Here is a 113,911-nt window from a genome sequence, read left to right on the forward strand (position 1 = left end):
CGACCAGGGCAATGCCGGCAGCGGGGGCGCCAAGACGGACACCGATACCGTGGCCATCACGGTCAATGCCGTCAACGATGCACCGGTCAACACCGTGCCGGCTGCGCAGAGCGTCAACGAAGACGGCACCCTGACCTTCTCGTCGGGCAACAGCAACCTGGTGTCCATCTCGGATCTGGATGCTGGCAGCAGCAACATGCAGGTCACGCTCACCGTCACCAACGGCACGCTGACGCTGTCAGGCACCACGGGCCTGAGCTTCACCACGGGTGACGGCACGGCCGACACCACCATGACCTTCACCGGCACGGTCAGCGCCATCAACACCGCCCTGGCCGGCATGGGCTACAGCCCGACTGCCAACTACAACGGCGCGGCCTCGCTGACCATCCTCACCTCCGATCTGGGCAACACCGGCAGCGGCGGCACGCTCACCGACACGGACGTGGTGAGCATCACCGTCAACGCCGTCAATGATGCGCCCATCAACAGCGTGCCCACGGCGCAAACCACCAACGAAGACACCAACCTGACCTTCTCGTCGGGCAATGGCAACCTGATCTCGGTCTCGGATGTGGATGCGGGCAGCAGCAACATGCAGGTCACCATCAGCGTCAGCAACGGCACGCTGACGCTGTCTGGCCTCACCGGTTTGAGCTTCACCAGCGGTGACGGCACGGCCGATGCCACCATGACCTTCACCGGCACGGCCAGTGCCATCAACACCGCCCTGGCCGGCCTGGTCTACAGCCCCACCGCCAACTACAACGGCAGCGACATGCTGACCATCCTCACCTCCGACCTGGGCAACACCGGCAGCGGCGGCGCCAAGACCGACACCGACACCGTGGCCATCACGGTAACGTCCGTCAACGACGCACCGGTCAACACCGTGCCGGCTGCACAAAGCGTCAACGAAGACAGCACCCTGACCTTCTCGTCTGGCAACAGCAACCTGATCTCGATTGCCGATGTGGACGCGGGCGGCGGCAGCATGCAGGTCACCATCAGTGTCAGCCACGGGGCCTTGACGCTCTCGGGCATCACCGGCCTGAGCTTCACCAGTGGTGACGGCACGGCCGACGCGTCCATGACCTTCACCGGCACGGCCAGCGCCATCAACACCGCCCTGGCCAGCCTGGTCTACAGCCCAGCAGCCAACTACAACGGCAGCGACACGCTGACCATCCTCACCTCCGACCAGGGCAATGCCGGCAGCGGGGGCGCCAAGACGGACACCGATACCGTGGCCATCACGGTCAATGCCGTCAACGATGCACCGGTCAACACCGTGCCGGCTGCGCAGAGCGTCAACGAAGACGGCACCCTGACCTTCTCTGGCAACATGCAGGTCACCATCAGCGTCAGCCACGGGGCCTTGACGCTCTCGGGCATCACGGGCTTGAGTTTCACCAGCGGTGACGGCACGGCCGACGCCACCATGACCTTCACCGGCACGGCCAGCGCCATCAACACCGCCCTGGCCGGCCTGGTCTACAGCCCGACAGCCAACTACAACGGCAGCGACACACTGACCATCCTCACCTCCGACCAGGGCAACACCGGCAGCGGCGGCACGCTCACCGACACCGACACGGTCGCCATCACGGTCAACGCGGTCAACGATGCACCGGTGGCCACCATCACGCCCATCAGCTACAGCGCCACCGAGCAAGTCAGCCTGACGCTGCACGGCACGGGCCTGAGCATCAGCGACATCGATGCGGGCAGCAGCAATGTGCAGGCCACCCTGTCGGTGACATCGGGCACCTTGACCGTGTCGGCTGGCGCCACAGGCGTTTTGGTATCAGGCTCCACCACCAGCACGATCACGCTGACCGGCACGCTCACGCAGATCAACAACCTGCTGGCCGGCAATGGCGGCGCCACGCTCAGCTACATCATCAACAGTGACGCCCCGCCTGCCAGCGACACCTTGACCTTGCTGGCATCCGACCTGGGCAACACCGGCAGCGGCGGCACGCTGACCGGCTCCGACACCGCTGTCATCAACCTCACGGCGGTGAACGACGCGCCCACGGTGGCCATCACGGCACCCAGCTATACCGTGGTCGAAGCGCAAAGCGTGATGCTGCACAACACCGGCCTGAGCGTGACCGACCCCGACGGCAACAGCACCAGTGTTCAAGTGACCTTGAGCGCCGACATCGGCGTCATCACGATCGCGGCGGGCACCACGGGCGTGACCGTGGGCAACTCCGGCACGGGCAGCGTCACCCTCACCGGCACCGTGAGCCAGATCAACAACCTGCTGCTGGGCAACGGTGGCGCCACCATCGGCTACATCAACAACAGCGGCACGCCCACCGCCAGCGCCACGCTCACGCTGGCCATTGACGACCTGGGCAACACCGGCGGGGGCAACATCACGGCGTCTGCCAACGTGCTCATCAACGTGGTCCCCGCTGCGGCCATGGGGTCCGTGGGCATCCCTGGTGTCGCCCCGGCCGACATCGGCGCCTACTACGGCTTCGATGCCAGCGCCAACCTGGGCCGCGACGACTCGGTCGGTGGCCACAACATGACCCTGATCGGCACACCGACCTTCGAGGCTGGACACGATGGCCGGAGCAGCGCCATCGGATTCACCAACGACGAGACCGGTGCCGCACCGCAAACCGGCGGCAACATCGCGGGCCTGAGCACGGGTGGCGCCATGACCATCTCGCTGTGGTTGCGCTTTGATGCCTTCAACAACGCCAGCGGTGGTGATGACCGCATCATCGATTTCGGACAGGCCGGGGCCACTGGCATCGGCAACATCGTGCTGGCCCGTGATGCCACCACCCAGCGCATCAGCTTCGTTCTGCAGCACGACAACGTCACCGAGGACATCTGCACCACCGGCATCACCGACGTGGTTCAGACAGGCCAGTGGGCGCACATTGCCGCCACGGTGGACGCATCGGGCAACATGAACATCTACTTCAATGGCCATCTGTCCGGCTCGTTCAGCGGCACGGCACTGGCCAGCGGCGTGCGCACGAACAACTATGTGGCCCAATCCAACACGGCGGGCACCTATGGCATGAACGGCGCCGTCGACGACCTGCTGGTGGCCAACCGCGCCATGACGGCCAGCGAGATCGCCGCGCTGCACGACCAATCCAACGGCTTGAATGTCTACGAAAAATCGGCCAATGGCACGACGGTGGGCACCGTGGTGGACGGCTCCTCGATTGACGGGCGCACCGTCACCTACTCGCTGACCAACTCGGCGGCCGGGCGCTTTGCCATCAACAGCAGCACAGGCGAGATCACCGTTGCAGACAGCGCCAACCTGCTGTATGCCGATGCCAGCCACTACACCCTCACGGTACGCGCCCTGGACAGCGGCGGCTTCGCGCTGGACACCAACTACACCGTCAACCTGCTCAACATCAACGACGCCCCCGTGGGCACGGCCCACACCGTTGGCGCGCTGGAAGACACGCCCTATGTGTTCGGCACATCGGACTTTGGCTTCACCGACCCGTCTGACCCCAGCGCGAACACCTTGCTGGCCGTCAAGATCACCTCCGTGCCGGCCTCGGGATCGCTGACGCTCAATGGCGTCGCGGTGTCGGCCAATGACGTGATCCAGGCCAGCGACATCGCTGCAGGCAAGCTGCAGTTCACCTCCGCAGCCAACGCCCATGGCGCCGCTTACGCGAGCTTCGACTTCAAGGTACAGGACGATGGCGGCACGGCCAACGGCGGCATCGACATGGACGCCACCGCCCGCACCATGACCATCGATGTGGCCTCGGTCAACGATGCGCCGCAAGGCAGCGACAAGACGGTCACCACGCTGGAGGACACGCCCTATGTCTTCGCGGGCAGCGACTTCGGCTTCTCGGATGTGGATGGCAACGCCTTCCTGGCCGTCAAGATCACCAGCGTACCCGGCGCGGGCAGCCTGACGCTCAATGGTGTCGCCGTATCGGCCAATGACGTGATCCTGGCCAGCGACATCGCCGCGGGCCGCCTGCAGTTGAGCCCGGTGGCCAATGCCAGCGGCGCCGGCTACAGCAGCTTCGGCTTCAGGGTGCAGGACGATGGTGGCACGGCCAACGGCGGCGTCAACCTGGATACCTCCACCCGCACCATGACGCTGGACGTCACACCGGTCAACGACGCGCCTGCCGGGGCCGACAAGACCATCACCACCAACGAGGACACGAGCTATGTGTTCAGCGCCTCGGACTTCGGCTTCACCGATCCTGACGACAGCCCGGCCAACACACTGCAAGCGGTCAAGCTCACCACCCTGCCCGCCTCGGGCACGCTGACGCTCAATGGCAGCGCCGTGTCGGTGGGGCAATTCGTGTCCCTGGCCGACATCAACGCGGGCTTGCTGGTGTTCAGCCCCGCAGCCAATGACCATGGCATGGCTTACGCCGCACTGGGCTTCCAGGTTCAGGACAATGGCGGCACGGCCAACGGCGGCATCAACCTGGATGCCACCACGCGCACCCTGACCATCGATGTGACGTCGGTGAACGATGCCCCGACCACGCAGGACGAAGCCGTCAGCGGCAACGAAGACAACACCATCACTGGCCAGGTCAGTGGCGCCGATGTGGACGGCGACAGCCTGAGCTTCAGCAAAGGCAGCGACCCGACGCACGGCAGCGTGAGCGTGGCCGCCAATGGCAGCTTCAGCTACACGCCCAGCGCCAACTACAACGGCACCGACAGCTTCACTGTCACGGTCTCGGATGGCCAGGGCGGTACGGCCACCTCCACCGTCACTGTCACCATCAACGCGGTGAACGATGCCCCCACTGCCAACAACCCCAGCGTCAGCGGCAACGAAGACACCATCATCTCCGGCCAGGTCACGGCCAGCGATGCGGACAACGACCCACTGGGCTTCAGCAAGGCCAGCGACCCGACGCACGGCAGCGTCACCGTCAACAGCGATGGCAGCTTCAGCTACACACCCACCGCCAACTACAACGGCACCGACAGCTTCACCGTGACCGTGGCCGACGGACAGGGCGGCACGACGACCTCGACCATCAACATCACGGTCACACCGGTCAACGATGCCCCGACCACCAATGACGTGAGCGTCAGTGGCAACGAAGACTCGGCCATCTCAGGGCAGGTCACCGGCGCCGACGTGGACGGCAACCCCTTGAGCTACACCAAGGCCAGCGACCCGACACACGGCAGCGTGAGCGTGGCGGCCAATGGCAACTTCGTCTACACGCCCAACGCCAACTACAACGGCACCGACAGCTTCACCGTGACCGTCTCCGACGGGCAAGGCGGCACCGCCACCGCCACCGTGAGTGTCACCATTGCCGCGGTCAACGACGCACCGACAGCCGGCAACCCCGGCGTCATCGGCGCAGAAGACACGCCCATCACAGGCCAGGTCACGGGCAACGATGTGGACGGCGACACGCTGAGCTACACGAAGACCAGCAACCCGACCCATGGCAGCGTCACCGTCAACAGCGACGGCAGCTTCAGCTACACCCCCACGGCCAACTTCAATGGCAGCGACAGCTTCACGGTGACCGTGGCCGATGGCCATGGGGGCACGGTGCTGTCCACGGTGTCCATCACGGTCACACCGGTCAACGATGCCCCTGTGAGCAACAGCCCCAGCGTCAGCGGCGCGGAAGACACGGTCATCACCGGCACCATCTCGGCCAGCGATGTGGAAGGCGACACCCTGAGCTACCAGGTCAGCGCCGACCCGGCACATGGCCAGGTGACCGTGGCCAGCGATGGCAGCTTCAGCTACACGCCCACCGCCAACTACAACGGCAGCGACAGCTTCACCGTGCTGGTCTCTGATGGGCAAGGCGGCACCACGGTGTCGACCGTGAGCGTGAACATCACGGCCGTCAACGATGCCCCCACGACCCAGAACGTGAGCGCATCGGGCGCCGAAGACGCCGCCATCACCGGCCAGGTCAGCGGCAACGATGTCGACGGCGACACCTTGAGCTATGCCAAGGGCAGCAACCCCACGCACGGCAGCGTCACGGTGCAGGCCGATGGCAGCTTCAGCTACACGCCCACCGCCAACTTCAACGGCAGCGACAGCTTTACCGTCACGGTGTCGGATGGCCAGGGCGGCACGGCCACTTCCACCATCTCCATCACCGTCACCCCGGTCAACGACGCGCCCACCACCAACAATGTTGCGGCCAGCGGCGCTGAAGACACCCCCATCACCGGCCAGGTCAGCGGCAGCGACGTCGATGGCGACACGCTGAGCTACACCAAGGGCAGCGACCCCACACACGGCAGCGTCACGGTGCAGGCCGATGGCAGCTTCAGCTACACGCCCACAGCCAACTACAACGGCACAGACAGCTTCACCGTGACGGTGTCCGACGGACAAGGCGGCAGCACGACATCAACCGTGTCCATCACCGTGACGCCGGTCAACGATGCGCCCATCACCTACAACATCTCGGTGAGCGGCGCAGAGGATGCGGCCATCACCGGCCAGGTCACGGGCAGCGATGCCGATGGCGATACCTTGAGCTACACCAAGGGCAGCGACCCCACGCATGGCAGCGTGAGTGTCAACAGCGATGGCAGCTTCAGCTACACACCCACCGCCAATTTCAACGGCAGCGACAGCTTCACGGTCACGGTGTCCGATGGGCAAGGTGGCACGGCCACGTCCACCATCTCCATCACCGTCACCCCGGTCAACGACGCACCGGTCACCAGCAACGTGAGTGCCACCGGCGCGGAAGACACGCCCATCACCGGCCAGGTCAACGGCAGCGATGTGGAAGGCGACACGCTGAGCTATGCCAAGGCCAGCGACCCCAGCCATGGCAGCGTCACGGTGCAGGCCGATGGCAGCTTCAGCTACACACCGACGGCCAACTACAACGGCACGGACAGCTTCACCGTGACCGTGTCGGATGGCCAGGGTGGCACGGCCACCTCGACCGTGAGCATCACGGTGACGGCGCTCAACGATGCACCGGTCACGAACGATGTATCGCTCACGGGCGCAGAGGACACGCCGATCACCGGCCTGGTGACGGGCAGCGATGTGGACGGCAACACGCTGAGCTACACCAAGGGCAGCGACCCCACGCATGGCAGCGTCAGTGTCAACAGCGATGGCAGCTTCAGCTACACGCCCACGGCCAACTTCAACGGCAGTGACAGCTTCACCGTCACAGTGTCCGATGGGCAAGGTGGCACGGCCACGTCCACCATCTCCATCACCGTCACCCCGGTCAACGACGCACCGGTCACCAGCAATGTGAGTGCCACCGGCGCGGAAGACACCGCCATCACCGGCCAGGTCAGCGGCAGCGATGTGGAAGGCGACACGCTGAGCTATGCCAAGGCCAGCGACCCCACACACGGCAACGTCACCGTGCAGGCCGATGGCAGCTTCAGCTACACACCGACGGCCAACTACAACGGCACGGACAGCTTCACCGTGACCGTGTCGGATGGCCAGGGTGGCACGGCCACCTCGACCGTGAGCATCACGGTGACAGCAGTCAACGATGCGCCGGTCATGAGCGCCGACACCCTGAGCGCCACCGCCGAGCCATCGGTGACCTGGGCCAGCAGCGCCCTGCTCAGCGGCGCCAGCGACCCGGACGGCGGCACCTTGGGCCTGCGCATTGTTCAGGGCCCCCAACACGGCACGCTGACGATGGCAGGCAATGGCCAGCTCACCTACACCGCCGCAACCAGCTATACCGGCACGGACAGCTTCTCGTACGAGGCCTTCGATGGCCAGCTGGCCAGCAGCAACACACGGGTGATGAACATCCAGGCCAGTGGCCTCATGCCCGTGGCGCCTGCACTGCCCGCCAGCACACCATCGGGCACAGACAACACGTCCAGCAACACGGCCGACAACACCACGCAGGGCACCACCGATTCGACCCCGGCCGAGCCCAGCGCCACCGAGGCCAAGCCGAGCGGCAGCGAAGCCCCGGCCGCCAGCGTCAAGACACCGCCTCAGGCCAACACCGATGAGACCGAAGGCAAGCCTGCCACGGCCCTGCACGAACGCGTGCAAGCCGGCGCCTGGCTGGATGGCCGCCTGGCAGAGGCCAACGCCATGGGGCGCCAGATCCTGTTCAACGGCATGAGCAGGGACTACTTCACCACATCCGCGTGGTCTGCCAACAGCAGCAACTCGACCGTGATCCAGCTGCTGGACCTCATCAAGCCCACCCTGGAGCGCGTGCAGGACATCAACCTCATGCTCACACCCTTGAGCAGCGTCACGCACGCCCTGCCTGCTCAGGCTGCGGTCGAAGCCACGGGCGCCACGCACGACGAGGGACTGGGGCAGCGCATCCAGCTGACCAAGATGGCCAGTTATTCCACCGGCCTGGGCCTGTCCATCGGCACCATCTGGTGGACCGCACGGATTTCAGGCCTGGTCACCAGCGCGCTGATCAGCACCCCCGCGTGGCGCTCACTCGACCCCCTGCCGGTGGTGACCTCCCCCTCGGACGACCCTGATCATGATGAGGACGGCGACAGCCGCCTGGGCGACCGCGAGGTCGAGCACCTGTTCGACGGCGACAAGCCCATCGAGCAAGACATGCCCGTCATCCAGTGAACAAACCCATCTGGGGGCCATCGTCCAGGTGCAAGGCACAGCGGTCGAACGCGCTGCTGTCCAGTTCGGGCGCACGGCGCCCCAGGCCATGGCGCGCGGCCGCCTTGCGAACCCGCTGCGCGATCAACTGCGCCCAGACACCCTCGCCTTTCATGCGCAAGCTGAAGTCGGCGTCATAGTCCTTGCCGCCACGCAGCTCGCGCACACGCGCCATGATGCGGGCCGCCCTGTCGGGCACGTGGTGCATGAGCCATTCCTCGAACAAGGGCTTGACCTCCCAAGGCAGCCTCACCACCGTGTAGTGGATGGCTTGCGCCCCGGCCTGCGCCGCCGCTTCGATGATCTGCTCGATCTCGGGCTCATTGAGGAAAGGGATGATGGGGGCCACGTTCACCCCGACGGGCACACCGGCCTGCGCCAACCTTTGCACCGTCTGCAGGCGGCGCAAGGGTGCCGCAGCGCGAGGCTCCAGCCGGCGTGACAACCCGCTGTCCAGCGTCGTGACACTGACCATGACATAAGCCTGCCGGCGCGCCCCCGCCACCGACAGGATGTCCAGATCGCGCTCCACCGCGCTGGACTTGGTCACGATCGTGTAGGGATGCTGGCAGGCATGCAGCACCTCCAGCACGCCACGTGTGATGCGCCATTCGCGCTCCACCGGTTGATAGGCATCGGTGGCCGAGCCGATGTTGATGGGCGAAGGCTCATGCCCTTCGCGCGCCAGCTCATGGCGCAGCAAGGCTGCTGCGTTGACCTTGGCCACCAGCCTGGTTTCAAAGTCCAGCCCCGGCGAGAGATTCAGGTAGCTGTGCGTGGGGCGGGCATAACAGTAGATGCAGCCGTGCTCACAGCCCCTGTAGGGGTTGATGGACAAGGTAAAGGGGATGTCGGGTGAATCATTGCGCGACAGGATGCTGCGGGCCTGCTCGGGCGTGACCTGCGTCCTGATGCCGGACGCGACGTGTTCGTCACCCGCCTCGGCCTCGTCCACCGGCTCGTGCTCGACGGCCTCCCGCGCGGTCGACTCGAAGCGATGCAGGATGCGCGTCGTTGTGCCGCGGCCTTTGCGTGGCTCGCTTTGCCGTCGGGCGTCAGGAATGGGAGGGAGGTCGGGCATACCAGCTGGATGCGAATGATACTGTACAAATATACAGCATCAAGGCATCCGCGCCAACGCCACATTCTGTTCACGCGGCCCCAGCCAGACGGCCAGCATGAACAGCCCCAGCAGGGCATAGGTGTAAAAACCCCAGTCCAGCAGCCAGGTCAGGGGCTCGTTCACCTGCCAGGCGCCCAGAAAGGCCCTGGGCGCCGCCACCATGGCCCACAGCAGCAGCAAGAGCAGGCGGATCGTCACCTTCTGGGGGTGGGTGTTGCCCCAACGCCAGACCAAGGCCGCAGGCAGGACCAGCCAGCTGTAGTAGTACACCCAGGCCAGGGGCGACATCAACAGCATGGCCGGCATGGTCAAGGCGAACACAAGGTCGGTGTGGGTCATGCGACGCGCGCTGTCTGACAAGCCCGCATCCCCATCGGCGGTGCGCACCGACGATGCCCGGCCGATCGTCACCAACAAGGCACAGACCAGCGCGAGTTGCCCGCCCCAGGTCAGCCACCGCGCCACCATAGGCGCATGCCACATCGGCACATTGCGCGAGCCGCCCAGAAAGCGGCTGACATACGCCTGCCAGGACCCATTGAGGTTGGACGCGGCCCAATCCATCTGCCCCAGCCCAGCCATGTAATCCCGATAGGCCTGCACGCCGACCGGGTACAGGCCGATCAACACCGTCAGCAACAGGCAGGCCAAGGCGGTGGCCAGCACACGCCAGCGCCGGGCCAGCAGCAGTGACATCAGGAACAAGCCAAAGAAGAGCTTGATGCCCATCAGCAAGCCCAGGTAGAGGCCCGCCTGGGTGTCACGGCCTTGCCGCATCGCGCGCCAGCACAGCGCCAAGGGCAGCATCAGGATGAAGCTCACCTGGCCGAACAGGAAGTTGGCCCAGGAAGGAAACCACAGATACAAGACCGCCGACGTGATCAGCCAGGCCTCGAAGGCCCGCCGCCGCCTGCCACGGTCAACAAAACCCAACTCGCTCAGAACCAGCCACACAGCCGCCAGGGAACTGATGACGGACAACCACGCCCACAGCCGATGGAAAGACGCGATGTCCAGCACGGTCAGGGGTGCCAGCAGGACGCTGAAAAAAGGCGGGTTCAGGTTGGCCGGTCGACACAGCAGTTCGAGCTTGAGGTCGCGCTGCGCAGGCAGTGTGCTGACCAGATCCAGTTGCGCCTGGCTGTGTTTGTGACAGGGGTGCCCCTCAGGCACTTTGTTGGGCACCGGCCAATACGGTGTCTGCCCCATGCGCACCCGCAGCGCAGACCCATGAAAACTGAGCAAATCGCTGCCCACCGGGCGCTGTGCATGTGCGTTGACCAGGCCGGCATAAAGAATGACCTCCAGGGCGAGCAGCACGCCAAACACCAGGGCCACAAAGGCACGCGTCAGACTCCTCATGGCATGCACACATGGGGCAAGGAAGGCCACACCCATCCGGTCAGGTTCACACACCGCCACCGGATAGGCCCGCTTTGATCAGAATCAAGCTGCAATTCAATTGAAACAGCGGGTATGCCACTTATGCCCACTGCATCAATTCGAATATGACCGGCATGGCATTGTATTTTTGCGCCACGCCCAACCTCATATACCGGCGCCAGCCCCTGGCAAGGATCGCCGCCGGGCATGGCCACCATATTGCGCTCAATCTGCTGCCGCAGCGGCCTGGCCTGCACCAGCGCCTCGGTCAGATACCGCCCCTGCGTCAGATATTGATCATCACGCCACGTTCCCCAGGCCGTATAGGCAAGCACCGCCATGATCAAAATGAGAATGATGACGTTTAAGAATATGCCACCAACCTGTCTGGCGGATACCAAATCCCCCCTTGATTTCACAATATGGTTTGCAAACATGACCATTTTTATCAACTTTCGCAAAAGAGGGTCACCTGAGGCACGGGAATCCAGACAAAACCGCCAAAAAATTCGCACTAAGCCATAAATGATCGAAATAAAGGATTTTTTTACTTCATTGCCCGCATGGACCAGCCGACAAAGTCACTGCATGGTTATCCCGAATATAGCTAGTACCTGTTCGCGGTGAATGCCAGGGGACGGGCCTCAAAGCCAGTCAGGGTGGACAGAGGTGGTTTTGACCGCAAGCTTCAAAGCCACAGATGCCAGTTTGTACCGGCCTTGCCGTCAGTTTTGTGATTTTTTTCTCAACTACCTTTTAGGAGTTTAAACATGATCCGTTCTGTCAAGAATTTCCTGCGTGACGAAGAAGGCGCCGTGGCCATCGAATATGCGCTGGTGGCAGCAGGCGTCGCCGGCATCGTCTACGCATTCTTCAGCAGCGACTCGGCCTACTTCAAGACCTTGCTGACCGATCTGTACAACAAGATCGCCACCAAGGCCAGCGGCGGCTGATCACGGGCCGACGCACGGTCCCGTTGATCGGGAAATAGGGGGGCCCCGCCCCCTTCTTTCACCCACAGATCAGCCCTGAACTGGTGACACTCAATGCCACAACGATCGACATCAGTGGTGGATTTCCAAAGCAAGGCAAGGGGCGTCATCGCCCTTGAATACGCCATTTTGGCGGCGGCCTTGGCAACGGCGATCGTGTTCCTGTTCATGCCCGATGTGTCCGGCGCGTTCATGTCCATGTTTACCTCGCTGTTCAAAAACGTCAGTCGCATTGCTCATTGAGAGTCAGCCTCATGCCTGTCGCCCTGCTCCTGCTCATGCTTTTGTTGCCGGTGATTCGGTCGGACCTCAAGGAACGGCGCATCCCCAACAACGTGTTGCTCGGATCGCTGATCACCTCCCTTGCGGTGGCCTTGATCGGCTGGGGCACTTCAGATCAAGGCGCTGCCGCAGGTGCTGCGCACTGGGCTGGTGGTTTGCTGACCGGTCTGCTTTGTTTTCTGCCTCTGCACCTGCTTCGTGCCATGGGTGCCGGCGACGTCAAGCTGATGGCCACTTGTGGCGCATGTCTTGGCCCGGTCCTCGCCTGGCAAGCCGCCCTGGGGGCGTTGATGGTCGGCGGCGTAATGGCTGTCATGTGGCAGTTGTGGTTCGGCTTGCCCTTCATTGTCTTGTGGCGCCCGTTCGGCGCCATCTGGTCCAGGGTCACATCGCTTGTTTTCGCCACTGGCTCACCAGGCCAGATCGAAGGCAGGACGGGCGGCCCACTTCGTCACACGTCAGCCAGGCTGCCGTTTTCCCTGCCGATACTGCTCGCCAGCATCGGTGTCGTGTTTATTTGATATCGCGTTCTTGATCCGCAGGCCCACCAGGCCCGCATCCCTGATCGAGACTAACTCGGGAGCGTCTCACTCATGAGATTCCGTGGTGTATTGATGCTGATCTTCGCGGCGCTGGCAGGCTTGCTGGCCATCGTGCTTGCAACACAATGGATGCGCTCCCAGACGATGGGCTCCCGAGCCTCGCCCATTGCCGTGGCCACAACCGACATCCCGATGGGATCGATGCTGTCGCCCGAGATGGTCAGGCTGGCCCCATGGCCGGAAGAGGCCAGACCCGACGGGGCGTTCACCGACCTGGCCACGCTTCGCAACCGTGTCCTCGTGGCCGCGGTTCAAAAAGGTGAGCCCATCGTGGCCCGCCGTCTGGCGCCCGAAGGCTCCAAAGGCGGACTGACGGCCATCGTGCCACCAGGCAAACGGGCGATCACCGTGCGCGTCAACGATGTCGTCGGTGTGGCCGGTTTCGCACTGCCCGGCACCTATGTGGACGTCCTGGTCAACACCCAGGTCGGCCCGGAAGGCGGCGGCAAGCAGGAGTCGATCTCCAAGATCGTGCTGGAGCGCATCCTGGTGCTGGCTGTGGCGCAGGACGTCGAGCGCGATGCCACCAAGCCCCAAGTCTCCAACGCCGTGACGCTGGAAGTCACGCCCGAGCAGGCTGAGATTCTGGACCTGGCCAGAAGTGTTGGCGCACTCTCGCTGGTGCTGCGCAACCAGACCGAAGCCAAGGGTGCAGGTACCTCCGGCGTCACCAAGGACGAATTGCTCGGCCTGCGTGCCTCGGCTCCGGCCCCGACGCCATCGGCACCCAAAGCGGCACCGGCGCCGCGCGCCACCAGCGTCCGCGTGAGTGCACCGGCGCCCACACCACCGCGTCCCAAGGATTGCGTGGAAGTCATTCGGGCTGGCGCACACAGCCAGGAATGTTTCTAAAGTCCCCCCTGCCTGAGAACGAACATGAGTCAATCTATCAGTCCTCTCACGCTGGCCCGTTCTGCCTTGGGGTGGGCCGCCTTGTCATGCTGCCTGCTGACCGGCTCCTCCTGGGCCGCCGGCGGTGCCTGCAACCGTGTCGACATCGCCCCCATCGTCAAAGTGGCGCTGGGCAAATCGACCATCATCCGCCCCCAGAACCCGATTCAACGCATCGTGCTGGGGTCGGCCCCCACGACGGCCAACGCCAGCGCCAACAATGCGCAAGGTGCAGCCAGCAGCCGCAATGGCGCGGCCGATGTCGACGTCATGCTGCTGAGCCCCAATGAGGTGTACCTGCTGGGCAAGACGCTGGGCTCCACCAACATCGTGCTGATGGACCGCAGTGGCACGTGCACCGCCTTCGACGTGCTGGTCAGCATGGATGCCCTGGGGCTGCAGAGCTTGATCCAGGAGCTGGTGCCCCAGGAAAAGGGCATCAAGGTCACCACGGCCAATGAAGCCATCGTGCTGTCGGGCGAAGTCTCGGACAACGAGGCCCTCACGCGGGTCGTGGACCTGGCGCAGGCCTTTGTGGGCAACAGCGCCACCGGATCGGGCGCTGGCAGCCGCAACACCAAGATCATCAACATGCTGGGCGTGGGTGCCCCCCAGCAGGTGCTGCTTGAAGTCAAGGTCGCGGAAATCTCCAAGACCCTGCTCGATGAGTTCGGCATCGATTTTTCAAGGGCTTTCGTGAACGCCAGAGGCAACACGGTTCAGGCGCTCAGTGGCCTGCTGGGCGGCGCGCCGCTGACGCTCGACAAGTTCAAGGGTGTGGGCACGGACTCGGCCCTGAGCTCCGTGGGCGCCACCGTTGGCGGCACGCTGGGCAGCGGGACAGGCGCGACGGCGGGCAACGTCACGCGCACCCCCGTCTTCGACAGCAACGGCAACCTGCTCTACAACAACTACACGACCACCTTTGGCACGGTCCCGGCCAAGAGCGTGAGCAGCACCAAGCTGAACATGCAAAAGACCGATGGGCTGGTCAAGGTGCTGGCTGAGCCCACCATCATGGCCATCAGCGGCCAGACCGGCAGCTTCCTGGCGGGCGGCAAGATCCTCATCCCCGTGAGCCAGAACAGCTCCTCCGGCGCCACCAGCTTCACGCTGGAGGAAAAAGAGTTTGGTGTGGCGGTGAGCTTCACGCCCACCGTGCTGGGTGGCGGCCGCATCAACCTGCACGTGCGCCCGGAAGTCTCCGAGCTCAATGCAACAGGCGTCTCCATCGCAGGCCTGGCAGGCAACACGGTCCTGCCTTCGTTCACGTCGCGCAAGGCTGAAACCACCGTGCAACTGGCTGACGGCCAGAGCTTTGCCATCGGTGGCCTGGTGAAGAACAACGCCACGACCAGCATCACGGCCTTCCCCTTCCTGGGCGAGCTGCCCGTGATCGGGGCCCTGTTCAGGAGCTCGCAGTTCCAGACCGATCGCACCGAGCTGGTCTTCATCATCACCCCGCGCCTGGTCAAGCCGCTGCCGGCCGACTTCAAGCTGCCCACTGACGGCTATGTGCCGCCAAGCCGCTCGGACCTCATCCTCGAAGGTCGAACGGAAGGCAAGCGCGCGGATGACGACGCGCAGCACGAGGCACAGCAGCCCAAGGCCGACAGCCCGACATCTCACACGCCCCAATCTGCCAAGCAAGGCGGATTCGACCTGGGGTCGCCCAAGGAAAAGCCATGATGAACCGCATCCCTTCTTCCCTGCGCATTGCCGCCTCTGCGCTCTTGAGTGCCACGGTCGCCACGGTGTTGGCCGGCTGCGCGGCATCCACCTCACCGCAGCAGGACGCCCGTTTCGGTGACAGCGTTCACCGCCTCAACGAGCAGCAACGCCTCCAGCCGGAGGCCAGCCGCACCAATGAGGGCAAGACGCTCGGTGCCGATGGCCGCACGGTGCGCGCCAGTTCTGACCGCCTGCTGGAAAGCTACCGCACGCCGCAAGCCAACGAGGTTCAGAGCGTCGGCACCATTGGCAACGTTGGCGGGACGAGCCGTTGACCATGAAAGCCATCCACTGCAGCGGGCGCAAGCAAAGAGGCGCCTTCGCCATCTTCGCGGCCATCGCCATGGCGGTGTTGCTTGGCGCCATCGGGCTCGCCGTAGATGGTGGCCGCCTGTTGACCAACAAGAGCGAGTTGCAATCGGCTGCGGACGCCTGTGCGCTGGCAGCTGTATCCGAGCTGGTCTGCAACGCCACCGACGCGTCGTGCCTGAGCCGCGCGGCCAAGCGGGGCGTGGCACTGGGCAACCGCAACAAGAAGGACCTGCAGAGTTCGGACGTGACCATCACCGAAGCCGACGTCACCTTCTCGACCTCGATCAACGGCACCTTCGACAAGAGCCAGAATGCCGCGCGCTATGCCAAGTGTGCGGTCGCCCCGGCCGGCATCGCGCCGACCTTTCTGGGCATGCTGGGTATCAAGAGCATGCTGGCCAAGAGCACGGCTGTGGCCGGCCTGAGCGGCGGCCAGACCCTGTGCGTGAATGCGCCCATCGCCGTGTGCAGCGGAACGACCCTGAGCACGGGCCAATGGCTGGCAGAGGCCTACACCGACAAGAAGGGCACGCTGGGCGGGTCCGTGTTCAAGTGGGCACTGCTGTCTGGCAAGGGCGGCGCCAGCACCATTGCGGGGGCACTGGCCTCCAATGACAACACGTGCGCCTCCAAGGGCGACCCGGTGGTCTTTCCTGGTGTGGCCAGTGGCGTGAGCGACGAATACAACTCGCACTTCGGTCTCTACAAATCGGCCTCTACGGATCTGAGCGCCTCCAGCACGTCGATACCGGACAAGACGGGCTACGGCTACCCCACCGCGACCATCGGCGTGAACAACACCTCAGCCTATCTGGACTACCTGAGCAAGCGCAGCAGCAACGCGGCCTTCAGCCCCACCGACTACAAGGACCCCAGCGGTGGCAAGTCCTTCAACACCAATACCTACAAGAAGGTGGCCACCTCCGCCGAGTTGCTCAAGTACGGCAAGGACCGGCGCATCCTCACCCTGATCGTGGCGGACTGCAAGTCTTCTGCGCCCGCCATCACCGACAGCGCCTGCGTGCTCATGCTCAACCCCATGGACAACGGCAACGGCGCCAGCAGTACCCCGCTGTATCTGCAGTACCTGGGCAAGCCGGGCAGCAGCGGCACACCCTGCCAGACAAGCGGCCTGCCGGACTCATCCGGCACGGGCATCGGCAGCACCGTGCCCACCCTGGTGAATTGACATGCGCACAACCAGGATGCCGACCTTCACCCCCCGTACCCGCCATGCCCGGCAGGCAGGCGCGGTGGCCATTGAACTGGCCCTCGTCTCCATCCTGCTGGCCGTGATGATGTTTGGTGCGCTGGACCTGGGTCGCGCCATGTACGCGTACAACGAGATCGTTCAGTCCACACGCTCGGCTGCGCGCTATCTGGCCACCAGCACGACCATCGGCACCACCGAGATCACCCGTGCCCGCAACCTGGTCGTGTATGGCAACTTCTCCAGCAGCGGCCCTGCCTTGACCAATGAGCTCACGTCGTCCAACACGCACATTCAGTTTTGCTCACCCACGTATTGCGACATCGCCGGCAAGACCACCTCAGACATGAACAACCAGGCTGTCAGCGGCGCCAGCTCGGTCAACCTGGTGGTGGTGCAGGTGAGCAATCTGACCTTGGTGACCTACTTTCCCCAGGTGGTGGCCAACATGCTGTTTCGCCCGATCACCGTGACCTTCCCGAGGGTGAGCTGACATGTCCAAGCTGAGCGCCACCGCCAAGGCCGCATCCCTCTCGCTCCGCCAGCGCATGCGCGGCGCGACGACCGTCGAGTTCGCCTTGTGCTTTGTGGCCTTTCTGCCCCTGTTCTTCGGCGTCATCGAGCTGGCACGTTATGCCTACCTGCGCAATGCAGCCGCAGAAGCCGTGCGGCTGGGCGCCCGCACCGTGGCCGCGTGCGATGCCAACAGCACCACGCAAGACAAGGCCGTCAGCCGCATGAGGGAAGTGCTGCCACAGATCCCCTCCAGCTACAGCGCTTACGTGACCTTCACCAAAACGAAGAGCGACATGAGCACCACCTGCAGCAGCAACGCCGACTGCGCCTATGTGACCGTCACGCTCACCAACGTGCCCGTCGCCACCGTCATCCCGCTGGTTTCATTGAGCCTGACCATTCCCACGGTGTCATCCACCGTGCCCAGGGAAATCATGAGCAGCACCAACAACAGCTTCTGCAGTTGAGACTGCTCACCACCACATAAAGCGAGCGCGTATGCAGCATATCCATCTGGTCTGTAGCCCGAATGCCGCCCAAGGCTGGCAGGCAGCGCTCCGAGTCTCGCCTCGGGGATACCGCATCACCAGCACCACCAGCTCGCTCAGTGAGGCTCAAGCGGGCATCAAGGCCGAAATCCCTGATTTCCTGATTGTCGAGGCCCGCAGCACCGATGACTTCCGCGTGCTGCAACTGCTCGCGCAGGACCTGCCGGAACTCGATTGCATCATCGTCGGCATCCAGCCCGATGCCGACACCCTGCTGGGCCTGATGCGCGCCGGCGTGCGCGAGGTCTTGCCCGCCCACCCGGATGACACGACCCTGTCGCAGGCCGTCGAACGCCTGGCCCGCAAGCGCGGGGGCACACATCGCGCAGCGCGCAAGGCCAAGATCCTGTGCTTCATCAGCTGCAAAGGCGGCAGTGGTGCCACCTTCCTGGCGGCCAACCTCGCCGTCGCGCTGGCCGCAGACGGCGCCCGGAAAGTGGCCCTGCTGGACTTCAACCTGCAGTTTGGCGACGCCCTGCTTTTCATCAGCAGCCAGCAGGCGCACAGCCACGTGGCAGAAGTGGCCATGAACAGCGAGCGCCTCGATCAGGAGTTCCTCAAAGCCTCCATGCTGGAAGTGAGCCCCGGCCTGAGGGTGCTGCCTGCGCCCGAGGACCCTGCCCTGGCCGAAGAAGTCCACGCCAGCCATGTGCGCGCCATCGTTCAGACGGCCCAGTCGGAATTCGATTACATCGTGATCGACCTGGGTCGCACCCTGAACGCCGTGGCGCTGCAGGCGCTGGACATGGCCGATCAGGTCTATGCCGTGCTGCAACTGACGCTGCCCTTCATCCGCGATGGCAAACGCCTGCAGCAGATCTTCACCTCATTGGACTACCCCCCTGGCAAGATCAGCTGGATCGTCAACCGCTTTGAGAAGGGCGGGCAGCTCACGCTGGCCGACGTCAAGAAGACGCTCAAGATCGAGGACCTGTTCACCATCCCGAATCACTACGGTGTGGTGGCCGACTCCGTGAACCAGGGCGTGCCCGTCTCCAAGATTGCGCCCCACAGCCCCGTCACCTTGTCGATCGCCGAGCTGGCCAGCACCATCAACCAGGTTGAAAGCCCAACCGCTTCGCCCGCGGGCTTGCGCAGCATCCTGGGCAAGCTGGTGGGCAAACGCACTGGCGGGGTATCGGCATGAGCTTGCGTGAACGACTGGGACTGGGTGCCAATGGCGGAAAGGGCTTGCCGGCGGTAGCGCAGCCCTTGCCTGACGAGTCGCCCGATGGGGCCCTCAAGCCTGAGGCAGATGGCACCACCACCCTGGCCATGCTGACGCCGCAGTCCGTCCAGCAGGCCGCCGCCGAAGCCACCCCGGCAGTGACCAAGGCCTATCAGCAGCTCAAGACGCGCGTGCACCAGCAGGTGCTGCGCCGCCTGGACATTGACGCGCTCGATCGCCTGCCTCCCGACCGCCTGCGCGATGAATTGAAACTCCTGGTCGAGCAACTGCTTCAGGAAGAGAGCATCGCGCTCAACGCCGTGGAGCGCCGCGCGCTGGTCACCGAGATCCAGGATGAAATGCTGGGCCTGGGCCCGCTGGAGCCCCTGCTGCAGGACCCCTCCGTGTCCGACATCCTGGTCAACACCTGCAGGCAGGTCTATGTCGAGCGCCACGGCAAGCTGGAGATGACCAACATCGCCTTCTCCGACAACGCGCACCTGATGAAGATCATCGAGAAGATCGTCTCCAGGGTCGGGCGGCGCGTGGACGAGTCCAGCCCCATGGCCGATGCCCGACTGGAAGACGGCTCGCGCGTCAACGTCATCATTCCGCCGCTGGCCATCGACGGGCCGATTCTGTCCATCCGGCGTTTTGCCTCGACGCCGCTGCAGATGAGCAACCTGATCAGCTACAAGTCGCTGTCCGAGGAGATGGCCCTGTTCATGGCTGCGGCCACTGAGGCCGAGGTCAACATCGTGATTTCAGGCGGCACAGGCTCGGGCAAGACCACGTTGCTCAACATCCTGAGCAGCTACATCCCGGCCACAGAGCGGATCGTCACCATTGAAGACGCTGCCGAGCTGCAATTGCAGCAGCCCCACGTGGTGCGGCTCGAAACCCGGCCGGCCAACGTCGAGGGGCGCGGCGAAATCACACAACGGGCACTGGTGCGCAACGCGCTGCGCATGCGGCCTGACCGCATCGTGCTGGGCGAAACGCGGGGCCCAGAGGCCCTGGACATGCTCCAGGCCATGAACACAGGCCACGAAGGCTCGATGACCACCATCCACGCCAACACCGCACGCGACGCGCTGTCCCGGCTGGAGAGCATGATCGCCATGGCCGGCGTGGACCTGCCCACCAGAGCCGCGCGCAGCCAGATTGCGTCGGCCATTGGCCTGGTCATCCAGACCAACCGCCTCACGGATGGCACCCGCCGTATCACCAGCATCACGGAGATCGCCGGCATGGAAGGCGACGTCATCATGATGCAGGAACTGTTCTGCTTCAAACAGACCGGCGTGCTGTCGGACGGCACCGTGCAGGGCTACTTCTCTGCCACCGGGGTGCGCTCCAGACTCTGGGAAAAGCTCGTTTCAAAGGGCATCCGACTACCCGAACACTTGTTCGATCCCGTCAGGCAGGTCGTCTGACAGGCCGCTCAGGAACACACCATGAACGCAACCTACCTGATGTTCGTCATCCTGGCCTTTCTGGCCGTGGTGCTCGTACTGGAAGGCCTCTATCACACCTTCTTCGCCGGGCGATCGCGCGAAGCCAGGCGGATCCGCCACCGCCTGTCGCAACTCAACGATGCGGGCCGCAGCATCGAGCTGAAGATCACGCGCGAAGAAGAGCAGACGCGTCTGAGCGAGCTGGCACGTTGGCTGATGGAGCGCACCTGGGGCAAGAAGCTGACCCTCTACGTTCACCAGGCCGACGCCGGTCTGCACGCGGCCGACATGGTGCTGATCTCTGGCGCGCTGTTGCTGGCCGGGATACTGGCCGCCGCACTGACCGACAAGCCTCTGAGCTTTGGCGCCGCCGTGGGCGCGGCACTGGCCGCAGCCCCCTGGTGGTTCATCACCTACCGCCGCGACAAGCGCATCCAGAAGCTGGAGCAACAGTTTCCCGAAGCGCTCGACATGATCGCGCGGGCCATGCGCGCAGGCCATGCCTTGACCCTGGCGATCAAGATGTGCGGCGACGAACTCCCGGGCCCGCTCGGCCCTGAGCTCAGAGAGATGTCAGACGAGATCACGCTGGGCATTGCCTTCACCAACGCCCTGCAAGGCCTGGTGGAGCGGGTGCCCTTGCGCGATGTGACCTTCCTGGCCGTGGCCCTGACCGTGCAGCGGGAAACAGGCGGCAACCTCGCAGAGTTGCTGGACAAGCTCGCCAAGTTGATGCGCGAGCGCTTCAAGGTCATTGGCGACATCCGCATCAAGAGTGCAGAGGGGCGCATGTCCGCCTGGATTCTGGGGCTGCTGCCCTTTGCCATGGCTGCCATCCTGATGTACCTCAATCCCCAAGCCGTGTCCTTGCTCTGGACGGACCCCTCCGGCCGAGCCTGGCTCACACGCATGCTGGTCCTGATGGCCATTGGCATCTTCTGGATCACGCGCATCGTTCGCATCAGAGCGTGACGGAGCACCACACATGTCGACCTGGATCGTTCTCATCTTCTTCTTCATCGCGGCCGCCCTGCTGGCCGTGTGGGTCTTTGACGCGCTCTTCCCAGACGAGGCGCGGCGCCGGCTGGCAGACCTCGTCGAGTCGTCGCCGCATGCGGCACGGCGGGTTCGACGCAACCATCTCATTGACGTGCTGGCGCGCGTCACCGAGCCGATCAGCAAACTCGCCACGCCTGACAAGGACAGCCTCGATGAAATCACCTTGTTGCTGGCCCACGCCGGCCTGAGGCAGAAGGCGGCCTCTGCGGCGTATTTCGGCGCCAAAGCCGCCTTGACCCTGCTGCTGCCGCTGATCACCCTCACCGTGCTGCCACTGCTCAAACCAGGCCAGCAGACATTCAGCCTCGTCACGGTGCTGGTGCCCGCAGCCATTGGCTACTACCTGCCCACCCTGCTGTTGCGGATGGCAGTCAAGCACCGCAGGCAGCGCATCATCGATGGCATGCCCGATGCCATCGACCTCATGACCATCTGCGTTGAAGCCGGTCTGAGCATGGATTCGGCCATGACCCGCGTGGCCGAGGACTTCACCATCAGCAACCCTGTCCTGGGTGAAGAGCTCAAGATCATCGGCATGGAAACGCGCGCGGGCCTGAACCGCGCACTGGCTTTGCGCAACTTCTACGCCCGCACAGGTGTCGACGAAGTCGACAGCTTCGTGACCATGGTGATGCAGGCCGAACGCTTTGGCACCAGCATCGCCGAAGCGCTGCGTGTGCACTCCGACACCATGCGCACCAGGCGGCGCCAACAAGTCGAAGAAGCCGCGGCCAAGATCGGCACCAAGTTGCTGTTCCCCTTGATCCTGTGCCTGTTTCCCGGGCTGATTTTCGTGCTCGTGGGGCCTTCCGTGATCCAGTTCGTGGGCCTGATGTCGACCAAATGAATGAATGCGAGAACACCATCATGAAACATCACAAGCTGTCGATTTCATATACCGCCGTTCTGATTGGCCTGGCACTGGCTGGCTGTGCGAATGCCCCCAAAGGCACACAGGCCTTGACCATCAAGCCCGCGTACACGATCGGGCATGGGGGCGCCGTGGACGTGTCTTACGGCTACATCGTTCGTGCGCGTGAGGCCGAGGCCGAAAGCCAGCTGGAGCAGGCGGCAATCTGGTGGGCACGCGCCGTGGGTGCCGCGCCAGGACGCGCAGATGCACACCATGGCCTCGGGCTTTGCCTGGCACGCCTGGGCCGGCTTCAAGAAGGCGTTGGTGCCTTGCGTGAGGCCGCATCGCTGGCCCCCCACGACGCCCGCATCCTCAACAACCTGGGGCATGCCCTGAAGCTGCAAGGCGAGCGCGAGGAGGCCGTGGCCATGTTCAAGGCCGCACTGCAAGCCGACCCCGCGCATGCCCAGGCACGCTACAACCTGGCCATGCTGGAGCAACCTGCCATGTCGATGACGGTGGCCCAAGCCGAGCCAGGCGAGGCCGGCAGCGCTGCGGCCGCATCCACCGTGACGGCTTCATCGGGTGCGCCGCAGATGGCCCTCACGCTCACCACCATGCTGGGCGTTCAACAAACGCCGAATACGCCGCCCCTGACTCAAATCTCAACCACGGCGTCCATCGAACCACTGCAGCTCAAGGGAGCCGACAACATCAAGGTGGTGCCGCTCACGTCAGTGGCGCTCAACGACCAGGCTGTTCCCGCCTCCACCATGTCCATCACGCTCACGGGGCTGACGGTGGAGGTCTTCAATGGCAATGGCGTGGCCGGTGCCGCCAAAGGCCTGAGCCAGACGCTGGCCAAGCATGGCGTGCAAGCCAGTCGCATCGCCAACATGACGCGCTACGACACGGTCAATACCCGCGTGCTGTACCGCCCGGGCAAGGCCACCGAAGCGCGCCAGCTCGCCAGGCTCCTGCCCAGCCACAGTGAGCTGGTGGAGGCCACACCTGCCCAGGTGCAGGCCATGCGTGCCGATGTGCGCGTGGTGCTGGGCCACAACGTGAACCGTGTGGCGACAGACGGCACGGCCATCGAGGTGGCCATGATGGACACGCATCGCATGTAAGGCATCCGCCAGGCCATTGGCGGCAACCACCGCCTTTCAGGCCTGCAGGCACAGCGCCAGGAGGTCCTGGCGCCGCTGCGCTGCCGGCCCCATGAGCCCTTGCAGCTGCCAGGCATCGCACAAGCGCTGCGCTTGCCCATAGTCCTTCATGTAGCCATTGCCGCCCAGCAGCTGCACACCGTCGGTGGCCAGTGCGGTGGCGGCCTCGCCGCACTGCAGCAGCAAGGCTTGTACGCGTGAGGCGGCATCCTGATCGCCAGCCGGCCTGACCAGCGCACGCAGGGCCGACGACAAGGCCGCTTGCGCCATGGACAGACGCTCGTGTTGCACGGCCAGCAAACGGCGCACTTCCCCCCAGCCCAGCAAATTGCCACCACCCTGATGGCGCTCCGTGGCATAGGTCTGCGCGGTCTGCAAGCTGCCGTGCATCAAGCCACACAACATCGCCATGACACACGCCGCCAGTTGCGATGCCAGCCCCTGAAGTCGCGCTTCAAGCTGATCGCATTGCAGCTGGCCGCCCACCTGCGTCAGTTGCAGATCGGCCATGCCGGCTGCCTGCAGGCCCATGAAGCGGGCTCCGGCCTGTCGCACCACACCGGGCTGAGCCACCTGGAAACGGAACAGAGCCAGTTGCCCATCGGGCATCCGCACCGGTGTGACCATGGCATCTGCCGTCTGCCCCAACAAGCAGGCACTCAGGCGGCCCGACACCAGCCCCTTGCGGTCTACGCAAGGCCAGTCGTGGCGACCGACATCGTGAAAGCCGGGCCAGGCCCAGCGCTGCCCTGGCAAGGGCGCTTCGCCATCATCGTCACCATCAGGCACCCCGCGCCCATACCAGGCGAGCTGCGCCGCGCCATGTCCGTACAGCCACGCGGCGCTGCCCGCATCATGTTGGGCCAGGGCTTCCAGCACACGCGCCAGCGCCTCGGCCCCCATCCCGATGCCACCTGCGGCTTCAGGCAGGCACAAGTCCATCAGGCCCAGGTCCCGCATCTGCTGCGGGGATGGGGCCTGCGGCAGTTGTTCGACCACGCCCATCAGTTCGGCGGCCGCCTCGTCCATCCAGTCGATCATGTTGCATCCTCCCGAACGAACACGTGCACGCCCTCATCCGGCCGCAGCAGGCATTTGAAATGGTTGATGCGGTTGAGCTGATTGGTGCCTTCGTAAATCTGCAGCAGCTTGGCGTCACGCAGGCGCTTTTCAATGCCGCTGTCATGGGCCAGGCCATCGATGCCCAGCAGGCTCAGCGCCAGGCCGCAGTTCTGCATGGCCAGGTCGCTGCATGCCACCTTGGCCATGGAGCCCAGGCCCGATGTGAGGTTCTGCCAGGCCACCGGGTAGTGCGCCAGCAAACGGCGCTGAACCCAGTCGGTGAAGGCCGTGCTGTCCAGCAAAGGCGCGCTGCACACACGCATCAGCCCGCGTGGCAGCCAGCGCTCCAGCTGGTACAAGGGTGGCGTGAACAACAGGGCAAACAGGCCGCCCAGGCAGTTGGCCATGGCCGACTCCATATAGGCCAGGCGAGACATTGCGGCGTGCCGCCCCATGTCGGCCAGGGTGGTCTGCACCCATTGCTGCTCGATCAGGCGCCCCTGCTGGCAGCGCATGCCGGCCACCCGGTCTCGCGTGGCCTCGAACACCCCACGGGCCACGCCGGTGGCAAAGGCCCCCACGCCCGCGCGGGTGGACGACACCACGTAGTCGATCATGGTCTGCGCCACCTCGCGGTGCGCCCGGCCCAGCCTGGCTGTGTGGCGGGGCGCCAGGGCCACTTGCTGCACAGGCACCTGGCAGCGGTCGAACACGAGCTCAGAAGCCACACAGGCCTTTTGCCCCAGCTTGTGCTCCTGCGCCCCGAACGAGAAGCCCGACGCGCCCGTGCGCACCGCCAGCGCCACCATGGTGTCAGCGGGCCTGCGCCGGTCCTCATAGGCGATGACCATGTGCCAGGTCGACACATGCCCATTGGAGATGAAGACCTTGCGGCCATTGAGCTCGTACGCACCACCTGCTTGAGGCGTGGCCACGGTGCCCAGCCTGGCGCGGTCCACCAGCTCGGTCTCCTCGACGTCCGTGCCGGCGCCGGGCTCGGTGATGGCCAGCGACAGCAGACAGGGCTTGCCCTGGCGCTCGCCCTCGCAGACCTCCTTGAAGATCTGCCGCGCCAGCCGCAGGTTCCAGGTCGCCATGAGCGTGGCCACACCCAGGTAGTGCACGCCCACGACATTGGCCAGGCCCACGCACTGGGTCGACACCTCTTCAACAAAGGCGTACATGGACAGCATGTTCCAGCCATGCCCGCCAAACATCTTGGGCAGCCACATGGTGAACAGGCCCCAGCGGTTGGCCTCGGCAATGAAGTCCCAAGGCAGGTGCTGCGGATCGTCCTCGATGCGCGCGTCCAGTGCCAGCGCCTGCGGCATGACCACCTCGCGGTTGAAGCGCCGGGCCAGGTCGATGGCACGGGCCACGTCACGGCGCATGCCGCCGGGCAGCTCCTTCATGGCGGCCACGCTGGCCGACCAGTCCGCCAGGCTCTCATGGGCACCGTGATGGAAGATGTGGCTCTCGATGAACGAGGGCGAAGACGAGGACAAGGGTGGGCGGGCCATGGCGGGCGTGTCGAGCATGAGGCGCTCCTTACTTGGCCCGCAAGGTGGCCAGACGCATGATGTGCGCCCAGCTCACCGGCCAGATGCGCATGGGTGGCGGGAACAGGCCGCCGCCAATGTCGCAAGTGCGCATCGTGGCCTGCGTGGCCGGGCCGGCCTGGATGCCGATCGGGTCATTCGGCGCATCGCTCAGCTGCACCTTCAGGTCCATGCCGTTGGCATCGTGGATGGTCTCGCTGGGCCGCACGGTCAACAAGTGGCCAGGCAGAAAGGACAGGTGCCCGCGCACATTGACCTGCATGCGGCCGATGCCTGGTGGTGGCGCGCTCAAGCGCTCACGCACCTGGCCCTCAAAGCGCATCACCTCATGGCCGCGACGGGCCACCGCCCCACGGAAGCCCCCGTCCGCGGATTCCTCGAAGGTGATCTGCGCCATCTTCTTGGGATAACCCAGCATCTCGCGACCCCAGATCATGGCCTGATCGCAATCGACCACCATCCACGGGCAATGCAGGACCGGGAACAGCCCGAACAGCTTGGCGTGGATCAGGATCGCTGCTTCCTTGTACACACAGCCAAACGTGGTCTTGGGGTAGTCCGCGATGAACAAGGTGGCCTTGTAGGGCCGCGCCAGACGCAAGGGAAAGGGCAACCAGTCACGCACCTTGCGCTCGTCGATCGGGATGTCGCAAAACACCATGCGCGCGTGGTCCCACAGATTGGACTTGCCCAAGCCCATCCCACGCATCTCCCGAATGCTCGCCAGATAGCGGTTCGTCATGGTCATCCTTTCAGCAATACATGTATTGGTGAAATGATTCTGTGAAAGGCGCTCATCGGCGCGTTTGCGCCAGGTCAACGGAGCCCACGATGCCCATGAAAAAACGGGATTCCTTGATTCCGCCTGGTGGCACGCACGGCATTTTCTTGATTTAAATTACCAATAAATCCATTGCCGAACATGAGTCAATCACAACGCCCCCTCACGCGTGCCGAGTCCAAGCTGCTCACACGCCATCGCCTGATGCAGGCGGCGCTCGTGCTCATGTCGCAAGAAGGCCGGGAGGGTTTGACCACGTCCAGCGTGACCCGTGCGGCCGGCGTGGCCCAGCCCACCTTCTATGTGCACTTCGATTGCATGGAAGCCTTGCTGCGCGACCTGGCCACGCAAGCGGTGTCCGAGGTCCGGGCCGCCTTGATCGCGGCCCGTGCGCCCCTGCTCCAGGGCGGCGACCTGATGGCGGCCTCACGCGAGGCTTATCGGCTGTCGCTGCGGGCCATTCGCCAGCACGCCGCCTTGCTGACGGTGTTCCTGGGGGAGCGCTACAAGCCCGCGTCCGAACTGGGGCGCCATGCCCGCGAGATGCTGGATACCCTGCAGGCCGATCTGGTGGCCGCCGCCGACGCCATTCCCTTGGCACGCGACATGCCTCCGGCAAGATTGCAGCTGGTCGCAAGAGGCCTGGTGACCTTGAGCATCGAGTTCGGCCTGGCCCAGCACGAGTCGAAAGACTTCGACGAAGAGGATGCCGTGACCCTGCTGTGCGCGGCCACGCTGGGTTTGATCCAGGGCGCGGCCATCACGTCCTGACACCACCAACTGACATCACCCCTCGCCGTACACCACCATGGCCTGGCCTTCCGGCATCAGCTCCTTGAAGCGCTGCAGGGCCTGGTCGCTGGGGAACATGCGGGCCTTGTCGCCCAGTTCCACCTCGGCCCGCGCGGAGACATCGGGCGTGCGCCGCTCGACCACCACGCGAATGGGCAGGCCCTGCACGGTGGGCGGCAGATCAGGCTGCGGCGCCTCGATCTGGCGCGCCGGGAACTCGCGCAGGATGTCGGCCACGGGCAGCTTCTGGTCCTTGGCCAGCACACGCACGAAGCGGGCATAACGGCAACGCGCCGCCGGCAGGCTCATCACCTGCTGCACGTTCAGGCGCAGGCCACCCGAGAAGCGGTCGGTCTGCACCTTGCCGGTGATGATGACGAGTTCATCGTCCTTGAGCAGGTCCTTGTTGGCGTCCAGCGTGTCCTGGTTGGCCACGGCCTCGATCACGTCGCTCTTGTCATCGAGCTTGAAGATGGCCACACGGCCCCGCGTGCCATTGATGACGCGCAACTCGCTGATGATGCCCGAGACCACCTGTGGGTCGCGGCTGTCTTTCAGGTCACCGATGCGCTGCTTGGCAAAGCGGCGCACCTCGGACTCGGCCTCGTCAAACAAGTGGCCCGAGAGGTAAAAGCCGATGGCCGTCTTTTCCAGCGACAGGCGCTCTTTCAGCGTCCAGGGCTCGGTGGGCACCAGCTCGGGCTCGTTGGTGGACGCGGCATGGCTGTCACCAAAGTCGAACAGGCCGCCCTGGTCGGCATTGGCCACGAGCGTGTCGGCGTATTCGAAGGCCAGGCCCACGCTGGCCAGCAGGCCCGCACGATGCGGCTCCAGCGAGTCAAAGGCGCCGGCCTTGATCAGGGCTTCCACCACGCGCTTGTTGACCTGCTTGCGGTCCACGCGCGCGCAGAAATCAAAGAAGCTCTTGAAGGGCCCGTTCTCCTTGCGCTCGCGCACCAGGGCTTCAATGGCGCCCTGGCCCGTGCCCTTGACCGCACCCAGCGCATAGCAGATGGTCTTGTTGCCCGTGGGCACGAAGCGCCACTCGCCCTGGTTCACATCGGGCGGCGTGAAGGTGATGCCGAAGTTCTGCGTGGCATCGTCATGGAAGATCTTGAGCTTGTCCGTGTCGTCACTCGACACGCTCATGTTCCCTGAGAAGAATTCGGCGGTGTAGTGGGCCTTCAGCCAGGCCGTGTGGTACGCCAGCAAGGCATACGCCGCCGCGTGCGACTTGTTGAAGCCGTAGCCCGCGAACTTCTCCATCAAGTCGAAGATCTCGTTTGCCAGCTCGGGCTTGATGTCGTTCTTGGCTGCACCGGCCGCGAAGATCGAGCGGTGCTCGGCCATCTCCTCGACCTTCTTCTTGCCCATCGCGCGGCGCAGCATGTCGGCGCCGCCAAGCGAGTAGCCCCCCACCTTCTGGGCCACCTGCATCACCTGCTCCTGGTAGACCATGATGCCGTAGGTCTCCTTGAGCACGGACTCCATCAGCGGGTGCGGGTAGTCCACCTCTTCGCGGCCGTGCTTGCGGGCACAGAACGAGGGGATCAGGTCCATCGGACCTGGTCGGTACAGCGCCACCAGCGCAATGATGTCCTCGAAGACGCTGGGCTTGGCGTCTCGCAGCATGCCCTGCATCCCGCGGGATTCAAGCTGGAACACGGCCACGGTCTTGCCCTCCGACAGCAGCCGGTAGGCGGCCGCGTCATCAAGCGGGATCTTGGCGAAATCGAAGTCCTTCTGGTCCGGGTGGCGCGCGACGATGTAGTCCTTGGCCAGCTCCAGAATGGTCAGCGTGGCCAGGCCCAGGAAGTCGAATTTCACCAGGCCGATGGCCTCGACGTCGTCCTTGTCGTACTGGCTCACGGCCGAGTCGCTGCCGGGCTGCATGTACAAGGGGCAGAAGTCGGTGATCTTGCCCGGCGCAATCAGCACGCCCCCGGCGTGCATGCCGATGTTGCGCACCATGCCTTCCACGCGCATGGCGAGTTCAAGCAGCGAGGCCACTTCTTCTTCGGCCTTCTCGCGCTCTTCCAGCTCGGGCGCCTCTTTGCGGGCATAGATGATGCCGGGATCGGGCTCGGCCGGCACCCTGGCCAGGGTCACGCTCTTGCCCGGTGGTGCGGGGATCAGCTTGGCGATGCTGTCCACATGGCCATAGCCCATGCCCAGCACACGGCCCACGTCACGCAGCGCGGCCTTGGCGGCCATGGTGCCGAAGGTGGCGATCTGCGAGACGGCCTCGCGGCCATAGCGGTCCTTCACGTAGTCGATGACGCGGTCGCGGTTGCCCTGACAGAAGTCGATGTCGAAGTCAGGCATCGAAACCCGCTCGGGGTTCAGGAAGCGCTCGAACAGCAGGTTGTACTTGAGCGGATCCAGGTCGGTGATCTTGAGGGCGTAGGCCACCAGCGAGCCGGCACCGGAGCCCCGGCCCGGCCCCACGGGGCAGCCGTTGTTCTTGGCCCAGTTGATGAAGTCCTGCACGATCAGGAAGTAGCCGGGGAAGCCCATGTTCAAGATCGTGTTGATCTCGAAGTCCAGGCGCTCGACGTAGTGCGGCCGCTGGGCTTCGCGCTCGGCCTCCTTGGGGAAGAGGTGCACCAGGCGCTCCTCCAGGCCGGCATGCGACAGCTCACGGAAGAAGTCCGCCATGGGCTGCGGCTCGCCACTGGGCATGATGGGCGTGGGGAAGTTGGGCAGTTGTGGCTTGCCCAGCACCAGGGTCAGCGAACAACGGCGGGCAATGGCCAGCGTGTTGGTGATCGCCGAGGGGATGTCGGCAAACAGGGCCTCCATCTCGGCCGTGGTCTTGAAATGCTGATCCCGCGTGAAGCGCTTGACGCGCTTGGGGTTGCCCAGGGTCTCGCCTTCGGCAATGCAGGTGCGCGCCTCGTGGGCCTGGAAATCGTCCGGCTCCTGGAACTGGATGGGGTGGGTGGCCACCACGGGCAGCTTCAGGCGCGCGGCCAGAGGCACGGCGTCACGGATGTAGGGCTCGTTGCTGCTGTGCCCGCCGCGCTGCAGCTCGATGTAGAAGCGGTTCGGGAAGGTCTCGGCGAGCTTGCGGGCCTGGGCCTCGGCCTTGGCCACATCGCCCATCAGCAAAGCCTGCCCCACCAGGCCCATTTCGGCGCTGGACAGGCAGATCAGCCCTTCGTTGTTGGCCGCCAGAGAGGCCCAGTGCACCCAGGCATGCGTGCGCTGCCCCGGCGCCGTCCAGGCCTCGCCCAGCAATTCGCACAGGCGCAGATAGCCCTTGCGGTTCTGGATCAGCAGCAGCAGGCGCGTGGGGGCCTTGCCAGCTTCTTCAGGCTCCAGCCATACATCGGCGCCGATGATGGGTTGAACGCCCTTCTTCTGCGCGCTTTTGTACAGCTTGAGCGCACCGAACAGGTTGCTCAGGTCGGTCACGGCGACGGCCGGCTGCTTGTCCTTGGCGGCGGCAGAGACCAGGTCGTCGATGCGGACGGTGCCGTCAACGACCGAAAATTCAGTGTGGGAGCGCAGGTGTACAAATGCCATGGCGGCATTGTAGAGAGAGCACGGGCCCCGCCGTGCTCTTCATGCCTGGACTCAGGCGCGACGGCGCTTGAGCAAAGCCAGCGTGGCCAGCCCGAAACCGGCCAACAGCAGCGAGCCAGGCTCTGGCACGGCCGTCGTGGCGCGGAAGTCGTCGATGTAGACAGACAGGCTCTGCGCTTGTGGGCGCTGGTAGGAAATCTCGACGTAGCTCAATGCCGTGTCGCTGATCAGACCAATGAACTGATCGGCCCGGTCATTGCGATTGACTGGCAAGGACACCGACCCCACCAGACCATGGGCGTCATAGGCAGACATCGTGACATCGAAGGCCAGGCCAAAATCATCGTTACCGAAGTAAAAACCAACGGCCTGCATGGGTTGGCTGAAAGTGGCGACCAGCGGGCTGCTCTCAAGCGCAATGGTCAAACCGTTGGAGCCGGAGGGCGTCACGTTGTCGGCCCAGGACCCAGCCAGGCCGATCTGTGCGGCAGGCGAGAAGGTCACGGGGCCAGTGGTCGGGATGCCGCTTTCGAAATCGACCAACACATCGGTCGTCATTTGCGAAGGATCGGTCAACAGTTGAACACCGGCTTGTGCGGCGCCGGCAGCCATGGACAAAGCTGCGAGCAGTGGTGCAGCAAAACGAATTGATGACATGGAAATTCCCTGAAAACGGATTAAACCCATCCAAAATCAGATTGGGCACGAGATTGTTCCGATACAGGCCCCATGAGAACAACCCCGCGAACCAGGGAATAAGTCACACTTTTTCCCGAGTGTCACGAAATATTCTGGGTGTCACCCCCAGCCAGCGCCGAAATGTGCGGCTGAAATTGGAGGTGTCCTGGTAACCCAGGCGCTCGGCGACGGCCTCCACGCTCAGCTCGGTGTGCACCAGCAGCCAGCAGGCCAGCTCCTCCCGCACGGCGTCCAGCAGACGCTGGTAAGTCATGCCCTCTTCGCGCAGATGACGGATCAGCGTGCGCGGGGACACGTGCTCCAGCTCGGCCATCTGCTCCAGCGACGGGTAACTGCCATCACAGCCCAGCAGGCGGCGTTGCACACGGGTTGTGACCGTGCCCATCTGGATCTGGGTGAGCTGGCGTTCGCAATCGCGCAGGGCGGTGCGGAAGGCCTCGGGGTCAGATGCGATACCGGGGCTGCTCCACACATCCAGTGGCAGCTCCATGCGCAGTTGCGCGGCCCCGAATTCACTTTGCGGGCAGAACTCGCGGTAGTGCTGGCCCCAAGGCGGCTCCGGGAAGGGCCACTGAACGCGCACGCGGGCCCGCAGGTCCTGCCCGGCGATGGTTTCAAACATGCGCAACATGGCCGCCGCGATGTGCCCGACGATGTACTCGCGCACATCCGGCGCAGACAGCACCTCGGTCAACACCAGGGCAAAGCCGCCCTGCGTGTCCACGTCCATGCGGGCCAGGCGCAGGCGCACATCGGTGAAGCGCTGCAGCAGGAGCATGGCCTCGCCCACCGTGCCGGCGGCCATCGCCGCATAACCCAGCGCGCCGTGGGCGGACAGCTGCGTGCTCAGCCCCACTTGCAAGCCCAGCCAGGGGCATTGCGTCAGCGCCAGGGCCCGCAAGACCAGGCGCCGGGTCTGCTCGAAGCTCAGGAACAGGTTGCTGCCATGCAGCTCGGCCCAGTTCAGCCGCGTGCCCTGCAGGATCTCGTCTTCACTGAAGCCCCGACGCCGCAACTCGGCGCAGATCAGGCGCGCGTAAACGGGGTGCAGGGAGGGCTTCAACCAATCGGCCGGCGCATGCATGTCAATCTGGGGTGCCGGGTGGGCATGTCACTAAATGACGATATTCTGCCAGCGCAAACGGTGTCGCGCCCAGGCGGGAAAACGCACAGTCTCGTCATGGTTCATGGAACTTGAGGAGACACATCAATGCCTGCTGCCCTGCCGCTTCCCACACAAGAACAAGACCCCGCCAGCTACCGCGACCGCAAGAAGATCATGTGGTTGCTGTCGGTCATCGCGCCCGCTACCGTGGTGGTGGGCCCCGTGGCCTACCTGAACGGCTACACCCACCCGCTGTGGTTCTTCGCCAGCATGCTGGCGATCTACCTGGGCGTGCCCTTGCTGGATTACCTGCTCGGCGAAGACCTGAGCAACCCGCCCGAAGGCGCCGTGCCACGCCTGGAGGCCGATGGCTACTACCGCTGGATCAACTACCTGGTGGTGCCCGTGCTGTGGGGCAGCCTGTTGTTCAACGTGGTGTTCCTGGCCACGCACGATCTGGCCTGGTATGAATGGCTGGCCACGGTCATCATCACCGGCTCCATGCTGGGCTTTGGCCTGAACCTCAGCCACGAGCTGGGTCACAAGAAGGACTGGATCGGCCGCAAGATGGGCCTGTTCAACTCGGCGCTGGGTGGTTATGGCCACTTCTCGATCGAGCACAACCGCGGCCACCACCGTCACGTGGCCACGCCGGAAGACCCGGCCTCGTCCAAGATGGGCGAGAGCATCTACCGCTTCATGTTCCGTGAACTGCCTGGCGCCTACTTCCGCGCCTGGGACCTGGAAACCGAACGCCTGGACCGCGTCGGCAAGTCAGTGTGGAGCCTGGACAACGAGATCGTGCAAGCGGGCCTGGTCACCGCCCTGCTGTACGGCGGCCTGATCGCGGCCTTCGGCCCGAAGATGGTGCCCATCCTCGCCATCGTGGCCTTCTGGGGTGCCTTCCAGCTGACATCGGCCAACTACATCGAGCACTACGGCCTGGTGCGCCAGAAGAAGCCTGATGGCCGCTACGAGCATTGCCAGCCGCACCACTCGTGGAACAGCAACCACATCGTGTCCAACCTGATCGTGTTCCACCTGCAACGCCACTCGGATCACCACGCCAACCCGACGCGCAGCTACCAGTCCCTGCGCAACTTCCCCGAACTGCCCACCCTGCCTTCTGGCTACTTCGGCATGTTCCTGGCTGCGTATGTGCCGCCTGTGTGGTTCGCCATCATGGACAAGCGCGTGATCAAGGCCGTGGGCGGTGATGCAGACCGCATCAACTTCCTGCCCGCCAAGCGCGCGATGCTGATGCGCCGTTTCGGCCTGACTGAATCGGCAAGCACCCCAGCTGCCCAGCCCACACTCAAGCAAGCCTGATCAACCAGCAGCCAGCTTGCTGGTACGCATCCCGCGCCGCGTTGATGGTCAAGCCGTCAACGCGGCGAGTTCGCGTTTCAGATTGGCACGCGCGCTGTCTTCCCACTTGGCCCGCAAGGCCGGTGTGAAGTAGATCTGGGGCCGATCCAGAAAAGCTTGCAGGACCTTGGCGCGGCCTTGCTTGTAGGCCGGCTCGGGTACCCAGGCGTACTCCTGGGCCACCTGTTGCGCATAGCGCTCATAGGCTTCGGGCGAGGCCGCCAGGACGCCCAGATCCAGGTCCAGGAACACCGCGGTGTCCGGGTCGCCATCGGTCCATTCGTGGCGCTGGGTGGCGCGCACCTTGCGCTGCACCGACTCGATCAGCGCGGGCTCGGCGCCCGCCTGGCTCAGCATCTCGCCGGCCAGCACGGCACTGCGCTCTTCGTTGTCGGCCTGCTGCGTGTCGTAGATGGCATCATGAAACCAGATCGCCAGCATCACGGCCCGCTGGTCCTGGATCAGATCGCGGTGCGCGAACTGCCCTTGCAGCAAAGCCTCGATGTGCCCCATGCCGTGATAAGCCCGATGGGGCTCGGCATAGCGCTGCGTCAGGGCTTGGCGGATGGTGTCGAGCATGCCGCCACCTTATCAGCCTCAATCCGCCTTGGGCACAAGGGGTGCCTGGTCCACCAGGGCCAGCAAGCCCTGATACGGCAATAAGTTGGTCTTGACGACCTTATCGATCGGCTCCTTGAAGCCGTCCTGCATCCAGCGCGAGGCCAGCAGCACGTTCAGGCCGATCATGCCGTCGGCCAGCAGGTCCAGATTGATCACGGCGGCCCTTTCCTTGGGCACGAGCAAATGCAGGTGCTGGCGCATCATGGCCGAGTAGTCGCGTGCCGTGGCACCACTGAGCGCGGCCACCTCGTCGTTCACGCCCAGCGAATCCACCAGCATCACGCGACCCCGCCTTGGGTCGTCGCGGATGAACTCCAGGAACACGCGCATGGCGGGCTCCAGCATGCCCAGCGGGGTCTGCTCGGCCTGCTTGATGGAGGCAATCGTCAAGGCCATCAACTGCTCACGCAACTCGGCGTAGGTCGCCAGAAACAGCTGCGGCAGCGTCTTGAAGGACTCATAGAAGTAGCGCTCCGTGAGGTGCGCAGCCACGCACACCTCGCGCACCGTCGTGGCGTGGAAACCTTTGGTCCCGAAAACCTCCAGCGCGCCGTCAATGAGCTTGGCTCGGCGCAGGCGCTGGCGCTCTTCTGGCAAGACACCACCGTAGCGGCGCTTGTTCGGGGGGGATGTGTCGGAAATTGCTGCGTCCATAGGGATCCCTATATTGACATGAATCATTGTCAAAGTTAGTCTGACAATAATCCTTGTCAAAAATCAATGCGCTTTCAGAAAGATCTCCGTATGAAGCCGAACGAATTCAAGCAGCCGGTGGGCGCCGGCCAGGGTGCCGCCGGGGTGGAGCGGCACCGCATCATCGTCGTCGGCACGGGATTTTCAGGCCTGTGCATGGGCGTCAAGCTCCGCGAAAACGGCGAGGACGACTTCGTGCTGCTGGAGCGCGCCCAGGACGTGGGCGGCACCTGGCGTGACAACACCTACCCCGGTTGCGCCTGCGATGTGGAGTCGCACCTGTACTCCTTCTCGTTCGAGCCCAACCCGAACTGGTCGCGCATGTACGCGCCCCAGCCCGAAATCTACGCTTACCTCAAGCACGTTGCCACCAAGTACGACCTGCTGCGCCACATCCGCTTTGGTGCCAACATCACGGCCTCGCGCTATGACGAGGCCCGCAAGGTCTGGGTGGTGCAGGCCGACGACGGCCGCGTGTTCGAGGCCGATGTGCTGGTCTCCGGCATGGGCGGGCTGAGCAACCCAGCCATCCCCGGTATCGAGGGCCTGGACACGTTTGAGGGCACCACCTTCCACTCCGCCACCTGGCGCCATGACTATGACTTGACAGGCAAGCGCGTTGCCGTGATCGGCAGCGGCGCCAGCGCCATCCAGTTCGTACCGGCCATTGCACCCAAGGTCGATCACCTCACCTATTTCCAGCGCACGCCGCCCTGGGTCGTGCCCAAGATGGACCGCCCCATCAAGCCTGAAGAAAAAGCCGACTTCGCCGCCAACCCCTGGCGCCAGAAGATCGCGCGCACCAAGCTGTATTGGACGCTGGAGGCCCGCTTCCTGGCCTTCAAGTTCAAGCCCGAGTGGATGAAGCTGGTGGCCAAGGTGGGCAAGCACAAGATCGCCCAGGCCGTGAAAGACCCGGCCCTGCGCGCCAAGCTCACGCCCGACTACACGCCCGGCTGCAAGCGCCTGCTGATCTCCAACGACTACTACCCTGCCCTGGCACGCACCAATGTCGAGGTCGTCACCGAAGGCATCCAGGAGATCACCCCGCGTGGCGTGCGCACCCAGGATGGCCGCGAACACGCGGTAGACGCCATCATCTTCGGCACCGGCTTCAAGGTGCAGGACCCGATCCCGCCCAAGGCCGTGTTCGGCAAGGGCGGCGCAGACCTGTCCGAAGTCTGGAAGCAAGGCGCCGAGGCCTATATGGGCATCACGGTGGCGGGCTTCCCCAACTTCTTCATGCTGATGGGCCCCAACACCGGCCTGGGCCACAACTCCATGGTCTTCATGATCGAGTCGCAGGCGCACTACATCGTCGCGGCACTCAAGACCATGAAGGAGCGCCGCATCAAGGCGCTGGAAGTCAAACCCCAGGCACAGCAGCGCTTCGTGGCCGATGTGCAGGCTGACCTCAAGAAGACCGTGTGGAACTCAGGCTGCAAGAGCTGGTACATCGATGACAAGGGCCGCAACACGACGCTGTGGCCAGGGTTTACATTTGCCTACCGTTTGAAGACCCGCCGTTTCAACCTCAACCCTTACTTCACAGAGCGCGCATGAGCATTCAATCCGTCATTGCCAACATGGTCCTGCGTTATCAGTTCAAGCGCGCAGGGCGTGGGCCATTGAACGTGCACAAGGCGCGCCACATGGTCAACAAGGCGGCCAAGCGCTACCCGGCGCCCCCACCCGAAATCAAGCACACACCTGTGGCTGCACAACCGGCCAGCGCCTTGTGCTCGGCCGAGTGGTTGAGCGTGGCTGCGCCTAAGCGCACGGTGCTGTACTTCCACGGTGGTGGCTACTTCTTCTGCGGCCTGGAAACGCACCGCCCCACCTGCGCCTACCTGGCCCGCACGGCCCAAGCCCAGGTGCTGTCGGTGGACTACCGCATGGCCCCCGAGAACGTCTTCCCCGCCGCGGTGGACGACGCCGTGGCCTGGTGGAAAGAGCTCTTGAACAAAGGCATCGACCCCAAGAGCGTGGTGTTCGGTGGCGACTCGGCTGGCGGTGGCCTGGCCCTGGCCTGCCTGGTGGCCTCGCGTGACCAGGGCCTACCCATGCCGGCCGGTGCCGTGCTGTTCTCGCCCTGGAGCGACCTGTCCTGCTCGGGTGACACCATGAAGTCCCTGGCTGATGCGGACGTGATGTTCAACCCCGAATCCCTGCCTGAAGCCGCGGCGCTGTACCTCAACGGCAAGCCCAGCAACACGCCACTGGCTTCGCCCCTGTTCGCCGATCTGAAGGGCCTGCCGCCCTTGATGATCCACGCCAGCAAGCACGAGATCCTGCTGGCCGACTCCACCCGCCTGCACGAACGCGCACAGCAACAAGGCGTCCAGAGCGAGCTGCACCTCAAGGCCAAGATGCCCCATGTGTGGCCCACCATGCTGATGCTGCCTGAAGCACGCCAGACCTTGAAAGAATGCGGCGCCTTCATCGCCCGCGTGACCGCTTAACCTGATTGCCTGAGGAACACCCATGAAGTCATTCAAGAACAAGGTTGCCGCCATCACCGGCGCCGCATCGGGCATGGGCCGCACGCTGGCCGTCGAGCTGGCGCGCCGCGGCTGCAACCTGGCCATCAGCGACGTCAACGACGCCGAGCTGGTCAAGACCGCCGAGCTGGCCAGCCAGCATGGCGTGCGCGTCACCGTGCGCAAGCTGGATGTGTCCAAGCGCGATGAGGTCTATGCCTGGGCCGACGAGGTCGTGCGCGACCACGGCAAGGTCAACCTGATCTTCAACAATGCCGGCGTGGCCCTGACCGCCCCCGTCGAGCACATGAAGATCAGCGACTTCGAGTGGATCATGGGCATCAACTTCTGGGGCGTGGTGTATGGCACCCAGGCCTTCCTGCCGCACCTCAAGGCCTCGGGCGAAGGCCATGTCATCAACACCTCCAGCCTGTTCGGCCTGATGGCCGTGCCCACCCAAAGCGCCTACAACGCCAGCAAGTTTGGCGTGCGCGGCTTCACCGAGGCCCTGCGCATGGAGCTGGACATGGAAGGCGCCTGCGTCAGCGCCACCTGCGTGCACCCGGGCGGCATTGCCACCAACATCGCCAACGCCGGCAAGGTGGACCCGGTCATGGAAAAGCTCACCGGCCAGAGCGTGGACGCCCACAAGCGCCGCGCCAACAAGCTGATCAACGTGACCACCGCCGAATCGGCTGCGCTGCAGATCCTCAGCGCGGTGGAAAACAACGAGCGCCGCGTGCTGGTGGGCAATGACGCCAAGAAGCTGGACAAGGTGATCCGCCTGTTCGGCTCGGCCTACCAGGTGCTGGTGATGAAACAGTTGCGCAAGATGAACAAGCCGCGCCAGCCCGCCCGAAGCGCGGCATGATGCGTGCATGAAGTGGCTGAATCGACTTTGGTGGAGCGCCGTCCTGCTGGGTATCGGCCTGGCAGTAGCTGTCTGGTCGACCTGGGAGCCTGACCGGCAACTGGGTCAACTGGTGGGGCGCTGGGCGCCCGAGCCCTCCAGCTTCGTCGAACTCGACGGCATGCAGGTGCACATGCGAGACACGGGCCCGCGTGACGACAACCTGCCCATCGTGCTGCTGCACGGCATGTCGTCCAGCCTGCACACCTACGAAGGCTGGCAGACCGCGCTGCAAGGCAAACACCGCGTCATCAGCGTGGACCTGCCGGGCTTTGGCCTGACCGGCCCCAGCCCCCAAGGCGACTACCGCATCGACGCCTATGTGCGCTTCGTGCTGCGTTTTCTGGACACCCTCAACGTCAAGCGCGTGATCCTGGTGGGCAACGCCCTGGGCGGCGAAGTGGCCTGGCAGACCGCCGTGCTGGCACCCGAGCGCGTGCGCAAGCTGGTGCTGATCGACTCGGACGGCTACCAGCCCTCGGTATTGTCCATGCCGCTGGCTTTCCAGATTGCCAGCATGCGCGGGCTGCGCTGGGTGTCCGAACGCATTCTGCCGCGCTCACTGGTTGAAGCCAGCGTGCGCAGCGTGTTCGGCGACCCGGCCCAGGCCACCAAAGACAAGGTGGACCGCTATTTCGAGCTGAACCTGCGTGTGGGCAACCGCCGCGCCCTCTTCCAGCGCATGGACCAGGCCCAGTTCGGCAGCAACTCGGCCTTGATCCACCGCGTGCAGCAACCCACCCTGGTCATGTGGGGCGAGAAGGACGAGATGATCTCGCCTGACCAGGGCAACCTGTTCTGCAGAGACATCCCGCGCTGCCAGTTGACGACCTTCCCTGGTCTGGGCCACCTGCCTCAGGAAGAAAATCCGCAGGCGACCCTGAAGGTGTTTCTGGCCTTCCTGGTCGCCAGCAGCTGAGGAGCTGGCCCTCAGGCCTCTTCAGCGATGCGCCAGCGCGCCTGACGCAGCACGGATGCCACCAGTCGGTCGAGCACCTTGTCCAGGTCTGGCTTCTTGAGGCCATGGGCCTCGTCAAACTGCTGATCTGCCAAAGGCAGGCCCAGCTGCTCGGGCACCACCACCATGGCGAAATTGGTGCTCAGGTAGGTGCGCACGATGGGCAAGGCGCGCAGCCCGCCCAGCGCCCCAGGCGAGGCCGCCATCAAACCCACGGGCTTGCCCGATGTGGCGCCAGTCCCGGAAGGCAGGCCTTCATGCGCAGACACGGTGGACAGCCAGTCGAAGCTGTTGATCAACAGCGGCGTCGGCAAGGCGTTGTATTCCGGACAGGACAGCAGCAGGCCATCGTGGCTGGCAAACAGCTCGCGCAGCTTGAGCGCGCCTTCAGGCTTGCCATGGGCGGCCGCCCAGTCATCGTCGTACACCGGCATACCCAGCTCGCGCAAATCAACATGCGTGACTTCGGCCCCCAGCGCCTGGGCTTTGCGTGCAGCCAAATCCACCAGTTGACGGTTGAGCGAGCCGTGGCGTGCGCTGCCAGAAATGGCCAGCAGCCTGACTGGGCGGGAAAGATTACTTGCGGTCATGGACATCCAGTGATAAAGAGCCTGGGGGGCAACTTCGGGCAACATGCAAGCCGCCTCGCGAGCACGTATATTGCTAGAGAAATCTGCAAATTCGCACAGCCAGGCCCCGACGCCCCCCGATACAGGCGGACTCAGCGCGCCCGTTGTTTGATTAAGATCGGAAATCGTTCTTATTCAAGCATCATCCCCCGCCGCGTCCTCACGCATCGGTTGGCGCATGATCCATCCCGCCAGGCAATCGGCGCCATGCCGGGCATTCAACGATGCGGCAGGCACCTTGGCATGACATGCACAAAAAACAATTACACGGAGTACCGTCAATGGCCTTCAACATCGCGCTGGAAAGCCAACCGCCTCCAAGCACGCTGGCAGCGTGGTGGCGTGAGCTCGAGTCCCGCGCCACGGCCACTTTTTTTACATCGTGGTCATGGATCGGCTGCTGGCTGAACATCCTGCCTTCGCACCTGCAACCTCAGTTGCTGATTGCGCGCGAAGGCGACATCATCGTGGGCCTGGGCCTGGTGATCAGGGGCCGCTCCCACCTGCTTCGTGTGATACCTGTTCCCTGCTGGCGGCTGCACGCCACCGGCGAGGTCGAGTTCGACAGCCTGACCATCGAATACAACGGCTTTCTGGCAGAAGAAAGCCGGGCCGTGCCCATCAAGGACGCCATGCTCGATTTTCTGTTGACCAGGACGGGCGTGAGTCGTTTCGAGATCACCAAGGCCGAAGCCCGTTTTGCCGAACTGGCCGCGGCACATCAGCAACGTGGCGTGCTGGTGCGCACGGCCGAGCTGGCGTCCTACATCGTCGATCTGAACGAAGTACGCCAGCAAGCCGAAGGCTACATCCCGCTGCTCAGCGCCAACACCCGAAGCCAGGTCAGGCGCAGCCTGAGCGGTTACCGCAAGCTCGGTGACGTCACCCTGACACAAGCCGGCTCTGCGCAAGAGGCCAAGGCCTTTCTGAATGCGCTGCGCGCCTTGCATGCCCAGAAATGGGAAGAGCGCGGAGAGGAGTCGGCCTTCGTCAACTCCAAGGTGGCCGAACAGTTCCATGATCTGGTCATCAACGAAGCTTTCGACCGCGGAGAGATCCAGTTGCTGCGCATCCTGGTCGGGGACACCGAACTGGGCTATCTCTACAACTTCGTGCACCGTGGCCGCGTGGTGTTCTACCAATCGGGCTTCCGAACAGGACTGCTGGACAAGCAAGATCGCCCAGGCCTGGTCTGCCACGCGCTGGCCATCGAACACAACGCCCAGACCGGGCAGCACATCTACGACTTCACCGCAGGCGACTACCGCTACAAGAGTTCGCTGGCCACAGGCCGCGAGCCACAAGGTACCCACGTGTTCCAGCGTGATGGCGTCCTGCCCAGGCTGGAAGAAGGCTTGCGCAGCGGCAAGCAATGGGTCAACGCCATGCGCAACCGCAGCAGCGTGGCCGCCATGCTGCTCCTGGGCGTCATGAGCTGCCTGGATCTGGTAGACCTGTATGTACCCGCCGGGCTGATCGGGAGTACATGGTGATCAACCCCATCAAACAGCAACATGCACGCGTCCCCAGACTGGTCAGCGTCATCATCGGGGCCTACAACTCGGCCCGCCACGTCGGCGAGACCATCGACACCATGCTGGCGCAAACCTACCGCCCGCTGGAATTGATCATCGTGGACGATGGCTCCACCGACGACACCTGGCAGGTGCTGCAATCCTATGGTGACCGCATCGTGGCGGTTCGCCAGGCCAATGGTGGGGTGCCGGCCGCTCGCAATACCGGGCTCGAACACGCAAGGGGCGAATTCATTGCCCTGATGGACCACGACGACCTGTGCATGCCCGAGCGCATTGCCGCGCAGATTGCCTTGCTGGACCAGCATCCAGAAATCGGCCTGTGTTGCACGGAGTTCAGCGCCTTCAGCGACCAGGGCCCGATTGCGGAGCGCTACAGCCCTTATTACTACGCCCAGTGCGCGGCCGACCGCGGTGGCGCGGCAGCCCAGTTCCCCCGCAAGACCACGCTGAATGTGGCCAGCTGCCTGCCTGGCCCCCTCTCTGCGCCGGTCAACGTGCCGGTCTACCTGGGCTCGGTCTACGACACCATGGCCTGCGGCAACTTTGCGCACCCGCCCACGGTGCTGTTCCGCGCCGAGCTGATCGACCAGATCGGGGGCTTCGATCCCAAGGCCCGCCTGAGCACCGATTGGGACTGGCTGGTGCGCGCCGCCCGCGTCACCGACTTTGCCTACATCGACCACCCCTTGCTGAACTACCGGCGCTCCAGCACGCAGATCTCGTCCGAGCGCTACAACAAAAATGCCAGCGTGGACGTGGTCTCGGTGGCCGAGCGCATTGCCGCACGCGACCCTGAGTTGAGACGAAGACGCGGCCCCGCGCTGCGCAAGCTGCTGTCGGAAGTCACGATTGATGCGGCCTACGCGAACTCCGAAGACCGCCCACGGCTGGCCATCGGCTTGCTGACCAAAGCCGCATGGCGCTATCGGGCCTTCAATGGCACGGCGGCGCGCGCGCTGTTCAAGGCCATGGTGCCCGATACCGTCTTGAACGTGGCCCGCCGCCGCCGTGGCGCGACACGCGCCAAGTCCTGAGCCACGCGCCATGCACGCGGCGCCCCGATCCAGCCGTTTGGCCGTCTATGTGTCCGCTGCGGGCAGTGGCGACATCCATGTGCTGAGCCCGGATGAGGGTGCTGGCTCGCCAGGCACCACGCCCCAGCCCGAGTGGCGCACCGTGCAGCGGCTCGCCCTGGGCGGCGCCATCATGCCCATGGCCTTCAGCCCCCGGCGGCACCGCCTGTATGCCATTGGCCGCAGCGCCCCCTTTGCCGTTCACACCCTGGCGGTGGATGCCCATACCGGGCACCTGAGCCTGCTGGGCAGCAGCCCTTTGGCAGGCAATATGGTCTACGTGTCCACCAGCCTGGATGGGCAATGGCTGCTGAGCGCGTCTTACAGCGAAGACCGCATCGCCGTGAACGCCATCGATGCCGATGGCCTGGCAGGCCCGACCTTGCAGGTGCTCGGCACCCCAAAACAAGCCCATGCCATCTGCCCGGCCCCCGATGGCCAGCACGTCTGGGTCAGTTGCCTGGGTGCGGATCAACTGCTGTGCTACCGCCTTGGCCCAGGGCCCTTGCCTCTGTCTGCGCAGCCGGTGATGGGCTACCAGAGCCGAGCCCAAAGCGGCCCTCGGCACCTGGCCTTTCACCCCAATGGCCGCTGGCTGTTTGCCGTCAATGAGCTGGATGGCAGCGTGGACGGGCTGGCCCTGGGTCAGGGCGACACCCCACCCAGACCGCTGAGCCACGCACGCATCCTGCCCCCCGACCAGCAGATGGCCCCCTGGTCGGCCGAGTTGCGCATCAGTGCGGATGGCCAGTGGCTGTTTGCCAGCGACCGCCGGGCCGCCACCTTGAGCGCCTTGCGCATCGATGCCGGCACAGGCCAACTCACCCTGGTTGACTGCGTGCCCACCGAAGCGCTGCCCCGCAGTTTTGCCCTGTCGCCAGACGGCCTGACCCTGTTTGTGGCCAGTCAGGAAACGGGGCGACTGAGCATCATGGCCTTTGATCCAGATGCTGGCCGCATGCGGCTTCACAGCCAACTGGCCTGCGGCACCAGCCCGACCTGGGTCGAGGCCATCGCGTTGCCTCACTGATTGCAGCGCTGAGGCCCGCCCGGATCGCAGCCCAGAAAAAAGTCACGCCCCCCACGGGGCAAGGGCCGATAAAACCGCTACCCTTGGCGGATGTTCAGTTACAGACACGGCTTCCACGCGGGCAACCACGCCGATGTGCTCAAGCACATGGTCCTGGTGCAATTGCTTGAGCACATGCTCAAGAAAGACAAACCCTTCTGGGTGGTGGACACCCACGCCGGCGGGGGCCTGTACGACCTCACCAGCAGCTACGCCACCAAGAGCGGCGAAGCAGAAACCGGCGTGACCACGCTGTGGCCATTGCGCAATAAGAAAGCCACACCCGAGGCGGTCAGGGAGTACCTGGCTCAGGTGGCTGCACTCAACCATGGCGACACGCTGCAGTGGTATCCCGGCTCGCCTCAACTGGCCGCGCAAATGCTGCGCGAGGGCGACCATCTGCGCCTGTTCGAGCTGCACCCCACCGAAGTCAAGCTGCTGGAAGGGCATTTCGCCTCGGTCAAGCGCGGCGTCAGCATCCAGGCTGCCGATGGTTTTGCCAGCTTGCGCGGCTGCCTGCCGCCCCCGCCTCGCCGCGGCCTGGTCCACGTTGACCCGCCCTACGAGCTCAAGGAAGACTACCGCCGCGTGACGCAGACCTTGAAGGATGCGATCACCAAGTTCCCGACCGGCACCTACGCCATCTGGTACCCCGAGGTGGCGCGCCGCGAATCGCAGCAGTTGCCCGGCCAGCTCAAGCGCCTGGCCGCCGAGCTGCCCAAGGTGGACTGGCTGCATGCCACGCTGCGCGTCAAGGCTGCTGAAAAGGGCGGCCTGGGCCTGTACGGCAGCGGCATGTTCATCATCAACCCGCCCTGGACCCTGTACGACCGCCTGGCCGAAGCCCTGCCCTGGCTGGTTGACACCATCGGGCAGGACGACCACGCGGCCTACACGCTCGAAGCCCAACAAAGCTGATCCGGGCTGAGCTTCGAACCCGATCAGGCGCCCAGGTCGAAGAACAAGACTTCGGCCTGCTGGCCCTGCTCGATCCTCAAGGCCGGCTCCCCATCGAGCTTGAGCGCGTCCCCCGTGTTCAAGGCCTGGCCATTGACCACCACCTGGCCGCGGGCCACGTGCACATAGCCCTTGCGCGTCGGCGCCAGTGCCAGCTCGGCAGACTCCGCGCCATCAAACAAGCCCACGGACAAGCTGGCATCCGAGTGGATGGTCACCGACCCATCTCGGCCATCGGGTGAAGCCACCAGGCGCAGGCGCCCACGCTTGTCTTCGGCACTGAAGTTCTTCTGCTCGTAGCCCGGGCGCAGGCCCTTCTCGGTTGGCTCGATCCAGATCTGCAGCAGGTGCGTCGGCTTGTACAGCGCCTGGTTGAACTCGCTGTGCATGATGCCCTTGCCGGCCGTCATGCGTTGCACGTCACCGGGCAGGATGCTCGCACCATTGCCCAGGCTGTCCTTGTGGGCCAATTCGCCTTCCAGCACATAGGTCACGATCTCCATGTCGCGGTGGCCGTGCATGCCAAAACCACGCCCCGGTGCGATCACGTCGTCGTTGATCACGCGCAGCGGCCCGTAGCCCATGTGGGCGGGGTCGAAGTACTCGGCAAAGGAAAAGCTGTGAAAGCTCTGCAGCCAGCCGTGGTCGGCAAAGCCTCGTTCATCAGATCGGCGCAGTGTCAGCATGGTGCGGCTCCTTCCAGTGTCGGTACAAATGTGTCTTGCGATGGCTTCACTGTAGGGGCCGGCGCCCGCTTTGCCGCTGCGGCGCCGTGATGGCATCATTCAAGTAATTTGAACAATCGCCCACTGGATTGACACTGCATGACGGACCGCAGCCACGCCCTCTCGCCCGAAGCCCTGGAAATGGTGGTGGCCATTGCCCGCACAGGCAGCTTTGCCGCCGCCGCCCGGGAGCTGGGCAAGGTACCCTCTGCCCTGACCTACAGCGTGCGCCAGCTGGAAGACGCGCTCGACGTGTTGCTGTTTGACCGCCGCAGCCGCCAGGCCAGGCTCACCGCCGCGGGCGAAGAGCTGCTGCGCGAAGGCCAGTTGCTGCTGCAACAGATGAACGCCGTGGCCAACCGTGTGCACCGCGTGGCCTCAGGCTGGGAGGCCGAGCTGACCGTGGCCGTGGACAAGGCCATTGCACCGCATGCCGTGTTCGACCTCATGGAGGCCTTCTACGCCCTCAAGCCCCCCACCCGCCTGCGCATGCGCAGCGAGGTCATGACGGGCACCTGGGAAGCCTTGTCATCGGGCCAGGCCGATCTGGCCATCGGGGTCGCGGCCGAGCGCGTGTCCAGCCAGGACATCCGCTTCGAGACCATTGGTGAGCACCACTTCGTGCTGACCGTGGCACCGCATCACCCCCTGGCCAAGGCGCCCGAGCCGCTGTCAACCGCCACGCTGGCGCAGCACCGCATCGTCGCGGTGGCCGACACGGCGCGCGACCTGGCACCGGCCACCGTGGGCATCCTGCCCGGCCAGGACGTGCTGACCCTGCCTTCGATGTCGGCCAAGCTGGAGGCCCAGCTGCGCGGCCTGGGTTGCGGCTTCCTGCCCGAGCCCATGGTGCGGCCCCACATCGCAACGGGCCGCCTGGTCAGAAAGGAAGTGGACACCCCGCCCCGTGTCGTGCGCACACACTATGCCTGGCGCCAGACCGGCGCCCAGCCCGGCATGGCCCTGACCTGGTGGCTGCACCAGTTGGCCAGCCCCGCCACGCGCTGCGCCTTGCTGGACCTGCACGAGGGCCTGATCCTGTGAGCGCCTTGGTGGGCGCGAACGGCCATATGGCGCGCGATATGGGCCGCTACTTGGGCCGCTACGTGGGCAGGTTCGCGCCGTCCCCCACCGGGCCTTTGCATGCAGGCTCTTTGGTGGCCGCACTGGCCAGCTGGCTGGATGCGCGCGCGCATGGTGGCACCTGGCTCGTGCGCATCGAAGACGTGGACCTGCCCCGCTGTGTACCCGGCGCCGACCAGATCATCCTGCAGCAACTGGCCGCCTGCGGCCTGGTCCCCGACACGCCGCCGGTTTACCAGAGCCAGCGCGGCACGCGCTACCAAGGCGCGCTCGATCAGCTGATCGCCACCGGCCACGCCTACCCGTGCGGCTGCACCCGTGCCGACATCGCCCAGGCCAATGCCGCACTGGGCCTGAGCAAGCCTCGCCATGGCGACCTCGTCTACCCCGGCACCTGCCGCCCCGAGCGAGGCGGGCTCAAGGGCAAGCCCGCCAGGGCCTGGCGCCTGCAGGTGCCCGATGCGCCGCATGACCTGATCACCTGGCAGGACCGCCTGCTGGGCGGCCAGTGCCAGCACCTGTCCACCGCCGTGGGCGACTTCGTCATCAAGCGCGCCGATGGCCTGTGGGCCTACCAGCTGGCCGTGGTGGTGGACGACGCCGCGCAAGGCGTGACCGACATCGTGCGAGGCGCCGACCTGTGCGACAACACGCCACGCCAGATCCTGTTGCAGCAATGGCTGAACCTGCCCACGCCCCGTTATCTGCACACGCCGCTGGTACTGGGCGACAACGGCGAGAAGCTGTCCAAGCAAAATGGGGCGCAGGCGCTGGACCTCTCCTCGCCGCAGCAGGCCTTGCGTCTGGCCGGGCAGGCCCTGGGCCTGGACATCGCCCCACAGGGCACGGTGGCCGAGTGGCTGACGCAGGCCGTCAGGCGCTGGACGTCGCAGGCCCCATGAGCCCCGCTGCTGGAACCGTGAAGAACCACCGCTTTGTCGAGCGGCCCCATGCGCGGCGCTTGACAAACGCCCGCCCAAGCCTCACCTATGAGGGTGTCGGTTAAAGTGAAAGCATGAAGACCGTGAGCCCTGTTTACAAGACCACCCTCCACATCGGCACGCTGGCCCTGCTGCTGGTGCTGTCGGCCTGCGCCACCAGGACCCAGACCCGCGTGACCTCGGCCGCCACCACGCCGCTGAGCGACCTGAACCTCGTGCGTGACGAGATCCCCGAGGTTCTGCAAAACGCGCTCAAGCAGCCCTACCAGCCTCCCACCGACGCCACCTGCCCCGTGGTGGTGACCGAGGTGCATCAACTCGATGCCGTGCTGGGTGCCGATCTGGACGCCCCCGCGTCGGATGACACCCCCTCCCTGCTGGACCGTGGGGAAGACATGGCAGAGAACACCGCCATCGGCGCCATTCAGCGCACCGCCGAAGGCCTGGTGCCCTTCAGAAGCTGGGTGCGCAAGCTCAGCGGCGCCGAGCGCCATTCCAGAAAGCTGGCAGCGGCCATCACAGCCGGCTCCATCCGCCGGGCCTTCCTCAAAGGCTTTGCGGTGTCACACGGCTGTGTGTTGACGCCACCACCGCAACTGGCTGCGGCCTCGGCTGGGGCCGCCGCAAACGCCTCGCCTGCACCCGCCTCGCCAACCGCGCCCGCGGCAGACGGCAAAGCGGTCGCACCGGCTGCCCCACCCTTACCACCGGCCAGCGCCCCCTGATCGCGCCCACGGCTCAACGCACGGCTGAACTTCCGGCTGGCCCAAGGGTCAGCCAGAGATGCCCATCACCCCATTTCATTTTGGCCCCGGTGCGGCCCTGCACGCGGCCGCCCCAGGCCAGATCAGCTTCCTGGCGTTTGGCGCCGCCAATGTGCTGATCGACATCGAGCCGGGCTACTACCTGCTCACCCACCAGTTTCCGCTGCACCGCTTCTGCCACACCCTCATCGGCGCCACGCTGATCATGGTGGCCACGCTGGTGCTGTTTGGTACGGCAAGCCGCCTGGCCCGCTACCTGCCCGATCTGTGGCACTGGAAGGCCCTCACGCGTCGCCAGATCGCCTGGGGCGCCGCGCTGGGCAGCTACTCCCACATCGTGCTGGACAGCGTCATGCACGATGACATCCGCCCCCTCGCACCGTTCACGGACGTCAACCCGCTGTGGCACATCGTGTCACTGAGCCTCTTGCACCAGGCCTGCCTGCTGGCGGGTTTGCTGGGCCTGGCCGTGATCGGGATGCGGCGCATGCTGCGCGGCCCAGTTGAGCGCTGAACAGAGCGCCCAACGGCAACCCGGCCTCAGCCCATCCTCAGCTCTTTTGGGGCCGCTCGACCACCACAAAGTGCTTGCGCACCGGGCTGATCACCTCGAACGCGCCTTCAAAGCCGCCGGGGATCACCCCGCCCTGCCCCGCCTGCACATCCACCAAACCACCCTCGCGGTCGTGCAGGCGCACATGGCCTTCCAGCACGAAAAAGTACTCGTCCTTGCCGGCTGGAAACACGATGCGCCAGCGGCCCACCTCACACGCCCAGATGCCCGCTGTCATCTGCCCATCGGACGACTCGTACAAGCTCCAGGTTTCACGGCGTGGGTTGCCCTGCTCCAGCCGATCCGGCCGAGGGTGATCGACCACACCGGGCTGCGCGGGCTGATCGAGGCGAACGATGCGCGGCTTGTCAGACGCGTGTGATGACATGGCGCGCCCTCACTTGACCAGGAAGTGCTCGCGGTAATAAGCCAGCTCGTCGATGGACTCGTGGATGTCCGCCAGCGCCGTGTGCTTCTGCGCTTTCTTGAAGCCTTCGGCCAGGCCCGGCTTCCAGCGCTTGGCCAGCTCCTTCAAGGTGCTGACGTCCAGGTTGCGGTAGTGGAAGTAGGCCTCCAGCGTGGGCATGTAGCGGGCCAGGAAGCGACGGTCCTGGCAGATCGAGTTGCCGCACATGGGCGACTTGTTGTTGCCGACATAGGGCTTGAGGAAGTCGATCAGGGCCTTGGCCGCCTGGTCCTCGTCCACCGTGGAGGCCTTGACGCGGTCGATCAGGCCGCTCTTGCCATGCGTGCCCTTGTTCCAGGCGTCCATGCCATTGAGCATCTCGTCTGACTGGTGGATGGCAAACACGGGGCCCTCGACCCGGACGCTCAGCTGCGGGTCGGTCACCACCACAGCGATCTCGATGATGCGGTCGCTGTCCGGCTTGAGGCCGGTCATTTCCAGGTCGATCCAGATCAGGTTCTGGTCACTCTTGGTCAGGACGGCAGGTGTGTCGGCCGGGGTAGGGGCTGTGGCGGGCAGCGTGTCGCTCATCGATCAGGGTCCTTGCGCGGGCCATCGCCCGGCTCTTGTCATGCGAAATATCCAGCGGCCCGGCCACCCCCTGTCAGCATGCTTGTGGGGTCATGGCCATCGAGCCCGAAGCGGCGATTGTGAGGCAAACGTACACTGACGCCCATGCAACCCAGTGACCTCACCCTGCTTTTCGCGGTCTTCGTGACCGCCTCCCTGCTGACCAAGTTCTGGCTCGACAGCCGCCAGGCCCGCCACGTGGCCTCCCATCGCGGTGCCGTGCCGGCAACCTTCAGCAACGAAGTGACCCTGCCCAGCCACCAGCGCGCGGCCGACTACACCCTCGACAAACTGCGTTTTGGCCTGCTCAACACGGCCCTCAGCACCGCCGTGTTGCTGGGGTGGACCCTGCTCGGTGGCCTGGACGCGCTCAACCATCTGGTGCGCGATGCCGTCTTCCCGCGCTGGGGGGGGCTGGCCTATCAACTGGCCTTGCTGGCTTCGTTCACGTTCATCGGCGCGCTCATCGAGTGGCCCATGGACGCCTGGAACACCTTCCGCATCGAACAGCGCCACGGCTTCAACCGCATGACCTGGGGCATGTGGATCGGTGACCAGCTCAAGCAGGTGCTGCTGGGCATCGTCATCGGCACCCCCATTGCGGCGCTGATCCTGTGGCTGATGGGCGCGGCCGGCCAGGCCTGGTGGTTGTGGGCCTGGGGTGCCTGGGTCGCTTTCAGCCTCTTGCTGATGGTGGTCTTCCCCATCTTCATCGCACCGCTGTTCAACAAGTTCGAGCCCCTGCAGGACGACACCCTGGCCTCGCGCGTCACCAACCTGATGACCCGCTGCGGCTTCAAGGCCAAGGGCTTTTTCGTGATGGATGGCAGCCGCCGCTCGGCGCACGCCAATGCCTACTTCACCGGCCTGGGTTCATCCAAGCGCGTGGTGTTCTTCGACACCTTGCTGACCAAGCTCTCGCACGGCGAGGTCGAGGCCGTGCTGGCCCACGAGCTGGGCCACTTCAAGCACAAGCACGTGCTCAAGCGCATGATCATGATGTTCGTGATGAGCCTGGCCGGCTTTGCGCTGCTGGGCTGGCTGTCGCGTCAGCTGGCCTTCTACACCGGCCTGGGCGTCTCGCCCAACCTGACGGCACCCAACGACGCCCTGGCCCTGCTGCTGTTCATGCTGGCCCTGCCCGCCTTCATGTTCTTCGTCTCGCCCGTGTTCTCGTACTTCTCGCGCCGTGACGAATACCAGGCCGACGCCTATGCCTGCAAGCAGTCCAGCGGCAAGGACCTGGCCATGGCACTGATCAAGCTGTACAAAGACAACTCGTCCACCCTGACGCCAGACCCGATGTACGTGCGCTTTTACTACTCGCACCCACCGGCATCCGAACGCCTGGCGGCCATGGCGGCCAACTGAGTGAGGTGACCATGACACCAGCCCATGCCCTGCCCCTGCACCAACAACGCTGCAGCCACCAGAGTGGCCCCGCCCTCACGCCCGATGAACAACTGCTGCTCCTGAGCCAGCTGCAAGGCTGGCGCGTGGACACTGAAGCACCGGGCGGCGCGCTCACCAAAACCTACACCCTGGCCGACTTCCACCGCACCATGGCATTTGTCAATGCGGTGGCCTGGGTGGCCCATGAACAAGACCACCACCCCGACCTGGCTGTGAGCTACAAACACTGCACCATCCGCTGGTCCACGCATTCCGTGGGCGGCCTGTCTCTCAACGATTTCATCTGCGCAGCCCGCGTGGACGCCCTGTCCGCATGAAGCGGCCTGGCAAACCCAGCGGCGCGCGTCGCAGCAGCAAGAGCACCGACACCAGCCAGTGTCAGAGTGGCCTGGTCGTGGCCACCCATGGCCGCCACGTGGTCGTGGAAGACGATGCAAGCGAGCGCCTGATCTGCCACCCGCGCGGCAAGAAGAGTGAGGCCGTGGTCGGTGACCGCGTCATGTGGCAACACACCCTGGAAGGCGGCGACGAAGGCGTGATCGTGGCCGTGGAAGAGCGCAAAAGCCTGCTCTACCGGCAGGACGAATGGCGCAGCAAATCCTTTGCCGCCAACCTCGACCAGCTGCTGATGTGGATCGCCGTGGAGCCCGTGTTCAGCGAATCCCAACTCACACGCGCCCTGATCGCCGCCGAATCGGCTGGCATCCCGCCCACCATCGTGCTCAACAAGATCGACCTGCCTGGCGCACAGGCTGCGCGCGATCGCCTCGCGCCTTACCGCGCCATGGGCTACAGGGTGGTCGAGCTGTCGTTGAAGAAGGAAACCGAGGCCGCACGCGCCCAGGTAGCCCCCTTGCTGAACGGCAAGGCCACGCTGGTGCTGGGGCCCTCTGGTGCGGGCAAGAGCACACTGATCAACACCTTGCTGCCCAACGCCCGCGCCGAAACGCAGGAGATCTCGCAGGCGCTCAACTCGGGCAAACACACGACCACGTCCAGCCTCTGGTACTGGCTCGATGACAGCCGCACCAGCGCCGTGATCGACTCGCCGGGCTTTCAGGAGTTCGGCATGCACCACATCCCGCCCACCGAACTGGCGCGCTGGATGCCCGACATCGCCCGGCACATGAACGACTGCCGCTTCCACAACTGCACGCACCGCCAAGAACCCGGCTGCGCGGTGCAGGCGGCGGTCGAACGCGGTGAGGTCAGCCCCATCCGCCTGAGCCTGTACACCGCCCTGTATGAGGAGCTCAGCCAGCCACGCTGGTGAGCCGGCTCAAGCCACGACACGGCACCCACACCGCACCTCACGCCCCGACATCAAGACCATGACCGATCGCCTCTCCAACCTGGCCGCCACCCTCAATGACTTCGCCCAAGGCGCCCTGTCCATCCCGGACCTGGCCCGCGACTGGCGCGATGCTGCCTACAGCCACGAGCCCGCGCTGCCACAGCGCTACCTGGACGTGCTGGAGCGCTTGCTCAACCAACTGGAAAGCGCCGCCCTGTTCACCGAAGAGAGCTGCTCGTTCAGCCAGGCCGACATGGTGGGCGCGTTGGCCGACTGGCTGGCCAGGGCGCGTGCCCTGCCCACATCCTGAGCACGCGTCAGCGCCCAGCAGGGCCCCACGGGGCCATCACGCCGCCCGATCAGCCTTCCTGCGCTGATCAAAAGCCGCCGCCAATTCCCTGACCACCTCGGCCGCCGGCATCACCGATCGGATGCGCCCGACCTCGGCCCCCGCATACAAGGCCGTGCAGGCCTGCATGCGCGCCGGCATGCCCACCTCCAACGCGGCCCCGGTGAACAAAGGCAAGGCGGGCCGTTGCCAGTGCGTGAGCTCTGCCTTCATCGGCGTGACACGCCGCCCCAGGCCTGTGAGCTTGTGCAAGCCGCGTAGCCAGGCGGGCGCACGGCCTTGCTCATCACACCAGCGCCGCGTCGCCTCATTGGGCAGCACACGGTGTGGGGCATCCCAGTTCAAACCGAACAAGGTGGTCACCACCGTGTCGTTGGCCTCGACCAGACCACGCTTGTAGGCATCGTGCGCGCGGCTCTCATTCGTGGCCACGAAACGCGTCCCCGTTGACACCCCGCTGGCCCCCATGTGCCGCGCGGCCAGGGCATCTTGCTCGGTGTACATGCCGCCAGCCGCGAACACCGGCACGCCACCTGCCTGGTCCACGATGGCCGGCAGGATGGACTTGAGCAGGCTGGTGCCACGCACATGCCCGCCCGCTTCCCGGCCCTGCACGATCAAGGCATCGATGCCGGCATCCAGCGCAAAACGCGCCTCGTCCATGCTGCCCACTTGCTGGAAGGTGAAGATCCCGGCCCGCTTCAGGCGCTGGATCAAGGCCGCATCACGGCCCCAGAACAAGGTCACCATCGGCACCTGTTGGGCGATCACCAGCTCGATGTGGCGCGCCCGCGTGAAGGGCAACAACAAGTTCGCGTTGAAAGGCCGCCCCTGACACAGGCGCCGTGTCAAAGCCAGGGCCATGCCCCACTGCGACACATCCGTGATGCCCAGCGTGCCAATGCCACCGGCCAGGCTGACGGCCGCAGCCAGCTCAGGCCCCGCAATGCCCGGCATCCCGGCCTGCATGACCGGATAAGACACACCCACGTCACGCAAACCTGACAGCTTGTCTTTCATGCCTACCCCCTTGCTTCAAGGGCCACCGACATGAGTGGCCCCTCACTTGTAGTGCCCTATTTGAACCGAGAATGAACCGCCAACCAACCCCTGCTTTCCAGACACACATGCCCGTATCCCCTTCCCGTCGACAAGTCCTTCAAGGCGCCGCATCCGCCGCGCTGTCCACCAGCGTGATGGGAAGCTTCTCCACCCCGGCCCAGGCCGCCGAAAACACGTTCGACGTGATCGTGATCGGCTCAGGCGCCGCAGGCATGACGGCCGCGTTGAGCGCGGCCAAACGCGGCCTGCGCGTCGTCGTGATCGAGAAGGCCGACAAGTTCGGCGGCTCCACGGCCCGCTCGGGTGCCGGCATCTGGATCCGCAACAACGAGGTGCTGCAAAAGGCCGGCGTGCTTGATACGCCTGAGCAAGCTGCCACCTATCTGGACGCCGTGGTCGGCCCCATCGTGCCGGCCGAGCGCAAGGCAGCCTACCTGCAACAAGGCCCGGCCATGATCTCGTTCATCCTGCGCAACACCCCGCTGCGCTTTCGCTGGATGGAGGGCTACTCGGACTACTACCCCGAGCTGCCCGGCGGCAAACCCAATGGCGCCTCCATCGAGCCTGATCAGTTCGATGGCCACCTGCTGGGCCGGGAGCTGGCCAACCTGAACCCGCCCTACCTTGCCACACCACCCGGCGTGGTGATCTTTGGTGGCGAATACAAGTGGCTGAACCTCGCCGCCGTGTCCGCCAAGGGTGCCCTGGTGGCCGCCAATGCCGTGGCACGTTATGTGGAAGCCATGCTCAAGGGCCAGATCCCGCTGACCATGGGACAGGCGCTGGCCGCAGGCTTGCGCGCCGGCCTGCTTCAGGCCAATGTGCCCGTGTGGCTCAACACGCCCCTGATCGACCTGCAGTTCGACCACAGCGGGCGCGTCAACGGTGCGCTCGTCAGCAAGGACGGCACCCCCACCTTGATCCAGGCCACGCGGGGCGTGGTCATGGCCGCTGGCGGCTTCGAGCACAACCTGAAGATGCGCCTGGACTACCAGCAACACCCCATCACCACGGACTGGACGGTGGGCACCAAGACCAACACGGGTGACGGCATCCTGGCCGGGCAACGTGCCGGTGGTGCCCTGGACCTGATGGACGACGCCTGGTGGGGCCCGGTCATCCCCTTGCCGGAAGGCCCCTACTTCGTGCTGGCCGAGCGCACCCTGCCCGGCAGCATCATGGTCAACAGCCAGGGCCAGCGTTTCGTCAACGAAGCCGCGCCTTATACCGACTTCGTGCACACCACCTACAAGCAAGCCCTCGTCAGCCAGGACATCACCGCGTGGATGGTGGTGGACCAGCGCTTCCGCAACCGCTACCTGTTCAAGGAAACGCTGCCCTTCCTGCCTCTGCCGCAGCGCTGGTATGACGCCGGCGTGGTCGTCAAGGACCTGACCCTGGAAGGCCTGGCCGCCAAGATGGGCGTGCCCCCGGCTGCCTTGCGCAACACGGTGCAACGCTTCAACGGCTTTGCCGACGCCGGCAAGGACCTGGACTTCCAACGCGGCGACAGCGCCTACGACCACTACTACACCGACCCGGCCGTGCGCCCCAGCTCCAGCCTCGCCGCGCTGCGCTACGCCCCCTTCTACGCCTTCAAGATCAAGCCGGGCGACCTGGGCACCAAGGGCGGCTTGCGCACCGATGCACGCGCGCGCGTGCTGCGCGACGACGGCAGCGTCATCGAAGGCCTTTATGCCGCAGGCAACAACAGCGCCTCGGTGATGGGGCACAGCTATGCAGGCGCGGGCTCGACCATCGGCCCGGCCATGACCTTTGGCTACATCGCCGGCAACGACCTGGCCGACAGCAGCGCGTCAGTCTGACCCGGCCACGCTCAACCAGGCAGCCTCGGCCAGTTGCTCGCGGTACTGTGCGGGCGTGGCCTTGACCCGCCCTGACAGCCACGCGCGGCTGAGGTTGTCTGCCGCACCGATGATCAGCGAGGGCAGCAACTCGGTTGGCCAGTCCTTGATGCGCCCTGGCCGATCGGCTTGCGCAAACCAGTTCATGACCAGCTTGGCACGCTGGCGGTTGCGTTGCTGCAACTCGGCCGCATGCGGCCCCTTGGACACGGCCGAGCGCGCCTGGAACATGAAACGCGCCAGTTCAGGCTGCGCACTCACCCAATCGACATAGCCGTAGACCAGCGCCGCCACGCCTTCGCGCATGGTGTGCGCCCGGGCCAGCTCTTCGTCCACCAGCGCAGCCTGATCCTGCAAGGCACAGAAGAACAGCGCCGCCACCAGCCCCTCCTTGCTGCCGAAGTGGTGGTACAGGTTGCCCACACTGGCTTCGCAACGCACCAGGATCATCTCGATGGTCGTGGGCTCGATGCCGTGCTCATTGAAGCAGGCCAGCGCGCCCTCCAGCATGCGCCGCTTGAGCTGCGCACGGCTGCCCGGGTAGGCGCGCTCCAGCACGCCCCGCACGCCTGCGGCCTTCTCCTCGGCCTTCTGTGCGGCCTTGGGTTCATTGGTCTTGCTTGCTTGCTTCATGGCTGCGTATTTGACACCGAATCATATTCCAGAATATTATTCTACTGCTTATCAACAGTCCAGCAAGGACACCGAGGAGATCCCCATGAGCCAAGTTCTGAACCTGTTCAACAGCGTCGGGCCCGAGCAGTTCACCACCATGATCTGCCAGATCGCACCCTACTTCAGCACCATCCAGCCCAGCGTCACGGCGCTGCGCCCCGGCTATGCCGAGGCCAATGTCCCGCTGCGCAAGGAGGTCACCAACCACCTGGGCACCATGCATGCCATCGCGCTGTGCAACGCGGCCGAACTGGTAGCGGGCACCATGACCGATGCCTCGCTGCCGGCCGGCTACCGCTGGATTCCCAAAGGCATGAGCGTGGAATACCTGGCCAAGGTCAAGACCGACATCCGCGCGGTGGCCGATGGCAGCGGCATCGACTGGGCCCAGGCCGGCGATCAGGTTGTGCCGGTGGACGTGTTCGATACCGAAGGCAAGAAGGTGTTTGCCGCGCGCATCACGATGAACGTGAAGGCCGCGTGATCAGCGGCGCGCGACTCAGCCGATGAGGTTGGCCAGCGAGAGCAAGGCCAGCAACAGCATCCACAGCACGACCGAGCGCCAGATCAGGCCCACCACACTGCGCAGGTGGGCCATCTGGGGCGCGGCCCCCGTGGTGCTGCCTTGCGCCTCGATCACATCGGGCGCATCGCCTTGCGTGATCGTGCGGCTGACATCCCGTGCGCCGTCGGTGCTGGGTGCCACCTGGCCACCCAGGCGCACCCCCAGTGCCCCCGAGGCCGCCGACAAGATGGAGCCCTCGTTCGGGCGCACCCACAGCACGGCGTGACGCCGCCAGGCATCCACCGCGTCTTCAAAGTTGCCCACCACCGCAAAGCCGAAGGCCGTCAGGCGCGCGGGCACGTGGTCGACCAAGGCAAACAAGGTCTGCGACAGGCTCATCAGGCGGTCATGGGTGGACACCCCCGTGATCTGGCTGCGGTAAGACCAGTAGCGGCTGGCGAACTCGGCCATGCGGTAGAGCACGGCACCAGCCGGCCCCAGGCCCAGCGATGACAGGGCCACGAACCAGAAGAACACGCCGAACACATGGCGGTGCGCCGCCAGCAGCGAGTACTCCAGCACGTGGCGCAGGATCTCGGTGCGGGGCAACTCGCTGGCATCCAGGTTCTGCCAGTGGGCCAGCAACTCGCGTGCGCGGTCTTCACGGCCCGCCTCCAGCGCATCGCGGATGTCGGTGAAATGGTGGCTGAACTGGCGGAAACCCAGCGTCAAATACAAGACCGCCACGTCCAGGCCCAAGGCCAGCACGGTGCTGTAGCGGTTGGTGAACACATAGATGATGGCCGTCAAGGCGGCGGGCGCCAGCACCGTGATGCCCCAGACCACGCGTGCGTGCATGTCCTCGCCGGCATCGAAGTTGCGCCCAGCCCAACGCACCCAGCCAGTCAGTCCATGGTGGATGGGGTTGAGGTTCGACAGGGGCTTGAGCTGCTCCGCCAGCAGGGCGAAGAGCACGGCAAAAAAGCTCATGGATGGATCATAGCCCCCGCCCCGCCCTGGAATGGCCGGGAAATGGGGCCAAGTTTCAGGCAGACAGGAAGCGGTATAAATTTCGCAACATCGCAGCCGTCGCACCCCAGATGAAGTACTCCTTGTCGGTGGACTGCGATGTCCAGGGCATGGAGAAGAACTCCAGGCGCGTGCCCGCCACGTCAAAGGCGCGGCGTTGGTGAAAGCGTGGGTCCATCAGGAAATGCAGCGGCACCTCGAAGATCTCGGCCACCTCGCTAGGGTCGGCATTCAGCTGCAGGCGCTCCAGCTCCTGTGAGCCCGGCTCGATGAGCCCCACCACAGGCGTGACCACAAAGCCGGTGCCCGTGGTGTAGGTGGGCAAGGTGCCCAGCACGTCCACCCGCGAGGGGGCCAGCCCGACCTCTTCCTGCGCCTCGCGCAAGGCCGTGTAGATGGCATCCGGGTCTGTGGGCTCGCTGCGCCCGCCGGGGAAGCTGATCTGGCCGGCGTGCTTCTTGAGGTGCGAGGTGCGCTGCGTCAGCAACACGCTGGGCTCGCCGCGCATCACCAGGGGCACGAGCACCGAAGCGGGCACAGGGTCCGGGGCACGGAACCACTTCTCGACCTCGATGTCCGGATGCCAGATGGGCGGCTGCTCAAAGCGCTGAATGAGCGAGGCCCGCGTGAAACGTTGCGGGTCGACGGCCGGCAGGTGGGTATCGTGGCCCAACAACTCGGCCACGCGGGGATCAATCGTGAATGCCATGACACCACCATAACAAAAGCCGCCAGTGCTTGCGCAAGGGCGGCTATTGGGGCGGGCACCACACCGTGATGCCCGACTGAAGGAAGCGAGCGATTAAGCCAGCTTCTCTTTGATACGTGCCGACTTGCCGCTGCGTTGACGCAGGTAGTACAGCTTGGCGCGACGCACATCACCGCGACGCTTGACTTCGATGCCAGCGATCAGGGGGCTGTACAGCTGGAACGTACGCTCCACGCCTTCGCCGCTGGAGATCTTGCGCACGATGAAGCTGGAGTTCAGGCCGCGGTTACGCTTGGCGATCACGACGCCTTCGTAAGCCTGAACGCGCTTGCGGGTACCTTCAACCACGTTGACGGACACGATCACGGTGTCGCCAGGGGCGAAAGAGGGAATAGTCTTGTTCAGACGAGCAATTTCTTCTTGCTCGAGCTGTTGAATGATGTTGGACATCAAAGGCTCCTAAATGATCTTGCCCGCGCCAGGAATTGAAAGCCTGCACGGATCGAACCAGGGTTCTGATCGGCCTGCGCAGAGGTAAAAGCCGGGTAGAGGATCGGAAAACCGCAGATTATAGCGCGAGTTGAGCCAAAAAGTGTTCGTCTTGTTTGGACAACTCGCCGCGGGCCCTGGCCGCCTCGATCAACTCAGGGCGGCGGCGGGCCGTGATGGCCAGTTGCTGCTCCCGGCGCCAGCGGGCGATGTGGGCATGGTGGCCAGACATCAGCACGGGGGGCACGGCCGCCTCCACGCCAGCCAGGTCGCCCTGGTCAGGCAGGCTCAGCACCTCGGGGCGGCTGTAGTGCGGGCAATCCAGCAACCCATCAGAAAAGCTGTCCTGCTCGTGCGAGGCGACGTCGTTGAGCACCCCAGGCTGCAGGCGGGCCACGGCGTCGATCAGGGTCAGGGCAGGCAACTCGCCGCCCGACAGCACGTAGTCACCCATGGAGATTTCTTCGTCCACATGGGCATCGATGAAGCGCTGGTCGATGCCTTCGTAGCGGCCACACAGCAGCACCGCACCCGACCCCTGGGCCAGTTGCTGAACGCGCTGCTGGGTCAAAGGCTTGCCAGCCGGGCTGAAGAGCACCACGGGCAGGCGCGCGCCACCGGCCGCAGCCTGATCGGAGCGGATGGCCGACAGGCAGCGCACCAGGGGCTCGACCAGCATGACCATGCCCGGCCCGCCGCCAAAGGGGCGGTCGTCCACACGGCGGTAGGTGCCATCGGCGTGGTCACGCAGCGGCCACAGGCGCACGTCCACGGCCTGCGTTTCGAAAGCGCGGCGCGTCACGCCAATGCTTTGAAACGGGGCAAACAGTTCGGGAAACAGGGTGATGACGTCGAAGCGCACGGCCATGTTTGGCCCCCCGTTCAAAAAGGGATCAGTAGTCCAGGCCCCAATCGGCGACGATGCGCCGATCAGCCAGGCTCACGCTGACAATGTAGGCCGCCACAAAGGGGATCAGGCGCTCAACAGGCTTGCCATCTTCACCAGGCTCGCCTTCACAGCGCAGCACGCTTTGCGGGCCGGTGTCCAGCAGGTCAACCACCTTGCCCAGGGCCTCGCCCTCTTTGTTGAGCACGTCCAGGCCGATCAGGTCGACCCAGTAGAACTCATCTTCGTCGGGCGTCGGGAAGGCCGAGCGCGACACATACACACGGGCACCCTTGAGCGCCTCGGCGGCATTGCGGTCATCCAGGCCATCGGCCGTGGCCACCACGATGTCACCTTGCTCGCGGGCCTGCTTGACTTGCAGGAAGCGCGGCTTGGCCAGGCGCGCCACACCATGGGGCGCGGCAGCGGGCTTGGCTGCAGCCGAAGCAGGCTTGGCAGGCGCGGCGTTGGCAGACGCGGCTTTCGCAGACGGACGCGGCAAAGCACCCGAAGCCGGTTCGCTCGGGCGCAAAAACCATTTCTTGGTACAGAACAGCGCCTGTGGGTCGGAGGAGAAGGGCTGGACCTTGATCCCGCCCTTCACGCCCCAGGCGTCAACGATGCGCCCGACCTCTATCGCGTCTTGTGGCCAGACGACACCGTCGTCCAGAACAGGGGCATAGGTCTCGGCGCGATCGTTCATGCAGTCAATGCTCAGGCAGCAGGCGCAGCCTTGATCTTGGCATCGCGAACCAGACGGGTCACGGCGTCAGAGGGCTGAGCGCCGTTGTCCACCCAGTGGGCCACGCGGTCCAGCGACAGACGCAGGGTTTCGGCATTGCCGGAAGCCAGGGGGTTGTAGAAACCCACGCGCTCCAGGAAACGGCCGTCACGGCGGTTCTTTTGTTCAGCCACAACGATGTTGTAGAAGGGGCGCTTCTTGGAGCCACCGCGAGAGAGTCGAATCACGACCATGATGTGTCCTTCAAATTGGTTTGGCGGCCACCCTTCCCGGGAGACACTCGGGGGCAGGCGACCAAAGGTTGGTCAGACATCTCATCAAAAATGATCTGGCCCAACCAGGTAAATGGATCTCACGGCCCGTTTAGATACGCGCCAGATGCTGACCCCAGACTTCAGTTAAAAACTGCTGCATGGGAAACACCCGACTCAGGCCACGAAACCGCGCATTATAGTCCGGTTCGTACCGTTTGTGTGAACACCCCCTCCATGACACCCATCCCCGCTGGCTACAAGTCCAAAACCCTGGCCACCTGGGCTGCCCTGCTGGGTGGGCCTGTGGGCGCACACCGCTTCTACCTCTACGGGCTGGGAGACTGGCTGGGCTGGCTGCACGCCATCCCGACGCTGGTGGGCGCCTGGGGCATCCAGCGGGTGCAGGATCTGGGGCAGGACGACCAGTTGTCCTGGCTGCTGCTCCCCATCCTGGGCTTCATGGTGGCCTACACGATGCTGCAGGCCATCCTCTACGGCCTGACGCCGGATGAGAAATGGCACGCCCGCTTCAACCCAACGCTGACGGCCTCACCCGATGCACCGGCCAGCGGCTGGGCGGCCGTGATCGGCGTGGGCCTGGCGCTGATGCTGGGCGCCACCGTGCTGATGTCCACCATCGCGTTCTCAGGCCAGCGCTACTTCGAATACCAGGTCGAAGAGGCCCGCAAGATCAGCCAGTGAATTTCTGATCGCAAAAAATCAGGCGCGGAACATGAAGTACGCCGCGCCGACCAGGCACAGCGCGGCCCAGATGTAGTCCAGCTTGAAGGGCTGCCCCAGGTAGAACACCGCAAAGGGCACGAACACGCTCAGCGAGATCACTTCCTGCATGACCTTGAGCTGCCCCACCGTCATCTGCTGGGCCCCCACGCGGTTGGCGGGCACCTGCAGCAGGTACTCGAACAGGGCGATGCCCCAGCTCACGAAGGCCGCGATGAACCAGGGCTTGCTGGCCATGTTCTTGAGGTGCCCGTACCAGGCAAAGGTCATGAACACATTGGACAAGACCAGCAACAGCGCGGACTGCAGCGGCACCGGAAAGGACTGAAAGAAGCTCATCATGGGCTGCAGTCTATGCAAATTGCCCCGCGCCTGGCCGCGGTACGGGATAATCTCGGTTTTCCCGATCACCCAGCTCTTTGCTTGCCCATGACCACGCCCACCAGCCCCAACAACGGCACGAACGCCCCCCTCACCTACGACCAGGCCGGTGTCAACTATGACCTGATCGACCCGTTGAAGGTCGCGGCGCAGCGTGCCGCCGCGGAAACCGGCGCGAACCTGGCCAGCCATGGCTTCTCGGAGGTGCTGGCTTCGCGTGGCGAGTCGGCCTATGTGGTGGATGTGGGCCCGATGTACCTGGCCTCCATCGTCGAATGCCTGGGCACCAAGACCCTGGTGGCCGATGAAATGGCGACGCTGACCGGCAAGAGCTATTACGACAGCATCGCGCAGGACACCATCGCCATGGCCGTCAATGACCTGATCACCGTGGGTGCCACACCCCTGGTCGTGCAGGCCTACTGGGCCGCAGGCGGCTCCGACTGGTTCGGTGACAAGGTCCGCGCCAACGCCCTGGTGGCCGGCTGGAAGAAGGCTTGCGAAGTCTGCAACGTGGCCTGGGGCGGCGGCGAAACGCCCGCACTGGCCGGCATCGTGGCCGATGGCCGTGTGGACCTGGCTGCATCGTGCACCGGCATCATCAGCCCCAAAGCCCGCCTGTCGGTGGGTGACAAGATGGAGGCGGGCGACGCCATCGTGCTGCTGGCCTCCAGCGGCATCCATGCCAACGGCCTGTCGCTGGCACGCAAGCTGGCCGAGCGCCTGCCCAAGGGCTACCTGACCGACATCGGCCATGGCCAGACCTATGGCGAAGCCCTGCTGGCCCCGACCACGCTGTACTCGCCCGTGACCGAAGCGCTGGCCGCAGCCGGCATCAACCCGCATTACTGCGCGAACGTGACCGGCCACGGCTGGCGCAAGCTGCTGCGCCACCCCAAGGCCCTGACCTACCGCATCACCGCCCTGCCCGAGAAGACGCCCGTGCTGGCCTTCATGCAGAAGGAGTGCGGCCTGGATGACCACGAGGCCTACGGCACCCTGAACATGGGCGCGGGCTTTGCCCTGTACGTGGCTGCGGGCGACGCACAACGTGTGGTCGAGATCGCGCAAGGCCTGGGCATCCCGGCCCTGGTGGCAGGCCGCGTTGAAGCCGGCCCCAAGCAGGTCGTGATCGAACCCTTGAACGTGGTGTACGGCGCAGACGAGTTGCAACTGCGCTGATACCACCCAGCCCGCCATCAAAGGCCGGCATCGTCTGTGTTTGCTCAAACCGAGGAGTCCACATGGGTCAGATGATCGCGTTCCAGCGCCCCGATGGCGGCAGCACCCGCGGCTACCTGGCCGAGGCCGGCCCCGGCACCCCCAGCGTCATCCTGATCCAGGAGTGGTGGGGGCTCAACGAGCACATCCAGCGCCTGGTGGACCGCATGGCCGCAGCCGGCATCACCACCCTGGCCCCTGATCTGTACCGCGGCCGCCTGGCCCATTCGGCAGACGAAGCCAGCCACATGATGACCAACCTGGACTTTGCCGACGCCACCCACCAGGACCTGCGCGGCGCCACCCAGTACCTGGCGCAACGCGGCGGCAAGATTGGCGTGATGGGCTTCTGCATGGGCGGCGCGCTCACCGTGGCCAGTGCCGTGCATGTACCGGGCTTGTCGGCCGCGGTTTGCTTTTATGGCATCCCGCCTGCCGGCTTTGCTGACCCGGCGCGCATCCGCATCCCTTTCCAGGGCCATTTCGCCAGCCTGGACGACTGGTGCACCCCTGCCCTGGTGGACAAGCTGGAAGCGGCGATGAAGCAGGCCGGGCAGGCGCCGGACATCCACCGCTACCAGGCGCACCACGCCTTCGTCAACCAGACCCGGCCCGAGGTCTACGACGCCACCTGCGCCCAGCAAGCCTGGGATCGCACCGTCAGCTTCCTGCACACGCACCTGAAGGCCTGATCGCCCACGCCGGCACAGACCCCTCGCAGGCCATCCGTGACCTTCGTCTCGGATTGGCGCACGCCGCAGCCCTCCACCACGCAGTCAGCCCTCAAATTCGACGGGTTTGTGCCGATCCCACCCACAGGGATCAGGCGCCCTGAGTTACCTGCATGCGCGGCATCGGCCAGGCATGGTGAGTCGCCTGAATAAACAAGGGACGCACTATGACGCAGGCTCGTGTATTGCTCACGGACGATGACGACATGACCCTGGAGATGCTCGAAGCGGCATTGCAGGATCGTTATCAGGTCACCCTGGCCCACAGCGGCCGGGAGGCCATCGACAAAGCCCGAAAGGCACCTTTTGACCTCATCGTGCTGGATGTGGACATGCCTGAGATGGATGGCTACGAAACCTGCACGACCCTCAAGGCCGAGTCGCAAACGGCGAACGTGCCTGTCTTGTTCCTGTCTGCCCGCGTCAACATCGACGAGCGGCTGCGCGGCTACCGGGTGGGTGGCACCGACTACCTGACCAAGCCCTTCGATGTGGCCGAGTTGAGCACCAAGATCGACCTGGCCGTCGAGCAGCACGCGCGCAACCAGCAACTCAACAGCCAGTTCGAAGAGGCCATGAACATGGCCATGGCCACCGCCGACATGTACGGCGAGGTGGGTGTCGTGCTGGAGTTGCAGCGCCAGCTTGGCAACTGCTTCAACTACACCGACATCGCCAACACCTTCTTCGGGGCGCTGGAGAAGATGGGCTTCGAAGGCTGCCTGCGCCTCAATGGACGGCTGGGTTCGACCTCGCGCTCAGGCCAAGGCGAATGTTCGGCGCTGGGCAACTCCCTCCTAGATCACATCGAAGCCAGCAAAGGGCCCTCGATCCAGCCAGTGGGCGACAACACCAGCTTCAACTACGGCAACGTGCTGATGCTGATCCGCAACCTGCCGATGAACCCTCAGCCCGAGCAGCACAGCCAGGAGGACATCGACCGCCTGGCCCGCGTGCGGGACAACGTCGCCTTGATCGCCGAGGGCATCGTCTCGCGCATGCGTGCACTGGATGTCGAAACAGAAAAGTCCCATCTGGAGCACTCGCAAAAGATGGTGAGCATGACCCGCGAAGCCCTGGTGGACATCTCGGCACAACAGCACGCCAACCGCATGCAGATGGGGCAGGTGTTCCAGCGCATGAACAGCGAGGTGGAGCAGCTGTTCATCCACCTGGGGCTGAGCGAGTCGCAGGAAGAGCATCTGTCCAATACCTTGCGACGCCACATTGCCGAGGCCATGGGCGTGTTCGATCACAGCAACCAGATCGAAGCCCACCTCAACAAGCTCATCGTCAAGCTCAAGGGCTGATATGGCACGCCCGAGCACCGACGCGGCCCACAGCGAGCCGCTGACCCTGCAAGCGGTCAGGGAGCAGATCGACCTGTCGATCCTGCGCAACGTCAACCTGACGATGCGGCTGGGTGCCGTGGGCGGCGTCCTGCTGACCATCGGCCTGACGCAGATCCCCAATCAGGACCCGCACATTCGCAACCTGCGCATGGCCAGCGGCGCCCTGTTTGCCGTGCTGGCCCTGGCGGCCATCCTGATCAACAAGCGCTGGGGCGCCAAGGTGGCCGCCACCTCGTTTGCGGCCTTCACCCTGATCGTGAACTACGGTCTCGCGCTGGCGCTGGGGACGGGCATTTCCTCCTCATCCGGCGCCGTGCCCGCCGCGCTCATCGTGGTGATGGGCTATGTGCACGGCCCACGCATGGGCGTGCTCATGACACGGCTGTCTGTGGCGTGTGTGCTCACCTTGCTGGCGCTGGAATGGCATGGCTGGCTCCCGGGCATCCAGCTGCACAACAAGCCACCAGCGGCCTCCTACGCGGTGGTGCTCATCATCGTGTTCATGGTCATCGGCTCGACGATCACGCATTTCAGCCGCCTGTTCTGGGATGCCATGGGCGCCATCGAGAAGGCGCGCCAGGACCTGCAGACCAAGGTGGAGATGCAGGAGAAGACCCAGCGCGAGCTCATCGACAGCAAACAACGCCTGGCCACCTTGCTGGACCACGCCCCGATGTCGGTGCTGATCTTCGACAAGGACACGGGCCACCTGCACTACGTCAACCAGCACGCGCTGCAAGCCCATGGCGCCAAGATCACACGCGATATTGCACACCAACATCTCTTCACCGGTGAGTCATTCACCGAAGAGAAGTTGCTCAAGCACATCCACCGCACACGCGACAACGGCGCGCAGGAGCTGCAATGGCGCACGGTCAAACACAACGGCAAGCACGTGTGGTGGTCCATCAAGCTGGACAACCTCGTCATCGATGACGTGTCCTACGTCGTGTCGTTCGGGCATGACATCACCACGCGCCTGGAAGCCGAACAGGCCCTGATCGATCACCGCGCCCACCTGGAAGAGCAGGTCCGGGCGCGCACCGCCGAAGCCCTGGTGCAACAACACCGGTTGGAAACGGTGATCGAAGCCCTGCCCGTGAGCCTGACGATCAAGGATCGCCAGGGCCGCTACCAGTTGAGCAACAAGGTGTTTGAAGAAGCCTCCGGCCTGAGCAAGGCGCGGCTGCTGGGCAGCACGGCCGACGACCTGTTCCCACCCGCGATGGCCGAGCAGATCCGCGAACACGACAACGTGCTGTTCAACGGAACCCAGATGGTGCGCTACGAGAACTTCCGCATGCGCCGTGATGGCGGCCGCCGCGACCACCTCGTGACCAAGGTGCCCCTGCTGGATGCAGCCGGCCAGCCTGAAGCCATCCTGACGCTGTCGGTGGACATCTCCGAACAGAAGGCCATGCAGCGCGAGCTGACAGCGGCCAAGACGGAAGCCGAGCGGCTGTCCAGCATCAAGACGGAGTTCCTGGCCAACATGAGCCACGAGATCCGCACCCCGCTGCACGGCGTGCTGGGCCTGGCCCAGGTGGGGCAGAAGCTGCCGCCTGGCGACCCGCAGGTTCAAGCCATCCTGGAGCGCATCACACGCTCGGGCCGCCACCTGCTGGGCGTGATCAACGACATCCTGGATTTTTCCAAGATCGATGCGGGCAAGCTCACAATCGACAAGTGCCCGCTGGCCCCGCGCCAGTTGGCCGAAGACGCCGTGGCCATGGTCGAAGAGCGTGCAGCCGCCAAAGGGCTGAAGCTGACGCTGCAATGCGAGCAGACACCGGCCGCCATCATGGGCGACCCACTGCGCATTCGCCAGATCCTGATCAACCTGCTGAGCAATGGCGTGAAGTTCACCGAACAAGGCGGCGTGACGCTGACCTTGTCGATGGGCCACGGCCACCTGTATTTCGCGGTCAAGGACACCGGCATCGGCATGCAGGCAGATGCGCAGGAGCGTGTCTTCTCGCCTTTCGAGCAGGCCGACGGCTCCACGTCCCGGCGCTTTGGCGGCACGGGCCTGGGCCTGAGCATCAGCCGCAAGCTGGCCCTGCTGATGGGCGGCGACATCACCCTGCACAGCACCTGGGGCGACGGCGCCACCTTCACCCTGGTCGTGCCGCTGGAAGAGGCGGATGCCACCACACTGGCCCCGGCAGACGATCAAGCGCCTGGGGTGGACCTGGGCGATGCCCCCCGCCTGGCTGGCCTGCGCGTGCTGGCCGCCGACGATGTGGACATCAACCGGGAGATCCTGTTGGGCTTGCTCACCCAGCAACAAGCCGAGGTGCACTGCGCCGAAGACGGCAGGCAAGCACTGGCCATCCACCAGGAAAAAGGCCCGGGGTATTTCGACCTGGTGCTGATGGATGTGCAGATGCCCGTCATGAACGGCCTGCAGGCCACCCAGCTGCTGCAAATGCAAGAGCCCGGGCTGCCCGTGGTGGCCCTCACCGCCCACGCCATGACCGAAGAGCGCCAACGTTGCACCGAGGCCGGCATGGTCGGCCACCTGGCCAAGCCCTTTGACTCCGATGACGTCGTGCGCCTGATCCTGCGCCACAGCCGCCGTGCGGCCCAAGCCGGCGAGGCCGCTCGCGTTTCGCAAGACGCAACAGAAAGCAGCCCGATGCGCGCGCCCCTTGCCACACCCGAAGCCGGCGCACCTGAAACCGCGCTCGACATGGCGGGCGCCTTGAAGCGTTGCGGCGGGAAAGAAGCCCTGCTGCGCAAGCTGATGGCCAGATTCATCGGCGAGCAAGCAGATTTTGTGAGCCGTTGCCAGCAATTCCTGGCAGAAGACCCCGATCAGGCGCGCCGGGCCGTGCACATGTTCAAGGGCACCTCGGCCAACCTGGGGCTGAGCCAGTTGTCGCACCATGCGGGAGAGCTGGAAAATGCCCTGCTCACCCAGGACAACGCCCAGATCGGCCGGGCCCTGTTGGCACTTCAGGGCGCGTTGAAACAGCACATCACCCTGGTGCAACGCTGGCTGGCTGAACAAGTTCCGGCCTGACCCCTCGGCATGGCTTACAATCGTCGGTGACGGGCCTCCCCGCATGGGGGTGCGGCCAACCGGGTCAGATCGGGAACGAAGCAGCCCTAACCGATTACCTTCAGTGCCGGGGTTCAGGCTCGTCACCCCAATTCATTGTTTTGATGCCCCCTGCGTCGCGGCCGGGACCGAACTTCCGCGAAGTTCGGGGCGCGTTCTGGCTCATGGCATCAACACCCCTCCCGCCCGCATCCACTCCAGCCTCCGGCAACACCCAGGTCCGCATTGACCTGGGCGAGCGCAGCTACGACATCCTGATCGGCGGTGGCCTGCTCCAGGCCGCATCGTTTGCCGGCCTGCCCAAGTCGTCCAAGGCCCTGATCGTCACCAACACCACGGTGGGCCCGTTGTACACGGCCAAGCTGCGTGCCGCGCTGGCGCCGCACCACAAAACCGTGCTGGATGTGGAACTGCCCGATGGCGAGCAGTACAAAGACTGGCCCGCCCTCAACCAGATCTTCACCAAACTGCTGGAAGAAGCCGCTGACCGCAAGACCGTGTTGTACGCACTGGGCGGCGGCGTGGTCGGCGACATGACCGGCTTTGCCGCCGCCTGCTACATGCGCGGCGTGCCCTTCGTGCAGGTGCCCACCACGCTGTTGTCTCAGGTGGACTCCTCGGTGGGTGGCAAGACCGCCATCAACCACCCGGCCGGCAAGAACATGATCGGGGCTTTCTACCAGCCCCAACGCGTGATCTGCGACCTCGACACGCTGGACACCCTGCCGCAAAAAGAGCTGCTGGCCGGCCTGGCTGAGGTCATCAAATACGGCCCCATCGCCGATGTCGGCTTCCTGTCCTGGCTGGAAGCCAATATGGACAAGCTGCTGGCGCGTGACCGTGCCGCGCTGATGCACGCCATCAAGCGCTCGTGCGAGATCAAGGCCTGGGTGGTGGGCCAGGACGAAAAGGAAGCCGGCCTGCGCGCCATCCTGAACTTCGGCCACACCTTCGGCCACGCGATCGAGTCCGGCATGGGCTATGGCGAATGGCTGCATGGCGAGGCCGTGGGTTGCGGCATGGTCATGGCCGCCGACCTGTCTGCGCGATTGGGCCTGATCGACGAAGCCACCTCGCTGCGCATCAAGGCGCTGATCGAGCGCACCGGCCTGCCCGTCAAGGGCCCCGATCTGGGCGCGGACCGCTACATCGAGCTGATGCAGGTGGACAAGAAAGCCGAAGGCGGCGAGATCAAGTTCGTGGTCGTCGGGCCACTGGGGCAAGCCAGCATGCGGCCCGCACCTGACGCCCTGGTCCGCGATGTGATTGCCGCCCACACCCGCTGAGCCAAGTACCCGAGGTCAAACGAGACGATGTGGTTAGCCCCTTACGCCAGTCAACCTGAGCAAACCAAGGGGCGCCGTTTCCCCGAGCCGCCCGCCCCGACCCGCAGTGACTTCCAGCGTGACCGCGACCGCATCGTGCACAGCACGGCGTTCCGGCGCCTGGTCTACAAGACCCAGGTGTTCCTCAACCACGAGGGCGACCTGTTCCGCACGCGGCTGACCCACTCGCTGGAGGTGGCCCAACTGGGCCGCTCGATTTCCCGCTCGCTGGGCCTGAACGAAGACCTGGTGGAGGCCGTGGCCCTGGCCCATGACCTGGGCCACACGCCGTTCGGCCACGCCGGCCAGGACGCGCTCAACGAGTGCATGAAGGGCCATGGCGGTTTCGAGCACAACCTGCAATCGCTGCGCGTGGTCGACAAGCTCGAAGAGCGCTACCCGGGCTTTGATGGCCTGAACCTGAGTTTTGAAACCCGCGAGGGCATCCTCAAACACTGCTCGAAGCTGCACGCCGAGCAACTGGAGGCCCAGGAGCCCGGTGGGGTCGGCCAGCGCTTTCTGAAAGGCACGCAGCCCAGCCTGGAGGCCCAACTGTGCAACCTGGCCGACGAGATCGCCTACAACGCCCATGACATCGACGATGGTGTGCGCTCCGGCCTGATCACCATGGAGCAGCTCGAAGCGGTGCCGCTGTTCACCCGCTTTCGTGACGAGACCCTGTCCGAGCACCCCCAGGCCACCGGCAAGCGCCTGCTGTTCGACAGCATTCGCCGCATGCTGTCGCAGCAGGTGTATGACGTGATCGACGCCACGCGTGCCAACCTGGCCGAGCACCTGCCCTTGACGGCCGACGAAGCCCGCCAGTGCCCGCCCCTGGTCCGTTTCAGCCAGCCCATGCGCGAGGCCAGCACCCAGCTCAAACGCTTCCTGTTCAAGGAGCTGTACCGCCATGAGCAGGTCAATGAGACCACGGCACGGGCCAAGCAGGTGCTGATCGAGCTGTTTCACGCCTATGTGGGGCGGCCCGAGGCCATGCCCGCCGACTTTGCCCGCCGCGACGACCTGCACCGATCGGTAGCCGATTACATCGCCGGCATGACCGACCGTTTTGCCGTGCGGGAACACGAACGCCTGACGGGGCGCAAGATTTTCTGAAAAATTACCGCGCGGCACTGGGCGATTCGCCCCCACGATCTGGGTGAGCTGCCTAGAATGGCCTTTCACCTTGTTGTGCTGACACCTGCCCCACCTGCCCCACCTGCCACCATGCTCCGTCGTCGCCTCGCCGTTCACCTGCTCGCTGCCCTGGCCTGCCTGGCGTGTGCGCAAACAGCCCAGGCCGTGGTGCTGGACTTCGAAGACCTGAGCTGCGCCAGAACCCAGCCCATCTGCAATGTGGGCTCGGCTTATTCAAGCAAGGGCTACACGCTGCGTTATGCCCCCGCTGCGGACGACGACCACCCGGTGGGCTTTCACGCCATTGGCAAACTGTGGTCGCCCAATGTGGGTGGCAGCACCGCCATGCTGGCCAACAGCTGCAACGCCAGCACGACACTCAGCGCCCAATCCGGCAAGCCCTTCTCGGTGCTCGCCCTGGACCTGGCCGAAGCCAATGCGGACGCCCCCGCCACCGTCGAGTTCATCGGCACCAAGACAGACGGCACGCCCGTGCGCATGAATGCCTTGCTTGATGGCAAGCCAGGCTGGCAACGGGTGGTGTTTCCCTCGGCGTTCTACAACCTGAAAACGCTCACGTGGGTACAAGGCGACTGCGTGAACAACAAGTCGCACATGTTCGACAACATCCTGGTGATGCCGGGGATCGCACCCCGCTGAACCTGCTCAGAACGTCAGCTCGTAGCGCATGACCACGCCATCGCGCTTGAGGCCCACACGGTAGTTGTCAAAACAGATTTCAGCGCGGCGGTTCAGATGCAAGGCACCTTGCGCGGGCGCTATCGCCGGGTTGACCGGGCCCGCATCGGATGCCAGATCAATGCGCACATCCTTGAACTGCTCGGACAGCATCTTGCCCACCAGGCGCGCCAGCAAGGGGGTGGCCGAAGCCGGCTTGCCCGATGAGGGCGACATCTCACGAAGATGGGCCTGGGTCGTGCTGAGCTGCTGAACCACCTCGGGCTCGGCGTCCTGCGCACGCGCTGCCGTCATGATCGACGTCATCGCCAACATCAAGATGAGTTGAATGCGCATGGTGGGTCTCCTGCTTGGACCTGGGTTCAGCTTATTGCCGTGCTTTGATTCTGCAATGACGTTATCCCGGGGGATGCCATCAGTAACGGCCACCTAAGCACGCTATTTGGGTGTTAACCCACACCCTGTTTCGGGGTTTGCGGCTCAAGTTTGCCCCGCACACTGCCGAGCATCTGTATAGATCTGTATGGATTTGTGAACCCCATGTCCCGCATCGCACTGGTGATGATCGTCCGCGACGAGGCACGTTGCATCGTGCGCTGCCTGCGCAGTGCGCGCCCCTGGGTGGACGAGATGATCGTGCTGGACACGGGCTCGACCGACAACACCGTGGCCCTGGCACAAGCCGAAGGCGCACAGGTGCACCACTTCACCTGGGTCCAGGACTTTGCTGCAGCGCGCAATGCCGCGCTGGGCCTGAGCAAGGCTGACTGGAACCTGGTGCTCGATGCCGATGAGATCCTGAGCGATGGCGGTGAGCTGATGGCGGCACTGCGCCATCAAACGCCTGACTTCATCGGCCGCGTGGACGTGCGCAGCGCCTTCCAGGCCAATGGCCAGCCCCACCAGCAAGACGCCTCCAGCTGGCTGCCGCGCGTGCTGCCAGCCGGTGTGCGCTACGAAGGCCGCATCCACGAACAACCGGTGTCCAGTCTGCCCCGCAAGGACCTGGCCATCACCGTATTGCACGACGGCTACCTGCCCGAACAGATGCGGACCAAAGGCGCGCGCAACCGCAAGCTGCTGGAAGCCGCCGTGGCCGAGCGCCCGCAGGATGCCTACCTGCGCTACCAGCTGGGCAAGGACCACGAGGTCAACGACCGCTTCGATGAAGCCTGGCGGGCCTACGAGCAAGCCCTGAACCTGCTGGGCCCCCAAGCAGGCCGGGAACCGCCCTGGCGGCATGACCTGATCCTGCGCAGCCTGTATGCCCTCAAGGCGGACGGCCAGGTGGAGCAGGCCATCCAGCTGGCAGAAGCCGAGATGGCCAACTGGCCCGACTCGCCCGATTTCTTCTTCGTGCTGGGCGATGTGCTGCTGGACCTGGCCACCGCCCTGCCCGAGCAAGCCGCCGACATCCTGCCCATGATCGAGAACGCCTGGCGCCAATGCCTGGCCATCGGCGAGAACCCCAAGCTGGAAGGCGCCGTGCACGGGCGCGGCAGCCACCTGGCCCGCCACAACCTGAAATTGCTGCTCGGCACCATGGCCGCCATCTGAAGGCCGCCACCCCGCCTACGCCGGAATTAATGCACTGTTCCGGCGCCTCATTGGCCGATCGCTTCAGGGTGAAAAGCCCATCATGGTGGTATGAATGCACCCGCCACCTTCAACGCGCCGGCCCCCGCCCTGATCGTGATCGGCGGCGGCTCGCCAGCCCCTGCCAGCCACGAGCGCGCCGCCCGCGCAGCGGACCCCGCCTTGCAGCGCCTGCTGGCCGCCCTGCCCGCCGCCTCGCAAGTGCTGGAGCTGGGTTGTGGCCAGGGTGAGCTGGCCCAGGCCTACCAGCGCCGCCACCCGCAGGCGCAGTGGTTGGCACTGAACCCCCATACCACCGCCCTGCCCGTCGACAACGGGGCCTTTGACCTGATCGTGGTCAACCGCCTGGAGCACCTGCCGCACGCCGCCAAGGCACTGGCCGAGCTGGGCCCGCTGCTGGCGCCCCAAGGCCAACTGTTCGTGCTGGCCGAGAACCATGCCTGCCTGTCCACCCTGGCGCACCTGATCGAGGCCGATCCCTCCACAGGCCATGCCGCCTCGGCCCATGACACGCTCAGCCAGGAGCTGGCGCACCCCCGCTACCAATCGCACTCGACCATCTACAAGCTGCTCCTGGACGCCGGCTGGACCCCGACCCTGGTGGACCACCAACCCGATCAGCCCATGGACGACAAGGTGGCCGCCGCCGTGCGCTACATGGGCGACGCCCTGGGCGTGCCCGCCGGCTGCGCCGACCGCGTGCACCGCATGAAGCACTTCGTGATCCGTGGCCTTCGCCAGTTTGATGACGTGCAGCCCGATGCCACCCTGCCGCTGTTCGACGTGGTGGTGCCCACCACCAAGGAGCAGCAGCTGCGCGTGAACGTCGAGCAGTCGCCTGGCCTGAAGGAAGTCCAGGCGCGCATCATTTCCTACCGCCAGGCCGCCACGCCGGCTGAGGCACTGGAGGCCTCGCTGGCCCATGTGCAAAGCGACTGGGTGCTGCTGTGCCACCAGGACGTCTACTTCCCCAAGGGCTTTGGCCAACGCCTCAACGCCCTGCTGGCCACCATCTCTCCCGAAGACCGCCCCAAAACCTTGCTGGGTTTCATCGGCATGGGCATCAACCGCCAGACCGAACAGCCCGAGCCCGCCGGCTTCGTGATCGACCGCGTCAACAGCGCCGACCACCCTGCATCCGACGCGGCCGTGTCGATCGACGAGCTGGCCCTGGTGATCTCGAAAGACTCCATCCACCGTATCGACCCGCAGATCGGCTGGCACCTGTGGGCCACCGACCTGTGCCTGAGCGCGATCTGCACGCACCGCGTCTTCCCGCGCATCGTGCGCCTGCCCCTGTACCACAACACGCAAAGCGGCTGGCAGCTGCCGGCGTCCTTCTACGACTCGGCCGAGTACATCCTGCAAAAGCACCAGGCCTTCAGCACCATCCACTCGCTGTGCGGCGTCATCGATCAGGGCTTCGTGGCCCAACACCGGACCACCAGGAGCAACTGAGCATGACCCAGATCACCACGCTGATCCCCGCCTACAAGAAGGAATACCTGGGCGATCTGTTCCTGGCTTTGCGCCGCCAGAGCTTCAAGGACTTCAAGGTCATCGTGTCGGACGACAGCCCCGGCGGCGTCATCACCGACATGATCCGCAACCAGCACTGGGGCAAGCTGACCGCCGAGCTCAACATCACCGTGGTGCGCGGCCCGCAAAACGCCCGCCGCAACCACGAGCAGCTGCTGGACCTGTGGGGCGGCCAGACCCCGCTGGTGCACTTCAACCTCGATGACGACATCATCTACCCCGAGTTCTACCGCACGCACGTGGCCGCCCACCTGGCCGCGCCTTGCTGCGCCACGGTCAGCCAGCGCTGGCTGAGCCATGACGATGGCGTGCCCGCCTGGACCTTGCCCCTGCCGGACTTCGTGCAAGAGAGCAATGGCCATGTGCTGCAACCCACCACCGAGGAGCTGTTCAACAGCACGGTGGGCACCTGCCAGAACTGGCTGGGCGAGCTCAGCAACATGGTGCTCTCCAGCGAAGGCGCCGCGCTCTACCCCCGCCCGCCTTCAGATGACCTGAGCTACTACGGCCTGCTGGACATCGGCTTCGTGCTCAACGCCAGCCAGCACCTGCCAGTGACCTTCATCCGCGAGTACCTGAGCGTGTTCCGCCAGAATGAGCAGCAGACCACCCACAGCACCCACAGCCATGGCGGCCGTGTGGGCTTCCTGGTCTGGGTGGCCTATGCCCTGGCAGCATGGCGGGACGGTCACATCAGCCCGCAAACCGCGGTCAGCGCCATCGGCACGGCCACGCAGCGCGTGGTGCACCACTTCAGCGACGACCCGGTCGTCGCGGGCTACTTCGACATCCTGGACAACAAGGCCGCCTCTCTGGACCAGTTGTATGTCGCCTTCCGCGATTTCTGGCTGAACCTGCTGGCCAGCAACCCAGGCACCTCCCCGGCTCCGCAGGCAACGCCTCCGGCCAAGGCCAGCACCACCGAGCAGCCCGAGCAAGCCAAGCAGGCAGACCACACGATCTGATCAGGACCGATCATGAACACCAAGCCACCCATCTATGTGACCCAGCCGGATCTGCCGCCGCTGGAGGAGTTCATGCCCTACCTGCAGCAGATCTGGGACAGCAAGATCCTGACCAACGGCGGCCCCTTCCACAAGCAACTGGAAGCCGAGCTGGCCGAGTTCCTCGGGGTCAAACACATCTCGCTGTTCACCAACGCCACCATCGCGCTGGTGACGGCCCTGCAGTCGCTGCGCATCAGCGGCGAGGTGATCACAACGCCCTACTCCTTCGTGGCCACGGCGCATTCCCTGCTGTGGAACGGCATCAAACCCGTTTTCGTGGACATCGACCCGCAGACCTTCAACCTCGACCCTGCCTGCATCGAAGCGGCCATCACCCCGCAGACCACGGCCATCATGCCGGTGCACTGCTATGGCCGCCCATGCGATGTGGAGGCCATCCAGCGCATCGCCGACGACTACAACCTCAAGGTCATCTACGACGCCGCCCATGCCTTTGGCGTGAAGCAACATGGCCAGAGCGTGCTGCAGCACGGTGACCTGTCCATCCTCAGCTTCCACGCCACCAAGGTGTTCAACACCTTCGAGGGCGGCGCCATCATCAGCCCCGATGCGCGCACCAAGCAGCACATCGACCACCTCAAGAACTTCGGTTTCGTCAACGAGACCACCGTGGTGGCCACCGGCATCAACGGCAAGATGAGCGAACTCAATGCCGCGCTGGGCCTGCTGCAACTCAAGCATGTGGGCAAGGCCATCGCACGCCGCAAGGAGATCGATGCGCTCTACCGCTCGCTGCTGGGCGATGTCCAAGGCATCCGCCTGCTGGAGCCCGCGGCCGACACCGACGTCAACTGCTCCTACTTCCCCATCCTGGTCGAGCCCGACTACCCGCTCGCCCGCGATGTGCTGTATCAGCAGATGAAAGACGCCGGCATCAATGGCCGCCGCTACTTCTACCCGCTGATCTCGGACTTCCCGATGTACCGCGGCCTGCCTTCGGCCAGCGCGAACCTGCTGCCCGTGGCCAAGGCGACCTCGTCCAAGGTCATCTGCCTGCCCATCTACCCGGCGCTCAGCGACGATGAGGTGGCCCGCGTGTCTGAGCTCATCCGCAACCCTCAACTGCCCGTGGCCAGCCCTGCACCGATGACAGCCTCCACGCAGGCCCATCACGCCGGCACCGCCGCCTGATCGCAAGGATAAAACCATGCCCTATTGCTGTGTATGCGACCAGACCGTCCCGGCCTGGCTGCCCCACCCCCACGCCGAGCAACGCAGCCCGCTGATGCGCCTGCTGGACACCGTGGGCTCCGACCTGTCGATGTACCTGTGCCCTTCCTGCCATTGCTCCGACCGTGACCGCCATCTGTGGCTGTACATGAACGCGGCCGGCATCACGGCGCAATTGCCGGGTGCCACCGTGCTGCACATGGCGCCCGAGCCGCATCTGGAGCGCCTGATCGGCGCCTGCCAGCCGGCGCATTACATCCGCGGCGACCTGCACCCCACGCAGGCCCACCACGAGCGCATCAACCTGGAAGCCCTGCCGTTTGATGACAACAGCCTGGATCTGGTCATCTGCAACCACATCCTGGAACACGTCTACCACCCCGACAAGGCGCTGTCAGAGATCCACCGCGCGCTCAAGCCCGGTGGCATCGTGGTCGCGCAGACCCCATACGCGCCTTGCCTCAAGCACACCTTCGAGACCAAGACCGTGCCCGATGCCCAGACCGCCCACCTGCTGTTCGGGCAAGCCGACCACGTGCGGCTGTTTGGTGACGACATCGTCGACTACTTCCACGCCGCAGGGCTGCAAGGCGATCTGCTCAAGCACGAAGCCCTGCTGCCCAAGGTGCTGCCGGCCGACTATGGCTGTAATGCGCGCGAGCCCTTCTTCGTATTCTGGAAACCCGCCGCGGCCACGGCCCAGAGCCAGGCTGATAAAACCCCGCACGCCGAGCCGCAGCACGCTTGAGTGGGGCTGACGCCCTCAAACAAAAAGGTCTGCGATGTGCAGACCTTTTTTCATGTGCAGCGCAGCCTGTGTTCAGGCCAGCACCCGGCTGCGCATCTTGAACAAGGGGCGGTTCATGAACTCACCGATCGCGTTGTTGCGCGGCAGGTTGTCCTCGCTGATGGGCTCATAGACACGCGTCACCGGGTTGGGCACGGTCACCTCTTCGATGGTCCAGCTGTCGCCCACGCCTTGCGCCACGAAGTCGATCAAAGCGGCCTTTTCGCCACCTTCGAACAAGGGGCAGGCCACATCGCCCTTCCAGTTGAAGCCCAGTTGCAGCACCAGCACGCGGGTCAGGCTGGCCATGTGGCGCAAACCTTCCAGCATCTGGGCGCGTGCGGCATCCATGCCCAGGCTGCGGTCACCAAAGTCATCGCCCAGGTGGTGCAGCACATTGAGGCAGAAGGTGACGTCATACGTCTGAGTCACCGGCGCCATGAAGTCGAAGTAACAGGCGTTCATCTGCAAGCGGTCCGTCAGGCCGGCCTGCTCTGCGCAATGGGCCACAAACGCCGCGTGCTCCTGGTTGCCTTCATAGCAGGTCACATGGCGGGCGCCACCCTGCAAGGCCCCGAAGCTGAAATAGCCCGTGTTGGAGCCGATGTCCAGCACCTTGGCACCCAGCAGAGGCAGGGCGCGGTCAAAGTAGGCCTGGCGCTCGACCTCCAGCTTGCCGGCGGGCAGATCGCTGGTGTCGCCCAGCAGTTGCGCCACCAGCGGGTGAACCAGCTGGTAGTTCGCATGCTTGCTGCGCTGAAGGTACAGGTCCTTGAGTGAAGGCTTGTTGGTGGGCATGTTGATCACGTCCGTGTGAGAAATTCAGTGGCAGGCGTGCAATGCCTGGGTGTCATCCCGGGCATAGACGTCGTGGGTGTACAGCAGGTGGTCCAGCTCCGCAGGCATCAGGGTCTGACCAGCAGGATGCACCACGCAGCCTGGCTGGTTCGCGCCATAAGCCCAGGCATAGGCGGCCTTGTCCGGGCTCAGCGCCGGCAGACCAGGGGTGTCAAAGCCTTGATCATGGGCAAACAGCCGGAGGATGTCGGGGCACACGTCCAGTGCCAGTTGCAGCGGCCCCCAAAAGCGCGGGTTGACCTCGATGTAGAACAACTGGCCACCGGACTCGATGACTTCCAGCATGAAGGCGCCGTGGTAACCCTGCGCGTGCAGCCCCTTGAACAGGCGCGCTTCGTCCAGGCCTGGGTTGCCCGTGGGGCGGGCCAGCACGATGGACTTGCCGCCGGGCTGCTGCATCAGGTTGAGTTGCCAGAAGGAGGCGACCTGTCCCTCTCTGCTCAGGTAGGCGCACAAATAGTGGCTCTGCCCCACGATGAAGTCCTGCGCGAAATAGGCGCCTCGGTCCAGGCCTGTCAGGGCCTGATCCAGCTCGGCCGATGAACGGCACAAGATCGGGTACAGCACCCGGCCATGGGCCACATTGGCCCGGGGCTTGAGCACACAGGGTGCGTGCCAATGGCCATCCGGCTGCGTGGCAGGCAGGTGCAGATCAGGGCACAGCGCGCTCATCAGCGCCTGGCTGCTGTGCTTGCCCGTGAGCGCCTCGTAGATCGCCTGATCGGGCAGGCCGATCTCCAGCCCGCAGCCAGCCAGGGCATCGCGGTGCGCCAGCAGGAAATGGTTGATGAACTCGGTGGTGGGGCAATACACCAGTCCACCCTCCTGGCTGCCCGCCAGCTCACGCAGCCAGGACACCGTCACCACCGCATCCAGGCGGTTGAAGATGACATGGTCGCGCCAGCGCGTGCGGTGAATGGCATCGCCCTGCCCCGCAGCCACGATGACAAAGGGCAAACCGGCCTGGTCAAAGAAGCGGCACAGGGCCACGACGGCACGGTCGTTGTGCCCAGAAAAGACCAGGAAGCGGCGCGCCATGGTGCAGCTCAGGCTGCCAGCCTGGCCGAGGGTTGCGGCGCCTGCTCGGGCAGGTCGTCGGGGATGGAGAAATCAGCCTGCATGGTGCGCGCCAGCGTGCGCTCCTGGGCCGTGGTCTCTACCTTGCGCAGCAGCAGGCTCATGGTGCAGGCCTGTGCGCGCTCGCACACCTCGTTCTTGTCGTTCATGTATTCAAAGCGCTCGACCTCGAAACGGTGTTCAAACCAACCCAGTTGCCAGAACTGCTCGGTGAAGGCCAGCCAGGTCTTTTCGTTGAAGGCACGGCGGTGCGTGGGATCCTGCCAGGTCTTCATGGCCATCTCGTGCGCCACCTGCACGATCAGCTTGCCCTGTGGCTCCAGCATGGCCAGGCAGTTGCCCATCAACATGGGCAGGTCGGAGGCCTGCTCCAGCGCAGCGCTGGCGTAAATCATCTCGACGCTGCCGGGCTGGATCTCGATCGGGCCGGTCAGCGGTGTATCGCCTGCAAAAGGCAGGAAGACGGGCTGGGCAAAATCGCCATGCAGGTCCGGCTGCATCTGGTCGTTGGCATCGATGTTGAGCCAGCCGGGCAGGTAGTCATTGCCAGATCCCAGGTGCACGCGGGTGGGCTGCCAAGGCGCCTGAGGGCGGTGCGCCTGGTGCGTGCGGCCGAAGCCCGCGGCGAAAGCCAGCAGGTCGGCATAGGGCTCGATCGGGTCGGCCTTCTCGAACGCATGCAAGGCGGCGCGGGCCTGCTCGTAAAAAGCGGGCGTGCCGAACTGCTGGCTGAAATAGGCCTCCAGTTGGTCCTCTGTCAGCCACAACACGCTGTCCTCGAACGCTTCGTGCGGACGCGTCTGGGGACGGCGCTCGGAAATCACCGGCGTGCCCAGCGACAGGCAGTGCGAGGCGCGGGCCTGCTCGAAGCGGCTGCTCTCGTAGAAATGGGCATTGAAGACGGCCTTGGCCTGCACGATGTAGGCGTCACGCTCGGGGCCGTACAGCGCACCATCGAACACGCTGACTTGCACACCGGTGGATTCGATGCGCTGGATCATGGCCTGACGGCGCTCGTTCATGCTGCCGATGAACAGCAGGTCGATGGGGCGCTGCTCAAGGGGGATGGGCTCGGCCTGCTGCAGATAAGGGGCATACAGGAAGGGCACCACCATCACCTCATCGGGGTGCGCCGAGTAGGCCTGGATGTTGTCCTGGTCGTAGTCCACCACGGCGGATGTCTTGAGCAAGGCCAGGTAGTCGCGCGACACGGCCGCCCCGCCCTGCCCCAGTTGCTCCAGGTTCACGAAGATGCAGCTGTAGCGCTGGCGCAGATCGGCCTCGAAGCCCAGGTGCGCGCCGAACACGAAATTGACGGCATCGTGACGCAGGCGGTTCTTGCCGATGGTGACCTCGCCCCCCATGCGCCGGAACTGGTGCCGGAAGTAGCGCGCCTGATCAAGAAAACCCAGCGAATGCACGTAGCCCTTGGGCTGCACGATGCTCAGGTGGATGCGGGGCAGTTCAGTCATGACAGCACTCCGGTTTCCGTTAGGGGAAGGGATCAAGGACATCATGCTCATGCCCCTTCAGCTCAAGTGGTCAGGTGCCAGCCCCTGGGCCTGGCGCTCGGCCATGCGCCACAGGAGATCACCAAAATCGCTTGCATAGGCGTCGCTGTCGAACAAGGGAGCTTCGTCGCGCGCGCGGTGCAGGTGCTCGCGCAAGGCCTGACGCTTGTCGGCATCCGCGGCCAGCTCCAGCACCTTGGCCTTGTAGGTGTCCAGGTCCTGGCAAATTAGATCAGGCAGGCCCACGTTGTGCAACAGGCTGGACGCCACACGTTGCGCAAAGCTGTGGCCGGCATGAGTCACCACCGGCACACCCGCCCACAAGGCGTCGCTGGCCGTGGTGTGGCCGTTGCAAGGCCAGCTGTCCAGATAGACATCGGCCAGGGCAAAGCGGCTGATGTGCTCGCTGATGTGCACCTTGCGGGCAAAGACCAGGCGCTGCGGGTCGACGCCTCGCTTGGCCGCTTCATGGCGCAAGACCTCTTCGGCATCACCCAGCCAGTTGAGCAACCAGAGCACCGAATTGGGCGTGCGCTTGAGCAAATCACACCAGACATCGAACACCTCAGGCGAGAGCTTGAACGGCTGGTTGAAGCCACACAGCACCACGGCATCCTCCGGCAGGCCATGCGCGGCACGGCTGTCGGGCTGGGGCAAGGGGCGCTTGCGGTCATTGGGCTGATAGCAGTGCGGCAGCAAGGCCAGCTTCTCGGTGTAGTGCGCCGCTTCGCTCAAGGGGCTGACCACGGCGTCGCCGATCATGTAGTCGATGTAGGTGGCGCCGCTGGTGCCGGGAAAGCCCAGGTAGGTCGCCTGCACCGGCGCGGCGCGGTAGGCAAAGATGCCCAGTCGCCCGTTGACCGTGTGGCCCTTGAGATCGATCAGCACGTCGATGTTGTCATCACGGATCTTCTGTGCCACCTGCTGGTCACTCCATTCGCTCACTTCCACGAACTGGGTGGCAACGGCCTTGATGCGACGGCGCATCGGGCTGTCTTCATCGGGGCCGTGCGAATACAGGTGCAGCTCGAAGCGCTGTGGATCGAGCTTTTCCAGCACCTCGGCCAGCAAGATCGTGGTGGCGTGGTGGTGGAAGTCGCACGACACCATGCCCACACGCAGGCGTTGCGACAAGGGGCGAGGTGCACGCGGGGCAAAGGGCTTCACCCCATGCGCATAGAAATTGGCGCAGGCCTGTGCGGAGCGCAGTTGCCGGCCAACGTCCCCGCTGAGGGTGACGGCAGCAAACACCGACGACCAGTTGACCGACTCGGGCGTCAAGGCATCCAGCAACTGGTTGACCTCTTCCATCTCCAGGGCGGCTTCATCCCAACGGCACAGCTCGCGGCTGATGAACACGCGCAGGCTTTGCGCAGCCAGCTCACCACCATCCAGGCCCACGGCCAATGCCGTGGTCAGGCACTCGATGGCCTCGGCCTTCATGCCCACCGCATTGAAGCAGATGCCCAACCGGTAATGGCTCATCGCGTGCGTCACATCTTGTGAAAGCGCATCAAACAAGACCTGGATGCCTTCCTTGTAGCGCTGTGCACTGAACAAGGTGTTGCCCAGGATCTGCAGGTATTCGGTGCTGGGCTTCATGCCGGGCGGCACTTCCAGCATGAAGCTGGCGGCTTCGCTGTGGCGCCCCACCTGTGTCAGGCACTCCCCCATGAACTGGCGGGCCAGCAAGTTGGCGGGCTCCTGCTCCAGGATGCAACGCGTCTCTTCAATCGCGCGCTCGGCCTGCTCTGACCTCAACAGGGCGCGGGCCAGGTTCAACCTGAACAGGGTGTCAGCCGGTGCCGCCTTGCAGGCTTTGTCGAACTCCTTGACCGCCGCGCGCCATTGCGCCTTCTTGGACATGGCCAGGCCATGTTCCCAATGTTGATGCGCCTGCTTCAGAAGCCGTGCTTGTTGGCCGAAAACAGCTTGTGTCGAGGTTTGCATGGCGGATGACACCCATTTCATAAGGAAGAGGTGCCATCAGTCTAGACATCAGCGATTCCCATGGGAGTCGGAGATGCGCAGCAAAGCAATGTCATTTCTCTCGACACTATTTCACGAATCCGAGCTTTGTAAATCTCTCAAGTCCACACAAATGGACGCCGATATGCAAAGCAACGGTCTTCAAGAAAGTTCCGTGGTCCGGTTAGCCGGCCGAGGTTCTGGTGGCAAGACGCCACTTTGGGCAATGCGGTTGACTAGCGACGGTCTGGCAGTGCGGTAGCTGTATCACCGCGTTTACATGCCGGCGCTATCTGCCGGGAGTTTTGCAACCATAGGAGAGCACCATGCCTTCAATCATCAATACCAACTTGCTGTCTTTGAACGCACAGCGCAACACCAGCGTCTCGCAAGCTTCGCTGTCTACTTCGATGCAACGCCTGTCTTCAGGTCTGCGCATCAACTCTGCCAAGGACGACGCCGCCGGCCTGGCCATCGCAGAACGCATGAACGCCCAGGTGCGTGGCATGAACGTCGCGGTGCGCAATGCCAACGATGGCATCTCGCTGGCTCAAACCGCTGAAGGCGCACTGGGCAAGGTCTCGGACGCCCTGCAACGTATGCGTGAACTGGCTGTGCAAGCCCGTAACGCTTCGAACAGCTCCAGCGACAAGGACTCCCTGAACAAGGAATTCCAGCAGCTGTCGTCTGAAATCAAGCGTGTGATCGGTGGCACGACCTTCAACGGTCAGACCATCATCGGCTCCAACGCTGGCGGCAAGGCCTTCCAGGTCGGTGCCAACACCACCAGCAACGACGTGATCACCGTCACCACGTCGAACATGAACAACGACGTCAGCATCAGCGCTGTGACGGGTGCCGCCTCCAAGATTGACAGCCAGCAAAACGCGACGGCCATCAAGACGGTGATCGACAACATCGACGGCGCCATCGACAAGGTCAACTCCGAGCGCGCCATGTACGGTGCCACTCAGAGCCGCTTTGACTCGGTGATCTCGAACCTGCAAGTCTCGGTCGAGAACCAGACTGCTGCTCGCAGCCGCATCATGGACACCGACTTCGCGGCGGAAACGGCCAACCTGTCACGTGCCCAGATCCTGCAACAGGCTGGCAACGCGATGATCGCCCAGGCCAACCAGCTGCCCCAGCAGGTCCTGTCTCTGCTGCGCTGATACGCCAAAAGCCGGCTGATTTCACTCAGCCAGCCCCAACAAGCCGCCTTCGGGCGGCTTTTTCTTTTACGGCCTGGAATTGGGCGGCGATGGGCCCTTTATTCGCACTTTTGGTTCTCGAGAAAACTCCGAATATCCATACCACTGGCTGAAGGAATTTTTTTGGACTCCTTCGGCGACAAGCTGAAGTTCGGCGCCATCGCCGCAAGTCTGACGAATCTTTAGGAGTGCGTTATGCCTCAGACGATCAATACCAACTTGAACTCGCTGAACGCTCAGCGCAACCTCAACACGTCGCAGATGTCTCTGTCCGTGTCGATGCAGCGGCTGTCCTCAGGCTTGCGTGTGAACTCCGCCAAGGACGATGCGGCCGGTCTGGCCATCGCCGAGCGGATGAACGCGCAGGTCAAGGGCATGAACGTCGCGGCTCGCAACGCCAACGACGGCATCTCTCTGGCGCAGACCGCTGAAGGCGCGCTGGGCAAGGTCAGCGACGCGCTGCAACGCATGCGTGAGTTGACAGTGCAGGCCCGCAACGCCTCCAACAGCTCCAGCGACAAGGACTCCCTGAACAAGGAGTTCAAGCAGCTGTCGATGGAAATCACCCGGGTTCTGGGCGCCACCACCTTCAACGGCAAGGACATCCTGGCCTCCGGAGCTGGCGCGCTGGACTTCCAGATCGGTGCCAACACCACGGCCAACGACCTGATCACCATCTCGACCGCCAACATGCTCGCCGATGCCAGCATCACGGCCGTCACCGCCAACACCGTGTCCATCGCCAGCGATGCCAACACGGCCGCGCTCAAGACGGTGATCGACTCGATCGACGGTGCGCTGGACAAGGTCAACTCCGAACGCGCGGTCTACGGTGCGACGCAAAGCCGCTTCGACGCCATCATCTCCAACCTGCAGGTGGCCGCCGAGAACCAGACCGCTGCCCGCAGCCGGATCATGGACGCCGACTTCGCTGCAGAAACGGCCAACCTGTCGCGTGCCCAGATCCTGCAGCAGGCAGGTAACGCGATGGTGGCGCAAGCCAACCAGCTGCCGCAGACCGTGCTCAAGCTCCTGGGTTGATGACCTCCCTGGATGAATGGTTATCCAGCCGGGCGCTCAAGTCCTGACGCTTCGTGCCGAAGTACACGGTGTCCGGCCTTGACCGGACATCGGCATGTCATGCCCGATCTGGCATGAGCGGCGCTGAAGGAAGACCACGATGACCTCCACCTCTTCGACATCCGGGACCATCAGCTCACTGGGCGTTGGCAGCGGCCTGGACGCCAATGCCATTGTGACCAAGCTGGTGGCGCTGGAGCGCCAGCCCATCACCACGCTTCAGACCGAAGCCGACAAGATCCAGTCCAAGATCTCGGCTTTCGGTCAGGTCCAGTCCAATCTGTCCACGCTGCGCGATGCCGCGCAAAAGCTGGCCAACCCCGATATCTGGTACAGCACGACCTCCTCGTCCTCGGATAGCAACGTCGTCAGCTTCACCACCTCGTCCGGCGCGGCAACAGGCAGCTACAGCGTGTCGGTGTCCTCCCTGGCGTCCAGCCAGTCCGTGGTCACCAACACCGCCCTGGCCTCCAGCACGTCCACCCTCGGCAGCGGCACGCTGACGATCGACCTGGGCACCCTGAGCGGCTCGACGCTGACCTCCAGCAAGACAACCAACATCAGCATCGCGTCATCCGATACGCTGGAAGCCATCCGCGACAAGATCAATGACGCGGCCGCCGGTGTCACCGCGTCCATCGTCAAGGATTCCAAAGGTGCCCGCCTGGTGATGACATCCAGCGCCTCGGGTGCCGCCAACGCCTTCAAGGTGTCGGTCAACGACACGGGTGATGGCAACAACACCGATGACGCCGGCCTGTCGGCACTGGCCTATGACCCCGCTGGCGGCACGCCTGGCACAACGCTGGCCAAGTCGGCCGCAGACGCGGCTGCATCGGTCAATGGCGTGAATGTCACCTCCAGCACCAACCAGTTCTCCGACGTGCTGACCGGCATCAGCTTCACCGTGGGCAAGCTCACCACGACGTCCAGCGGCACCCCACCGGTGGTGACCGACAACCCCGCCACCGTGACGGTCAAGCAGGACAACGACACCATCAGCAAGGCCATCAGCGACTTTGCCGGGGCCTACTCCTCACTGGTCACCCTGCTGCGCACCAACACCAAGTACGACGACTCCACCAAGACCGCCGGCACCCTGCAAGGTGACAGCACGGCCGTGGGCGTCCTCAACCAGTTGCGCGCCACGATTGGCAGCACCTCGGGCAACTCATCGGTGTTCACCACCTTGTCGTCGGCCGGTGTGACTGTCCAAAGCGATGGCACCCTGGTCGTCAACAGCACCAAGCTCACCAACGCCCTGGGCAAGTTGAGCGAAGTGAAAAAACTGTTCTCCAACGCCAACCTGAGCGACAGCAGCAAGGACGGCATCGCCACCAAGCTGCGCACGCTGGGTGACAACCTGCTGGGCTTCGAAGGGGCACTCACCACCCGCACGGCCGGCCTGAAAACCTCCGTGTCGAACAACCAGAAGCGCCAGGACGAACTGGACGCTCGCGCCACCCTGTATGAAAAGCGCTTGCGTGCGCAATACACGGCGCTGGACCAGACCATGGCCAATATCAGCGGCCAGAGCAGCTACGTGACACAAATGATCACAAACTGGAACAAGAGTTCGTGACCTATTCACGGTTCAGCCCTCAAGACTGAGCAGTTCCAGCCGAAACACAGGACAAGTGGTGTGACGCGGATGGCATGGGGCCATCCCAGACCATTGTTCACAGGTGTGATGAGGCTTTAGAGGACTGCATCATGGCGACCGTAGGCTCAGCAACAAGAGTTGACGGCGTTGACCTCCAGATGATGGTCAGCGCTGCAACTGCTTTTGCGCGCCCACAAAACGGCGTGAATGCCCCCTCGGCCGACACCGAATCGGATGCCCGCTTCTCGCAGGCCGCCAAACTGCGCAGCGCCACCTCGGCGGTGATGGACGCTGCCGCACGCCTGAACAAGACCCAGACCTGGCAGGCCACCAAGGCCACGTCAAGCAACGAATCCGTGGTGCAGGCAGCCAGCGACAAGGCCGCCCCCGGCGACTACACGGTCAACGTGGACGCGATGGCCATGGCGCAGAGCGCTGCTTCGGCCACCTTCTCCTCCTTGTCCACGGTTGTGGGCATCGGCACGCTCAACATCGAGCTGGGCAACTGGAACACCTCGCTGAGCACCTTCTCCACCAACCCCAACTGGCCCAAGGCCAGTGTCATGCTCGGCCCGAAGGACACCTCGCTGGAGCGCATCCGCGACAAGATCAATGCCGCCGGTGTCGGCGTGATTGCCCTGGTGGTCTCGGACGCAACAGGCTCGCGCCTGGTGCTGCGCTCGACCTCGACGGGTGAGGCCAATGGCTTCAAGGCCAGTGCCGAACCCAGCGGGGAAGCATCTGGCCAAGCCGCACAGGCCCTGGCCTCCCTGGGGGTGGACCCGCAATCCGTGGGCGGCAACGACCCCTTGACGCAGCCAGCACAGGATGCCCGGCTGCGCATCAACGGCCGTCAGGTCCAGTCCTCGCAGAACCTGATCGAAGACGAACACTCCGGCCTGACGCTCAGGCTCAACGGACAGAGCCCTGACCCGGTCAGGATCCACGTTGAATCCGACACCCAGGCCATCGCGCAGGACATCCACGCCTTCGCCCATGCCTACAACGACATGGCGACCCAACTGGCTGCCAGCGATCCGGCATCCACCGATGCCAGCATGCAGGCCGCGCACGCCATCGAGCAGCGCATCCAGGAAGCCTTCAGCCCGACGACGGGCGCGAGCTCCCTGAGCCAGCCCTTCCAGTCCATCGGCATCCAGCTCAAGGATGGCCAGCTGCAGGTGGACGAGAGCGCGCTGGACGAGGCCTTGAAGCAAAAGCCCACCCAGGTCGAGCAACTGTTCGACGGCAGTGGTGGGGCGGGCCGTTCATCGGGCCTGGCCACGCGCCTGCTCGAGTTGGCCCGAAGCGACGAATCGCTTGCCGCGACGCTGGACGCCTCCGCGCCCGCCAGCGAGCCGGACAACCCTTCTGCGGCAGGCGCCCTCTTCCGCCAGCGCCTCCTGGAGCAATACACGCAATCGTCTTCGTCCATGCACGAAGACGAGGCCTCGATGTCGGCAAACGCGGCCTGAATACCGCCTATTTCCTGGGATCACATCACGCCCAGGAGTTCAAGCTGCGAAGGGTGATGCCGATAAAGCATTAACGCTGAAATCAGCATCACCCAAGAGCTCCAGATGTACGCCACTGCTACCGGATCCTCCGCCAGTATGTTCGGTTCAAAAAACATGAGCAGCGTCTATCGCCAGATTGACATCGAAACCGGTGTCAGCGGCGCTTCTGCGCATCAACTCATCACCCTGCTCTTCAATGGTGCGCTCGACAGCATCGCCCAAGCCAAGGGCGCAATGCAGACCCGCAACATCGAAGGCAAGTGCGCGGCCATCTCCAAGGCCGTGCGCATCGTCGACGAAGGCCTCAAGGCCGGCCTGGACATGCGCGCGGGCGGCGAGCTCGCGCAGCAACTGGGCGACCTGTACGGCTACATCACCATGCGCCTGACACAAGGCAACCTGCGCAACGACACCGAAGCGCTGGATGAATGCGTCAGGCTGCTGGCCCCTATTCGAGATGCGTGGGTGTCCATCGCCCCCGCTGATGCCACTGTTGTCCGCGCAGCCATGGAGGTGCACGCATGAACGCCCCAGAATTGATCACTGCGCCCGACGAAGACCTGATGAACGGGAATCTGTTGAGCTACTACGAAGCCATCGAACACGCCAGCCTGGACATGCTCAACGCCGCTCGTGCCGGCGACTGGGATACCGTGGTCAAGCTGGAGGGCGCCTGTGCCGTGCTGATCGCCCAACTCAAACATGCCTCCGACGATCACCCGCTGGGGCCTGAAGAGGTGGCATTCAAGACGCGCATCATGCAGCGCATCCTGGTCAACGATGCAGAGATCCGCAACCTGGCGGAGCCCTGGATCAACGACCTCAGTCGCATGATGGGCAACGCCACCGACCCCACCAAGATGCACTGAGCACCCAAGGGCACACATGCCAGGTTCACGCGCTGCCGCTGCCGAGCTGGACGACTACCGCATCACCTCGTCCGTCGAGATACAAGCCCTGCTCAAGCAGTTGCTGGATGCCCGCTCCATGGTCACGCTCAGCGGGCCCAATGGTGAGAGCTACACCACGCTGATGTGGACGGCCGAAGACAACCGTCACGGCCTGTGCTTCAGTGCCGAAGACAGCGACGCCCGGCTGGATGCCCTGCTGGAGTCCGGCGAGATCGTGGCCGTGGCCTATCTGGACAGCATCAAGCTCCAGTTCGATCTGGAAGGCGTGGTCCACGTCAAAGGTGGCCACCACAGCGCACTCAATGCGCAGTACCCCAAGGTGGTCTACCGCTTCCAGCGCCGGGCGGCCTTCCGGGTCCAGCCCCTGGCCACCAAGAGCCCCGTTGCGCGCTTTCGCCACCCGGCCATGCCCGAAATGCAGCTCGCGCTGCGCGTGCTGGACGTGAGCCTCAGCGGTGTGGCGCTGTTCCTGCCCGACAACGTGCCCATGATCGCCGCGGGCGTCAAGATCGGCCAATGCCGTCTGGACCTCGATGACGACACGAGCATGGACGTCACCTTGATGATCCACCATGTCACGGCCATCCACCCCGAGTCCAAAGGGGCGCGCCTGGGCTGCGAGTTGATTGGCATGGACTGGAGCGACCGCACGCTGCAGTACTACATCAACCAGACGCAAAAACGCCGTCTGGCGATGGCAGCTGACAAGCGTTAAGCAAGCCTTTCGGCTTGGCTGATAGCATCGGCGCATGACCGCGCCTGCTTCTACCCCCACCTCCCCGTCCGGATCCCCCACACCCTGGGTGATCGCCACCCGTGAAAGCCGCCTGGCCCTGTGGCAGGCCGAGCACATCCGCGACCTGTTGCAAAGCCGCTTCGGGCGCCAGGTGCAATTGCTGGGCATGACCACCAAGGGCGACCAGATCCTGGACCGCGCCCTCTCCAAAGTGGGCGGCAAGGGCCTGTTCGTCAAGGAGCTGGAAGTTGCCCTGGAAGAAGGCCGCGCCGACCTGGCCGTGCACTCCCTCAAGGACGTGCCCATGGAGTTGCCCGATGGCTTCGTGCTGGCCGCCGTCATGGAGCGCGAAGACCCGCGTGACGCGCTGGTCTCCAACAAGTACGCCTGCCTGGCCGAGCTGCCGCAAGGCGCCGTGGTGGGCACATCCAGCCTGCGCCGCCTGGTGCAATTGCGTGCGCGCCGCCCGGATCTGCGCATCGAAGCGCTGCGCGGCAACCTCGACACCCGCCTGCGCAAGCTCGACGAGGGCCAGTACGACGCCATCGTGCTGGCTGCCGCCGGCCTCAAGCGCCTGGGCCTGGCCGACCGCATCCGCGAGCTGATTGCCACGACCGACATGTTGCCAGCCGCCGGCCAGGGCGCGCTGGGGCTGGAGATCCGCCAGAACCACGCGGACCTGGGCCCGGCGCTGCAAAGCCTGGCGCACCAGCCCACCTGGCTGGCCACCATGGCCGAGCGTGCCGTCTCGCGTGCCATGGGCGGCAGTTGTTCCATGCCGCTGGCGGCCTTCGCCGAATGGCGTGGCGACACCCTGGTGCTGCGCAGCCTGTTGGGCCACCCGGAGCAATCCACCCTGGTGCAGGCCCAGGCCGAAGGGCAGCCTGGCACACACGCCGAAGCCGAAGCCCTGGGCCGTTCCGTGGCCGAACAACTCAAAGCCCAGGCCGGGCCGGACTGGCTGGCTGCACTTTGACCGCCACCTTGCCCCACGCCATGCCAGGCGCCAAGCAACCTGCGCTGCAGGTGCTGGTGACCCGCCCCGAGCCCCAGGCCAGCATCTGGGCGGCCGACCTGCAGTCCAACGGGCTGGACGCCCACGCCCTGCCCCTGATCGCGATCGACGGCCCTGCCGACCCGCTGCCCGTGCTGCAGACCTGGCACGACATGGCCCGCCTGCGCCTGCTCATGTTCGTCAGCCCGGCCGCCGTCGAGTGGTTCTTCAAGCTGCGCCCTGAAGGCGCTGTCTGGGCCGAAGGCACCCTGGCCGCCACCCCGGGCCCCGGCACCGCGCACAGCCTGCTCAGCGCTGGCGAATCGGCTGGCCTGCGTGCCAACCAACTCTTGTCGCCCGACGCCTCGGCCGAACAGTTCGACTCCGAGGCCTTGTGGCCGCTGCTGGCGCCGCTGGACTGGCGGGGCCAGGACGTCGCCATCATCAGCGGTGGCGACCAGCAGGAGGCCAAAGGCCGCAACTGGCTGAGCCAGCAGTGGCGCGAGCGCGGTGCCACGGTCCACGCCGTGCTGACCTACCAGCGCGGCCCAGGCGAATGGGCCCCTGCTCAGCAGAAGCTCGCCAGCGAGGCCCTGCGCTCGCCCGAGCAGCACATCTGGCTGTTCAGCAGCTCCCAGGCCATTGACCACCTGGTCGAGCACCACCTGCCGGCCAGCGGCCTGCCCACCCCGGACTGGTCCACCACCCGGGCGCTCGTGACCCACCCCAAGATCGCCGAACGCTGCCGCCAGTTGGGCATCCAGCGCATCACGTCAACCCGCCCAACCCTGGATGCAGTGGTGGAAGCACTACGATCCACCGAGTAAGGCGGCGGACATCCGGTGTCTTCACCGTCGCGATCTGACCACGTCGATACAATGATTTCACTGTGACCGACACCAGCGCCCCCACCAACCTCCCCACACCTGTCCAGATCGAAGCCATCCCGCTCGATCCTCAGGTCGATTCCGACGCGCCCGCCAACTGGGTGCGCTGGGCCGTTCTCATCCTGAGTGTGGCCACGGCCGGCTCGGCCTGGATGGCCTGGAGCAGCCAGAAGAAGGTCCAGTCGCTGGAGCAGGAGCTGGTGCGCCGTCAGCAAGACAGCCAGGGGCAGGCCACGGAAGCCCGCGTCCTGGCCCGGCAGGCCCAGGAGGCCTCGCGTGAGGCCACCGCCCGCACCACGCTGCTGGAGACCCGCATCGCCGAAGTCGCCCTGCAACGCAGCCAGGTCGAAGACCTGATCAAGACACTGAGCCTGTCGCGTGACGAGAACCTGGTCGCCGACATCGAAGCCGGCCTGCGCGTGGCCAGCCAGCAAGCCACCCTGACAGGCAGCGCCGAGCCCCTGATCACGGCCATGCAATCGGCCGATGACCGGCTGACACGTGCCCGCCAGCCGCGCCTGGACAACATCCGCCGTGCCCTGGCCAAGGACCTGGACCGCGTGCGTGCCACCCGGGTGGCCGACACCGCCTCCCTGACCATCCGTCTGGATGAGGCCGCGCGCCTGGTTGACGAGGTGCCCCTGCTCAACCAGCCTGAAGTGGTGATGGCCCCCGTGCCCAAGGCAGATGCCGCCCCCAAGGCCAACGTGAACACCAAGCCTGCAGGCAAGAACAAGGCATTGCCCAATCAGGCAGCTGCCTCCGATGCGGCCGCCACGGACAGCCCCACCTGGGGCAGCCACATGCTGGACTGGACCAAAGGCGCGGCCCAGACCTTCTGGAACGAAACCCGTGGCCTGATCCGCCTCACGCGCATCAGCCGCCCTGAGGGCATGCTGATCTCGCCAGATCAAGGTTTCTTCCTGCGCGAGAACATCAAGCTGCGCCTGCTCAATGCCCGCCTGGCGCTCTTGAGCCGCCAGAACGCCGTGGCCCTTGCCGACCTGCAGAACATCCAGGCGACCGTGCCGCGCTACTTCGACCTGCAGTCCCGCAAGACGCAGTTGCTGCAGTCCATGCTGACTGACGTGGCCGCGCAAAGCCAGCAGACCACCGTACCCCGCCCCGACGACACCCTGGCCGCGCTGTCTGCGGTCTCGGGTGGCCGCTGACCGCCGCACCGCAAGGACGCCCACTCATGCGCTCCATTGTCTGGTTCCTCGTGCTGGCCGTGGCCGCCGTGGTGGGTGCAACCGCACTGGGCGCCAATGACGGCCTGGTCACCATCTACTGGCTGGGCTGGCGCGCCGACATCTCGCTCAACCTGTTCCTGCTGGGGCTGGTGTTGATCTTCCTGGCCGTGTACTCGCTGGTGCGCGGCCTTGACGGCCTCCTGGCCCTGCCCGAGCGCGCCAAACGCTGGCGCGTCTCCCAGCGCGACCGCGTGGCGCAAGCCGCCCTGCGCGAAGGCCTGGCCCTGTACATGGCCGGCCGCTACACCCGCGCCCACAAGGCCTGCCAGCGCGCGGTGGCCATCCAGGCCGACACCCCCGAGCTGACGCTGGACGCCGAGTTCACCGCCCTGGCCCACCTGCTGTCGGCCGGCAGCCTGCACCGCCTGCAGGACCGCAAGCGCCGTGACGAGCATCTGCAACGCGCGATCGACCTGTCCCGCCTGACCCGCAAGCCGCGCGCCACCGAAGAAGGTGCCCGCCTGCTGGCCGCCGAATGCGCGCTGGAAGACCGCGACGCCCGCCGCGCCCTGCACGACCTGTCCGAGCTGCCGCCGGGTGTGGCGCGCCGCACACAGGCCCTGCGCCTGAAGCTGCAGGCCACGCGCCTGGCACGCCAACCGGTCGAAGCGCTCAAGACCGCCCGCCTGCTGGCCAAGCACCAGGGCTTCACCCATGTGGCCGCCGAAGGCCTGCTGCGCACACTGGCCATCGAGACGCTGGACTCTGCCCGCGATGCCGACCAGCTGCGCGCCCTGTGGCAGAACCTGGACAGCAATGACCGCAAGGACCCGCTGGTGGTGGCGCACGCCGCCCGCCGCATGGCGGACCTGGGTGCCCAGCTTGAAGCCCGCCAATGGCTGGCCCCTCTGTGGGATCGCATTGCCCAACACACGCCCGACGCAGTGGACGCCCTGTCCAACGCGCTGTCGCACAGCCTGCTGGGCCTGGAAGCCGAATGGCTGCCCCGCCTGGATGCCACCACACAAGCCGCACTGCGCAACCCCGCACTGGCCCTGACGCTGGGCCTGGCCCTGTCAGAGCGCCAGTTGTGGGGCAAGGCCCGCGGCATGCTGCTGTCTGCGGCCAACGACCTGCAGCTTGATCTGGAGCGCCGCCGCATGGCCTGGGCCAAGCTGGGCCAACTTGCTGAACGCGAGCACCGCCCCGAAGAAGCAGCCCGTTTCTATCGCCTTGCTGCGCTGCCTGATCGCGATTGAATCGAGCCTGAACGCCATCAAACGGCGCGCCCATCGGGGCTCAAAAAGCAGTTTGTATGACGACTTGTTTACACATGCTCGTAAACCATGCTATAGTCTCACTTCTCGGCGGCTGTAGCTCAGTTGGATAGAGTACTTGGCTACGAACCAAGGGGTCGTGGGTTCGAATCCTGCCAGCCGCACCAGTTTCACCTCACAGTGTCAAACCGGTAACCGAGAACATTTTTAGCGGCTGTAGCTCAGTTGGATAGAGTACTTGGCTACGAACCAAGGGGTCGTGGGTTCGAATCCTGCCAGCCGCACCAGACAAACCGCCTGAAGGTCAACGCCTTCAGGCGGTTTTTCTTTTGGCTCGGCGCCATTTGACATTTGCTCTTGCGAGCATTCGTCCAGCAAGGCGCGACCAACTGGCGCGCCCTGCTTGCATCTACGTCACTTCGGTGCGTACCTGACCCAAGGCTGAGCAACAGGCTTGGGTGCCACGCCGCCGCCTGTCGTTGACACCGACATGGCCTGCGCCCTCCCCGCTGCCGCCACACTGTTGGGCATCGCTTGCGCCATGCTCACCGGCACCACGATCAACTTCTTGCCCCCTGCAATGAACAGCGTGCGGCCATCAGGACTTATCGTCATCTTGCTCTCGTAGCTTTCGGCGCAACGGTACTCGAGTGTGCACGGTGTGGGGTAGTCCTTGATATCGAATGAAGCCACGATCGGCAACGAATTCCCAACGCTGGGGCGGACAGACGAATCCATCACGTAGATGCGCGGCAAAGCCGTGTCATAGGCAGGATTGTGGGTGCGCATATAGTCAAAGACCGGGAACGCCAGCACATAGGTCCGCTTACCGTCCGGCGATGGCGTAGCGCTCATCAACTGATAGTTGGCTTCCTGGCGGGCCAGAAACCCGATTAGTTTGAAGCCGCTATCCCGCACCTCCGACGCACCGACCACCACCCGCTCACCATTGGCCGAGACCGACATGGCGTCGCTGACGTAGTCCATAGGCGGATTGACGTGGGCGACGCCATCCGTGGCATCCATGTAAAAGGCAAATTGCGGATTGCCGTAATACCCGGACGAACCCCATAGGCGCTCACCGCTGCCATCGACTGACAGAACACTCCCCACACTGGACGTGCTCAGTGCGAAGGTCTTGTTCCAATGGTCGAAATAGTACCGCCCTACCCAGGAGCGCCCATCATTGGTTGCGGGGATGCCGTTCCCAAGCTTGCCATAGCCGTTGTAATTCGAAGTCCAACCGCCCAGCTCGAAGGTGTTCTCCAAAGTGTCCGTGCTCCACAGCCGGAAAGATGACATGTAGGAGCCAGTCAGCAGCGTATCGCCATCGGGGCCAATGCCGAAATTGTTCAACCCGAGCACACTGGTCATCTTCTCGACCCAACGCCCAGATTCAAAGGTGTACTTGAACAACTCCCCTGTGTAGAGGTTGCCCGTAAAGATGGCTTTACGTACCGGGTCATACAGCACAGCGATAGGCGCGCCTTCCCTGGGGATCGCAGCGTAGCCGTAGTCAACGGGGTCCACCACACTCAACTTGACTGCATGCGTGGGCACATCCAGATTGTTGCCAAGCGTCAAGATGTAGGTGCCTGCCTGCAGGGCGGGCACTTCAAGCTTGATCTGGCCGTCGTTCAGGCGCGTCGCACTGCTTGCCACCACGCCTGGGGTATTGAGGTAGGGGATGATGTCCGGCACACCATTGAAACCTTGGCCACGCAGATGGATGGTGGCGGCGCGCCCTGACGTCAACGCATAGGGGCCCGCGTAGCGCAACTCAGCCAACGCCTTGCGCACGATCACGTTGAAACTGACAGGCGCAATGGCCTGATTCACCGGGGTCAGGGTGATGACGCCTTTGATGTCGCTGAAGCTGGGCATGGCGCCCAGAGCCGACTGGTCGATCGTGTAGCCCAATTTTTCGCCGGTGAGGCCGCTGGTTCTTGTCAACTTCAGCCAAGGTGCCGCCGAAGTAGCCGTCCAGGCCTCAGCCGGGCCTGCCGACAGTGCAATGTTGAAACTGCCTTGCAAGTCAGCCTGGCTTGAGGAGTTCAGCAGCTTGATGCTGTGATCGGCCGGCAGTATGAGGTTCTGCCCCACCGTGAACGCGACCCTGATCCATTGCCACGTGTCCGTACTCGGGTGAGTGACTTTCACCCATGCTGAGTACGAACCCCGGCTCAAGCTCACGCCGGAGGCGCTGAGGAGCAGCCCCGTGTCGGTGGGCCGAACCTTCAGCCAGCCCTCACCATAGACCGATTGGTCATAGTCAATGCTGTAATGAAGATCTTCTCGCGTGTTGCCCCAGGTAGGCAAACCAACCTCGACGGATTGCGACACGGTCGCAGCAGGGTCGGCCACAACGAAGGTCATGGAACTGGTCGAGACACGCAAGTCGAACTCGCCACCCGGAGGTGGCGTGACCACGTAGTAGACCCCGACAGTTCGAGTCTGGGTACCGGATGTCACCTCAACGGATGCGCTGTATGTACCAGACCGCAGGGACTTCGCGTTCAAAGCCTGCGTCAAACCATTTTTCTCCCCCAGGCTCAGCCATTCCCCGCCGTAAAGAACCTTGGTCGAATAGTCTGTTGCGCCGCTGGGCAGTTGGAGCACCGTCAACTGGCCTGACGCACTCTGGCTTTGACCGCTGACGGCATTGATCTGAACACCGCCTACCTTGAGCACTTTCAGAATCGTGACAGTGAATGCCACGGGCAAAGGCGTACCGCCGATGGGCTGCGTGCATTTGGCATCCGCGCAGGCATAAAGCATCACGGTGCCTTTGTAGACACCTGGAGGCAGCGTACTGTCTGGCCGAAAGGGAAACTTGGCATCCTTGTTCGTGAGGGTGGCCAAGATAGGGGACTGCAGCCCCGGGCTATTTGCGATAGCCAGGACGTACAGGCTATTGGGCAATTGCCCTTGGGGTGTCGCCGTCACCACAGCCAAGTCGCTGCTTTCCCCCTCATTGCTCGTCAGGGATATCTCGTTCTTGTCCAGCGAAACAGTGAAACCGCCCGTAGAAGATGCCGAAGCGTCACTGGAGCCCCCGCCACCGCCACCACCACCACCGCATGACAACAGCGATCCCAGCAGCATCACACCCAGCACCCACCTCAGAAGGCGCGAGCGCGCCCATCCATCACGTACCGTGACCAACATCACTTCCCCCTGAAAAATGCAGCGACGCTCTGGTCCATGCGTGACACGAACCGGCGGACTTTGTCGAAACTTACAACTTTGGCAAGAAGTGTAAAGAGCCCCGACGCTTCGCCGGCCAACCATCCCCCGGACCCGGGGGCCGATAACCCCATGCGTGGGCCTGCATTTGCCCCGCTGTTTCAGGAACCTCAACCCCCCATTTCAAGGCCGGGCAAGCCCCCTCATCGCAAACCCGGAAATGTCGTTTCCTCGACATACCCAGCAATGTTTCACGGACACCATGGCTCGTTGTTCCATATTGATTCAACGAACCTAAATCAAAACATCGCCAGGAAACATTGATGACATTCCACCTGAACACCCATCGCCTGCTGCAGACCGCCGTATCAACAGCGGCGGCCGCACTCCTGGCGCCGAGCCTGGCCAGCGCAGCCACAGACCCGTTCTACCAATACACAGACAGCACGCCGCTGTCCAGCATCGCACCCGGCACAGTACTGAAGAGCCGCACGATTTCCGCCTACATCGCAGGCCTCAAGACCTCGTACAAGGCCACCCAAATCGTGTACCGATCGACCGACGCCATGCAGCAAGCTGTAGCGAACGTCACGACCATCTTCACGCCTGATTGCACGACGGCATCTGCCTGTCCGAACAAGAACAAGGTGATCTCCTACCAGTCGTTCTATGACTCGCTGAACCCGGAGGATGCGCCCTCACGCGCATTTGCAGGTGGCACGCGTCTGCCTGATGTGGTTCCAGGCGTCGAGACGATCCTGTTCGGGTCCTACGTGAAGAATGGCTACACCGTCATCATCTCCGACACGCAAGGCCAGAAGGCCGACTTCGCCGCCGGCCCGGAGTACGGCTACAACACGCTGGATTCGATCCGCGCAGCATTCAATACCCCTCAGATCGGCCTCAGCAGCAACGCCAAGGTTGTATTGCTGGGCTATTCGGGCGGTGCCATCGCCACAGAGTGGGCAGCCGAGCTGGCACCAAGCTACGCGCCTGACGTGAACGCCAACCTGATCGGCGCCACCTTTGGTGGCACGCTGGTGAGCCCCGAGCACAACCTGACCTATGTCGAAGGTGCGCCCATCTGGGGTGGCGTGATGCCCATGGCGGTCATCGGCGTCTCGCGCTCCTACAACATCGACATTCAAAAGTACCTCACCGCGCGCGGCCTGGAGGTCTACAACAAGATGCAGAAGGCCTCGATTGCTTACGTGCTCGGCATGTACAGCAACGTCACCTGGAAGGACCTCGTCAAGCCCGAGTACCAGGACCGCACCAAGATTCCCGAGTACGTGGAAGCCGCAAACAAGGTCATCATGGGTACGGGTGGCACCCCGACCATTCCTCTGCAAATCGGTCAGGGCACGGGTGGCATCTGGGAAGGCACCAAGCCATCGCCCATCTGGGGCAAGGGTGATGGCGTGATGTTGGCTGGCGATGTCCGCACACTGGCGCGCCAATACTGCGCCCAGGGCGTGAAGGTTCAGCACAAGGAATACGGCACGAGCCACTTCACGACCATGATCAATTGGCTGCCCAGTGCAACCGCCTGGATCGATGACCGCTTCGCCGGCAAGCCTGCACCGGAGAACTGCGCCAGCATCGCCCCGGGCAACTCGCTGGCGCCGCTCGTGTATGCCCCCTGAGGTTTGATCTCTCTCAAGACCGTTGCATGGGCGGGCTAAAAACCCCCGCCGCCACACCATGCAAACCGCCTGAAGGCCGACACCTTCAGGCGGTTTTTCTTTTTGATCCACGCGATTTTTGGGCTCCTCCACCCCCGATTTCAGGGGTGCTTTCACGGGGGAAAGCCCCCTCATCGCAAACCCCTGAAATGTCGATTCCTCGACAGTTGGATCGTGAGGTGATGCGCACTATGACGCCTTATCGCCCTACGGGTTCAATGAACGTCAAGAAGACGTCGCTAGGAGACAAAATGCAATTTCGCCTGAGCACCCAACGCCTGCTGCAAACTGCAGTCCAGACCGCAGTGGCCGCCATCATGGTGCCAAGCATGGCCAGCGCTGCCACAGACCCGTTCTACCAGTACACAGACAGCACCCCGCTGTCCAGCATCGCGCCCGGCACGGTCCTCAAGAGCCGCACGATTTCGGTCTACATCGCTGGCCTCAAGACGTCGTACAAGGCCACCCAGATCGTGTACCGCTCGACCGATGCCATGCTGCAACCTGCCGCGAACGTGACGACCGTGTTCACGCCCGATTGCGCGTCTGCATCTGCCTGCCCGAACAAGAACAAGGTGATCTCCTACCAGTCGTTCTACGACTCGCTGAACCCTGAGGATTCGCCTTCGCGTGCGTTCGCTGGCGGCAAGAGGCTCCCAGACATGCTTCCAGCGGTCGAGACGATGTTGTTCGGGTCTTACGTGAAAAAGGGCTACACCGTCGTCATCTCGGATACCGAAGGTCAGAAAGCCAACTTTGCGGCCGGCCCCGAGTACGGCTACAACACGCTGGATTCGATTCGTGCGACTTTCAATTCGCCACAAATCGGTCTCAACAACAACGCCAAAGTGGCCTTGATCGGCTACTCGGGCGGCGCGATCGCCACCGAGTGGGCGGCCGAACTGGCACCGACCTACGCGCCTGATGTGAACGCCAACCTGATTGGCGCTGCGTTTGGTGGCACGCTGGTAAGTCCTGAACACAATCTGAGCTATATCGAAGACGCGCCCATGTGGGGTGGTGTGATGCCCATGGCGGTCATCGGTGTCTCGCGTTCCTACAACATCGACATTCAAAAGTACCTCACCGAGCGCGGCCTGGATGTCTACAACAAGATGCAAAAGGCCTCGATCGCTTACGTGCTCTTCCAGTACAGCAACGTCAGCTGGAAGGCCCTCGTCAAGCCCGAGTACCAGGACCGCACCAAGATTCCTGAGTACGTGGCAGCGGTGAACAAGGTCATCATGGGCACGGGCGGCACACCCACCATCCCCCTGCAGATCGGCCAAGGCACCGGCGGCATCTGGGAAGGCACCAAGCCATCGCCGCTCTGGGGCAAAGGCGACGGCGTGATGTTGGCCGGCGATGTCCGCTCCCTCGCGCGCCAGTACTGCGCCCAGGGCGTGAAGGTTCAGCACAAAGAGTATGGCTCGAGTCACTTCGTGACCATGGTCAGCTGGCTGCCGGGCGCGACCGCCTGGATCGACGACCGATTCGCTGGCAAGCCTGCACCGGAGAACTGCGCCAGCATCGCCCCGGGCAACTCGCTGGAGCCGCTCGTCTACACGCCATGAGGTGCTGACTGCTGGCCATGGGCGTGCAAAGGCGCCCACCAGCCGCACCACACAGACAGCCTGAAGGTCAACGCCTTCAGGCTGTTTTTCCTTGTGCCTGGACTGTGTTCAGGAACAGAGCTTGTTGACGGCATCCAGCAGCTGGGATGGCTGAAACGGCTTGACGATCCAGCCCCGCACGCCTGCTGCCTTGCCCTCCGCCTTGAGCTCGGCGCGAGACTCCGTGGTGATCATCAGGATCGGCGTGAACTTGTGGGCCGAAGCCTTGGCCCGTTTGGCAAACTCGATGCCATCCATGTGCGGCATGTTGACGTCGCAGATGATGAGGTCCAGCTTCGGTGCCGACAACTTGCTGCAGGCATCGCGCCCATCGACGGCCTCGATCACCGTGTAGCCCGCCTTGCTCAAGGCCAGATTCGCCACCTGCCGGAAGGTGCCCGAATCGTCCACGACCAGAATCGTCTTGCTCATGTTCAGCCAACCCGTGAAGGCACCATGAAATTGGGACAGCCAGCACGGTATCCGCTCCCATGGGCAAGTCAAGCCCATCGCCACAACAGCCCCACCAAATCGCTGCTTTTCCGTCGATTGATCACACAGCCCGGCGATACATGCCACCAGGGGCTCAAACAAGCGCTGCCCCGCTCCGATAGCCCAGAGATCAGGCCGCGCATGTCGCGCCATGCCTGGGCCAGTCAAGGAGTTGTGCATGCGCAAGGGTTTGGGATTGAGCACCATCGTGGCCATGTCGGCCGCACTCGCCACGTCAAGCGGCTTCGCCGAGACGCACCGTGCGGCCACCCTGCCCGGCTCGCCCGCCCCCTCGCAGATGGTGGCGCTGGACGACCAGGACCTCAAGCAGGTCCATGGTGCCGGCATCGATGACGACACCTTGCGCCAGCTGGGGCGCGGCCAGCTCAGGCAATCTGGCGAAGACCACCGCCGTCAGGCGGCCTCGACACAGAACACCGCGGCGCTGCTGGCCGCGCTGGAGCTGCAGGCCAACGCCGGCCCGCGAACGGCGGTCATGGCAGTGAACGCCGTGAACACGGCCGCACAAGTGGGCGGCACCTTGATCGCGCTGACGCCAGTCACCATGCTGGCGCCCATCGGCCTGCCTCTGTTCGGGCTGCCTGCCTTACCGCACAACAACCACTGAAGCAGCCCGCCTGATCAAGGCAAAGCCAGCGTCACCGAGGCGCTGGCGTTGCTGCGCAGGTCCACCACGGTGCTGGCACGCACCCAGCGCAGGCTGCCCGTGTGGCCTGCTGCACGCAAGGCCACCGCGTAAACCGCCGTGCCGCCAATCGCAGCGGCCTGGCTGCCTGCGGGCACGTTGACGACCACGCTGCCACCACCCGTCACAGCCTGCGTGGCCACCACCCCGTTGACATCCGACACGACAAGCTTGGCGCCGTCATACGTGGATGACAAGGTGCCCGTCAGCGTCACCTGGATCTGGCCGATGCCCAGCGCCGCCTGGCGCACAGGATTGGCCACGGTGATGCTGCTGGCCACGCCCAATGCAGGCGCCTGCACGCTGCTCGCACCGGGGTCGTCATAGGCCGTGCCCAGTGCCAGCATGCTGAAGGCCTCACTGCCCTCTTGCGGCACGGTGTCCGTGAACACCAGCGGCGGATAGGTGGTGACACCGGTACCCGAGTCTGTTGTGGGCGCCACATACGGCGCCACGCTCACGGGCCCTTGCGGCAAGGCCAGCGGTTGAGCCAGCACGCCCCCCATCACATCCACGTTCGACAAGGCCACCTCATAGGGCTGGGTCACGCTGCCCAGGGTCTGGCCCACATACAGCTGACTGCCCGGGGGCGACATGGTCGAGGCCAGGTTCACCGTGCGCGGCGTGGTGGGCGTGATCACGGGCCGGATGGGGTTGTCGTTCGTGCCCAGCGTCGTCCAGTCCAGCGTGACCAGCACACTGAAAGCCGACACGGCCACGTCCTTGATCACCATGGTCTGCATGTGGCGGCCGGTGATCACGACGTCGTAACGCGTGTCCGATGGCAAGGGGTACAGCGCAAAACCACCGCTGGTGCTGCCCACCCGGTACTGGCGCACGCCAACATGACGCTGTCCATCTGCAGACAGGCTCTGCGCGCTGACCACGATGTCCTCTGCGCAGTTGGGCGCCGCCGGTGCAGACGCCCCGCCGCAGATCAGCGCCGGGGCGATCTGGCCAATGATGGCGCCACTGGTGGCCATGTCGTAGCTGCGCAGGCTCGGCCGGAAGCTGAAGTGGTCGATGCCATCGGGCGAGCTCATGCGCACCAGGCTTTGCAGCAGGTCGGCGCCCATCACCACATAGCTGCCGCTGTTGGCGGCCATCGTGAACGAGCCGGGCAAACGCCAGCCCAGCTCTGGGGCGGGCAATTCCAGGGGCACGGTGCGCGCCACGCCGCCCGCATCCTGGTAGTTGACCTGGGCGTTGTAGCTCAGGCCCTTGGCCACGGCCGCATCGTCGAGCGCGGCGTCATGCGCCAGCGGGAACACGCGGATCTGGCCATAGGTGCCAGCCGGCACGCTCAGCCCATTGAAGATGGGGGTCACATTGCCCTGCGAAGTGCTGGGCACCGCCAGGTCGATGACCACGGGCGTCTTGAGCTTGAGCACCGTCCAGCTGCGATCGGTGCTGGACCAGGCCTGGGAAGCCTGTGGGTGCAAGGCCACGCTGCCCACGGTCACCCACACGTGGGTCACGTCACGGTAGGCCCCACCAGACAGGCCCAGCGTGAACGCGGCATGCGTGGCGTCAGCCCCGGAAGAGGCGCTGGAGCTGGCGCTGTTGGTCGAACCACCCCCACCACCGCAAGCCATCAACAGGCCGCACAGCAGCGAAGCCAGCAGCCACTTGCCGGCGCGGGCCGTGTAGCCCCCAGGACTGCGGCCCGTGTTCATGGTGCAACCGTTGCAGTGCGCAGCTTCATGCCCACGGCCTGCGTCATGGCCTGCATCTTGGGGTCGATGAGGGCATGGCTTTCGGCTGCTACCTTCTCACCCAGCGCCCGCTCCATCTGCGGGATCAACTGCTCGAACTTCTTTTTCAGCGGCGACTCCAGCAAGGCGACCAGCTGCTTGAGCTCGTCTTCGGTGAACTGCTGCTGCAGCACGGGCACCACGGTATTGGCCATCTGCTTTTTGGCGGTATCGCGGGCAATGGGCGTGGCTTCGTCCACGTACTTCTGGATGTCGACAGCGATGTCCTTGAGCGTGGCGTCGCGCTTCTCGGCCGAGACACGCCCTTGCAGCGCGATGCGCGCCTGCTGCATGGCGCTGGCTGCGGGCCGCTGCACCATCACGACCACGACATCATCCGGATGCCACACGGCCAGCACACGCTCGATGAGCTTGGCCTTGGTGTCGGCGGTCTGGCCCCAGGCCGGTGCCAGTGCGCAGGCCGACAGGCACAGCGCAGCGGTCAACTGAGTCAGACGGGGAAACGAGCGAACAAAAGACATGGCACTACTCAGAACGGTTTGGTGATGGACATGCCGCCATAACGCACGGTTATGGAGCCGGAAACATCAAGCCCCGCATAGGGGTTGTAGATGACGTTGAAGAAGTTGGTGCAGTTCAGGCTGCAACTGGTGTCGGCAGGGACGTTGTAGCGGCCCTTGGCGTAGCTGTAGGTCGCGTCGATCTTCAGGCCCGATGGGCTCTCGTAGCCCGCGCCCACGCTGCGCACGGTCATGGTAGGCAGTGGCGCGATCAGGTCGAAGGCCGATTGCGGCACCGAGGTCTTGCGAGGCTCATAGCCATAGCGCAGCTTGAAGCCCCGTGTGACGCCCAACTCCAGCCCCAAGCCGAAGTGGATGGGATCGCGGTAGCCGCGTGGGATCACCAGCTTGGAGGCATCGGCCTGGCCAAAGATGCGGGCCATCTGCAGCAGGGCCACCTGGCGGTCAAACTGGATCTCCAACTTGTCCCACTTGCTCCAGTCCGTGTACATGGCGTCCACGTTGAGCTGCAAACGGCTGAAGGGCTTGAGCTTGATACCGGCTTGCAGGCGCGCCGGGAAAGGCAAGCGCATGGTGGCATTGCCCGTCTGCACATCCGGGATGGAGGTCGGGAAGCCGAACATCGAGGCCACCACCGGCCCCAGCAGGCTGCCGTACATGCCCTGCACGAACCTGGGGAACATGGGGTCGGCCATGAAGGTGTAGCGGCCGGTCAGCGTGGTCTTGCTGCCCGACTGGTAGACGGCACCAAAAGCGAACCAGTCCTTGGGCTCCCACAGCAGGCCCACGTTGTAGGTCGGGTCCAGCGGCGCGGTCATGTCGAACTTCATCGTGCCGGCACGCTTGAAAGGCCGCAGCCGCCCTTCCTGGCCGCCGCCGCACAGGCCGAAGCCGAATTCGTCCAGCGGGTTGCCACCATCACCATTGCCGCACCATGCGTCCTGCAACTTGCCGATGATGCCCAGCAGCTTGTTGGGAAAGCGCATGTCGGTGTCCAGCGCAAAGCTCTGGTGGGCCAGCGGCACAGCCAGGCCCACGCTGAGCGTGTTGTTCACCTTGTAGGCCACCGAGGGCGAGAGATAGACCAGGCGCTGCAGCACCACGGAGCGCCCGTCAAAGCGGGTCGGGTCGTTGGGGTCCGAACTGCGGTCCACGCCCACGGCCTGCGGCACATAAGCGGCGGTGGCAAAGGTCCAGGGCGAGCCGGGCCGGTTGAAGCTGAAACCCATGCCGGCACCAATGGCCGCAGGCAAGGACCACTTGGGCAGGCCGATGCCGGGCAGGTAGATCTTCTGGCGTACCGGGCCGCTGCTGCTGCCGGCCAGCGGGTCTTCTTTCCAGTCACCAATGTCGAAGCCGTCGGGCTGGTGGAAGTTGGCCTTGATGCGGATGGAGGCGCCAAAGAAGTTGTCCTGCTTGACGTTGCCTTCCAGTCGGCTGAGGCCGGCCGGGTTGAAGTGGATCGAGTCAACCCCGGGCGGGTCGGCTGTGACCGCATTGCCCATGGACATGGCCTTGACGCTGGTGCCCAGGTTGTCCGTCAAGGCCGCGTGCGATGCGCCCAGCCAGGCAAGGCCCAGCAGCCCGCACAGCCAACGTGCGGGCAAAGCTTCACCCCTGGCGATCGCCATCTTCATGATGCAGGCCCCTGCTCGCTCAGAAGCTCAAAGGCAGGTTCATGCCGAGCGTGAAGTCAGGCGAGTCGCTGGTCAACCCAACGCCCAGCGTCATGTTGACCGTGTACTGCGGCGCCGTGCGCACACCCAGGCCGATGTTGAACATGCCCGATGTCTGCACGCTGGTGCGCGAGGTCTGGCCATCTGCGAACACCAGCTTGGAGGGGAAGGACAGCGACTCCTGCAGCGACATGGTGGTCGAGACGTCGTAGGACAGGGCGTAGGCAAAGCCGCCACCCACCGTGACCGTGGGCCCTGGGTGCACCGCCACCAGGGTCACGCCATCACGCTCCTGGTTGAGGTGGCGTGCCGGCGCACTCAGGCCCAGGCTGGCCGATCCGAACAGCGCGATGGGATCGATGATCTTGGACGAGTTCACGCCCAGCGTCAGGCCCGCGGTGCCCGAGCCCGTGGCCAGGTTCTGGCCATCGATGGTGCGGAAGGGGCTGCGCCCCGTGGGCAGGCGCACGGACGCGCTGGTGGTGAAGCTGGCCGAATCACGGCGCATCTCGAAAGGCTGCCAGCGCGCGCCCATCTGCAGGTCGCCAAAGCCGTGAGACAAGCCTGAGAACGTGGTCGACTCGGAGTACTTGCTGACAATGGGCAAGGACACGTTGCCCGTGATGTTGTCGCGCAGGCCATAGTCCACCGAGAAGGTGTTGGTGATCGTGTGCGATCGGGTGTTCTCGATCTTGAACAGCGTGAGCGTGCTGTCGGTGAACTTGGCATCGATCTGCTGCTGGCCGGTGTAGGCATAGCTCAGGTCGTACGTGGCCGCCCACTTGCCCTTCTTGAGCAGCGAGTATTGCTTGTCGGACGCGGTCAGGGTCTGCTTGAGCAATGCGGCCTGGTCGACGTCGCCCTCTTGCTTGCCCAGCGCCTCGCGGGCTGCATCACCCGACGGGGCCTGAGCTGTGGCCTGCTCTTGCGACCAGGCCAGAGACGCAGACAAACACAAGGCGGCCATGGCGGTGGCGCGCAAGCCGGAACGAACAATGGCGGGAGTGATCGATGGGTACAACATGGTCAGAACTTGCGCAGATTGAAAACACCCATACCCGACTGCACGGCATTGCGCAGCGCATCGGCATGGTCAGGAATGGCGAGCACGGTGCCCTTGCGAACGGAATCGTTGTCGATGACGCCCAGTTCGCGGTCGCTCAAGGCCAGCTTGGTCAAGGGCTTGCCCATGGACTCGGGCAAGGTCAGCAGGAACAAGGTGCCCCGGTCCCACAGCTTGGCGAACTGCTCGACCGAAAACACAATGTGGCCAGCCGAGGGGTCGGCAATGTAGACGCGGCCATCGCGGATGCCGCGGAACACCACGAAGTGCTTGAAACCTGCATAGTCAATGGGCACGATGGCAGGCTGGGTGAGCGTCTCCAGATCGGACATCTCGGCGCGAAAGCCCGCCCCTTTGGCACCGAGTGAAGCCACATAGCGCTTCATGTCGAGCAAGGAAAAGCCTCGGCGCTCGATGATCTTTTCCTTCTCGCCGTGTTCGAGCATGCCTTCCATGGCCTGCTGCTCGGTCACCTTGATGCCCAGGTAGTTGTTGATGACCGTGACCAGCGCGGCCGAGCCACAGCTGTAGTCATAGGCCTGGTGCACGATGTTCTCGAACTTGAACTCGGAATAAGGCTTGATGGTCACGGGCTGTGGCGACACACCGCCCCCCACACTGGCCATGGGCAACTCGAACTCGCCCTTGGGCCGCTCTTCAGGCGGATGGATGGTGGTGCCCGCCGATCCACCGATCGCGCTGGCAATGATTCCGAGCAACATGGGCAACATGGGTGAGGCGTCCTGTTCGTGGCGGGCTGTGCGTCGAGGGCTGTGCGTCGCGGGCTTATTGCGCCCACAGATAGAGGTGGCCGCGCATGGCCACATGGCCATCCAGCAGCAGTTGCCCGTAGTTGCGTGTAATCGGCGCAGTCGGGTCGGTTTGCACGCCCAGTGCACGGAAGCCAAACTGGCTCACCCCCACGAAGAAGGGCAAGCCCATGTCGATGTAGTCGCCGCCATCGGGCCTGGTCCGCAGGTTGAGCGTCATCGCGTACATGTCGATGATCCCGCCCACATTGAGGGCCACGGCATAGGTCGTCACGTTGTCGACCGTGAAGCTGGCCAGCAAGCGGCTGTTCATCACGGCGCCATCCAGCAAGGCCGAGTTCATCTCCAGGTGCACCGCAAAGCCAATGCCGTCCTGCCCGCTGACGCTGGCCATGGCCTGGTCGTCCAGGGGCTCGGGTGCAGCCAGTGCGGCAAGCGGCATGCTCGCCGTCCACACCAGCGCAAGGCAAGGCGTGAAGGCAAGGCGAAGCAAACGGGCAAACATGGTCAACATCCACACACCTTCAGCGGAACTTGACGTCCAGGTACTGGAGCTGGATGGTGTTGATGCGGCTCGAACCCAGGTTCGTCGTGCCCGTGACATCACTCTTGAAGGTGATGTTGTCGATCACCAGGCTGCCCACAGGCGCGCCGTTGGGGCTGGAACTCCAGTCAATGCCCAGGTGCAGGTAGGACTGGCCGTTCTCGGTGATGGCATTGAAGATGCCAGGCTGCGTGGTGACGTCGGCCAGCGCCCAGGTCCCGCCGTTCGCACCGCCAAGGTGGATGCCCGAGAGGCTGAGTTGCTCGGCCACCGTATCGGGGTTGGCCACACTGATGTCATCACGCGCACGCGGGCGGATGATCAGGTTGCCGATGTCCACATGCAGCGCCAGACCAAAGGCCACGCCCTGCACATTGGCGTCGGCCGGTGTGGTGATGCTCAAACCGCCACCCTGGAAGACCAGATCCTGCAGGATCAGGGTGCCCGCATTGAACGCCGTGCCGTTGGCATTGACACCGAAGTCTGCGGCGAACTGCCACTTCAGCAGGCTGTTGGTGTTGAGCGGGTTGCTCAACTCGATCACGTCGGCCATGCCCGGCCGGCTGTAGATGTTGAGCCGATACGGGTCGGTAAAGGTCGCATCCAGGTCATCCGAGCGCGACAGGTAGAGGTTGCCGAACCACAGGCTGGGGTTGCCCTCGTCCGGGCTGGTGTAGGTCAGGGTCAGCGGGCCGCTCATGGCGAAGCCGCGCAGGTTGAAGGCCAGGCCATCCTGGCCACTGACCTGAGACAGGGCCTCGTCTTCCAGCTCGCCCCTCGATTGCCAGCTGCTGCCATGCGCAGACGCCGTGGCGAGCAGGCACACACCCAGCGCCATCAAGAAAAAGCGTGTGTTCATCGTGCCCACCTCACTTCTTGCCCACGTTGGCGGGCACCGTGCCCGTGGTGTTCAGGGCCGACAGGCGATCGCGCCAGTTCAGCCAGAAGCCCGCCATGGCCGTGTCCGTCGGCAAGCCTGTGGCCGCGTTCGTCGGGAAGGTCACGGCGCTCTTGAGCACCGAGATGAAGAAGTCACGGCTTGCGCCACTGGCGTTGCCTGCGGTCACGCCGCCGATCTGCGACAAGGCGATCTGGCAGGCTGCCGCGTTGGCACAGGTGGCAGCCGTACCATCCCAGCGTTTGCCGCCCAGCGTGTCATTGCGCGAATCCACCGTGCCGCTGCTGCCTGCGTCGATCAGCAGCGAGCCACTCACGGCATTCATCTGCAAGCCGATGTCACCCTGGATACCGCCAAAGCCCAGGCGCATGCCCACGACTTCGCGCGTCGATGAATTGGCGACGTTGCGGTAAACGAATTCGATATAGGGATCGGTCACGGCCACCGTGCGCTGGGCCAGCGTGCCATCGGTGCGCCCGAACTGCAGCCTGGCGATGTCGATGTCGGCGCCCGTGCCATTGCGGACCGTGCTGGTGTACTCACCCAGGCGCATGCCGCCCAGGTTCGCATTGAGCTTGATGTCCGCATTCAAGGTGATGCGGGAGAAGTCGTAGGTGCCGTCGTTGGTGTTGGTCAACGAGAAGAGCGCCTGGCCCCAGACATCTGCCAGCTCTTCGTCACCAATCGGCTTGCCTTGTGCATGCGCAAGCGGTGCCCCGGTCAGCGCCAGGCTCAGGCACAGCAGTGGCATCAAGCGAGATGTCCTGTTCATGTTGGCTGCAGGGTGGAAGAGGTCGTCAGGATCTGAAAAGGCTTTTCAGAAAATCGGGCTTCACAAACAAACCCGCCGTGGATGCCACGGCGGATTTGCTGTTCAACTCAAGCGGAGAGAGCGGGCCCGCTTGACGCGGACCCATCGGCCGTCAGCCGATCAGTGGGCCCACATCCAGACCTTGGTGCCTTGCATGTCGATGTTGTTGATGGCGAACGAGCCGAACGACGCATTGCTGTTGCCCATCTTGATCGAACCAACGGTGATGCTGGGCGTCAGAGCCGAGTTCAGCTTGGCGTTGGGGAAAGCGAATTGCACAACGTCGGAGCCAGCGTAGATGGCGTCGCCGGTGGCAGCACCGAAGGCGTCATACGTGGCGGTCGTCAGCTTGCCCAGTTCGCCAGCGATGGCAGCGCCACCAGCAGTCGGGGGCACAGCCAGACCAGCGGCCAGGGCCTTGCCGTTGTTGGCGTCGGCCTGGGTGTAGCCCAGACGTGCACCAATGGAGTCAGCCACGGTCGACACGAAGGAAGCCTTGTTCAGGATGTCCACGGTCATCACGAACATGCCCTTGATGCCGATGTTGTTGAACGACACGGAACCGCCGGTGGCGTCGGTGTCGGTGTACTTGAACGAGCCGATGTTGATGTTCAGGTCACCAGCGATCGACACGCCGTCCTGGCCGCTGACTTGGCTCAGGGCTGCGTCGTCGATGGACGACATGGCGGAAGCAGAAGCGGCCACGGCGGTCAGAGCCAGCGCGACGAAGGAAAGCTTGAATGCTTGCATGAAAACTCCAGATATATATGTATGAGCTTGGCTTGTGCGTTTCAAAGCCTCATCGGTGATTGATCAGAACACCGATCCCTATTGCTTGACGTCCCTGTGCAATAGAGCAGCTGTTGTTTGAAACGCTGACGCATCATCGCGAAGCACCGCCGATTCACCTTGACCACTGAGGCCAAGCGCATGACCGCGCAGACCACCCGCATGCAGGGCGAGGAAACCCCTTAGGTACTACTACGACACAGCGCCACCCGCTTATTGCGTCACGCGCAATGAACTGGGTGACAAGCCAAACCAGCGCTTGCACGCACGGTAGAAATTGCTCGGGTCGGAGAAGCCCAGTTCACACGCCATCTCCGTCACGCTCAGAAAGCCCCTGGCCAGCATGCGCTCGGCGCGCTCGCGCCGGACTGCGTCCACCAGCTCGGCAAAGCTCGTGCCCTCTTCGCTCAGGCGGCGCTGCAAGGTCCGCTCGCTGACGCACAACATCTCGGCCACCTGCTCGCGTCGCGGGTCACCCTTGTGCAGGATGCGCGTCAACAGTTGCCGCACCTTGCCCGTGAAGTGGTCACCCATGTCTTGCGCGGCCTGCTCGGTCATGCGCATGCACATGTCGGCAATGGCCGGGTCGCTCGTGGGGATGGGCTGCTCAAAGTCCGCAATGTTGAACTCGCCCCTGAAGGAGCTGGCGTTGAACACGATGGGGCAGCCATAGGCCTGGCGCCAGGGTGAGGCATCTGCCGGCTCAGGGAACGGCACATGCATGACGTTGGGCACCAGCCGTTTGCCCGTGATCCACTGCGCGCCCGCCAGGAACACCGAGGCCAGGAAATCGAAGCGCTGCATGGGCACGGGCCGGCGCCCGCCGGAGATGGCAAACGACACCGCGTAGTGCTTGTCCTCGCGCACCACGTCCATCGCAAAAGTGGGCGACACCAGCGCCGCGAAACGGGCCAGGCACTTGGCCGCCGCCAGCACGTTCGTGGACGACAGCAGCATGTGCGACACCACGCCAAAGGCGGCCAGCGGGTGCACCACCCTCGTCAAGCCGATGCTGGGATCGCCCGTCAGGACCACCGCCAGCTCCCACATGGCCGAGAACAGATCGGACAGGTGGTTCACATCCATTTCATCGCTCGAGCCAACCGGCACGCCGCATTTGATCAACAACTCGTCCGCATTCAGCCCGCGCTGGCCAAAGGCATCGCTCATGGTTCGGTACCACGCGATTTGCGACAAGGTGAATGCTTTGATGGCCATGACAAGACCCTTCGGTTATGAGACTGCTACCCCGAAAGGTCTCGGATGGTTGCAGAGACAATGCAACATAAATACCGGGAAAACCCGTAATTTAATGTTTCATTCAGACACTTTTTGAATTCAGATTTCGCTCAGTAAAAACAGCGTGACGGACATCACGTTTTTCGGACCCCGGAGACGAAACAACCCCCGAGGAACCAGTCCACGGGGGTTGTCTGCATCAACCTGGTGCGCCCTGTTGGCGCCCTGTTGACACCTTGTCGGCGCCCTTTCAGGCGATCCGGATCAGCTCAAGCTCAGTGAGCCCACATCCAGACCTTGGTGCCTTGCATGTCGATGTTGTTGATGGCGAACGAGCCGAACGACGCGTTGCTGTTGCCCATCTTGATCGAACCCACGGTGATGCTGGGCGTCAGAGCCGAGTTCAGCTTGGCGTTGGGGAAAGCGAATTGCACAACGTCGGAGCCAGCGTAGATGGCGTCGCCGGTGGCAGCACCGAAGGCGTCATACGTGGC

Annotated in this window: 102 protein-coding genes, 2 tRNA genes, 1 other RNA gene and 2 pseudogenes; 65 read left to right on the forward strand and 42 right to left on the reverse strand. The window is 64.3% G+C overall.

Annotated elements, in window-relative coordinates:
* The first annotated feature begins 49 nt into the window (after positions 1 to 49).
* Positions 50 to 8,584: an Ig-like domain-containing protein gene (locus tag HY019_RS05915; RefSeq protein WP_290689202.1), complete on the forward strand. Its 8,535-nt coding sequence runs from the start codon at positions 50 to 52 to the stop codon at positions 8,582 to 8,584.
* Here HY019_RS05915 and HY019_RS05920 read toward each other — a convergent pair.
* Genes HY019_RS05920 through HY019_RS05930 form a run of 3 tightly spaced genes read right to left on the reverse strand, consistent with a single transcriptional unit; the run spans position 8,574 to position 11,566 of the window.
* Complete coding sequence (locus HY019_RS05920; RefSeq protein WP_290689203.1) at positions 8,574 to 9,704, reverse strand: PA0069 family radical SAM protein; 1,131 nt, start codon at positions 9,702 to 9,704, stop codon at positions 8,574 to 8,576. The two genes, HY019_RS05915 and HY019_RS05920, sit on opposite strands and share 11 nt — an antisense overlap.
* Positions 9,705 to 9,743: 39 nt before the next feature.
* A complete protein-coding gene (locus tag HY019_RS05925; protein WP_290689205.1) occupies positions 9,744 to 11,108 on the reverse strand; it encodes a glycosyltransferase family 87 protein in 1,365 nt (454 codons plus the stop codon).
* Entirely contained in the window at positions 11,105 to 11,566 is a 462-nt protein-coding gene (locus HY019_RS05930; RefSeq protein WP_290689207.1) for a hypothetical protein, read from the reverse strand. Before HY019_RS05930 ends, HY019_RS05925 begins: the two co-directional genes overlap by 4 nt.
* 333 nt (positions 11,567 to 11,899) lie before the next feature.
* Between HY019_RS05930 and HY019_RS05935 the strand changes: the two genes are divergently transcribed.
* From HY019_RS05935 to HY019_RS06000, 14 genes are all read left to right on the forward strand, one after another.
* Positions 11,900 to 12,082: a Flp family type IVb pilin gene (locus tag HY019_RS05935; protein ID WP_290689209.1), complete on the forward strand. Its 183-nt coding sequence runs from the start codon at positions 11,900 to 11,902 to the stop codon at positions 12,080 to 12,082.
* Between the two features lie 93 nt (positions 12,083 to 12,175).
* Entirely contained in the window at positions 12,176 to 12,364 is a 189-nt protein-coding gene (locus HY019_RS05940; protein ID WP_290689211.1) for a Flp family type IVb pilin, read from the forward strand.
* 11 nt (positions 12,365 to 12,375) lie between these two features.
* Positions 12,376 to 12,924 (forward strand): prepilin peptidase, encoded by a 549-nt coding sequence (locus HY019_RS05945; protein WP_290689213.1) that lies wholly within the window; start codon positions 12,376 to 12,378, stop codon positions 12,922 to 12,924.
* Between the two features lie 72 nt (positions 12,925 to 12,996).
* Positions 12,997 to 13,857, forward strand: coding sequence for a Flp pilus assembly protein CpaB (gene cpaB / locus HY019_RS05950; RefSeq protein WP_290689214.1), 861 nt, complete (start codon positions 12,997 to 12,999; stop codon positions 13,855 to 13,857).
* A 24-nt stretch (positions 13,858 to 13,881) separates the two neighbouring features.
* A complete protein-coding gene (locus tag HY019_RS05955) occupies positions 13,882 to 15,585 on the forward strand; it encodes a type II and III secretion system protein family protein (RefSeq protein WP_290689215.1) in 1,704 nt (567 codons plus the stop codon).
* Positions 15,582 to 15,902 carry a hypothetical protein gene (locus HY019_RS05960; protein ID WP_290689216.1) on the forward strand — a complete coding sequence of 107 codons (321 nt, stop codon included), beginning with the start codon at positions 15,582 to 15,584 and terminating at the stop codon, positions 15,900 to 15,902. Before HY019_RS05955 ends, HY019_RS05960 begins: the two co-directional genes overlap by 4 nt.
* A 2-nt stretch (positions 15,903 to 15,904) precedes the next feature.
* The gene (locus tag HY019_RS05965; RefSeq protein ID WP_290689217.1) at positions 15,905 to 17,128 is read left to right on the forward strand and encodes a pilus assembly protein TadG-related protein; all 1,224 of its coding nucleotides are present in this window, start codon (positions 15,905 to 15,907) and stop codon (positions 17,126 to 17,128) included.
* A 1-nt stretch (position 17,129) separates the two neighbouring features.
* Positions 17,130 to 17,642: a TadE/TadG family type IV pilus assembly protein gene (locus tag HY019_RS05970; RefSeq protein ID WP_290689218.1), complete on the forward strand. Its 513-nt coding sequence runs from the start codon at positions 17,130 to 17,132 to the stop codon at positions 17,640 to 17,642.
* Position 17,643: 1 nt separating this feature from the next.
* Positions 17,644 to 18,132, forward strand: coding sequence for a TadE/TadG family type IV pilus assembly protein (locus tag HY019_RS05975; protein WP_290689219.1), 489 nt, complete (start codon positions 17,644 to 17,646; stop codon positions 18,130 to 18,132).
* A gap of 31 nt (positions 18,133 to 18,163) precedes the next feature.
* Complete coding sequence (locus HY019_RS05980) at positions 18,164 to 19,360, forward strand: AAA family ATPase (protein ID WP_290689220.1); 1,197 nt, start codon at positions 18,164 to 18,166, stop codon at positions 19,358 to 19,360.
* Between the two features lie 128 nt (positions 19,361 to 19,488).
* The gene (locus HY019_RS05985; RefSeq protein WP_290689361.1) at positions 19,489 to 20,817 is read left to right on the forward strand and encodes a CpaF family protein; all 1,329 of its coding nucleotides are present in this window, start codon (positions 19,489 to 19,491) and stop codon (positions 20,815 to 20,817) included.
* A gap of 21 nt (positions 20,818 to 20,838) precedes the next feature.
* The gene (locus tag HY019_RS05990) at positions 20,839 to 21,810 is read left to right on the forward strand and encodes a type II secretion system F family protein (RefSeq protein ID WP_290689221.1); all 972 of its coding nucleotides are present in this window, start codon (positions 20,839 to 20,841) and stop codon (positions 21,808 to 21,810) included.
* A 13-nt stretch (positions 21,811 to 21,823) separates the two neighbouring features.
* Complete coding sequence (locus tag HY019_RS05995) at positions 21,824 to 22,744, forward strand: type II secretion system F family protein (protein ID WP_290689222.1); 921 nt, start codon at positions 21,824 to 21,826, stop codon at positions 22,742 to 22,744.
* A 20-nt stretch (positions 22,745 to 22,764) separates the two neighbouring features.
* Positions 22,765 to 23,880 (forward strand): LytR C-terminal domain-containing protein, encoded by a 1,116-nt coding sequence (locus tag HY019_RS06000; RefSeq protein ID WP_290689223.1) that lies wholly within the window; start codon positions 22,765 to 22,767, stop codon positions 23,878 to 23,880.
* 36 nt (positions 23,881 to 23,916) lie between these two features.
* On the opposite strand, the gene HY019_RS06005 is transcribed toward HY019_RS06000, so the two are convergent.
* Genes HY019_RS06005 through HY019_RS06015 form a run of 3 tightly spaced genes read right to left on the reverse strand, consistent with a single transcriptional unit; the run spans position 23,917 to position 27,282 of the window.
* Complete coding sequence (locus tag HY019_RS06005; RefSeq protein WP_290689224.1) at positions 23,917 to 24,960, reverse strand: acyl-CoA dehydrogenase family protein; 1,044 nt, start codon at positions 24,958 to 24,960, stop codon at positions 23,917 to 23,919.
* On the reverse strand, positions 24,957 to 26,519 hold the full coding sequence (locus tag HY019_RS06010; RefSeq protein ID WP_290689225.1) for an acyl-CoA dehydrogenase family protein: 1,563 nt from the start codon (positions 26,517 to 26,519) through the stop codon (positions 24,957 to 24,959). Before HY019_RS06010 ends, HY019_RS06005 begins: the two co-directional genes overlap by 4 nt.
* Positions 26,520 to 26,529: 10 nt before the next feature.
* Positions 26,530 to 27,282, reverse strand: a complete 753-nt coding sequence (locus tag HY019_RS06015; RefSeq protein WP_290689226.1) for an acetoacetate decarboxylase family protein — start codon at positions 27,280 to 27,282, stop codon at positions 26,530 to 26,532.
* 180 nt (positions 27,283 to 27,462) lie between these two features.
* Here HY019_RS06015 and HY019_RS06020 point away from each other — a divergent pair, with 180 nt between their 5' ends.
* Positions 27,463 to 28,092: a TetR/AcrR family transcriptional regulator gene (locus HY019_RS06020; RefSeq protein ID WP_290689228.1), complete on the forward strand. Its 630-nt coding sequence runs from the start codon at positions 27,463 to 27,465 to the stop codon at positions 28,090 to 28,092.
* A 15-nt stretch (positions 28,093 to 28,107) separates the two neighbouring features.
* Here the strand turns inward: HY019_RS06020 and dnaE are convergent, their stop codons facing one another.
* The 3 genes from dnaE to HY019_RS06035 form a co-directional block, all read right to left on the reverse strand.
* Entirely contained in the window at positions 28,108 to 31,641 is a 3,534-nt protein-coding gene (gene dnaE, locus HY019_RS06025; protein WP_290689230.1) for a DNA polymerase III subunit alpha, read from the reverse strand.
* Positions 31,642 to 31,692: 51 nt separating this feature from the next.
* Positions 31,693 to 32,298, reverse strand: coding sequence for a PEP-CTERM sorting domain-containing protein (locus HY019_RS06030; RefSeq protein WP_290689232.1), 606 nt, complete (start codon positions 32,296 to 32,298; stop codon positions 31,693 to 31,695).
* 103 nt (positions 32,299 to 32,401) lie between these two features.
* A complete protein-coding gene (locus tag HY019_RS06035) occupies positions 32,402 to 33,424 on the reverse strand; it encodes an AraC family transcriptional regulator (protein WP_290689233.1) in 1,023 nt (340 codons plus the stop codon).
* Between the two features lie 126 nt (positions 33,425 to 33,550).
* Between HY019_RS06035 and HY019_RS06040 the strand changes: the two genes are divergently transcribed.
* Positions 33,551 to 34,774, forward strand: coding sequence for an alkane 1-monooxygenase (locus HY019_RS06040; protein WP_290689234.1), 1,224 nt, complete (start codon positions 33,551 to 33,553; stop codon positions 34,772 to 34,774).
* A 48-nt stretch (positions 34,775 to 34,822) separates the two neighbouring features.
* Here the strand turns inward: HY019_RS06040 and HY019_RS06045 are convergent, their stop codons facing one another.
* Both HY019_RS06045 and HY019_RS06050 read right to left on the reverse strand, forming a co-directional pair.
* Positions 34,823 to 35,392 (reverse strand): N-methyl-D-aspartate receptor NMDAR2C subunit, encoded by a 570-nt coding sequence (locus tag HY019_RS06045; protein ID WP_290689236.1) that lies wholly within the window; start codon positions 35,390 to 35,392, stop codon positions 34,823 to 34,825.
* Positions 35,393 to 35,410: 18 nt separating this feature from the next.
* Positions 35,411 to 36,088, reverse strand: a complete 678-nt coding sequence (locus HY019_RS06050; RefSeq protein WP_290689238.1) for a TetR/AcrR family transcriptional regulator — start codon at positions 36,086 to 36,088, stop codon at positions 35,411 to 35,413.
* Between the two features lie 90 nt (positions 36,089 to 36,178).
* On the opposite strand from HY019_RS06050, the gene HY019_RS06055 reads away from it, so the two are divergent.
* The 4 genes from HY019_RS06055 to HY019_RS06070 are packed head-to-tail and all read left to right on the forward strand — an operon-like array spanning position 36,179 to position 40,436.
* Entirely contained in the window at positions 36,179 to 37,690 is a 1,512-nt protein-coding gene (locus HY019_RS06055; RefSeq protein WP_290689239.1) for an NAD(P)/FAD-dependent oxidoreductase, read from the forward strand.
* Entirely contained in the window at positions 37,687 to 38,589 is a 903-nt protein-coding gene (locus tag HY019_RS06060; RefSeq protein ID WP_290689240.1) for an alpha/beta hydrolase, read from the forward strand. The genes HY019_RS06055 and HY019_RS06060 overlap by 4 nt, the downstream gene beginning before the upstream one ends.
* Positions 38,590 to 38,611: 22 nt before the next feature.
* Positions 38,612 to 39,478, forward strand: a complete 867-nt coding sequence (locus HY019_RS06065; RefSeq protein WP_290689242.1) for an SDR family oxidoreductase — start codon at positions 38,612 to 38,614, stop codon at positions 39,476 to 39,478.
* A gap of 7 nt (positions 39,479 to 39,485) precedes the next feature.
* Positions 39,486 to 40,436, forward strand: a complete 951-nt coding sequence (locus HY019_RS06070; RefSeq protein ID WP_290689244.1) for an alpha/beta hydrolase — start codon at positions 39,486 to 39,488, stop codon at positions 40,434 to 40,436.
* An 11-nt stretch (positions 40,437 to 40,447) separates the two neighbouring features.
* On the opposite strand, the gene HY019_RS06075 is transcribed toward HY019_RS06070, so the two are convergent.
* On the reverse strand, positions 40,448 to 41,065 hold the full coding sequence (locus HY019_RS06075) for an NAD(P)H-dependent oxidoreductase (protein ID WP_290689246.1): 618 nt from the start codon (positions 41,063 to 41,065) through the stop codon (positions 40,448 to 40,450).
* Between the two features lie 320 nt (positions 41,066 to 41,385).
* Between HY019_RS06075 and HY019_RS06080 the strand changes: the two genes are divergently transcribed.
* The 4 genes from HY019_RS06080 to rlmJ all read left to right on the forward strand — a co-directional run bounded on the left by HY019_RS06080 (position 41,386) and on the right by rlmJ (position 45,702).
* Entirely contained in the window at positions 41,386 to 42,597 is a 1,212-nt protein-coding gene (locus tag HY019_RS06080) for a GNAT family N-acetyltransferase (RefSeq protein WP_290689248.1), read from the forward strand.
* Positions 42,591 to 43,676 carry a glycosyltransferase gene (locus HY019_RS06085; protein WP_290689250.1) on the forward strand — a complete coding sequence of 362 codons (1,086 nt, stop codon included), beginning with the start codon at positions 42,591 to 42,593 and terminating at the stop codon, positions 43,674 to 43,676. Before HY019_RS06080 ends, HY019_RS06085 begins: the two co-directional genes overlap by 7 nt.
* A 10-nt stretch (positions 43,677 to 43,686) precedes the next feature.
* Entirely contained in the window at positions 43,687 to 44,745 is a 1,059-nt protein-coding gene (locus tag HY019_RS06090; RefSeq protein WP_290689252.1) for a beta-propeller fold lactonase family protein, read from the forward strand.
* A gap of 90 nt (positions 44,746 to 44,835) precedes the next feature.
* Positions 44,836 to 45,702, forward strand: a complete 867-nt coding sequence (gene rlmJ, locus HY019_RS06095) for a 23S rRNA (adenine(2030)-N(6))-methyltransferase RlmJ (RefSeq protein WP_290689253.1) — start codon at positions 44,836 to 44,838, stop codon at positions 45,700 to 45,702.
* A 23-nt stretch (positions 45,703 to 45,725) separates the two neighbouring features.
* Here the strand turns inward: rlmJ and HY019_RS06100 are convergent, their stop codons facing one another.
* Complete coding sequence (locus tag HY019_RS06100) at positions 45,726 to 46,427, reverse strand: pirin family protein (protein ID WP_290689254.1); 702 nt, start codon at positions 46,425 to 46,427, stop codon at positions 45,726 to 45,728.
* Between the two features lie 138 nt (positions 46,428 to 46,565).
* Here HY019_RS06100 and HY019_RS06105 point away from each other — a divergent pair, with 138 nt between their 5' ends.
* The 4 genes from HY019_RS06105 (at position 46,566) to HY019_RS06120 (ending at position 49,768) form a co-directional block, all read left to right on the forward strand.
* Positions 46,566 to 47,510: a LysR family transcriptional regulator gene (locus HY019_RS06105; RefSeq protein ID WP_290689255.1), complete on the forward strand. Its 945-nt coding sequence runs from the start codon at positions 46,566 to 46,568 to the stop codon at positions 47,508 to 47,510.
* A 38-nt stretch (positions 47,511 to 47,548) separates the two neighbouring features.
* Complete coding sequence (gene gluQRS / locus HY019_RS06110; RefSeq protein ID WP_290689256.1) at positions 47,549 to 48,451, forward strand: tRNA glutamyl-Q(34) synthetase GluQRS; 903 nt, start codon at positions 47,549 to 47,551, stop codon at positions 48,449 to 48,451.
* A gap of 113 nt (positions 48,452 to 48,564) precedes the next feature.
* A complete protein-coding gene (locus tag HY019_RS06115) occupies positions 48,565 to 49,215 on the forward strand; it encodes a hypothetical protein (protein WP_290689258.1) in 651 nt (216 codons plus the stop codon).
* 58 nt (positions 49,216 to 49,273) lie between these two features.
* Positions 49,274 to 49,768, forward strand: coding sequence for a hypothetical protein (locus HY019_RS06120; protein ID WP_290689260.1), 495 nt, complete (start codon positions 49,274 to 49,276; stop codon positions 49,766 to 49,768).
* Positions 49,769 to 49,805: 37 nt separating this feature from the next.
* Here the strand turns inward: HY019_RS06120 and HY019_RS06125 are convergent, their stop codons facing one another.
* Complete coding sequence (locus HY019_RS06125) at positions 49,806 to 50,195, reverse strand: cupin domain-containing protein (protein ID WP_290689261.1); 390 nt, start codon at positions 50,193 to 50,195, stop codon at positions 49,806 to 49,808.
* A gap of 9 nt (positions 50,196 to 50,204) precedes the next feature.
* Entirely contained in the window at positions 50,205 to 50,804 is a 600-nt protein-coding gene (gene orn / locus HY019_RS06130; protein WP_290689262.1) for an oligoribonuclease, read from the reverse strand.
* 144 nt (positions 50,805 to 50,948) lie between these two features.
* Between orn and HY019_RS06135 the strand changes: the two genes are divergently transcribed.
* Genes HY019_RS06135 through HY019_RS06150 form a run of 4 tightly spaced genes read left to right on the forward strand, consistent with a single transcriptional unit; the run spans position 50,949 to position 53,860 of the window.
* Entirely contained in the window at positions 50,949 to 52,214 is a 1,266-nt protein-coding gene (locus HY019_RS06135) for a M48 family metallopeptidase (RefSeq protein WP_290689264.1), read from the forward strand.
* Positions 52,215 to 52,225: 11 nt separating this feature from the next.
* Positions 52,226 to 52,573, forward strand: a complete 348-nt coding sequence (locus tag HY019_RS06140; protein WP_290689266.1) for a 4a-hydroxytetrahydrobiopterin dehydratase — start codon at positions 52,226 to 52,228, stop codon at positions 52,571 to 52,573.
* On the forward strand, positions 52,570 to 53,529 hold the full coding sequence (gene rsgA, locus HY019_RS06145; RefSeq protein WP_290689268.1) for a ribosome small subunit-dependent GTPase A: 960 nt from the start codon (positions 52,570 to 52,572) through the stop codon (positions 53,527 to 53,529). Before HY019_RS06140 ends, rsgA begins: the two co-directional genes overlap by 4 nt.
* Before the next feature lie 58 nt (positions 53,530 to 53,587).
* Complete coding sequence (locus HY019_RS06150) at positions 53,588 to 53,860, forward strand: hypothetical protein (RefSeq protein ID WP_290689269.1); 273 nt, start codon at positions 53,588 to 53,590, stop codon at positions 53,858 to 53,860.
* 36 nt (positions 53,861 to 53,896) lie between these two features.
* Here HY019_RS06150 and HY019_RS06155 read toward each other — a convergent pair whose 3' ends face one another.
* The gene (locus HY019_RS06155) at positions 53,897 to 54,919 is read right to left on the reverse strand and encodes a nitronate monooxygenase (protein ID WP_290689271.1); all 1,023 of its coding nucleotides are present in this window, start codon (positions 54,917 to 54,919) and stop codon (positions 53,897 to 53,899) included.
* Positions 54,920 to 55,026: 107 nt separating this feature from the next.
* Here HY019_RS06155 and kstD point away from each other — a divergent pair, with 107 nt between their 5' ends.
* Positions 55,027 to 56,787 carry a 3-oxosteroid 1-dehydrogenase gene (gene kstD / locus HY019_RS06160; RefSeq protein ID WP_290689272.1) on the forward strand — a complete coding sequence of 587 codons (1,761 nt, stop codon included), beginning with the start codon at positions 55,027 to 55,029 and terminating at the stop codon, positions 56,785 to 56,787.
* On the opposite strand, the gene HY019_RS06165 is transcribed toward kstD, so the two are convergent.
* Positions 56,779 to 57,459, reverse strand: a complete 681-nt coding sequence (locus HY019_RS06165) for a TetR/AcrR family transcriptional regulator (RefSeq protein ID WP_290689274.1) — start codon at positions 57,457 to 57,459, stop codon at positions 56,779 to 56,781. The two genes, kstD and HY019_RS06165, sit on opposite strands and share 9 nt — an antisense overlap.
* A gap of 85 nt (positions 57,460 to 57,544) precedes the next feature.
* Between HY019_RS06165 and HY019_RS06170 the strand changes: the two genes are divergently transcribed.
* Positions 57,545 to 57,985, forward strand: a complete 441-nt coding sequence (locus tag HY019_RS06170; protein ID WP_290689276.1) for a hotdog fold domain-containing protein — start codon at positions 57,545 to 57,547, stop codon at positions 57,983 to 57,985.
* 15 nt (positions 57,986 to 58,000) lie between these two features.
* Here HY019_RS06170 and HY019_RS06175 read toward each other — a convergent pair whose 3' ends face one another.
* The 6 genes from HY019_RS06175 to rpsP form a co-directional block, all read right to left on the reverse strand.
* On the reverse strand, positions 58,001 to 58,996 hold the full coding sequence (locus HY019_RS06175; RefSeq protein WP_290689278.1) for a CobD/CbiB family protein: 996 nt from the start codon (positions 58,994 to 58,996) through the stop codon (positions 58,001 to 58,003).
* 55 nt (positions 58,997 to 59,051) lie between these two features.
* Positions 59,052 to 59,744 (reverse strand): CoA pyrophosphatase, encoded by a 693-nt coding sequence (locus HY019_RS06180; RefSeq protein WP_290689280.1) that lies wholly within the window; start codon positions 59,742 to 59,744, stop codon positions 59,052 to 59,054.
* A 93-nt stretch (positions 59,745 to 59,837) separates the two neighbouring features.
* Entirely contained in the window at positions 59,838 to 60,194 is a 357-nt protein-coding gene (rplS, locus tag HY019_RS06185; RefSeq protein WP_035043354.1) for a 50S ribosomal protein L19, read from the reverse strand.
* Between the two features lie 118 nt (positions 60,195 to 60,312).
* Positions 60,313 to 61,095 (reverse strand): tRNA (guanosine(37)-N1)-methyltransferase TrmD, encoded by a 783-nt coding sequence (gene trmD, locus HY019_RS06190; protein ID WP_290689363.1) that lies wholly within the window; start codon positions 61,093 to 61,095, stop codon positions 60,313 to 60,315.
* A gap of 31 nt (positions 61,096 to 61,126) precedes the next feature.
* Complete coding sequence (gene rimM / locus HY019_RS06195; RefSeq protein ID WP_290689282.1) at positions 61,127 to 61,822, reverse strand: ribosome maturation factor RimM; 696 nt, start codon at positions 61,820 to 61,822, stop codon at positions 61,127 to 61,129.
* Positions 61,823 to 61,833: 11 nt separating this feature from the next.
* A complete protein-coding gene (gene rpsP / locus HY019_RS06200) occupies positions 61,834 to 62,094 on the reverse strand; it encodes a 30S ribosomal protein S16 (RefSeq protein WP_290689284.1) in 261 nt (86 codons plus the stop codon).
* A gap of 255 nt (positions 62,095 to 62,349) precedes the next feature.
* Between rpsP and HY019_RS06205 the strand changes: the two genes are divergently transcribed.
* The gene (locus tag HY019_RS06205; protein ID WP_290689286.1) at positions 62,350 to 62,817 is read left to right on the forward strand and encodes a hypothetical protein; all 468 of its coding nucleotides are present in this window, start codon (positions 62,350 to 62,352) and stop codon (positions 62,815 to 62,817) included.
* An 18-nt stretch (positions 62,818 to 62,835) separates the two neighbouring features.
* On the opposite strand, the gene HY019_RS06210 is transcribed toward HY019_RS06205, so the two are convergent.
* Positions 62,836 to 63,195: a DMT family protein gene (locus HY019_RS06210; protein ID WP_290689288.1), complete on the reverse strand. Its 360-nt coding sequence runs from the start codon at positions 63,193 to 63,195 to the stop codon at positions 62,836 to 62,838.
* Between the two features lie 90 nt (positions 63,196 to 63,285).
* On the opposite strand from HY019_RS06210, the gene HY019_RS06215 reads away from it, so the two are divergent.
* The 8 genes from HY019_RS06215 to HY019_RS06250 all read left to right on the forward strand — a co-directional run bounded on the left by HY019_RS06215 (position 63,286) and on the right by HY019_RS06250 (position 72,727).
* A complete protein-coding gene (locus HY019_RS06215; protein WP_290689290.1) occupies positions 63,286 to 64,419 on the forward strand; it encodes an AIR synthase-related protein in 1,134 nt (377 codons plus the stop codon).
* 62 nt (positions 64,420 to 64,481) lie between these two features.
* Entirely contained in the window at positions 64,482 to 65,150 is a 669-nt protein-coding gene (locus tag HY019_RS06220; RefSeq protein WP_290689292.1) for a dienelactone hydrolase family protein, read from the forward strand.
* A gap of 206 nt (positions 65,151 to 65,356) precedes the next feature.
* Complete coding sequence (locus HY019_RS06225; RefSeq protein ID WP_290689294.1) at positions 65,357 to 66,499, forward strand: response regulator; 1,143 nt, start codon at positions 65,357 to 65,359, stop codon at positions 66,497 to 66,499.
* 1 nt (position 66,500) lies between these two features.
* Positions 66,501 to 69,566, forward strand: a complete 3,066-nt coding sequence (locus tag HY019_RS06230) for an ATP-binding protein (protein WP_290689296.1) — start codon at positions 66,501 to 66,503, stop codon at positions 69,564 to 69,566.
* A gap of 28 nt (positions 69,567 to 69,594) precedes the next feature.
* Positions 69,595 to 69,693, forward strand: an RNA gene (gene ffs / locus HY019_RS06235) — signal recognition particle sRNA small type.
* Between the two features lie 76 nt (positions 69,694 to 69,769).
* Positions 69,770 to 70,891: a 3-dehydroquinate synthase gene (gene aroB, locus HY019_RS06240; protein WP_290689298.1), complete on the forward strand. Its 1,122-nt coding sequence runs from the start codon at positions 69,770 to 69,772 to the stop codon at positions 70,889 to 70,891.
* Between the two features lie 27 nt (positions 70,892 to 70,918).
* Positions 70,919 to 72,046 carry a deoxyguanosinetriphosphate triphosphohydrolase gene (locus HY019_RS06245; RefSeq protein ID WP_290689300.1) on the forward strand — a complete coding sequence of 376 codons (1,128 nt, stop codon included), beginning with the start codon at positions 70,919 to 70,921 and terminating at the stop codon, positions 72,044 to 72,046.
* A 111-nt stretch (positions 72,047 to 72,157) separates the two neighbouring features.
* Positions 72,158 to 72,727, forward strand: coding sequence for a hypothetical protein (locus tag HY019_RS06250; RefSeq protein WP_290689302.1), 570 nt, complete (start codon positions 72,158 to 72,160; stop codon positions 72,725 to 72,727).
* 6 nt (positions 72,728 to 72,733) lie between these two features.
* On the opposite strand, the gene HY019_RS06255 is transcribed toward HY019_RS06250, so the two are convergent.
* Positions 72,734 to 73,102 carry a hypothetical protein gene (locus tag HY019_RS06255; RefSeq protein WP_290689304.1) on the reverse strand — a complete coding sequence of 123 codons (369 nt, stop codon included), beginning with the start codon at positions 73,100 to 73,102 and terminating at the stop codon, positions 72,734 to 72,736.
* Positions 73,103 to 73,306: 204 nt separating this feature from the next.
* On the opposite strand from HY019_RS06255, the gene HY019_RS06260 reads away from it, so the two are divergent.
* The 5 genes and pseudogenes from HY019_RS06260 (at position 73,307) to HY019_RS06280 (ending at position 78,847) form a co-directional block, all read left to right on the forward strand.
* Entirely contained in the window at positions 73,307 to 74,323 is a 1,017-nt protein-coding gene (locus HY019_RS06260; protein WP_290689306.1) for a glycosyltransferase family 2 protein, read from the forward strand.
* Positions 74,324 to 74,413: 90 nt separating this feature from the next.
* Positions 74,414 to 75,820: a methyltransferase domain-containing protein gene (locus HY019_RS06265; RefSeq protein WP_290689307.1), complete on the forward strand. Its 1,407-nt coding sequence runs from the start codon at positions 74,414 to 74,416 to the stop codon at positions 75,818 to 75,820.
* 2 nt (positions 75,821 to 75,822) lie between these two features.
* Positions 75,823 to 76,866 carry a glycosyltransferase family A protein gene (locus HY019_RS06270; protein WP_290689308.1) on the forward strand — a complete coding sequence of 348 codons (1,044 nt, stop codon included), beginning with the start codon at positions 75,823 to 75,825 and terminating at the stop codon, positions 76,864 to 76,866.
* A gap of 12 nt (positions 76,867 to 76,878) precedes the next feature.
* Positions 76,879 to 77,979 (forward strand): annotated as a pseudogene (locus tag HY019_RS06275) (DegT/DnrJ/EryC1/StrS family aminotransferase); the annotation flags it as partial.
* Between the two features lie 97 nt (positions 77,980 to 78,076).
* A complete protein-coding gene (locus tag HY019_RS06280; protein WP_290689310.1) occupies positions 78,077 to 78,847 on the forward strand; it encodes a class I SAM-dependent methyltransferase in 771 nt (256 codons plus the stop codon).
* Positions 78,848 to 78,919: 72 nt separating this feature from the next.
* Here the strand turns inward: HY019_RS06280 and HY019_RS06285 are convergent, their stop codons facing one another.
* From HY019_RS06285 to HY019_RS06300, 4 genes are read right to left on the reverse strand one after another with little or no spacing between them, the layout of a single operon-like run.
* A complete protein-coding gene (locus tag HY019_RS06285; protein WP_290689312.1) occupies positions 78,920 to 79,684 on the reverse strand; it encodes a class I SAM-dependent methyltransferase in 765 nt (254 codons plus the stop codon).
* Between the two features lie 24 nt (positions 79,685 to 79,708).
* Entirely contained in the window at positions 79,709 to 80,782 is a 1,074-nt protein-coding gene (locus HY019_RS06290; protein ID WP_290689314.1) for a hypothetical protein, read from the reverse strand.
* Positions 80,783 to 80,790: 8 nt separating this feature from the next.
* Entirely contained in the window at positions 80,791 to 82,293 is a 1,503-nt protein-coding gene (locus tag HY019_RS06295) for a hypothetical protein (RefSeq protein ID WP_290689316.1), read from the reverse strand.
* Positions 82,294 to 82,350: 57 nt separating this feature from the next.
* Positions 82,351 to 84,282, reverse strand: coding sequence for a tetratricopeptide repeat protein (locus HY019_RS06300; RefSeq protein WP_290689318.1), 1,932 nt, complete (start codon positions 84,280 to 84,282; stop codon positions 82,351 to 82,353).
* Positions 84,283 to 84,626: 344 nt separating this feature from the next.
* Here HY019_RS06300 and HY019_RS06305 point away from each other — a divergent pair, with 344 nt between their 5' ends.
* The 13 genes from HY019_RS06305 (at position 84,627) to HY019_RS06365 (ending at position 95,996) form a co-directional block, all read left to right on the forward strand.
* Positions 84,627 to 85,472 carry a flagellin gene (locus tag HY019_RS06305; protein WP_290689319.1) on the forward strand — a complete coding sequence of 282 codons (846 nt, stop codon included), beginning with the start codon at positions 84,627 to 84,629 and terminating at the stop codon, positions 85,470 to 85,472.
* A 234-nt stretch (positions 85,473 to 85,706) separates the two neighbouring features.
* Positions 85,707 to 86,552: a flagellin domain-containing protein gene (locus HY019_RS06310; protein ID WP_290689321.1), complete on the forward strand. Its 846-nt coding sequence runs from the start codon at positions 85,707 to 85,709 to the stop codon at positions 86,550 to 86,552.
* A 139-nt stretch (positions 86,553 to 86,691) separates the two neighbouring features.
* On the forward strand, positions 86,692 to 88,173 hold the full coding sequence (gene fliD, locus HY019_RS06315; RefSeq protein ID WP_290689323.1) for a flagellar filament capping protein FliD: 1,482 nt from the start codon (positions 86,692 to 86,694) through the stop codon (positions 88,171 to 88,173).
* Between the two features lie 131 nt (positions 88,174 to 88,304).
* Positions 88,305 to 89,669 carry a flagellar filament capping protein FliD gene (gene fliD / locus HY019_RS06320; protein ID WP_290689325.1) on the forward strand — a complete coding sequence of 455 codons (1,365 nt, stop codon included), beginning with the start codon at positions 88,305 to 88,307 and terminating at the stop codon, positions 89,667 to 89,669.
* 156 nt (positions 89,670 to 89,825) lie between these two features.
* The gene (gene fliS, locus HY019_RS06325; protein ID WP_290689327.1) at positions 89,826 to 90,236 is read left to right on the forward strand and encodes a flagellar export chaperone FliS; all 411 of its coding nucleotides are present in this window, start codon (positions 89,826 to 89,828) and stop codon (positions 90,234 to 90,236) included.
* Between the two features lie 38 nt (positions 90,237 to 90,274).
* Positions 90,275 to 90,580 (forward strand): flagellar protein FliT, encoded by a 306-nt coding sequence (locus HY019_RS06330; RefSeq protein ID WP_290689365.1) that lies wholly within the window; start codon positions 90,275 to 90,277, stop codon positions 90,578 to 90,580.
* Between the two features lie 16 nt (positions 90,581 to 90,596).
* Positions 90,597 to 91,337 carry a flagellar brake protein gene (locus HY019_RS06335; RefSeq protein WP_290689329.1) on the forward strand — a complete coding sequence of 247 codons (741 nt, stop codon included), beginning with the start codon at positions 90,597 to 90,599 and terminating at the stop codon, positions 91,335 to 91,337.
* A gap of 34 nt (positions 91,338 to 91,371) precedes the next feature.
* Positions 91,372 to 92,334, forward strand: coding sequence for a hydroxymethylbilane synthase (gene hemC, locus HY019_RS06340; RefSeq protein ID WP_290689331.1), 963 nt, complete (start codon positions 91,372 to 91,374; stop codon positions 92,332 to 92,334).
* Positions 92,331 to 93,179 (forward strand): uroporphyrinogen-III synthase, encoded by an 849-nt coding sequence (locus HY019_RS06345; RefSeq protein WP_290689333.1) that lies wholly within the window; start codon positions 92,331 to 92,333, stop codon positions 93,177 to 93,179. Before hemC ends, HY019_RS06345 begins: the two co-directional genes overlap by 4 nt.
* Positions 93,180 to 93,241: 62 nt before the next feature.
* Positions 93,242 to 94,411, forward strand: coding sequence for a uroporphyrinogen-III C-methyltransferase (locus HY019_RS06350; RefSeq protein WP_290689335.1), 1,170 nt, complete (start codon positions 93,242 to 93,244; stop codon positions 94,409 to 94,411).
* Positions 94,412 to 94,437: 26 nt separating this feature from the next.
* Positions 94,438 to 95,691 carry a heme biosynthesis HemY N-terminal domain-containing protein gene (locus tag HY019_RS06355; protein WP_290689337.1) on the forward strand — a complete coding sequence of 418 codons (1,254 nt, stop codon included), beginning with the start codon at positions 94,438 to 94,440 and terminating at the stop codon, positions 95,689 to 95,691.
* 108 nt (positions 95,692 to 95,799) lie between these two features.
* Positions 95,800 to 95,876 (forward strand) — tRNA-Arg (locus HY019_RS06360).
* A gap of 43 nt (positions 95,877 to 95,919) precedes the next feature.
* A tRNA-Arg gene (locus tag HY019_RS06365) sits at positions 95,920 to 95,996 on the forward strand.
* A gap of 127 nt (positions 95,997 to 96,123) precedes the next feature.
* Here HY019_RS06365 and HY019_RS06370 read toward each other — a convergent pair.
* Entirely contained in the window at positions 96,124 to 98,877 is a 2,754-nt protein-coding gene (locus tag HY019_RS06370; protein WP_290689338.1) for a hypothetical protein, read from the reverse strand.
* Between the two features lie 341 nt (positions 98,878 to 99,218).
* On the opposite strand from HY019_RS06370, the gene HY019_RS06375 reads away from it, so the two are divergent.
* Complete coding sequence (locus tag HY019_RS06375) at positions 99,219 to 100,541, forward strand: lipase family protein (RefSeq protein WP_290689340.1); 1,323 nt, start codon at positions 99,219 to 99,221, stop codon at positions 100,539 to 100,541.
* 290 nt (positions 100,542 to 100,831) lie between these two features.
* Positions 100,832 to 102,154: a lipase family protein gene (locus tag HY019_RS06380; protein ID WP_290689341.1), complete on the forward strand. Its 1,323-nt coding sequence runs from the start codon at positions 100,832 to 100,834 to the stop codon at positions 102,152 to 102,154.
* 108 nt (positions 102,155 to 102,262) lie between these two features.
* Here HY019_RS06380 and HY019_RS06385 read toward each other — a convergent pair whose 3' ends face one another.
* Positions 102,263 to 102,625, reverse strand: coding sequence for a response regulator (locus tag HY019_RS06385; RefSeq protein WP_290689342.1), 363 nt, complete (start codon positions 102,623 to 102,625; stop codon positions 102,263 to 102,265).
* Between the two features lie 238 nt (positions 102,626 to 102,863).
* Between HY019_RS06385 and HY019_RS06390 the strand changes: the two genes are divergently transcribed.
* Positions 102,864 to 103,313 (forward strand): hypothetical protein, encoded by a 450-nt coding sequence (locus HY019_RS06390; protein WP_290689343.1) that lies wholly within the window; start codon positions 102,864 to 102,866, stop codon positions 103,311 to 103,313.
* A gap of 14 nt (positions 103,314 to 103,327) precedes the next feature.
* Here the strand turns inward: HY019_RS06390 and HY019_RS06395 are convergent, their stop codons facing one another.
* The 11 genes and pseudogenes from HY019_RS06395 to HY019_RS06445 all read right to left on the reverse strand — a co-directional run.
* Positions 103,328 to 105,067: a DUF4382 domain-containing protein gene (locus HY019_RS06395; protein WP_290689345.1), complete on the reverse strand. Its 1,740-nt coding sequence runs from the start codon at positions 105,065 to 105,067 to the stop codon at positions 103,328 to 103,330.
* Entirely contained in the window at positions 105,064 to 105,627 is a 564-nt protein-coding gene (locus HY019_RS06400) for a DUF2059 domain-containing protein (protein ID WP_290689347.1), read from the reverse strand. Before HY019_RS06400 ends, HY019_RS06395 begins: the two co-directional genes overlap by 4 nt.
* 8 nt (positions 105,628 to 105,635) lie before the next feature.
* Positions 105,636 to 107,264, reverse strand: coding sequence for an outer membrane protein transport protein (locus HY019_RS06405; RefSeq protein ID WP_290689349.1), 1,629 nt, complete (start codon positions 107,262 to 107,264; stop codon positions 105,636 to 105,638).
* Between the two features lie 19 nt (positions 107,265 to 107,283).
* Entirely contained in the window at positions 107,284 to 108,327 is a 1,044-nt protein-coding gene (locus tag HY019_RS06410) for a transporter (RefSeq protein ID WP_290689350.1), read from the reverse strand.
* Positions 108,328 to 108,329: 2 nt separating this feature from the next.
* The gene (locus tag HY019_RS06415; protein WP_290689351.1) at positions 108,330 to 109,097 is read right to left on the reverse strand and encodes a C39 family peptidase; all 768 of its coding nucleotides are present in this window, start codon (positions 109,095 to 109,097) and stop codon (positions 108,330 to 108,332) included.
* A gap of 55 nt (positions 109,098 to 109,152) precedes the next feature.
* Positions 109,153 to 109,740: a DUF6160 family protein gene (locus HY019_RS06420; RefSeq protein WP_363302412.1), complete on the reverse strand. Its 588-nt coding sequence runs from the start codon at positions 109,738 to 109,740 to the stop codon at positions 109,153 to 109,155.
* Positions 109,661 to 110,539 carry a hypothetical protein gene (locus HY019_RS06425; protein ID WP_290689354.1) on the reverse strand — a complete coding sequence of 293 codons (879 nt, stop codon included), beginning with the start codon at positions 110,537 to 110,539 and terminating at the stop codon, positions 109,661 to 109,663. The genes HY019_RS06420 and HY019_RS06425 overlap by 80 nt, the downstream gene beginning before the upstream one ends.
* A gap of 10 nt (positions 110,540 to 110,549) precedes the next feature.
* Positions 110,550 to 111,350: a hypothetical protein gene (locus HY019_RS06430; RefSeq protein WP_290689355.1), complete on the reverse strand. Its 801-nt coding sequence runs from the start codon at positions 111,348 to 111,350 to the stop codon at positions 110,550 to 110,552.
* Between the two features lie 159 nt (positions 111,351 to 111,509).
* On the reverse strand, positions 111,510 to 112,139 hold the full coding sequence (locus HY019_RS06435) for a DUF6160 family protein (protein WP_290689357.1): 630 nt from the start codon (positions 112,137 to 112,139) through the stop codon (positions 111,510 to 111,512).
* Between the two features lie 252 nt (positions 112,140 to 112,391).
* The gene (locus HY019_RS06440; protein ID WP_290689359.1) at positions 112,392 to 113,396 is read right to left on the reverse strand and encodes an AraC family transcriptional regulator; all 1,005 of its coding nucleotides are present in this window, start codon (positions 113,394 to 113,396) and stop codon (positions 112,392 to 112,394) included.
* 296 nt (positions 113,397 to 113,692) lie between these two features.
* Positions 113,693 to 113,911: pseudogene (locus HY019_RS06445) on the reverse strand (hypothetical protein); the annotation flags it as partial.

The organism is Aquabacterium sp. (genome assembly GCF_016195855.1).
Lineage (GTDB): Bacteria > Pseudomonadota > Gammaproteobacteria > Burkholderiales > Burkholderiaceae_C > Aquabacterium.

Excerpts from the sequence above, each read along its gene's own strand:
- HY019_RS05920 (WP_290689203.1), bottom strand. The coding sequence starts at position 9,704 with ATGCCCGACCTCCCTCCCATTCCTGACGCCCGACGGCAAAGCGAGCCA.
- HY019_RS05925 (WP_290689205.1), bottom strand. The coding sequence starts at position 11,108 with ATGAGGAGTCTGACGCGTGCCTTTGTGGCCCTGGTGTTTGGCGTGCTG.
- HY019_RS05930 (WP_290689207.1), bottom strand. The coding sequence starts at position 11,566 with ATGTTTGCAAACCATATTGTGAAATCAAGGGGGGATTTGGTATCCGCC.
- HY019_RS05935 (WP_290689209.1), top strand. The coding sequence starts at position 11,900 with ATGATCCGTTCTGTCAAGAATTTCCTGCGTGACGAAGAAGGCGCCGTG.
- HY019_RS05940 (WP_290689211.1), top strand. The coding sequence starts at position 12,176 with ATGCCACAACGATCGACATCAGTGGTGGATTTCCAAAGCAAGGCAAGG.
- HY019_RS05945 (WP_290689213.1), top strand. The coding sequence starts at position 12,376 with ATGCCTGTCGCCCTGCTCCTGCTCATGCTTTTGTTGCCGGTGATTCGG.
- cpaB (WP_290689214.1), top strand. The coding sequence starts at position 12,997 with ATGAGATTCCGTGGTGTATTGATGCTGATCTTCGCGGCGCTGGCAGGC.
- HY019_RS05955 (WP_290689215.1), top strand. The coding sequence starts at position 13,882 with ATGAGTCAATCTATCAGTCCTCTCACGCTGGCCCGTTCTGCCTTGGGG.
- HY019_RS05960 (WP_290689216.1), top strand. The coding sequence starts at position 15,582 with ATGATGAACCGCATCCCTTCTTCCCTGCGCATTGCCGCCTCTGCGCTC.
- HY019_RS05965 (WP_290689217.1), top strand. The coding sequence starts at position 15,905 with ATGAAAGCCATCCACTGCAGCGGGCGCAAGCAAAGAGGCGCCTTCGCC.
- HY019_RS05970 (WP_290689218.1), top strand. The coding sequence starts at position 17,130 with ATGCGCACAACCAGGATGCCGACCTTCACCCCCCGTACCCGCCATGCC.
- HY019_RS05975 (WP_290689219.1), top strand. The coding sequence starts at position 17,644 with ATGTCCAAGCTGAGCGCCACCGCCAAGGCCGCATCCCTCTCGCTCCGC.
- HY019_RS05980 (WP_290689220.1), top strand. The coding sequence starts at position 18,164 with ATGCAGCATATCCATCTGGTCTGTAGCCCGAATGCCGCCCAAGGCTGG.
- HY019_RS05985 (WP_290689361.1), top strand. The coding sequence starts at position 19,489 with ATGCTGACGCCGCAGTCCGTCCAGCAGGCCGCCGCCGAAGCCACCCCG.
- HY019_RS05990 (WP_290689221.1), top strand. The coding sequence starts at position 20,839 with ATGAACGCAACCTACCTGATGTTCGTCATCCTGGCCTTTCTGGCCGTG.
- HY019_RS05995 (WP_290689222.1), top strand. The coding sequence starts at position 21,824 with ATGTCGACCTGGATCGTTCTCATCTTCTTCTTCATCGCGGCCGCCCTG.
- HY019_RS06000 (WP_290689223.1), top strand. The coding sequence starts at position 22,765 with ATGAAACATCACAAGCTGTCGATTTCATATACCGCCGTTCTGATTGGC.
- HY019_RS06005 (WP_290689224.1), bottom strand. The coding sequence starts at position 24,960 with ATGATCGACTGGATGGACGAGGCGGCCGCCGAACTGATGGGCGTGGTC.
- HY019_RS06010 (WP_290689225.1), bottom strand. The coding sequence starts at position 26,519 with ATGCTCGACACGCCCGCCATGGCCCGCCCACCCTTGTCCTCGTCTTCG.
- HY019_RS06015 (WP_290689226.1), bottom strand. The coding sequence starts at position 27,282 with ATGACGAACCGCTATCTGGCGAGCATTCGGGAGATGCGTGGGATGGGC.
- HY019_RS06020 (WP_290689228.1), top strand. The coding sequence starts at position 27,463 with ATGAGTCAATCACAACGCCCCCTCACGCGTGCCGAGTCCAAGCTGCTC.
- dnaE (WP_290689230.1), bottom strand. The coding sequence starts at position 31,641 with ATGGCATTTGTACACCTGCGCTCCCACACTGAATTTTCGGTCGTTGAC.
- HY019_RS06030 (WP_290689232.1), bottom strand. The coding sequence starts at position 32,298 with ATGTCATCAATTCGTTTTGCTGCACCACTGCTCGCAGCTTTGTCCATG.
- HY019_RS06035 (WP_290689233.1), bottom strand. The coding sequence starts at position 33,424 with ATGCATGCGCCGGCCGATTGGTTGAAGCCCTCCCTGCACCCCGTTTAC.
- HY019_RS06040 (WP_290689234.1), top strand. The coding sequence starts at position 33,551 with ATGCCTGCTGCCCTGCCGCTTCCCACACAAGAACAAGACCCCGCCAGC.
- HY019_RS06045 (WP_290689236.1), bottom strand. The coding sequence starts at position 35,392 with ATGCTCGACACCATCCGCCAAGCCCTGACGCAGCGCTATGCCGAGCCC.
- HY019_RS06050 (WP_290689238.1), bottom strand. The coding sequence starts at position 36,088 with ATGGACGCAGCAATTTCCGACACATCCCCCCCGAACAAGCGCCGCTAC.
- HY019_RS06055 (WP_290689239.1), top strand. The coding sequence starts at position 36,179 with ATGAAGCCGAACGAATTCAAGCAGCCGGTGGGCGCCGGCCAGGGTGCC.
- HY019_RS06060 (WP_290689240.1), top strand. The coding sequence starts at position 37,687 with ATGAGCATTCAATCCGTCATTGCCAACATGGTCCTGCGTTATCAGTTC.
- HY019_RS06065 (WP_290689242.1), top strand. The coding sequence starts at position 38,612 with ATGAAGTCATTCAAGAACAAGGTTGCCGCCATCACCGGCGCCGCATCG.
- HY019_RS06070 (WP_290689244.1), top strand. The coding sequence starts at position 39,486 with ATGAAGTGGCTGAATCGACTTTGGTGGAGCGCCGTCCTGCTGGGTATC.
- HY019_RS06075 (WP_290689246.1), bottom strand. The coding sequence starts at position 41,065 with ATGACCGCAAGTAATCTTTCCCGCCCAGTCAGGCTGCTGGCCATTTCT.
- HY019_RS06080 (WP_290689248.1), top strand. The coding sequence starts at position 41,386 with ATGGCCTTCAACATCGCGCTGGAAAGCCAACCGCCTCCAAGCACGCTG.
- HY019_RS06085 (WP_290689250.1), top strand. The coding sequence starts at position 42,591 with ATGGTGATCAACCCCATCAAACAGCAACATGCACGCGTCCCCAGACTG.
- HY019_RS06090 (WP_290689252.1), top strand. The coding sequence starts at position 43,687 with ATGCACGCGGCGCCCCGATCCAGCCGTTTGGCCGTCTATGTGTCCGCT.
- rlmJ (WP_290689253.1), top strand. The coding sequence starts at position 44,836 with ATGTTCAGTTACAGACACGGCTTCCACGCGGGCAACCACGCCGATGTG.
- HY019_RS06100 (WP_290689254.1), bottom strand. The coding sequence starts at position 46,427 with ATGCTGACACTGCGCCGATCTGATGAACGAGGCTTTGCCGACCACGGC.
- HY019_RS06105 (WP_290689255.1), top strand. The coding sequence starts at position 46,566 with ATGACGGACCGCAGCCACGCCCTCTCGCCCGAAGCCCTGGAAATGGTG.
- gluQRS (WP_290689256.1), top strand. The coding sequence starts at position 47,549 with ATGGGCCGCTACTTGGGCCGCTACGTGGGCAGGTTCGCGCCGTCCCCC.
- HY019_RS06115 (WP_290689258.1), top strand. The coding sequence starts at position 48,565 with ATGAAGACCGTGAGCCCTGTTTACAAGACCACCCTCCACATCGGCACG.
- HY019_RS06120 (WP_290689260.1), top strand. The coding sequence starts at position 49,274 with ATGCCCATCACCCCATTTCATTTTGGCCCCGGTGCGGCCCTGCACGCG.
- HY019_RS06125 (WP_290689261.1), bottom strand. The coding sequence starts at position 50,195 with ATGTCATCACACGCGTCTGACAAGCCGCGCATCGTTCGCCTCGATCAG.
- orn (WP_290689262.1), bottom strand. The coding sequence starts at position 50,804 with ATGAGCGACACGCTGCCCGCCACAGCCCCTACCCCGGCCGACACACCT.
- HY019_RS06135 (WP_290689264.1), top strand. The coding sequence starts at position 50,949 with ATGCAACCCAGTGACCTCACCCTGCTTTTCGCGGTCTTCGTGACCGCC.
- HY019_RS06140 (WP_290689266.1), top strand. The coding sequence starts at position 52,226 with ATGACACCAGCCCATGCCCTGCCCCTGCACCAACAACGCTGCAGCCAC.
- rsgA (WP_290689268.1), top strand. The coding sequence starts at position 52,570 with ATGAAGCGGCCTGGCAAACCCAGCGGCGCGCGTCGCAGCAGCAAGAGC.
- HY019_RS06150 (WP_290689269.1), top strand. The coding sequence starts at position 53,588 with ATGACCGATCGCCTCTCCAACCTGGCCGCCACCCTCAATGACTTCGCC.
- HY019_RS06155 (WP_290689271.1), bottom strand. The coding sequence starts at position 54,919 with ATGAAAGACAAGCTGTCAGGTTTGCGTGACGTGGGTGTGTCTTATCCG.
- kstD (WP_290689272.1), top strand. The coding sequence starts at position 55,027 with ATGCCCGTATCCCCTTCCCGTCGACAAGTCCTTCAAGGCGCCGCATCC.
- HY019_RS06165 (WP_290689274.1), bottom strand. The coding sequence starts at position 57,459 with ATGAAGCAAGCAAGCAAGACCAATGAACCCAAGGCCGCACAGAAGGCC.
- HY019_RS06170 (WP_290689276.1), top strand. The coding sequence starts at position 57,545 with ATGAGCCAAGTTCTGAACCTGTTCAACAGCGTCGGGCCCGAGCAGTTC.
- HY019_RS06175 (WP_290689278.1), bottom strand. The coding sequence starts at position 58,996 with ATGAGCTTTTTTGCCGTGCTCTTCGCCCTGCTGGCGGAGCAGCTCAAG.
- HY019_RS06180 (WP_290689280.1), bottom strand. The coding sequence starts at position 59,744 with ATGGCATTCACGATTGATCCCCGCGTGGCCGAGTTGTTGGGCCACGAT.
- rplS (WP_035043354.1), bottom strand. The coding sequence starts at position 60,194 with ATGTCCAACATCATTCAACAGCTCGAGCAAGAAGAAATTGCTCGTCTG.
- rimM (WP_290689282.1), bottom strand. The coding sequence starts at position 61,822 with ATGAACGATCGCGCCGAGACCTATGCCCCTGTTCTGGACGACGGTGTC.
- rpsP (WP_290689284.1), bottom strand. The coding sequence starts at position 62,094 with ATGGTCGTGATTCGACTCTCTCGCGGTGGCTCCAAGAAGCGCCCCTTC.
- HY019_RS06205 (WP_290689286.1), top strand. The coding sequence starts at position 62,350 with ATGACACCCATCCCCGCTGGCTACAAGTCCAAAACCCTGGCCACCTGG.
- HY019_RS06210 (WP_290689288.1), bottom strand. The coding sequence starts at position 63,195 with ATGAGCTTCTTTCAGTCCTTTCCGGTGCCGCTGCAGTCCGCGCTGTTG.
- HY019_RS06215 (WP_290689290.1), top strand. The coding sequence starts at position 63,286 with ATGACCACGCCCACCAGCCCCAACAACGGCACGAACGCCCCCCTCACC.
- HY019_RS06220 (WP_290689292.1), top strand. The coding sequence starts at position 64,482 with ATGGGTCAGATGATCGCGTTCCAGCGCCCCGATGGCGGCAGCACCCGC.
- HY019_RS06225 (WP_290689294.1), top strand. The coding sequence starts at position 65,357 with ATGACGCAGGCTCGTGTATTGCTCACGGACGATGACGACATGACCCTG.
- HY019_RS06230 (WP_290689296.1), top strand. The coding sequence starts at position 66,501 with ATGGCACGCCCGAGCACCGACGCGGCCCACAGCGAGCCGCTGACCCTG.
- aroB (WP_290689298.1), top strand. The coding sequence starts at position 69,770 with ATGGCATCAACACCCCTCCCGCCCGCATCCACTCCAGCCTCCGGCAAC.
- HY019_RS06245 (WP_290689300.1), top strand. The coding sequence starts at position 70,919 with ATGTGGTTAGCCCCTTACGCCAGTCAACCTGAGCAAACCAAGGGGCGC.
- HY019_RS06250 (WP_290689302.1), top strand. The coding sequence starts at position 72,158 with ATGCTCCGTCGTCGCCTCGCCGTTCACCTGCTCGCTGCCCTGGCCTGC.
- HY019_RS06255 (WP_290689304.1), bottom strand. The coding sequence starts at position 73,102 with ATGCGCATTCAACTCATCTTGATGTTGGCGATGACGTCGATCATGACG.
- HY019_RS06260 (WP_290689306.1), top strand. The coding sequence starts at position 73,307 with ATGTCCCGCATCGCACTGGTGATGATCGTCCGCGACGAGGCACGTTGC.
- HY019_RS06265 (WP_290689307.1), top strand. The coding sequence starts at position 74,414 with ATGAATGCACCCGCCACCTTCAACGCGCCGGCCCCCGCCCTGATCGTG.
- HY019_RS06270 (WP_290689308.1), top strand. The coding sequence starts at position 75,823 with ATGACCCAGATCACCACGCTGATCCCCGCCTACAAGAAGGAATACCTG.
- HY019_RS06280 (WP_290689310.1), top strand. The coding sequence starts at position 78,077 with ATGCCCTATTGCTGTGTATGCGACCAGACCGTCCCGGCCTGGCTGCCC.
- HY019_RS06285 (WP_290689312.1), bottom strand. The coding sequence starts at position 79,684 with ATGCCCACCAACAAGCCTTCACTCAAGGACCTGTACCTTCAGCGCAGC.
- HY019_RS06290 (WP_290689314.1), bottom strand. The coding sequence starts at position 80,782 with ATGGCGCGCCGCTTCCTGGTCTTTTCTGGGCACAACGACCGTGCCGTC.
- HY019_RS06295 (WP_290689316.1), bottom strand. The coding sequence starts at position 82,293 with ATGACTGAACTGCCCCGCATCCACCTGAGCATCGTGCAGCCCAAGGGC.
- HY019_RS06300 (WP_290689318.1), bottom strand. The coding sequence starts at position 84,282 with ATGCAAACCTCGACACAAGCTGTTTTCGGCCAACAAGCACGGCTTCTG.
- HY019_RS06305 (WP_290689319.1), top strand. The coding sequence starts at position 84,627 with ATGCCTTCAATCATCAATACCAACTTGCTGTCTTTGAACGCACAGCGC.
- HY019_RS06310 (WP_290689321.1), top strand. The coding sequence starts at position 85,707 with ATGCCTCAGACGATCAATACCAACTTGAACTCGCTGAACGCTCAGCGC.
- fliD (WP_290689323.1), top strand. The coding sequence starts at position 86,692 with ATGACCTCCACCTCTTCGACATCCGGGACCATCAGCTCACTGGGCGTT.
- fliD (WP_290689325.1), top strand. The coding sequence starts at position 88,305 with ATGGCGACCGTAGGCTCAGCAACAAGAGTTGACGGCGTTGACCTCCAG.
- fliS (WP_290689327.1), top strand. The coding sequence starts at position 89,826 with ATGAGCAGCGTCTATCGCCAGATTGACATCGAAACCGGTGTCAGCGGC.
- HY019_RS06330 (WP_290689365.1), top strand. The coding sequence starts at position 90,275 with ATGAACGGGAATCTGTTGAGCTACTACGAAGCCATCGAACACGCCAGC.
- HY019_RS06335 (WP_290689329.1), top strand. The coding sequence starts at position 90,597 with ATGCCAGGTTCACGCGCTGCCGCTGCCGAGCTGGACGACTACCGCATC.
- hemC (WP_290689331.1), top strand. The coding sequence starts at position 91,372 with ATGACCGCGCCTGCTTCTACCCCCACCTCCCCGTCCGGATCCCCCACA.
- HY019_RS06355 (WP_290689337.1), top strand. The coding sequence starts at position 94,438 with ATGCGCTCCATTGTCTGGTTCCTCGTGCTGGCCGTGGCCGCCGTGGTG.
- HY019_RS06370 (WP_290689338.1), bottom strand. The coding sequence starts at position 98,877 with ATGTTGGTCACGGTACGTGATGGATGGGCGCGCTCGCGCCTTCTGAGG.
- HY019_RS06375 (WP_290689340.1), top strand. The coding sequence starts at position 99,219 with ATGACATTCCACCTGAACACCCATCGCCTGCTGCAGACCGCCGTATCA.
- HY019_RS06380 (WP_290689341.1), top strand. The coding sequence starts at position 100,832 with ATGCAATTTCGCCTGAGCACCCAACGCCTGCTGCAAACTGCAGTCCAG.
- HY019_RS06385 (WP_290689342.1), bottom strand. The coding sequence starts at position 102,625 with ATGAGCAAGACGATTCTGGTCGTGGACGATTCGGGCACCTTCCGGCAG.
- HY019_RS06390 (WP_290689343.1), top strand. The coding sequence starts at position 102,864 with ATGCGCAAGGGTTTGGGATTGAGCACCATCGTGGCCATGTCGGCCGCA.
- HY019_RS06395 (WP_290689345.1), bottom strand. The coding sequence starts at position 105,067 with ATGAACACGGGCCGCAGTCCTGGGGGCTACACGGCCCGCGCCGGCAAG.
- HY019_RS06400 (WP_290689347.1), bottom strand. The coding sequence starts at position 105,627 with ATGTCTTTTGTTCGCTCGTTTCCCCGTCTGACTCAGTTGACCGCTGCG.
- HY019_RS06405 (WP_290689349.1), bottom strand. The coding sequence starts at position 107,264 with ATGAAGATGGCGATCGCCAGGGGTGAAGCTTTGCCCGCACGTTGGCTG.
- HY019_RS06410 (WP_290689350.1), bottom strand. The coding sequence starts at position 108,327 with ATGTTGTACCCATCGATCACTCCCGCCATTGTTCGTTCCGGCTTGCGC.
- HY019_RS06415 (WP_290689351.1), bottom strand. The coding sequence starts at position 109,097 with ATGTTGCCCATGTTGCTCGGAATCATTGCCAGCGCGATCGGTGGATCG.
- HY019_RS06420 (WP_363302412.1), bottom strand. The coding sequence starts at position 109,740 with ATGTCACGGGCACGACGAACCTGGGTTCGAGCCGCATCAACACCATCC.
- HY019_RS06425 (WP_290689354.1), bottom strand. The coding sequence starts at position 110,539 with ATGAACACACGCTTTTTCTTGATGGCGCTGGGTGTGTGCCTGCTCGCC.
- HY019_RS06430 (WP_290689355.1), bottom strand. The coding sequence starts at position 111,350 with ATGAACAGGACATCTCGCTTGATGCCACTGCTGTGCCTGAGCCTGGCG.
- HY019_RS06435 (WP_290689357.1), bottom strand. The coding sequence starts at position 112,139 with ATGCAAGCATTCAAGCTTTCCTTCGTCGCGCTGGCTCTGACCGCCGTG.
- HY019_RS06440 (WP_290689359.1), bottom strand. The coding sequence starts at position 113,396 with ATGGCCATCAAAGCATTCACCTTGTCGCAAATCGCGTGGTACCGAACC.